Genomic DNA, 112,070 nt, shown 5'->3' with positions numbered 1-112,070 from the left:
CCCCGCGTAGGAGTGCTTGCCGGTGACGAAGATGTTCACGCCGTAGTAGTTGAACAGCCAGCAGGCGAAGGCGGCGAGCGCCAGGTACGCGGCCTTGCGGCCCTTCCAGCCGGCGGTGGCGCGGGCGTGCAGGTAGCACGCGTAGGCGACCCAGGTGATGAACGACCAGGTCTCCTTCGGGTCCCACTCCCAGTACTTGCCCCAGGCGGCCTCGGCCCAGATCGCGCCCGCGATGATGGTGAAGGTCCACAGCGGGAAGACCAGGGCGTTGATCCGGTAGGAGAGCTTGTCCAGGGTCGCCGCGGCGGGCAGCCGGCGCCAGATCGACGCCGAGGTGCCGAGCGGGCCCCGGGTCAGACCGGCCGCCATCCGCTTGTCGAAGGAGTCCTTGCCCAGGTACAGCAGCGTCGTGACGAACGCCGCGTAGAAGGCGCCGCCGCAGACGATCGCGGTGGAGACGTGGATCGCCAGCCAGTACGAGTGCAGGGCGGGGACGAGCTGCTCGGACTCGGTGTACAGCACCTCGGTGGCGATGCCGAGGGTGAGCACCACCGCCAGGGTGACCGGCAGGCCGAGCCAGCGGACCGGCTTCTTCGCGGCCAGCAGGCCGACGAAGGCCACCGCCATGGCGAGCGCGAAGGCGCAGGAGAACTCGTACATGTTGCCCCACGGCCAGCGCGAGACCGAGAGGCCGCGGGTGAGGACGCCGCCCGTGTGCAGCAGCAGGCCGAGGACGGTGAGCGAGACCGCGATCCGGCCGGCCAGGTCGGCCTTCTCGCTGGTGCCGGCCGCGCCGGGGCCGTCGACGTCCTCGTCGCCGCGCCCGCTGGTCACCACCGTGGCGCCCTCGCCGGCCAGCGCGGTGCGGGTGAGCGTGGTGGTGCCGCCGCGCGCGGAGGCGACGGTGACCGTGACCTTCTTGGCGCCCTTGGCCCTGGCGTCGGCGTCCGCGACGGTCTCGGCCAGACCGGCCTGCTGGATGGAACGGACGGCGACGGCGCCCTTCGAGCCGAAGGTCCACTCGAACATGTAGGCGAACATGGCGATCAGGTAGACCGCCATCGCCGAATAGATCAGCTTGTTGGACAGGTCGGCCAGCTGCGGGTCGACCGACGAGGCGAGGTGCACCGTCTACTCCTTGGAGTTCTGGTCGGCGGGGACTGCGGATTCTTCGGGTGCCGGGGCCTCGTCGGCCTCGGGGGTGCCGTCGTCGGGCCCCTCGTCGGGCTCGTCGTCGAGCGCGGGAGCGTCGTCCTGGAGGTCCACCGCGAGCGCGGCCAGCTCCTCGGCGGTCTTCGCCGACTCGCTGCGGCCCAGCCCGGCCAGCTCGACCAGGGTCCCGCCGTCCGGCAGCGCCACCGCCCGCACCCAGATCCGGCGCCGCTGGACGAACAGCGAGCCGATCAGGCCGGCGATCGCGGCCACCGCGCCGGCCAGCGCGATGCCGTTGCCCGGACGGTGCGAGACGTTGAAGCTGGCCCACTTCTTGTAGCCCTCGAAGGTGACCGTGCCGTAGCCGTCCGGCAGCTCCCAGACCTGGTGGGGGTCCAGCTTGGCCTTCGCCGGCTCGCCGTCCCGCTGGAGCTGGGTCAGGTTCTTGGTGTTGAGCTGGTAGATGTTCTGCGGCAGGCCGGAGTCGGTGCCCAGGTCGCCCGCGTAGGCGTTGAGCACCAGCACCGGGGCCGCGTCACCGGGGAACAGCGAGCGCGGGCCGGTGTTCTTGTCGAAGGCCACCGGGGCGGTCGGCAGGAAGAAGCCGGACAGGCCCAGCTGGGTCCGCCTGCCGTCCTTCTCGCCGTAGTCGGAGACCTTGATGACGCCGGTGGAGGTCAGGTTGCCGTCCTGCGGCAGGAACGGGGTGGCGCCGGTGTAGACGACGTCGCCCGCGGCGTTGCGGACCGTGATCACCGGGGCGTAGCCGTGGCCGATCAGGTAGAACTTGCTGCCGCCGATCTCCAGCGGGCGGTTGACCTCGATCTTGCCCTGCTTGAGCTTCGACGGGTCGCTGCCCTCGTAGTACTCGACGCCCGCGGTGAACTCCCGCGCGCTGCCGATCTGGGAGCCGTTGCTCTGGAACTTCGAGGTGAAGCTGTTGAGCTTCACGTAGAACGGGTCGAGGTCGTCGCTGCCGTAGAAGCGGGTCCCGGTGAAGTCGTCCAGCTGGGTGATGGTGTTGGAGTAGCCCTCGCCCTCGACCAGCAGCTTGCCGCCGGTGCCGCTGGCCAGGCTCGCCCAGGCGAAGCCGCCGAGCAGCGCGAACAGCGACAGGTGGAAGACCAGGTTGCCGACCTCGCGCAGGTAGCCCTTCTCGGCCGCGACCGCGCCGCCGTCCCGGTGCGCCCGGAACCGCCGCGCGCGCAGCAGCCGGTGGGCGGCGGTGGTGACGGCCGCGGCGTCCGCGTCGGTCCGCCAGGCCGCGTACACCGGCATCCGGGTCAGGTTGCGCGGCGCCGCCGGCGGCCGGGAGCGCAGCACGCCGACGAACTGCCAGGTGCGCGGGACGATGCAGCCGGCCAGCGAGACGAACAGCAGGATGTAGATCGCCGAGAACCAGACCGAGCTGTACACGTCGAACAGCTGGAACTTCTCGTAGATCGGCGCGACCGTGGTGTGCTGCGCCTTCCAGGTCTCGACCTTGAACTGGTTCTGGCCGTTCTGCGGGATCAGCGAGCCCGGGATGGCCGCCAGCGAGAGCAGGAACAGCAGGATCAGCGCGACCCGCATCGAGGTCAGCTGGCGCCACATCCAGCGCAGCCAGCCGAGCACGCCGATGCCGGTGGGGCCGTCGGACTCGGCCGGGGCGGTGGTGAGCCGCTCGGCCGCGTCCTCGTCCGCGCCCTGCGCGACGGCGGTCCCGGACCGCTCGCGATCGGTCGTGGTGTTGGTCACGGGTCAGATTCCGATCTGGAAGTCGGCGAACTGGTTCTGCAGGTCACTCACCATCGAGTCCCAGACCCCGGTGACCAGCAGCAGACCGACCACGACGAGCATGCCGCCGCCGATCCGCATGACGAGCGGATAGTGCCGCTTGACCCAGCCGAAGGCGCCCAGCGCCCGGCGGAAGGCCAGCGCGGCCACGACGAACGGTACGCCCAGGCCCAGGCAGTAGAAGAACATCAGCAGCGCACCGCGCTGGGCGTCGGCCTGGTTGAGCGCGAGGTTGGTGACGGTGGCCAGGGTCGGCCCCATGCACGGCGTCCAGCCCACCCCGAAGACCACGCCGAGCAGCGGCGCGCCGAGCAGACCGACCACCGGACGGCGGTGGGTGCGCACCTCGCGCATGCTCAGGCCGGGAACCAGTCCCATGAAGGCCAGGCCCATCACGATCGTGAGCGCCCCGAGCACCTTGCTGATGACCGCCTGGTGCTCCTTGAGCGTGTCCCCGAACTGGCCGAACAGCGCGCCGCTGGAGACGAACACGGCGGTGAAACCGAGGATGAACAGCGCCGCGCCGGCCAGCATCCGGCCGCGCCGGGCCCCGCGCGCGTCGGCGAGGTCGGCGGCCGAGAAACCGGTGACGTAGGACAGGTAGCCGGGCACGAGCGGCAGCACGCAGGGCGAGAAGAACGACACCAGGCCCGCCGCCAGCGCGATCGGCGCGGCCACCAGCAGCGCCCCGCTCTGGATGGTCCCGATGTTGTCGGCGAGCTGCAGCGCCGCGCTCACCGCTGCTGCTCCGCCAGGACCGGCTGGAGCATCGACTCCAGGGCGTCGTCGGTCTGGCCGCCGACGGCGCGCGCGGCGAGCTTGCCGTCCCGGTCGACCACCAGGGTGGTCGGGATGGACTGCGGGTTGAGGCTGCCCTTGGGGAACTTCAGCAGTTCCTCGCCGGCCGGGTCGTAGAGGCTGGGGAAGGTGACGCCCTTCTCCTGCTCGAAGCGGACGGCGTTCTTGATCTCGGTGTCCCGGGTGTTGATCCCGAGGAACTGCACGCCCTGGTCCTGGTACTTCTCCCAGACCCGCTGGAGGTCGTCGGCCTCCGAGCGGCACGGGCCGCACCAGGAGCCCCAGACGTTCAGCACGACGACCTTGCCCCGGTAGTCGGAGAGCTTGGCCGGGGTGCCCTCCAGGGTGTTGCCGCCGATGTCCGGCGCGTCCTGGCGGTGGCCGGCGGCGGCGGTCGAGATGTTGCTGCCCTTGGCGGTGACGAAGCCGATCTGCCCGTCACCACTGGCCGAGGAGCCGGAGGAGCTGCAACCGGTGAGGACCAGCGCGGCAGCGGCGGCGGTGACCGCGGCGGCGGCGAGACGGGGACGGGGGCGCGTCATGCCAGACATGTGAAAAGTTTCGCATGGAGTCGCGGGCGGGCCCCGGGGGGTCCGGCCTTCTCTGCCGGACCCCCTCTGACCTGCGGCGGGACCATCGGCCCTGGTGTCGCGGCGGTGTGACGCAGGTCTTACTCACACGGCTCTTACACCGGATCGGGAACCATGAACACCGTTCCGCGCGTCCGGGCTCCCTCGGCGTACCCGGATCCGGGTCGCCCCGGGGCCGGCGCCGGCCTGCCCTCAGGCGCCGAAGCTCTTGCCCACCGGCTTGCTCTTGCCGCCCTTGCCGACCAGGTGGGCCGGCAGCAGGTCGCGGGCCGGCTCGCGGTAGCCGACCGAGACGATCCGGTCCCCCTCGTAGGTGAAGCTGGTCAGCGAGGCCAGCGAGCACTGCCGGTTGCGCGGGTCGTGCCAGAGCCGGCGGCGCTCCACGAAGGAGCGGACGATCCAGATCGGCAGCTGGTGGCTGACGCAGACCGCCTCGTGCCCGCGCGCGGCGTCCCGGGCGGCGGCCAGCGCGCCCATCATCCGCACCGCCTGCTCCAGGTACGGCTCGCCCCAGGAGGGCTTGAACGGGTTGGTCAGGTACCTCCAGTAGGACGGGTTGCGCAGCGAGCCGTCGCCCACTCCGAAGGTCTTGCCCTCGAAGATGTTCTCCGCCTCGATCAGCCGCTCGTCCACCGCGAGGTCCAGGCCGTGCGACTTGGCGATCGGCGCGGCGGTCTCCTGGGCGCGTTCCAGCGGGGACGCCACCACGTGGGTGATGTCCCGCCCGGCCAGGTCCTCGGCGACCCGCTCGGCCATCTCGCGGCCCAGCTCGGACAGCCGGTAGCCCGGCAGCCGCCCGTACAGGACGCCCTCCGGGTTGTGCACCTCACCGTGCCGCATCAGGTGGACGACGGTGATGTCCTTGGCGCTCACTTCTCAGTACTCCTGGTGCTCGTAAGGGCGGCGGGCCTAGGCCGTGGCTTCGGCGGCGGCCCGGGCGGCGGCGGGCAGGGCGGCGGCGATCCGCTCCAGGGCCCGCTCGTCGTGCGCGGCGGAGACGAACCAGGACTCGAAGGCGGACGGCGGCAGGTAGACGCCCTCGGCGAGCATCGCGTGGAAGAACGCGGTGAAGCGGAACGCCTCCTGGGTCTTCGCCTCGTCGTAGTTCGTCACGGCGTCCTCGGTGAAGAACACCGAGAACATGTTCCCGGCGGTCTGCAGCCGGTGCGCCACGCCCTCCTTGGCCAGCGCGGCGGAGACCAGGCCGGAGACCTCGGCGGCGACCCGGTCGACGGCCGTGTACACCTCGTCGGTGCAGCCGCGCAGCTGGGCCAGGCCGGCCGCGGTGGCGATCGGGTTCCCGGACAGCGTGCCGGCCTGGTAGACCGGGCCGGCCGGGGCGAGGTGGGCCATCACGTCGGCGCGGCCGCCGAAGGCCGCGGCCGGGAAGCCGCCGCCCATGACCTTGCCGAAGGTCAGCAGGTCGGGCGCCCAGCCCTCGTTCGCCGCCTCCAGGCCGTACCAGCCGGCCTTGGAGACGCGGAAGCCGGTCATCACCTCGTCGGAGATGAACAGCGCACCGTTCTCCCGGCAGAGCCGGGCCAGGCCGCCGTTGAAGCCGGGCAGCGGCGGGACGACGCCCATGTTGCCGGGCGAGGCCTCGGTGATCACGCAGGCGATCTCGCCGGGGTGGGCCCGGAAGGCCTCCTCGACGGCGGCGAGGTCGTTGTAGGGCAGCACGACGGTGTCGCCGGCCTGGGCGCCGGTGACGCCCGGGGTGTCCGGCAGGCCGAAGGTGGCGACGCCGGAACCGGCGGCGGCCAGCAGGGCGTCCACGTGGCCGTGGTAGCAGCCGGCGAACTTCACGACCTTCGCGCGGCCGGTGAAGCCGCGGGCCAGCCGGATCGCCGACATGGTGGCCTCGGTGCCCGAGGAGACCAGGCGGACCTGCTCGACCGGGGCGACCCGGGAGACGATCTCCTCGGCCAGCTCGACCTCGCCCTGGCCGGGGGTGCCGAAGGAGGTGCCGCGGGCCACCGCCTGCCGCACGGCGTCCAGGACGGCCGGGTGCGCGTGGCCGAGGATCATCGGGCCCCACGAGCAGACCAGGTCGACGTACTCGCGGCCGTCGGCGTCGGTCAGGTAGGGGCCGGTGCCGGACACCATGAAGCGCGGCGTACCGCCGACGGCGCGGAAGGCGCGCACCGGCGAGTTGACGCCGCCGGGGGTCACGACCGACGCGCGGTCGAAGAGCGACTGGGACTGGGGTGCTTCGTAGGGATAGCTCACGGAAGACATGGTCTCAAATCGTGTCCTTCACCTCTGCATGTCGGACCTCATCATCTGGAACGATGATCCTGGCGCCCGTATCTGTACGGTTATCCATACAACGGGGCCCCTGACTGCTCCGGCTGCCCGGACCAGTCAGACTGTGTACCCGGGGTGTCTCCGGAGTTCCTCCGGCCGCGAGGGCGGACGGGAGCTCCGGGTCGATGCAGGGGTGTGGAGAGGACTGCCGCGTACCGCGACTGGGTACGGCGGCGCATGACGGGTAAGGAGCACGTCCGGAGGGACACCGGACGTGCGGGGGTCTGTCGATTCCGGCGAATTCCGGTGAGGATGGTCCGAGTGTCCGAGGCGCAGGACGGCCACGACGAGGCTGCGGGTGGCTCCCGCCGGCCCACCGGGGCCGCACGCGGGGGTAAGGGAGCGGGAACGGGGCGTAGCGGCCGCGGCCGTGAGAGGCGGGGTGAGGGACGCGTGGGGGTGACGTACAAGTACTTCGGCGCACCCGACCGGGCGACCGCGGCCCGGGTCCCGACCGCTCTCGGGCCGGGCGGGCTCGGGCTGGACGCGGGCGAGCTCGGCTCGCTCGGCCGGCTCGGCGACCTGATGGAGACCAGTGGCTCCCCCAACGGCCACCTCTCCACCAAGATCAAACCGGAGACCATGAGCGCGATGGTCCTCACCGGCATCCAGGGCGTGCCGCTGCACCAGGTGCCGCCGCTGGAGCTGGTCGTGCTGCACCCGGACTACGCCGTCGTCCAGCTGCCGCAGAACGTCGTCGAACCGCTGCGCAAGGCGGACGAGACCGAACTCGGCGCCGCCGCCTTCATCTGGTCCACCGTGCCGGACCGGCGGGGCCCGCGCGACGCGTTCGTGATCTACAGCATGCTGCACGAGTGGCAGGACTTCGCCAACCGCCTCCACGAGGCGGGGCACCAGCTGTACTGCCTGGTCTGGCCCTGACCGACGGGAACGCGAGCGGGGCCCCCGGCGTGAAGCCGGGGGCCCCGCTGCGTCGGTCCGCGGACGCGGACCGACGCAGGCTCAGCCGCCGCTTCCGTAGGTGGTGTTGGCGCAGATGTCGTCGTCCGCCGAGCGGGCGTCGTCGGTGACCGAGGTCGGCAGCGGGGCGGGCGCGGCCGGGGCGCCCGGGGCGGTGGTGCCGGCCGCGGCGCCGCCGTTGGCGTCGGCGTAGTCCTTGCCGAGCACGACGCTGATGCCGGCCGCCGAGGTGGGGGTGAGGGTGGCGCCGGGGAACAGCTCGGCGACCTTCTCGGCGTTGGCCTTCTGCCCGGCGCCGTACTCGACCGTGGTGGTGAGCTTGTTGGTGTTCTTCGCCTGGTTCACCGAGCCGACGGTGAACTGCGCCGCCTTCAGGGCCTCGCCCGCCTTGGCGCCCAGTCCGTTGACGGTGGTTCCGTTGAAGACCTTGACCGGGACCGCCGGGGCGGTGTGCGCGGGGGGCGCGGTGGTGGTGGTCGGCGGGGCCTCCGGGGTGGCCGGGGGCGCCGGGGTGGCGGGCGCGTCGGGCTGCTGGCCGGTGGCGTCCTTGCCGTCCAGGGTGCGGTCGGCGCGGATCGCCTCCCACAGCCTGTCCACGTCCGGTTTCACCAGGTCGAGGTTGGCCTCGTTGTAACGCCACGGCGGGGTCACGAACTTGAGGTCGTGCAGGTCGATGTTCTTCAGCGACAGGGCGAAGGACATCAGCTTGTCGACGGTGTCGAGCCCCTCGTCGACGCGCAGCGACTTGGTGGCCGCGTCGGCCAGCGGCAGCAGGGTGGTGGGCTCCAGGCCCTTCTTCTTCACCGTGCTGATCATCGAGCTCATGAAGGCCTGCTGACGCTTCATCCGGCCGATGTCGGAGCCGTCGCCGATGCCGTGCCGCAGCCGGACGTAGTCGAGCGCCGGCTGGCCCTCCACCTTCTGCGGGCCCTTCTTCAGGACGAGGGAGCCCTTCGTGGGCAGCTTCTCGTTGAGGTCCCGCTCGTAGATGTCCTTGGGCAGGCAGACCTCGACGCCGCCGACGGCCTTGGTCATCGCCGCGAAGCCCTGGAAGTCGACCACCATGGTGTGGTCGACGCGGATGCCGGTGAGCTTCTCCACGGTGTTCTGGGTGCAGGCGGGGTTGCCCTCCGGCGTGCCGCCCACCGTGAAGGCGGCGTTGAACAGGACGTCCTTGCCCTTCTGTTCCTTGGTCCACTTCCCGTTCGGGAGCTTGCACGGCGGGATGGTGACCAGGGTGTTGCGCGGGATCGAGACGCCGATGGCGTTCTTGTGGTCGGCGTAGACGTGCAGCAGGATCGTGGTGTCCGAGCGGGCGCCCTCGCTGTCACCGCCGCCGAGGTCCGAGTTGTCGCCGCCGCGGCTGTCGGAGCCGATCAGCAGGATGTTCACCGGTTTGTTGCCGTTGGCGTCGGCCTGCGCCTCCGGCGGACGGTCCTTGCTGAGCGCGTCGGCGTCGATCGTCTTGATGTTGCCGTTGAGCTTGAAATAGATCGCGCCGCCGGTTCCGGCTATCAGCACCAGCGCACCGACCGCCGTCCAGCCGACGATCTTCTTGACGTTGCGCTGGGGTTTCTTGCCGCGCCCGCCCGCCCGGCGGTGGCCCTGGCCGTTCGACCCACCGTCACCACCCGCCGCCCCGCGGCCCTTCGACTGCGCGGCCCGCCTGGCCTCGGCCCGGCCGCCCGGCCGGGGCGGCGGGACCGAACCGGACGATCCGGCCGAACCGGCCGAACCGGCCGAACCGGTGCGCGGCGAACCGGTGCGGGCACCGGTCGAACCCGCCGAGCCGGTCGAACCCTCCGGACCCGGCCGGGCCACGCTGGGCTGACTCCTGTCTCGGCGACCCGACATCCCCGCACCTCTTCACGGCTGTGCCATCGAACGATCAGCGGCCAGGACGTCCCCCCTGGCGCCAGGTGGAGCATACAAGCCGACCGGAAACCGACTACCGCCGCGCCCGGGCCTCGTCCCCCCGGCTCAGCCGCGGGCACGGCGCGCACGGCGCACCGTCCGCTCGCCGCCGACCGGATCGGCCAGCGCCCCGCCCCCGTCCACCAGGCGGCCCAGCGCCGTCACGAACACCGTCCGTTCGTCCTGCGGCAGCGAGTCCAGCACCTCCCGGTGCACCCGGTCGGCGATCGCGGTGCCCCGCTCGACCGCCCGCGCGCCCGCCTCGGTGACCCGCACGATCCGGGCCCGGCGGTCGGCCGCGGACGGGCACCGCTCGGCCAGCCCGGCCTTCTCCAGCTCGTCGACGGTCACCACCATGGTGGTCTTGTCGAGGTCGGCGAGCTCGGCCAGCTGGATCTGGGTGCGCTCGGCCGCCAGCGCGTGGAAGAGCACGGCGTAGGCGCGCGGGGTGACGCCGAGCTCGGTGAACGCCGCCGCCATCCGGGTCGCCAGGACGTGGCTGGCGTGGTCCAGCAGCCCGGAGAGGTCGCGGATCTGGCGCACGGGCGGCGTGCGGCTGGTCGTCATGGGTCGAGGTTACGCGGCCCCCCGGGGCCGCCTCCCTACGGGATCCCGAGCTCGAACAGCGCGTACCCCGCGTACCAGCCGGCCGCCACCGCCGGCATCGCGACCAGGCCGCCCAGCGTCGACGGCCGCAGCCGGCGCAGCGCCACCGCCAGGCCGATGAACAGCGGGAAGGCCGGCAGCAGGTAGCGCGAGATGTTGCCGTAGATCTGGTTGCTGCTCAGCGCCAGGACGACGGTCAGCAGCGTGTAGAGCACCAGGACCAGCGGCGGCCGCAGCCGGAGCAGCAGCACCAGCAGCCCGGGCAGGGCGATCAGCAGGCCCACCGCGATGAGGTCCGGCGCCGGGTTGGACTGCCAGAACGTCCAGTGCCCGGTGACCGTGTCCAGGGTGCTGCGGGCGGTGGACGCGCCCCAGTCGAAGTACCGGTTCCAGGCGCCGCGCTGGAGCTTGAAGTACCCCGTCCAGTCGCCCATCCGCCAGCCGACCCAGGCGACGTACCCGAGCAGGCCCCACGGGGTGATCAGCATCGCGGTCAGCGGGCGGGCCACCCCGTCGGTGCGCCGCACCAGCGCCACCAGGGCGGAGATCGAGACGGCGGCGATCAGCGCGGCCGCGGTCGGCCGGTTGAGACCGGCCACCAGGGCCAGCACCCCGGCGGCGAGCCAGTTCCGGGTCATCACGCAGTAGCAGGCCCAGGCCGAGAGGGCGACGAACAGCGAGTCCGAGTAGACCGCCCACTCCACGCCCGAGCCCGGGAACAGGCCCCAGATCACCGCCGCGATCACCCCGGCCCGGAAGCCGCCGAGCCGCTCGGCGACGGCGAAGATGCCGGCCGCCGCCACGAAGGAGGCGAGCACCGAGACGACGATGCCCGAGCCGTACGGGCCGAGCCCGGTGACCGCCCCGACCAGCCGCATCAGCCACGGGTAGAGCGGGAAGAACGCGGAGGAGTTCTCGTAGTAGGTGGCCAGCGGGTAGCCGTGCAGCGGGATCAGCTGGGGGTCGTAGCCGTTCTCGGCGATCCGCTGGTACCAGATGCCGTCCCAGGTGCCGAGCACGTCCCAGGGACGGGCCCCGCCGCCGCGCCCCGGGTCCTTCTTCAGGAAGTCCTCGGTGTGCGAGAGCAGGAGCAGGAAGACGGTCAGGCCGGTCGCCTTGACCACCGCGTACGCGCCGAGCGCGGGCGCGTAGCGGTCCACCGCCGCCCCGAACCGGCCCGGGGCCCGCCCGGCCGCCGACACGGCCGTGGCGCCCGGCGTCTCCGGTGCCTCCGGTGCCTCCGGCGTCTCCGGTGCTTCCGGCGCCTCCCGGTCGTCCCGGGGAGGGGTGGCGGACGACGGGGACACGCCCGCGCCACCGCCCGACGATCCGGTGCTCGATGCCGCGCTCATCAGCTCTGGTACTCCCCGCCCCACTCGTGACCGGTGCGCGCCGACCGACACCGCGGCGCCGGGCGAGCCTACGGCACCGCCCTCACCGGGCGGAGGGGGAGCCCACCCGGTGGACGGGCGGCGGGTCGGGGACGGACCAACCCTGCGGGTGGGCGGTTCCGGGCCCGGTGCGCCGCCGGGGCCGGGGCGGGGTGCCGGCACCGGCGGCCGGCCCCGGAAACGCCGGGAGCCGCCACCTCGCGCCCCAGGAGGGAGACACGGAAGCGGCGGCTCGCACCGGATCGACCGGCGGCTGGTCAGCCGGCGTTGACGCAGGTGTTGCCGAACGCCGGGTTCAGGATGCCCACGATGTCGATGGTGTTGCCGCAGAGGTTGATCGGCACGTGGAGCGGGATCTGGATCTGGTTGCCGGAGACGACACCGGGGGAGTTGGCGGCGACGCCCTCCGCGCCGGAGCTGGCCAGCGCGGTGCCGGCACCGGCGGCGACGATGCCGACCACAGCGGCGCCGACGACGGCCGTCTTCTTGATGCTCATGGGAGCCTCCTGACTGTTCGACAGAGATGCACGGGGAGTGCGACATCTCCAACGAGACCCCCTCGGGCCGGTTGCGACGGCACCCCCACTGTCACCCGTCCGGGCGAACGCGGCCCCGGGGCCGGGCAATCGGGTGACACCGGTATCCGGCCGTTTCCCCCGGCGCGCTGCCTCGTTCTCCCATCGGAACACGCTTCACCGCCCCGCTACGACGAGGAGATCCGCCGCCGGTCCAAACCCGTCCGGAATCCTCCCGGTCGCGCGTCGATCCGAATGCTTCCCGGCCGTGCGGGAATTGTTCGCGGCGCACGGTTCCGCGGCGGCCGCTCATCGCCCGAGCCATGGGCGACACGCGCCATCTGGGCCACCCGAGTGACAATCACGGCATTCCCAGAAGCCAACGGGCCAGGATTTCCCCTCGCCCGGCTCCCGACTATTTCCACAGACGGTCGGGAAGAAAACGGAGGAAGAACACATGCGTCACGTCAAGAAGACCGCCGCCCTGTCTCTCGCCACCGCCGGCCTGGTGGTCGGCGCGGCCGGCGGCGCGTTCGCCAGCGCCGGCGCCGAGGGCGTCGCCGCCAACTCCCCCGGTGTGATCTCCGGCAACCAGCTCCAGGTGCCGATCCACGTGCCGATCAACCTCTGCGGCAACACCATCGACATCATCGCGCTGCTGAACCCGGCGTTCGGCAACACCTGCGTCAACGCCGGCTGAAGCGGCGGCCGCCGAGCCGGCGGCCGCGGTTCCACCGCATTCCTGCCGCATCCCGCCACCGGGCGGGGTGCGGCCCGCTCAACCCGTGTGTGATCGAGGAGATCAACCCCCATGCAGAACGTGAAGAAGGCCGCCGTCCTCTCCGCCGCCGCTGCCGGCCTGGTGCTGGGCGCGGCCGGCGGTGCCGCCGCCAGCGCCGGTGCCGAGGGCGTCGCCGCCGGCTCCCCCGGTGTCATCTCCGGCAACCAGCTCCAGGTCCCGGTGCACATCCCGGTCAACCTGTGCGGCAACTCCATCAACCTGATCGGTGTGCTGAACCCGGCGTTCGGCAACACCTGCATCAACGGCGAGGCCCCGCAGCAGCACGAGCACGTCGAGCACGTCGAGGACGACTGCTGATTCCGATCGGCACGCGTTCCGCCCGTCCTGCCCCCCGGTCCGTCGGCCGGGGGGCGGTTCGGCGTACCCGGGCGCGGTCCGTTCGCCCGGGGAACCCCTCCCTCCGAAGGTGAAGACGCATGGTTGTGAAGAAGAGCGGGGCCGGCCTCGCCGCCGCCCTGGGCGCCGCGGTGCTGCTCGGCGGCGCGGGCGCGGGCGCGGCGCACGCGGCCCCGACCGGGGGCGGTGCCGCCCTGGCCAAGACCGACCTCGCCCAGGCGCTCGGCGGCACCACCACCGGCCTCGGCTACGGCATCGCGCCGCTCAAGGACCTGCGGCTGGACCCGTGGGCCAACTCCTCCGCCGACGTGCTGAACAACGGGGCGACCGTCCAGCCGGAGGGCTCCGGCCTCGCGCCGGTCGGCACCGGCCTCCTGACCGGCCCGCTCAGCGCCGGCGGCGGCCCGCGCGACCTGCCGCTGGTCGGCGGCCTGCTCGGGGTGCTGCCCGGCTGAGCCGCCACGACCCGCGAGAGCCCGGCACCCCGTCGTGAGGGGGTGCCGGGCTCTCGCGCGTGCTGCGCGCCCTGCGCGTCCTGCTAGGCCTGGGCCAGGCCCGCCAGGCCGGTCTCCGAGACGACGCCGGTGGTGGTGGCGGTCGCGGTGGCGGCCAGCGTCCCCAGCGAGTCGGTGACCGAGATCCGCTCGTCCTCGTTGCCCAGGGACGCCTTGGCGCCGGGCACCGCCTGGACGGCGCCGGTGATCAGCCGCGGGTCGATCTCGTCCAGCTTGAGCCGGCCGTCGGCCAGCTGGCCGGTGCCGTCCTCGACGAGCGCGAGCGGCCTGCCGATGCCGACCGCGGGGGTCTCGGCGTGCAGCGGCGCGGCCGGGGCGTCCAGCAGCAGCTCGCCGAGGTCGGCGCTGCGGTCGACCAGCGGCAGCGGCAGCTCGGCCTTCGCGGTCGGGGCGACCTTGCCGATGCCGAGCGCCGGCACGACGCGGTCCGGGATCAGCGCGTCCCCGGTGGTGTGGGCCGGCGGCGGCGGCATCAGCAGCGAGGTCGGGATGCCGCCCGAGATCCGGCTGTCCAGCGGCGCCAGCGGGATGTCCACCGGTACCTGCTGGGTGGCCAGCTGGTCCTCCAGCGCCCCGACCTGCTCGGGGCTGACCGGGGCGGCGGACGCCGCCCCCTGGGAGGCGAGCACGCCCGCACCGACCGCCAGCAGCATCGCGCCGGCCCGCTTGGAGAACCTCATGCTTTTCACCGTTCTGCCTGTCCGTACTGGAGATCAAAGGGGGAACCGGCCGCGCGGGCGCGGCCGAAAGCAATGGGCTCAACGAGCGACCGGCGCCCGCGATGGCGGCGGTTAACCGGTTCGGGTTAATAATCCGACCGGAATCTCTCCGCCGCCGCGCCTCCCGGACTCTTTTCCGGAATCCCCGTAACCTTCCGAGCCGTGATTCTTTGATCTGGACGTCAGTGACCGCAGACCGGGTCTGAGCGTTGAACGCGTTGTACGCACGGAAACCGCACGGAAACCGAGCTTTTCAGAGAGGGATCTCCTCATGATCCAGAAGTCCTTCGCCGCCGCCGGCCTGGCCGCCGCGGCGCTGGCCGCCGCCGCCGCGCCGGCCTCGGCCATCGGCGACGCGGACGGCGCCGCCGGGTCGTTCCAGGGCAACGGCGGCACCAACTTCACCGGCACCGTCGGCAACCACAGCCCGAACTTCCACTTCCTGGACAACGCGAACGTCTGCCTGCCCGAGATCCACAACATCGCGGTCGGTGTGCTCGGCATCGCCGTCCCGGTCGAGGTCCCGATCGCGAACAGCGGTGGCAAGCAGTACTGCACCCAGGGTCAGGGCACCCAGAGCCACGGCGACGCGGGCGTCTCCCACCTGATCGGCTGACCGCCCGTCCCGGCAGAGTCACCAACCGAACCGACCACCTTCGAATCGCTCCCCGATTCACCCCCGAGAGGAACACCGAAATGATCAAGAAGTCCCTCGCCGCCGCGGGCCTGGCCGCCGCCGCCATCGCGATGTCCGCGGGCTCGGCCGGCGCCATCGCCGACTCGGACGGCGCCGCCGTCTCCGCCCAGGGCAACGGCGGCACCAACCACACCGGCACCTACGGCGACCACAGCCCGAACTCGCACGTGCTGGACAACCCGAACATCTGCCTGCCGGAGATCCACAACGTGGCGGTCGGCGTCCTCGGCCTGGCCGTGCCGATCGAGGTCCCGGTCCTCAACAGCACCCCGAAGCAGATCTGCAACGTGGGCCAGAACACCCAGTCCTCGGGCGACGCGGGCGTCTCGCACCTGATCGGCTGATCCAGCCGCACGGCGCGACGGAGGGCCCGGGGACGTCTGGTCCCCGGGCCCTCCGGGCGTTCCGACGGCACCCCCAAGGCTGAGCGTCCGCACCGGGCGCTCCGGAAGAAAGGGCAGATCCATGAAGAGCATGCTGGGCAAGATCACCCTGACCGCGATCGGCGCGCTGGCGCTGGCCGGCGTCGCCGCCCCGGCGGCGTCCGCGCACGTCGGCGTGGCCGGCGGCGGCGGGTTCGTCGCCTCCGCCGACCCGGTGTTCGCGGCCGGCGGGGGCGGCGGCATCGCCCACACCTCGCACATCGAGGCCGGTGAGTTCGGCGGGGGTGCCGCCACCTCCACCGCCCTCTTCGGCGGTGGCGGCGGCTTCGCCCACCTCGGCGACTGACCGGACGCGTGCACGAAGGCCGGGTCCCTCCCCTCGGAGGGGCCCGGCCTCCGGCGTGCCCGGCGGCTGCCGCTACTTCAGCAGCGCGGCGGCCTCGACGGCCCAGTAGGTGAGGATCTGCTCGGCGCCGGCCCGGCGGATCGAGGTGAGGGTCTCCAGGATGGTGCGCTCCCGCTCGATCCAGCCGTTGGCGGCGGCGGCCTCGACCATCGCGTACTCACCGGAGATCTGGTACGCGGACACCGGCACCGGGGAGGCGTCGGCGACCTGCCGCAGCACGTCCAGGTAGAGCATGGCGGGCTTGACCATCACCATGTCGGCGCCCTCGGCGAGGTCCAGCTCCAGCTCCCGCAGCGCCTCCCGGGCGTTGGCCGGGTCCTGCTGGTAGGTCTTGCGGTCGCCCTGGAGCGAGGAGTTGACGGCCTCGCGGAACGGCCCGTACAGGGCGGAGGCGTACTTGGCGGTGTAGGCGAGCACGGCCACGCCCTGGTGCCCGGCCTCGTCCAGCGCCCGGCGGATCACGGCGATCTGGCCGTCCATCATGCCCGAGGGGCCGACCACGTGGACGCCGGCCTCGGCCTGGACCACGGCCATCTCGGCGTAGCGCACCAGGGTGGCGTCGTTGTCCACGCTGCCGTCCGCGGCCAGCACGCCGCAGTGGCCGTGGTCGGTGAACTCGTCCAGGCAGAGGTCCGACATGACCACGAGCTGGTCGCCGACCTCGGCGACCACGTCGCGGATCGCCTGCTGGAGGATGCCCTCCGGGTTGGTCCCCTCGGAGCCGGTGGCGTCCTTCACCTCGGGCAGGCCGAACAGCATGATGCCGCCCACCCCCGCCTCGGCGGCCTCCACGGCGGCCTTGCGCAGGGTGTCCCGGGTGTGCTGGACCACGCCGGGCATCGACGAGATCGGCTTCGGCTCGGTGATGCCCTCGCGCACGAAGGCGGGCAGGATCAGCTCCGCCGGGTGCAGCCGGGTCTCGGCGACCAGCCGGCGCACCGCCGGGGTCGAACGGAGCCGGCGGGGACGGACGTACGGGAATTCGGCGGACACGGCTTCTCTCTCCGGACGATGGTGCGATGCCGGGGGCGGCGGTCGGGCCGCCCCCGGTCACTGGTGCGGCGCCGCGTCAGCGCGCCGCCTTGCGGCGCGAGCCGGGACGGCGCTCGCTGGGGCGGTAGACCGGTTCGCCCGCGGCGGTCGCGGTGTCCCGGCGCTTGGCCCCGAAGTCCGCCAGGGCCTGGGCCAGCGCGGCCGCCGACGGCGCCGGGGCCATCACGTCGACCCGCAGGCCGTGCTCCTCGGCGGTCTTGGCGGTGGCCGGGCCGATGCAGGCGATGACGGTCACGTTGTGCGGCTTGCCCGCGATGCCGACCAGGTTCCGCACGGTCGAGGACGAGGTGAACAGCACCGCGTCGAAACCGCCGCCCTTGATCGCCTCACGGGTCTCGGCCGGCGGCGGCGAGGCGCGCACCGTCCGGTACGCCGTCACGTCGTCGACCTCCCAGCCCAGCTCGACCAGGCCGGCCACCAGGGTCTCGGTGGCGATGTCGGCGCGCGGCAGCAGCACCCGGTCGATCGGGTCGAACACCGGGTCGTACGGCGGCCAGTCCTCCAGCAGACCGGCCGCGGACTGCTCCCCGGAGGGCACCAGGTCCGGCTTCACGCCGAAGTCCACCAGCGCCTGCGCGGTGGTCTCGCCGACCGCCGCGACCTTGATCCCGGCGAACGCCCGGGCGTCCAGGCCGTACTCCTCGAACTTCTCGCGCACCGCGCGCACCGCGTTCACCGAGGTGAAGGCGATCCACTCGTAACGGCCGGTGACCAGGCCCTTGATCGCCCGCTCCATCTGCTGCGGGGTGCGCGGCGGCTCGACCGCGATGGTCGGCACCTCCTGCGGCACCGCGCCGTAGGAGCGCAGCTGCTCGGAGAGGCCGTGCGCCTGCTCCTTGGTGCGCGGCACCAGTACGTTCCAGCCGAACAGCGGCTTGGTCTCGAACCAGGAGTGCGAGGCGCGGTGGGCGACCTGCTCGCCGACCACGGCTATCACCGCGGTCGCCGGGTCCACCGGGGCGGAGACCGGGGAGGGCAGCACCCGGGCGGCCTTGAGGTCCGCCGCGATGGTGGCCAGGGTCGCGGTGAAGGTGCGCTGGCGGGTGGTGGTGCCGGAGAGCGTCGCGCTCAGCGCGGAGTCCGGCTTGCGGCCGTTGGACACCAGCGCGTTGGCGGTGGCCGGCAGCTGGCCCAGGGTGGTGCGCACCACCAGGGTGGTCTCCGGCGCGCCCAGGTCCACCGGGGAGCCGGCCAGCAGCGCCGCGGCCTCCACGAAACGGACGTCGGTGCCGCCAGCGCCGCGCAGCGGCACGCCCGCGTAGGCCGGCACGCCGACCGACTGGGCGACGCCCGGGATCACCTCGAAGGGGATCCCGGCACCGGCGCAGCCGAGCATCTCCTCGGCCGCGCAGCCGTCCAGGCCGGGGTCACCGTCGACGGTGCGCACCACGTGCTTGCCGGACCGCACGGCCTCGGCGACCAGGCGGGCCAGGTCGAAGTCCGGGCCCTCGGCGCCCGGGGCGTGCACCTGCACGCCGGACGGACAGTGGCTGCGCACGGCGGCGGCGGTCAGCGGGTCGGCGACCAGCACGTCGGCGGAGGCCAGCACCTCGACCGCGCGCAGGGTCAGCAGGCCCGGGTCGCCGGGGCCCGCGCCCAGGAAGGTGCAGCGGCCGGCGGAGGGCACCGTGCCCCCGAAGGGACTGTCGGCCGGGAACGGGCTGTCGGTGGCGGCGGTGGGGCTCATCGGGCTCGCTCCCCCATCAGGGCGGCCGCGCCCTCGTCGAGCAGCCGGGCGGCCAGCGCGCGGCCGAGGGCCGCCGCCTGCTGCTCGGCGGTCTCGTCGAGGACGATCGGACCGTGGGCGGACATCTTCAGCAGGGTGGCGCCGTCGGGGGTGCCGACCACACCCTCCAGCCGCAGTTCGGTCTGGTGGTTCCAGCCGGCCAGCGCGGCGACCGGTGCGGAGCAGCCGGCCTCCAGGGTGGCCAGCAGGGCGCGCTCGGCGGCCACCGCGACCCGGGTGGGGGCGTGGTCGAGGGCCGACAGGGCGGCGGTCAGGCCGGTGTCGGCGGTGGTGCACTCGACGGCGAGCGCGCCCTGGCCCGGGGCCGGGATCATCACCTCGTGGCCGAGGTGCTCGGTGATCTCGGCCTGGCGGCCGAGCCGGTTCAGGCCGGCCGTGGCCAGCACCACCGCGTCCAGCTCGCCGGAGGTGACGAACCCGATCCGGGTGTCCACGTTGCCGCGGATCGCGACCGTCTCCAGCTGGGCGCCGTTGGCCCGGGCCCAGGCGTTCAGCTGCGCCATCCGGCGCGGCGAGCCGGTGCCGACCCGGGCCGGGCGGCCCGCGCCGGCCAGCTTCTCCACCAGCTCGCCCAGCGCCAGGCCCTCGCGCGCCACCACGGCGTCACGGCTGTCCTCGCGCTGCGGGACGGCCGCCAGCACCAGGCCCTCGGGCTCGGCGGTCGGCAGGTCCTTGAGGGAGTGCACGGCGAAGTCGATCCGGCCCTCCAGCAGCGCGTCGCGCAGCGCGGAGACGAACACCCCGGTGCCGCCGATCCGGGCCAGCGCCTCGCGGGAGGTGTCGCCGTAGGTGGTGATCTCCACCAACTCGACGGGGCGTCCGGTGAGGCGCGTCACCTCCCGGGCGACCATGCCCGACTGGGCCATGGCGAGCGCGCTGCGCCGGGTGCCGAGCCGCAGGGGGGCCGCGGTGGCTTCCGGCGTCCGGCCGGTGAGCGGTTGACCATTCATGAGGTGATCGTCCCGGTGGTACTCGTGGGATGGCTGACGGTTCATCCGGCGCTCCCGCCCGCAGGCTGCTGGGCGCCGATCGGGGTGCCCGAGACCGCGTGCACGGCGGCCGGGTCGAGGTCGAAGAGTTCACGCAGGGCCTCCGCGTAGGAGGCGCCGCCGGGCTCGGCGGCCAGCTGCTTCACCCGCACGGTGGGCGCGTGCAGCAGCTTGTCGACCACCCGGCGGACGGTCTGGCCGATCTCGGCGCGCGAGCGCTCGTCCAGCTCGGGCAGCCGGGAGTCCAGGCGGCCCAGCTCGGCGGCCACCACCTCGGAGGCCATCGCGCGCAGCGCCACCACGGTGGGGGCGATCCGCGCGGCGCGCTGGGCGGCGCCGAAGGCGGTGACCTCGTCGGCGACGATGCCGGTGACGGCGTCGACGTCGCCCGCGCCGGGGGTGGCGGCGTGGGCGTGCGAGAGGCTCTCCAGGTCGACCAGCAGGGCGCCGGGCAGCTCGTGCACGGCCTGGTCGACGTCGCGCGGCATGGCGAGGTCGAGGAAGGCGAGCGGGGCCGAGGACGCACGCGCGGCGACGGCGGCGGCGACGTCGTCCGCCTTGACCACCACGCCGGCCGCGCCGGTGCAGGAGATCACCAGGTCGACGTCGGCCAGCGCCTCGGGCACCTTGGCGAGCTCCAGGGTGCGGGCGACGTCGGAGCCGAGGATCTCGGCCAGCCGCTCGGCCCGGGCCGGCGTCCGGTTGGCGATCAGCAGGTCGGTCACGCCCGCGCGGACCAGGGTGGCGGCGGCCAGCGAGCTCATCGAGCCCGCGCCGACCACCAGCGCCCGCTTGCCCGCGATCTCGCCCGCGCCGGCCGCGACCTGCTCCAGGCCGAAGGTCACCAGCGACTGGCCGGCCTTGTCGATGCCGGTCTCGCTGTGCGCCCGCTTGCCGACCCGCAGCGCCTGCTGGAACAGCTCGTTCAGGCCGCGCCCGGCGGTGTGCTCCTCCTGGGCCTTGGCCAGGGCGTCGCGCAGCTGGCCGAGGATCTGGCCCTCGCCGACCACCATCGAGTCCAGGCCGCAGGCCACCGAGAAGAGGTGGTGGACGGCGCGGTCCTCGTAGTGGACGTAGAGGTGCGAGGTCAGCTCCTCCAGGTCCACTCCGCTGTGGTGGGCGAGCAGCAGGGACAGCTCGGCGACACCGGCGTGGAACTTGTCCACGTCGGCGTACAGCTCGATCCGGTTGCAGGTGTTCAGCAGCGCGGCCTCGGCGACGGTCGCGGACGCGGCCGCGTCGTGCAGCAGCCGGGTCGGCACCGCACCGGTCAGCGCGGCGCGCTCCAGCACGCCGACCGGGGCCGTGCGATGGCTCAGCCCTACGACGAGAAGACTCACGCCCGCTCCCTGGTCCCACGAATCTCGGTGCTCATGCCGGCATCACCGCGGACAGCTCGCCCTCGCCGGCCTTGCCGGGCTTGCCCTTCGCCGCCGGGTCCGCGTCCTCGGCGGCCGCGCGCGTCTTGGTGCTGCCCCCGGCGGCCCGGCGGAGCTTGGCGGCGGCGGCGCGCACCGGGCCGGGGGCCCGGTCGAGCACGGACTCGGTGCGGTCCGGCTCGTCGCCGGCCTTGCGCTGCTCGTGGAAGGCGAGGATCTGCAGCTCGATGGAGAGGTCCACCTTGCGCACGTCCACGCCGTCCGGGACGGTCAGCACGGTCGGGGCGAAGTTCAGGATGCTGGTGACGCCGGCCTCGACCAGCCGGTCGCAGACCTGCTGGGCCGCGCCGGGCGGGGTGGTGATGACGCCGATCGAGACATGCTGGCTCTCCACGATGGACTCCAGTTCGTCCATGTGGCGCACCGGCAGGCCGGCCGCGCTGCTGCCGACCACGGCCGGGTCGGCGTCGAGCAGGGCGGCGACCCGGAAGCCGCGGGAGGCGAAGCCGCCGTAGTTGGCGAGGGCGTGGCCGAGGTTGCCGATGCCGACGATGACGACCGGCCAGTCCTGGGTCAGGCCCAGCTCGCGGGAGATCTGGTAGACGAGGTACTCGACGTCGTAGCCGACGCCGCGGGTGCCGTAGGAGCCCAGGTAGGAGAAGTCCTTGCGGAGCTTGGCGGAGTTCACCCCGGCCGCGGCGGCCAGTTCCTCGGAGGAGACGGTCGGCACCGAGCGCTCGGAGAGCGCGGTGAGCGCGCGCAGGTAGAGGGGCAGCCGGGCGACCGTGGCCTCGGGGATTCCCCGGGCACGCGCGGGTCGGCGCGCGGCGCCCTGGTCGGGCGTCTGCGAACTGCTCTGTGGTGATCGGCCGATTGCCACGGTGCTCCTGTGGGTGAAGCTGGGCTTTGGCAGCCAGGCTATGCGTTTGTGAACGTGTGCACAAAGATGGTGTCCGTTTTGTCCCCGCACAGTGATGCGCATCACGCCGTCGAGCCCATAGCACCGGCCGCTTTCCGGGCCGTCGCCGGGGGCGGTGCAACGGGTGGCCGGGAACCGTACGCAGGGCGGTCCGGCAGGTCGCGCGGGGCGGGGACGGCGGGCGGACGGGTGACGTCGCGGGCCACCAGCGGGACCTGCTCGCCGGACGGGCGCGAGCGCGCCCGCCCCAGCCTCGGCCACGGCACCCGGGCCGCCTCCCGCAGCGGCCCGGTCCAGTCCCCCGGCGGGCAGGACGGCGCGTCCAGGCAGTGCCGCAGCAGGCCCGCGGTGGCCCGGGCGTCGCCCAGCGCGGTGTGCGCGGCGAAGCCTCCGAGACCGGCCGCCTCCACGCAGGCCGCCAGGCCGAAACCGCGGGCCTGCGGCAGGTGGGCGCGGGCCAGCCGCATGGTGCAGAGCAGCGGCACCGGTGGCAGCGGCACCCCTATCCGGGCGAACTCACGGTCCAGGAAGGCGTGGTCGCAGGTGACGTGATGGCCGACCAGCACCCGGCCGGCCAGCAGCTCCAGCAGCCTCGGCGCGATCTCCCGGAACCGCGGGGCGCCCTCGACGTCCTCCTGCTCGATCCGGTGCACATGGGTCGGGCCGACCGGGCCCAGCGGGTCCAGCAGGGTGCTGAACTCGCCCTGCGGGCGGAGCCGCTCGTCCAGCAGCACCACGGCCACCTCGACCACCCGGTGCCGCCAGGGACTGCGGCCGGTCGCCTCCACGTCCACCACGGCGAAGCCCCCGCGCGCGGCCGGCACCGGGGGGTCGGCGGGCGCTGCCGGGGGACGGCCGGGAAGCATGGCGGCACTCCTCGTGCTCAGCCCCCCATGGGCGCAAACGAGTTCGATCGTAAGCCGACCACAGGGGGGCGCCCCAAGCCGAGCGCGCGGAATCTTCGCAACGATTCGGCGAACCGCCCCCGCCGGACGGCGGGGGTCGGGGGACGCCCCCCGGCGGGCGGGGGCGGGGGCGGGGTCAGGCGCCGAGGGCGGTGCGCAGGCGCTTCTCGTCCACCCGCCAGAAGTCGTGCTGGCGGCCGTCGATCAAGGTCACCGGGATCTGCTCCCAGTAGCGCCGGTGGAGCTCCTCGTCCTGGGTGATGTCCTTCTCCTCGAAGGCCGCGCCCAGCTCGGCCGTCACCCGGACGATCACCTCCCGGGCGTCGTCGCACAGGTGGCAGCCGGGCTTGGCCACCAGGGTCACCGTCCGGTCGGCCGGCTTCGGCCCCGGGTTCTTGTCACGTCGCAGCAGTGGGCTCACCCCGCCATTGTGCGACGCCCCTACGGACCGGCCGGACACGACCCGCCTTCCGCCCGTTCACCCGCCGGGCATCCCGCCGTCACGGCTGCCGCGCAGGTCGCTGGCTATGCTCGGTGACATGGCCGTGCTCCGAAGGCTCATTCCGACAAGGCGATCCACCAGCTCCCGGACCGCCCTGGCGGGCGAGGCCGCGGCCGAGGCGGCGGAGGCCGCCCTGCGGGCCGCGCCGGAGCCGCCCGCCGGGGCGACGCCGCCCGCCGCCGGGCCCGGCGAGGCGCAGCCGGCCAGGCGCGGCAAGGCCCCCCGGGCCCCCGAGGGCAACCACACGCCCGAACCGGACGACCCGCGCGCCGCCGCCTTCTTCGACTGCGACAACACCATCCTGCGCGGCGCCGCGATCTTCTACCTCGGCGTCGGCCTCTACCGGCGCGGCTTCCTCAGCCGCCGGGACATCGCCCGGTTCGCCTGGCAGCAGGCCTGGTTCCGGCTGCACGGCGCCGAGGACCCGGAGCACATGGCGGACGCCAAGCACACCGCGCTCGGCGTGGTGGCGGGCAAGCGGACCGCCGACCTGGAGGCGCTCTGCGAGGAGGTCTTCGAGGACGTCATCGCCGACAAGGTGTGGCCCGGCACCCGCGCGCTGGTGCAGATGCACCTGGACGCCGGGCAGCGGGTCTGGCTGGTCACCGCCGCCCCGGTGGAGGTGGCCCGGATCATCGCGGCCCGGCTGGGCATGACCGGCGCGCTCGGCACGGTGGCCGAGGCCCGCGACGGCGCGTACACCGGCCGGCTGGTCGGCGAGCTGCTGCACGGCCCGGCCAAGGCGGCTGCCGTGCGCGCGCTGGCCCGGCGCGAACGGCTCGACCTCGACCGGTGCGCCGCCTACAGCGACTCGGCCAACGACATCCCGATGCTCTCGCTGGTCGGCCACCCGTACGTGGTGAACCCGGACGGCGCGCTGCGGCGGCACGCCCGGGCGCAGGGCTGGCGGGTGCGGGACTTCCGGACCGGCCGCAAGGCGGCCCGGGTGGGCCTGCCGGCCGCCGCCGCGCTCGGCGTGGCGGCCGGCGCGGCCGCGGCCGGGGTCGCGTTGCACCGCCGGCACCGGGGCTGAGCCGGGGCGATCGGCGGCCGCTCCCCGGCGGGCCGCGGGCCCGCTCCACGGCCGCCCGTCCGGGCGCCCCCCGCCGGGGTGAGGGCGGTCAATCCGCACGCTGACCAGGCCGCCCGTACGGGCGAACTCCCGCGCGCCGCGGGGCCGCCCCGGCCCGCCGACCGAACCCGCCACCCGGTGACCGGATCTGATCGTTCGCCCGCTCGCGAAAGTCGGGGATTATCCGACCCTCAGGCCGGGAAACCGCCCGCCGGACCGCCGAATTGGTCACCTGACGCACCTGTTCTGTCACGTTGAGCCAGACGATCGCTGACGCGTTCGGTCACTGTCAGCCGGATTTGCACCCTTCACGGATCTCAAACGACCACTTCGACCACACGGTGTAGCTGTCATTGCACAAAGCGTTATCCTCTCCTGGATGCACGTCACCCACCCGCCCCACGCACGACCGGGCGGGACGGGCGTGCTCTCCGCGCAGGCGGAGGTGATCCGTCCACAGTTCTGCCTCTGGGAGTCCCGTGTACCCACCCGTCCGGAACGACGCGCCTGCACCCTCCCGCCCGTCGTCCGCGCCCCTGCGCTCCTCCCGCACCGGCCTCCGCGGCCGCGGCGCCCCGCCCCGGCAGATCACCACCGGACTGGACCTGCTGCGCAGCCTGCTCCGCAGCCGGCTCGCCGCCACCGCCCAACTGGTGCCCGCCGGAGCCCCGTCCGGTCACGGACCCGCCGCCGGACCGCTGCTGCGCACCACCGCCGCCGGATCGGCCGGCGCCGGCGCGCGCGGCCGCACCGGCACCACCGGCGGGCGCGGCCGGGCCCGCACCACCACCACCGGCCCCGGCTACGAGACCGAGCCCAACCCGGTCATGGAGCTGGTCGAGCGGGCCCAGGCCGGCGAGAGCGAGGCCTTCGGCCGGCTCTACGACCACTACGCGGACACCGTCTACCGCTACATCTACTACCGGGTCGGCAGCCGGGCCACCGCCGAGGACCTCACCAGCGAGACGTTCCTGCGCGCGCTGCGCCGGATCGGCACGTTCACCTGGCAGGGCCGGGACTTCGGCGCCTGGCTGGTGACCATCGCCCGCAACCTGGTCGCCGACCACTTCAAGTCCAGCCGCTTCCGGCTGGAGGTCACCACCGGCGAGATGCTCGACTCCAACGAGTGCGAGCGCAGCCCCGAGGAGTCGGTGCTGGAGTCGCTCTCCAACGCCGCCCTGCTGGAGGCCGTGCGCCGGCTGAACCCGCAGCAGCAGGAGTGCGTCACCCTCCGCTTCCTGCAAGGCCTCTCGGTCGCCGAGACGGCCCGGATCATGGGCAAGAACGAGGGCGCCATCAAGACCCTCCAGTACCGCGCCGTGCGCACCCTGGCCCGTCTGCTCCCGCCCGACGCGCGGTGAGCGGGCGGACGTCCGGGGCAGGCTCCCGGAGAGCGGCAGGCACGACGGGGGGCGGGCCGTCACCTTCCGGGGCGGCCCGACACATCCGGGTGAACGGTCGGTCCGATGATCAGCCGTGCGTAACCGACCGCCCGCACCGCTCGTTGGCCAGCGTGCAAGCCTCCACCAGGCGTACGGTCAAGTCGAATTGCGACCTCTCACCCGATGGAGTGGCATTGGCTTGCCGGGGCAACCGTCCGGCAGGCCGGGGTGTCGACAACGACGAAGGGAGGTGTGGCCCGTGACGGCAAACGTGCTGGAGCACCGGCGGGCGAAGGCCTTCGCCGATGCGCTGGAGGCCCACCAGGCGGAGCAACGCGCTGCCGAGGGTGACGGAACGGCCAACACCGCTGGCGGACACGCCGGTTCGGCCGCGATGGCGGAACTCATCGACACGGTCGGCGCGCTCCGCGCGCTGCCCGCCCCGGAACTCGACCGCGAGGTCCGGGCCGTCCAACGCGCCCAGCTGACGGCCGCGTTCGAGCAGGCCTTCGCGGGCGGCCCGGGCGCGGCGGTGCCGCGGCAGCGCCGCCACCGGACCGTCCGGACCGCGCCGCGCGGACGCTGGAGCCGCCGGTTCGCGATCGGCGGGCTGGTCGCCGGACTCGCCGTCGGCAGCTTCGCCGGCGCCGCGGCCGCCAGCGGCAACGCCCTTCCCGGCGACCCGCTGTACGGCATGAAGCGCGGGCTGGAGGGCCTGCGGCTCAACCTCGCGGGCTCCGACAGCGAACGCGGCGAACTGCTCCTCGACAACGCGGCCACCCGGCTCGGCGAGGCGAGGTCGCTGGTCGGCCGGACCGACGCCGCCGGCGCGCTCAGCCCGGGCACCGTCGACCAGGTCCGCAGGGCCCTGGACGCGATGCACGCCGACGCCCTCAGGGGACGCGACCTGCTGCGCGCGGTCTACCGCAACAACGGCTCGCTCGACCCGATGCGCACCCTGGCCGGCTTCGCCCAGGACGAGGACGGCACCTGGGCCGAGCTCCAGTCCCGGCTCCCGGTCCAGCTCACGCCGCAGGCCCACCTGGTGGACCAGCTCTTCGACGACATAAGCCAGGACGTCGCGCCCCTGCACCTGGCCGAGCAGCCCGCCAAGAGCGGTGCGCCGGCCGGCGGCGGGGCGGGCGGCGGCACCCACGCCCCCGGCACCGGCGGCCCCGGCACGCCGTCCGCCGGGACGGCGCCGGGCGGCAACCCCGCCGCCGAGGGCACACCGGCCCAGGGCGGTGCCACCGGCGGCCCGGCGAACAGCCCCGCCGGCGGCCGGCCGGGCGGCGCCCCGCAGGTCCCGCCGCAGGGCGGCGTCCCCGCCCCGGCGGCCCCCGCGGCACCGCTCCTGCCGCTGCCGAGCGGCCCGGCCAACGTCGTCCCGCCCCCGGTCGGCGGACTCGTCGACGACCTCACCAGCGGGCTCACCGGCGCCAGGCCCTCGCCCAGCGCCGACGCCCCCGCCCCGGCACCGGACCAGCCCCCGGCGCCGTCGGCCGAGGCGCCGCCGAGCGCGAGCGGCGACCCCGCCCAGCAGGGCGTCGAGGTGCCCCCGCTGATCCCGGGCCTGCTGCCCGGTCTGCGGATCCTCGGCGGCTGACCGGACGCGGAGAAGGCACCGGGCCCCGGCGGACACCTCGTCCGCCGGGGCCCGGCCGCGTCCGGCCGCCGTCAGAAGAACACCGACCGCCGCCGCACCAGCAGCTGGTAGAGGGTGTGCTGGATGGTCTCCCGCACCTCGTCGGCCAGGTCGAAGACCAGCATCGGATCGTCCGCCGCCTCCGCGGGGTGCCGGTCCGTGGCGATCGGCTCGCCGAACTCGATGATCCACTTGGTCGGCAGCGGAACCGCCCCGAGCGGCCCCAGCCACGGGAAGGTCGGCGTGACCGGCACGTACGGCAGGCCCAGCAGCCGGGCCAGCGTCCGGAAGTTCCCGATCATCGGATAGGTCTCCTCCGCCCCGACGATCGAGCAGGGCACGATCGGCACCCGCGCCCGCAGCGCCGAGGAGACGAAGCCGCCCCGGCCGAACCGCTGCAGCTTGTACCGCTCGGCGAACGGCTTGCCGATCCCCTTGAAGCCCTCCGGCCAGACGCCGACCAGCTCGCCGCGCTCCAGCAGCGCCTGGGCGTCCTCGTTGCAGGCCAGGGTGTGCCCGGCCTTGCGGGCCAGCTCGTTGACGCCGGGCAGCACGAACACCAGGTCGGCGGCGAGCATCCGCAGGTGCCGGTGGCCCGGGTGGTGGTCGTGTATCACCACCTGGGTCATCAGGGCGTCCAGCGGGATCGTCCCGGAGTGGTTGGCGACGATCAGCGCGCCGCCCTCGGCCGGGATGTTCCCGATCCCGCGCACCTCCACCCGGAAGTACTTCTCCGCCAGCGGCCGCAGCAGCCCGAGCAGCACCTCCTCGGTGAGCTCCCGGTCGAAGCCGAACTCGTCGACCTCGTAGTCGCCGGTGATCCGGCGGCGCAGGAACGCCAGGCCGTCGGCGGCCCGGTCCTCCCAGCCCTTGCCGAACGCCCGGGTCGCGGCGGCGCCGAGCCGGCCGGCCAGCGCACCCCCGACCACGTCGGCGACCCGGTCGGCGAGCCCCGGACCGCCGGCCGGCGGCTCGCTCCAGCTGGGCGCGGACTCGATCGGGATGACCTTCGCCTCGCCCGGCGCGTTCTCGGCGGCGGCACTCATGCGGGTTCAGCTCCTGGGTCGGTACGGGCGGGCGGTGGCGCCGCCGGGCCCGGCCAGCAGCGCGGCCAGGCCGTCGGTGACGGCGGTGAGCCGCTGCGGGGGCAGCAGGCCGGGCGACTGCGCGGCGGCGAAGTCCGCGAAGGCCTCCGGGGTGGTGAACGCCGGACGGTAGCCGAACGTCTCGCGCAGCCGCGCGGTGTCCACCACCCGGCCGTGGGTCAGCAGCCGCAGCTGCTCGGGCGAGACGTCCACCAGCCGGGTCTGCCGGGCCAGCCCGGCCATCCAGCTCACCGCGGGCAGCAGCAGCGGCAGGGTCGGCCGGCCGAGCCGGCGGGCGCACTGGGAGAGCAGCAGCACGCCCTCCCCCGCGACGTTGAGGGTGCCGGTGTTCACGGTGCCCGGCGCGGCCGGGAAGGAGGCCCGGCAGAGCACCTCCACCACGTCGTCCTCGTGCGCGAACTGCAGCCGGGGGTCGTAGCCGAGGACGGTCGGCAGCACCGGCAGCGCGAAGTACTCGCCGAGCGGGGTGTCGGCGCCCGGGCCGACGATGTTGGCGAACCGCAGCACGGTGACCGCGACGTCCGGGCGGCGCCGGGCGAAGCCCCGGACGTAGCCCTCCACCTCGACGGCGTCCTTGGCGAAGCCGCCGCCCGGCAGGACCTTCGGCTGGGTCCGCTCGGTGAACACCGCCGGGTCGCGCGGCGCCGAGCCGTAGACGCCGGTGGTCGACTTCACCACCAGCCGCCGCACCCCGGCCGCCTTCTGGCAGGCGCCGAGCAGCTGCATGGTGCCGATCACATTGGCCTCCTTCACCGCCGAGCGGTGGGTGGAGCCGAGACCGGTGGCACTGACCGCGAGGTGGACGACCGTGTCGACGCCGTGCTCCGCGATCACCCGCGACACGGCGGGGCGGCGCAGGTCGAGCTGGTGGAAGCGGTACGGCGCGGCGGGCCCCTCCGGCTCCGCGAGCGCGCGCAGCGCCGCCGGCGGCGGCTGCACGTCCACGCCGACCACCAGGTCCACGCCGGGGCGGCGGCGCAGCTCGGCGGCGAAGCGGGCACCGAGGTGGCGGGCCACGCCGGTGACGAGCACGACCGTTCCCACAGCGCTGCACCCCATTCCTCGGCCCGGGAGACCTGCGTGCACCGTACCGCGCCCGCGCGGCGGGCCGGGAAACGACACCGCCCGCCCGGGCCACGAGGGCCTGGGCGGGCGGTGCGAAGCGCTGGGCGCGCGAGGCGCGGCCGGGGGCGCTTACTTCTTGTTGCGACGCTGGACGCGCGTGCGCTTGAGAAGCTTGCGGTGCTTCTTCTTGGCCATACGCTTGCGACGCTTCTTGATGACAGAGCCCACGGAACAACCCTCGCTCACTGAGACTCTCGCCCGTGAGAGACGGAGTCCATACGACTGACGGAGGGCCTAGCCTACATTCCACACGCCCAGGGCCGTAATCGCGCTCCCCGGGGCGGGCGAACACCAGGCGAATCCGGGGCGAACGGATACGGGGTCCACCGTGGTGGACCCCGTACCCGGCCGGCCGGCCTACGCGCTTTCGAGCCGCACGTAGGACTCCTTGAGGTACTCGTGCACTGCCTGCTGGGGCACCCGGAACGAGCGGCCGACCCGGATGGCGGGCAGCTCACCGCTGTGCACCAACCGGTAGACCGTCATCTTGGAGACCCGCATGACCGCGGCCACCTCGGCCACGGTCAGGAAGACGACGTCCTGCAAGGGGCGTTCGCCGGAACTCATGACCATCACCCGACCCTTACCCGTGTGCAAGGCACCGGCTTCCCCTCCGGTGACTCCACCGGCACACGTGTATCCCCAGAGTAGTTATGGGTGGTACCAGTGGGAAGAGGGGGAAGCGCAGTCCTCGTACGGTGAGGGATAAGCCGGTTGCAGTACGTAGCCGATCGGCGGTCTGCACTAGTCGGCGTGCGCACGGAACGCGACCGGGCACCAGGTCTTCACAAACGGGGGCACCGGTTCGGCGGCCCGGATCAGGGCATCAGGCCGTGGTGCGGCAGGACGGCGCGGCGGGTGGCCAGGATCGCCTGGTCGAGCCGGTCCGCCGGATCGTATCCCGCGTCGAAGTCGCGCCAGACCGGCCGGGCGCCGTCGGTCATCCGCAGCGGAGCCGGTCGGCGGGTGCGCCGGTAGACCTCGGCGCGCCAGGACTCCGGGGTCTCGGTGGCCGGGTCGACGGGGCGGCCGGCCGCGGTGGCGACCAGATGGGTCCAGGTGCGCGGGACGACGTCGACGACGGCGTAGCCGCCCCCGCCGAGGGCGAGCCAGCGGCCGTCGGCGTGCTCGTGGGCCAGCGCGTGCAGCTCCTGGGCGATGGCCCGCTGGGCGTCCACGGTGACCGCGAGGTGGGCGAGCGGGTCCTCCAGATGGGTGTCGGCGCCGTGCTGGCTGACCAGGACCTGCGGGCGGAAGGCCGCGAGCAGCTCGGGCACCAGGGCGTGGAAGGCGCGCAGCCAGCCGGTGTCGCCGGTGCCGGCCGGCAGCGGGAGGTTCACCGCGGAGCCCTCGGCGCCGGGGCCGCCGGTCTCGCTGGCCCAGCCGGTCTGCGGGAAGAGGGTGGCGGGGTGCTCGTGCAGGGAGACGGTGAGCACCCGGGGGTCGTCCCAGAAGGCGGTCTGGACGCCGTCGCCGTGGTGGACGTCGACGTCGACGTAGGCGACCCGCTCGGCGCCGAGTTCGAGCAGCCGGGCGATGGCGAGCGCCGGGTCGTTGTAGACGCAGAAGCCGGAGGCGCGGTCGGGCATGGCGTGGTGCAGTCCGCCGGCGAAGTTGACGGCGTGCGGGGTCTCGCCGCGCCAGACGGCCTCGGCGGCGGCGACGGACTGGCCGGCGATCAGCGCGGAGGCGGAGTGGACGGCGGGGAAGGACCAGTTGTCGTCGGTGCCGAGGCCGTGCCGCGGGTCCTGCCGCTCGGGGTGGGCGGCGGCGTACTTGACCGCCTCGACGTACTCCGCGGTGTGCACCAGGCGCAGGGTGGACTCCCCGGCGGGCGGGGCGGAGCGGAGGGTGACCCCCGGTCCGGCGGCGAGGCCGAGGTCCTCCACCAGGCGCATGGTGAGCGCCAGCCGGGTCGGGTCCATCGGGTGGCCTGGGCCGAAGTCGTAGGCGGTGACCGCCTCGTCCCAGAAGAGGTGCAGGCCGCAGGAGGGGTCACGCTCGGCTTCGGGCATGGCCTCCACCGTAGCGGGTGGGGGCGGCGCGGCCCGGCAACGGGTCCTTGGACGCCGGTCGTACGGGCCGGTCAGACCTGGTCGCGGACGGCCGCGCGGGCGGGGACGGGGGCCGCCTGGGCGGGGGCGAAGCGGTCGGCGAGCGGGAGGACGGCCAGCACCAGGAGCATCGGCGCGAGCAGCGCCCAGCGGTAGGAGCTCGCGTCCGCCAGCGCGCCCACGAGGGGCGAACCCAGCAGGAAGCCCACGTAGTTGAACAGGTTGAGCCGGGCCACCGCGGCGTCCGGGCCGGCCGGGAAGAGCCGGCCGCCGGCCGCGAAGACCTGCGGGATGATCGCGCAGATCCCCAGACCCAGCACGGTGAAGCCGGCGATCCCGGCCCAGGGGCCCGGTGCGGCGGCGGCCACCGCGAAGCCGAGCGCGGCCAGCGCGGCGCCGGCGCGCACCACCGGCACGGCGCCCCAGCGCTGCACGGCGCGGTCCCCGAGCGCCCGGCCGAGCAGCATCGCCACCATGTAGCCGAGGTAGGAGAGCTTGGCGACGTCCTCGGGGCTGTCCAGCCCGTCGGTCAGGTACTTGACGCTGTAGTTGGAGACCGAGGCGTCGGCGATGTAGGCGAAGGCCATCGCCAGGCAGAGCGGCAGCAGCGGGCGCCAGGGAACGGCCCGGGCGGCGGCCTCGGCGGCCTCGGCGACCTTCCGGACGCCGTCGCCGAGCTCGGCGGGCCCGGCGAGGAAGGGGCCGGCCAGCAGCGCGAGCGGGGCGATCACCGCGGCCGCCGTCCCGAACAGCACCGGCAGGCCGAGGCCGTCGTGCGCGCCGAGCCCGGCGGCGGCCGCGCCGAGGATGCCGCCGAGGCTGAACGCCGCGTGGAAGCCGAGCATCACGGAGCGGCCGTAACGGTGCTGGAGGCCCACCCCGAGCATGTTCATGCTGGCGTCCAGCGCACCGACCAGCAGCCCGAACGCACCCAGGGCGAGGGCCAGTTGCCAGAGCGCGTGGCCGAGGCCGACGGCGGCCAGGGTGACGCAGACGGCCGGCTGGACCACCCGTAGCACGGACCGTGCGCCGGTGCGGCGGACCAGCCACTCGGAGGCGGCCGACCCCGCCCCGGCCAGGACCGGCACCGCGGCCAGGAAGAGCGGCAGCAGGGCGTCGCTCAGCCCGTACCGGTCCTGGATCTCCGGGATGCAGGTGACCAGCAGGGCGAAGGTGACGCCCTGGAGCAGGAAGCTCGCGGCCAGCCCGGCCCGGCCGGCCCGGAGCCGGGGTGTGACGACGGGACCCTCGGTACGCACATGCACCTCACTACTGGCCGGTACGGCGGTGGTGAGGCGAGAGCGTACGGCCGGACGGCCGCTTCCGGGAGGGGGTGTGCACGCGGGACGCCGCCGGCCGCGGCGCGCGGCCGGCCTGCGGCGTCGTCCGCCGGGTCGCCCCGGCCCTCGGCCGCCGCCGCGCGGACCCGGGGCCGGTGCCCCGCGCCGGGGCCGTCCGTGCGCTCAGCCGAGCAGGGCGGGGACCTCGTCCAGGCCGGCGATCAGGCCGGTGGCGCCGGCGGCGGTCAGCTTCGCCGGGTCGGTCAGCGCGGTGTAGCCGTAGACGTCCATGCCCGCCGCGCGGGCGGCGAGCACGCCGTTGGGGCTGTCCTCCAGCACCAGGCAGGCCGCCGGGTCCACGCCGAGGGTGCGGGCCGCGTGCAGGAAGAGGTCCGGCGCGGGCTTGCCCACGCCGACGTCCTGGGCGCTGAAGATCCGCTCCTCCGCGAGGTGGCCGCGCAGGCCGGTGACGTCCAGCGCGGCGCGGATCCAGCTGTGGTGGGCGGAGGAGGCCAGGCAGTAGGGCACGGCGCGCCGCTGGAGCTCCTTCAGCAGCGCGTCGGCGCCCCGGACGGGGGCCAGGCCGGTGGCGAAGGCGTCGAAGACCCGGGCGTGGAAGGCGTCGTCGAAGCCCTCGGGGAGCCGGGCGCCGTCGTACCGCTCGGCGATCACGTCATGCACCCGGTGGGCGGCGGTCCCCATGAAGTCCCGGTAGGAGTCCTCGGTCGTGGTCGGGTAGCCCAGTTCGGTGAGGTACTCGGCCAGCAGCCGGTTGGAGAGCGGTTCGCTGTCCACCAGAACGCCGTCGTTGTCGAAGATCACCAGCTCGTAGCTCATGCGTTCGACCCTATCGGCCCGGTCGCGGCGGTCACTTGCCGCCGGAGGCCAGCTCCCGGGAGCGGTCCCGGGCCGCCTCCAGGGCGCCCAGCAGGGCCGCCCGCACCCCGTGGTTCTCCAGCTCGCGGATGGCCGCGATGGTGGTGCCGGCCGGCGAGGTGACCGCCTCGCGCAGCTTCACCGGGTGCTCGCCGGAGTCCCGCAGCATGACCGAGGCGCCGATCGCCGACTGCACGATGAGGTCGTGGGCCACCTGCCGGGGCAGGCCGAGCAGGATGCCGGCGTCGGTCATCGCCTCGACCAGGAAGTAGAAGTACGCCGGGCCGGAGCCGGAGAGCGCGGTCGCCGCGTCCTGCTGCGACTCGGGCAGCCGCAGCGCCTTGCCGACCGAGCGGAAGATCTCCTCGGCCCGCTCCAGGTGGGCCTCGGTGGCGTGCGACCCGCCGGAGATCACGCTCATGCCCTCGTCGACCAGGACGGGCGTGTTCGGCATCACCCGGACCACCGGGGTACCGGTCGCCAGCCGGGCCTCGAACCAGGCGGTGGGGATGCCGGCCGCCGCCGAGATCACCAGCCGGTCCGGGGCGACGTGCGGCGTCAGCTCGTCCAGCAGGGTGCCCATGTCCTGCGGCTTCACCGCGAGGATCAGGGTGTCGGCGAGCTTGGCGGCCTCGGTGTTGCCCACCACGCCGACCCCGTACCGGGCGGCCAGTTCGGCCGCCCGCTCCGGGCGGCGGGCGGTCACCAGGACGTCCGCGGGGTCCTTGCCGGCCCGCAGCAGACCGGAGAGCAGGGCCTCCCCGATCTTGCCCGTGCCCAGGAAGGCGATCTTCTGTCCGTGCGCCGCGCTGCTGGTCATGGCCGCTCCTTGCCTCCGGTGCCGCGTCCCCGTACCGCGCCCATCCTCGCACCGCGCGAGGGGCGCGGGCGGCAGCGTCCACTCTGCGGGCACGGCCCGGCGGGCACGGCCCCTAGGGCGAAACTCCGGGATCTCCCCTATGGCCCGGGGGTGGGCGCGGGCGCACCGTGGAGTCATGGCACACGGAGAGATGTCCCGACGTGAGAACCGGCAGGTCGCCGTCGCCGCGGCGACCCTGGGACCGTGGCGGACGGCCGCGGGAGTCGGTGCGGTGGTGGGGGCGACGGACCTGGTGATCGATCTGATCGACGGGCACTGGTCGCTGAGCATGCTGGCCGGTCCGGCCGGCTGGGGCCTGTTCTTCTTCTTCCTGGTCGGCACCGTCGGCGCCCGGCTGCGCCGGGAGGGCAGCGACCGGCGGCTGCAGCAGTGGGCGAACGAGCACCCGTGGCAGGCGGCGCTCCCGGCGGGCGGCGGGCTGCTGGTGCTGACCATGCTGGCGCAGCTGTTCCTCGGTGACGCGGGCGTGGTCGAGGCGTTCTTCGAGTCGCTGTTCCCGGCCGTCGCGCTGGTGACCGTCGCGGGCGTGGTCGGCTCGGTGAAGAAGGCCCGCGGCACGGGCTGACGGGGGCTCGGCGGCGGTCGGCCGGGTGGGGGACGAATCCGTCCCGATCCCCCCACACCGCCGGGGCGTTCACCTGGCAGTGCGGCCCCGATCGAAAGCGTGTCACCCCGCGTCGGCATACTGGCGCGATGCCGATCGCCGAAGATCCAGAACCGCGCCCGTCCGAGGGCCGGGAACCGGACGGGAAGGACCCGTCCGGGCCGGACGGGAAGGACCCGTTCGCCGACCTCGTCCTCGACGAGGAGTTCGTCCAGGGCGCCTCCGTCAAGGAGCAGGCGGGCCGCACCCGGATGCTCGCCGCCCAGTGGAAGCACACCCCGCCGGTCGACCCGGGCGGCCGCCGCTCGGTGAACGACGGACCGCCGAAGAAACGGTTCGCCCGCAGGGGCCGGCCGGTCGACGCCTTCGGCAACCCGAGGCCGCGCCGTTCCCTGGAGTGGCGCACGCCGCTGTTCGTGGTGCTGGCCGTCGTCCTGGTGCTCGCCGCGCTGAACATCGACGGGCTGCGGCACTGGTACTCGACCCGCTTCGGCGACGGCTCCGGCGGCACGTCCACCGCCTCCGCCCCGGCGCCCACTGTCGCGCCGGAGACGGCCCGCCCGACCGGCGCGCCGTCGGCGGCGGCCGAGCAGCGCCCGACCGTCGACCACCCGTGGGCCGGCTCCCCCGCCGAGGGGTGGCCGACCAGCATCGCGGTGTTCACGCCCCGGGAGACCCCCGGCGCCATCGGGGTGTTCACCGCCGAGCAGGTCGCCGAGCAGGTCGAGCTGGTGAAGCAGTACCTGGCGGCGGCCAACCTGGACCCGGCGGTGGTGGCCGGCGGGCGTCCGACGGCCGCGCTGGCGATGCTGGACGCCGACGAGCAGAACTCGGCCGTCAAGGCGCTCGCCAAGCCGTCCGCCGAGAACGATCCGACGAACTGGTTCTCCCGCTTCGACCCGGCCGAGGCGATCCCGGTCGACGGCACCGTGAAGCTGCAGGGCATGCTCACGGTCGAGGGCGACGGCGAGAAGGGCGTGCTGGTGCACGCGGACTTCACCTACGTGTACGCGCTGCGGCCGGGTCCGGAGGCCGCCGAGCGGGCCGCCTCGCCCAAGCCGAAGCCCACCCCCCGGCCGTCCACGCCGGGCGGCGGCGGTGGCAACGGCGGCGCGAACGGGGGCGGCGGCACGGCCAGGCCGGTCGGCTGGACGGTGCCCGCCGCCGATGTCGCCGGGGACACCTGGACCGCCCGCACCGTGGTCCGCAAGGTGGAGACCTTCCGGTTCTACGACCCGAAGCAGTACGACGTGATCCCCAAGAAGCTGAACATCACCACCAGGTCCGAGATCGGCAACAGCGCCTGCGACGTCTACGACGGCTATCTGCACCCGCAGTTCGACCAGTTCGCCGCCGTCTCCGGCCCCGAGCCGGCGCCCAGCGGCACCGCCAGCGACCCGTACGACCGCAGCAAGGACCTGTCGGAGAGCGGCGGCGAGTGCGGAACGGTGACCCGCAGCTGACCGGGGGCCGGCCTCAGCGCCTGCGCCTGGCCCGGCCCGGCGTCCTGGCGCCGGGCCGGCCGCTGCGGCCCGCCTGCCGGCGCTCGTGGCGGGCGAGCTCCCGCTCGTAGCGGGCCCGCCGGACGGCCTCGCCCGGGGCCTCGCGCAGACTGCGGACGAAGTAGGCGAGCAGGGAGCCGACCCCGCCGATGATCCAGACCACGCCGAGCGACTTCTCCTCGGCCATCCAGCCGGTCAGGCTCTCCTTGCCCTCGGTGAGCAGCTTCCAGGTGCGCAGCGCGGCGAGCATCGAGCAGATGCCCACGGCGGCGACCAGCAGCCCGTTGAGGAACCCGCCGTTGTCGGCGATCCGGATGCCGTCGACGGCGAAGCGCAGCACGAGGGCGGCGGCCGCGGCGGCGAGCAGGGCGCCGGCCGGGACGAGGACGCGGCGCAGCCGGTAGTCGCCGCCGCGCTCGACCCAGCTGGTGCCGAACCAGCGGATCGGCTCCGGCTCGGGGGCGCCTGCGGGCTGGGCGGAGGGGCTCGGTTCCTGGGTCACGGGTCCGATTATCCCCGGTGGGCGCGAACGCCGGAGGAGCCGTCCCGGTGGCCGGGACGGCTCCTCGTGTCGCTGCGGGGGCGCGGCCGGGGTCAGCCGAGCTTGCTGACGTCCCGCACGGCGCCCTTGTCGGCGGAGGTGGCCATCGCGGCGTACGCGCGCAGGGCCTGGCTGACCTGGCGGTCGCGGTTCTTCGGCCGGTAGCCGTCGGCGGCCTCCAGCGCCCGGCGCCGCTCCTCCAGGACCTCGGCGGGCACCTCCAGGGAGATCCGCCGGCCCGGGATGTCGATGGCGATGGTGTCGCCGTCCTCGACCAGGGCGATGGTGCCGCCGGACGCGGCCTCGGGGGAGGCGTGGCCGATGGACAGGCCCGAGGTGCCGCCGGAGAAGCGGCCGTCGGTGACCAGCGCGCAGGCCTTGCCGAGGCCGCGGCCCTTGAGGAAGGAGGTCGGGTAGAGCATCTCCTGCATGCCGGGGCCGCCCTTGGGGCCCTCGTAGCGGATGACGACGACGTCGCCCTCCTTGACCCGCTTGGCGAGGATCGCCTCGACCGCGTCCTCCTGGGACTCGACGACGACGGCCGGGCCGCTGAACGTCCAGATCGACTCGTCGACGCCGGCCGTCTTCACGATGCAGCCGTCCTCGGCGAGGTTGCCGTACAGCACGGCGAGGCCGCCCTCGACGGAGTAGGCGTGCTCGACGCTGCGGATGCAGCCCCCGGCGGCGTCGGTGTCCAGCGACTCCCAGCGCTCGGACTGCGAGAAGGCCTCGGCGGAGCGGACGCAGCCGGGGGCGGCGTGCCACAGCTCGACGGCCTCGGCGGAGGGCGAGCCGCCGCGGACGTCCCAGGTCTTCAGCCACTCGGCGAGCGAGTCGGCGTGGACGGTGTGGACGTCCTCGTTGAGCAGCCCGCCGCGGTACAGCTCGCCGAGGATGGCCGGGATGCCGCCGGCCCGGTGCACGTCCTCCATGTAGTACGAGCCGTTGGGCGCGACCTTGGAGAGGCAGGGCACTTTGCGGGAGACGGCGTCGATGGCCCGCATGTCGAAGTCCAGCTCGGCCTCCTGGGCGGCGGCGAGCAGGTGGAGGATGGTGTTGGTCGAGCCGCCCATGGCGATGTCGAGGGCCATGGCGTTCTCGAAGGCCGCGCGGGTGGCGATCGAGCGGGGCAGGACGGAGTGGTCGTCCTGGCCGTAGTGGCGGCCGGCGATCTCGACCACGGTGCGGCCGGCCCGCTCGTAGAGGGCGCGGCGGGCGGTGTGGGTGGCGAGCACGGAGCCGTTGCCGGGCAGCGAGAGGCCGATCGCCTCGGTGAGGCAGTTCATCGAGTTGGCGGTGAACATGCCCGAGCAGGAGCCGCAGGTCGGGCAGGCGTTCTCCTCGATGATCGCGATGTCCTCGTCGGAGACGTTCTCGTTGACCGCCTGGGAGATCGCGTCGACCAGGTCGAGCTTGCGCACGGTGCCGTCGACCAGGGTGGCCTTGCCGGCCTCCATCGGGCCGCCGGAGACGAAGACCGTCGGGATGTTCAGGCGCAGCGCGGCCATCAGCATGCCGGGGGTGATCTTGTCGCAGTTGGAGATGCAGATCAGCGCGTCGGCGCAGTGCGCGTTGACCATGTACTCGACCGAGTCGGCGATCAGGTCGCGCGAGGGCAGCGAGTAGAGCATGCCGCCGTGGCCCATCGCGATGCCGTCGTCGACGGCGATGGTGTTGAACTCGCGGGGGATGCCGCCCGCCTCCTTGATCGCCTCGGAGACGATCCGGCCGACCGGCTGGAGGTGGGTGTGGCCGGGGACGAACTCGGTGAAGGAGTTGGCGACCGCGATGATCGGCTTGCCGAAGTCCTCGCGGGCTACGCCGGCGGCCCGGAGAAGCGCCCGGGCGCCTGCCATGTTGCGACCGTGGGTGACCGTACGGGACCTCAGCTCGGGCACTGTGCTCCACTCCTTCGGAGGCTGGCTGGCGGCCCCGGTCGTTCGGAGGGTGCGGGGCCACTGTGTCCGTCGAGCCTACGCCCGCCGTCCCGGCGGCGGACGCCGCGTCCGCGATGCGGTCAACCGGGGACGACCGCCAGGGTCAGGTCGAGGAGGTACGGCACGGTGATCCGGCCGTCCGGGAACTCGGCCCGGAGCGCCTCGCGCTCGCCCTCCAGCACCGCTCGGCGCCGGTCCGCGTCGAGGACGGCGACGTAGGAGCGCGAGGAGAGGTCGGTGACCAGGTCGTCGACGGTGGTCCGGCGCTCCCAGCGGAGCACGGTGGCGACGGGCTCCAGACCGAGGCGGCGCCACTGCTCGCCGGCCGTCTCCAGTTCGTCGAACTGGCGCACCGCCCCGGGCAGCAGCGCGCGTTCCCGGTCGCCGGCGGCCCGGACCCAGGGCTCCTCCTGGTCCATCACGTTCCACCAGGCGGCGAGGGCCCCGCCGGGCCGCAGCACCCGGACCGCCTCCGGCACGGAACGCCCGGGATCGGTCCAGTGAAAGGCCTGGGCATAGGTGACGAAGTCCACCGAGTCGTCGTGGAAGGGCAGATCGTCACCACTGCCCCGCACCAGCGCCAGCCCCGGACCGGACGCCAGGAACTGCGCCGCCATCCCCGCACTCGGCTCCACCCCCACCACCTCGGCCCCCCGCGCGGCCAGCAACCGGGTCGAGATCCCGGTACCCGCCCCCACATCCAGCACCCGCGCCCCCCGCAGACCCCGCCCGGAAAGCCGCTCCACCTCGTCGAACAACTCCTGCGGATACGACGGCCGCGCCCGGTCGTACTCCGCCGCCACCCCACCGAACGACTCCGCGAGCGTGCGGAACTCCTGCCCGTCCGTCATGTTCCCTCCCCGGCACGGCCGTTCACGTCGGAGGTCAGCGTACGCGGGCGGTCAGGCCGGGGTCAGGGCCACCGTGAGGTCCAGCACGTACGGCTCGACCACCCAGCCGTCCGGGAACTCCGCCAGCAGGGCCTCGCGCTCGACGGCCAGCAGCGGCCCGCGCTGTTCCGGGGTGAGCGCGGCGAGGTAGGAGCGCGAGGAGAGGTCGGTGATCAGGTGGTCGACGGTGACCCGGCGCTCCCAGTGCAGCACGGACTTCCCCGACCGCAGCCCGTACGGGGCGAGGTGGGAGGCGATCTCCTTGGTGGCGCTGTAGTGGTGGTACGTGGCGGGCAGCGCGGCGGCGAGCCGCTCGCCCATCGCCCGCACCCAGGTGACGCCGCTGTCCTTCACGTTCCACCAGACGGCGAGGGCCCCGCCGGGCCGCAGCACCCGGACCGCCTCCGGCACGGAACGCCCGGGATCGGTCCAGTGAAAGGCCTGGGCATAGGTGACGAAGTCCACCGAGTCGTCGTGGAAGGGCAGATCGTCACCACTGCCCCGCACCAGCGCCAGCCCCGGACCGGACGCCAGGAACTGCGCCGCCATCCCCGCACTCGGCTCCACCCCCACCACCTCGGCCCCCCGCGCGGCCAGCAACCGGGTCGAGATCCCGGTACCCGCCCCCACATCCAGCACCCGCGCCCCCCGCAGACCCCGCCCGGAAAGCCGCTCCACCTCGTCGAACAACTCCTGCGGATACGACGGCCGCGCCCGGTCGTACTCCGCCGCCACCCCACCGAACGACTCCGCGAGCCCGCGGAAGTCGCTTCCGTTCCCGTTCCGGTCCGCCATGTCTCCCCCTGAGTCCGGCAGTTCGTGTGCTGTCAGCGTACGCGCGCGGGGGTGGCCAGGTGCAGACGGGTGAAGGCGAGCGCCTCGGCGAGGTCGGCCTCGCGTTCGGCGGGCGACGCGGCCCGGCGGGTGTTGACCTCCAGCACCACGTGACCGTCGAACCCGGTCCGGGCGAGGTGTTCCAGCAGCTCGGCGCAGGGCTGCTTGCCCCGGCCGGGGATGAGGTGCTCGTCCTTGCCGGAGCCCGAGCCGTCCGCCAGGTGGACGTGGGCGAGCCGGTCCCCCATCCGGTCGACCATCGCGAAGGCGTCGACCCGCGAGGTGGCGACGTGCGAGAGGTCAATGGTGAAGTGCCGGTACTCCTCGTCGGTGACGTCCCAGCCCGGCGCGTAGGCCAGCACCTCGCGGTCCTTGTAGCGCCACGGGTACATGTTCTCGACGGCGAACCGGACGTCGCTCTCCCCCGCCATCCGGTGGATGCCCTCGACGAACTCCCGGGCGTACTGGCGCTGCCAGCGGAACGGCGGGTGGACGACGACCGCGCTCGCGCCGAGCTTCTCGGCTGCCGCCCGGGCGCGGACCAGCTTGGTCCACGGGTCGGTGGTCCACACCCGCTGGGTGATCAGCAGGCACGGCGCGTGCACGGCGAGGATCGGCATGCCGTGGACGTCGGAGAGCCGGCGCAGCGCCTCGATGTCCTGGCTGACCGGGTCGTTCCAGACCATGACCTCGACCCCGTCGTAGCCGAGCTTGGCGGCGAGCTCGAAGGCGATCGCGGTGTTGGCCGGGTAGACCGAGGCGGTGGAGAGGGCGACCTTGGTCTCCGGGATGTGCAGGGTGGGGTGCGCGGGCAGCACCAGGCGGTCGGTGGTGCGCAGCAGCGGGGGCCGGGCGGCGGCCTGACGGGCGGCCTTGACGGACTTCACCGACTGGACGGCGGCCTTGGCGGCGCCGGCCGCCCGGGCGGTGCGGGTGCTGCGGGCGGGCTGGGCGGCGGGGGCCTCGGCGGCGGCCGGCCCTCCGGCCGCCCTGCCCGCCGCCTCTGCCGCGGGCTCTTCCGACGACTTTCCTGCCGACTTTCCTGCCGCCTTCCGCGCCGGCTTTCCCGCCGACCGGGTGGCGGCCTTGCGGGCCGCCTTCTCGGCGACCCCGCCGGCGGCCTCCCGGGCGGCCTTGCCGAGCTTGCGGGGGCGGGCGGGCCCGGCGGCGGGGGCGGCCCGGTCGGCCGGGCGGGCCGGCCCGTCCGGCTCGGCGCGGCGCGGGGTGTCCGGCCGCGGCTGCCCGTCCTCGGGAGCGCGGCCCTCCCGCGTTCCGTCCTCGTCCGCTGGGTGCGCCACGGGAGACAGCGTAAGCGGACGGCGCCCGGAACGGGGAGCGGGCCGGTGCCCGCCCGGCCGCCCCGGACGCCGTCGGTCAGCGGGCGGCCTCAGGGAGTGAGGGCGGGCCGGCGGCGGTCGGCGGCGTTGTCCATGGCGTCCAGACGGCGCAGGATGATGCCCTCGCGCAGCGCCCAGGGACAGACGTCCAGCTCGTCGAGCCCGAAGAGGTCCATCGCGGCGTCGGCGACCAGCGCGCCCGCCAGCAGCTGCTTGGCGCGCCCCTCGGAGACGCCGGGGATCTGCGCCCGCTCGGCGACGGTCATCGCGGAGAGCCGGGGCAGCCAGGCGGCGAGGTTGCTGCGGGTGAGCCGGCGGTCCGCGTACGGGCCGGCGTCGGCCGGGGCGGCTCCGGTCATCCGGGCGAGCTGCTTGAAGGTCTTGGAGGTGGCGACCGCGTGGTCCGGGGCGCCGAGCCGGGAGATCTCGCCGACGACGGTGGCGATCTCGGCGCGGATGTGCCGCCGGAGCCCGCGCAGCTGCTCGGGGTCGGCGACGTCGCCGGGCAGCCAGCGGGCGGTCAGCCGGCCGGCGCCGAGCGGCAGCGAGCAGGCGGCGTCCGGCTGCTCGTCCAGGCCGCAGGCGATCTCCAGCGAGCCGCCGCCGATGTCGAGGTTGAGCAGCCGGCCGGAGGACCAGCCGAACCAGCGACGGACCGCCAGGAAGGTCAGCCGGGCCTCGTCCTGACCGGAGAGCACCCGCAGCTCGACGCCGGTCTCCTCGGCGACCCGGCGCAGCACCGCCTCGCCGTTGGCGGCCTCGCGCACGGCGGAGGTCGCGAAGGGCAGTATGTCGACCACGCCCTTGTCCTCGGCGACCCGCAGCGAGGAGGCGACCATGCCGATCAGCCGCTCGACGCCGGTCTCACTGATCGCACCCTGCTCGTCGAGGAGTTCGGCGAGCCGCAGCTCGGCCTTGTGGGAGTAGGCGGGCAGGGGGGCGGCGCCCGGATGGGCGTCCACCACGAGGAAGTGGACCGTGTTGGAACCTACGTCGAGAACACCGAGTCGCATAACTCTCCACGCTACGCGATCCCGGGCCGGAGGAGACCGGCCGTGCCGCTGTTTCTGCTGGTCCGGGCACTGATCGCGGCTCCGCGGGGCGGCCGGGGGCCGGTCCGGCGGCACCGTTCGAACAGTATTCGGACGGCGTTGTTCCGTCGTTCACCCGGACGGCCCGGCGGGCGGGCCGGTCAGAGCAGGCCGTCCCACAGCTGCTCGACGATCACCGCCCACCAGTTCTCCGGGTCGGCGAAGACCTCCGGGTCCACCGCCGCGAGGGCGTCCTGCAGTTCGGCGACGGCCGCCCCGGCGGCCTGCGGGCCGAGCCCGCGCAGACCGGGCAGCCGGCCGGCGAAGACGTCGAGGGAGCTCACGAAGGCGGCCGGCGAGGCGTTGCAGTGGCGGGCCGTGGCGTGGTCGGGGTCGACGGCGCGCACGGCGCCGCAGGCGGTGTCCAGGGTGATCAGCGCCCAGCCGTCCGTGCCGAGCACCACCTGCGGGGCCAGCGCCCGGCGCTCCCGCTCGGCCACCCGGGTACCGCGGCCCACCGCCGCCAGGTGGTCGGCGACCGGCGGGAGCACGGTCCGCGGGCGGGCGCCGTCGTGGGCCGCGCCGCCGACGACCGGCTCCGGGCGCGGGTCGTGCAGGGCGAAGTAGCCGTCGACGCGCGTCGGCACGCCGACCGTCAGCAGCACCCGGGCGTCCTCGGCCAGCAGGCCGGCGCGGGCAAGGTCCGCCGGGGCGAACCGGCGGACGCCGTCCGGCCCGAAGCGGGCCGTCAGCCGCTCCGCCAGCGCGTGCCCGGCCTCGGCGGGCGGCCGCGGGACGGCGCGCGGGAACGGCACCCGGTTGCGGGCCGGACCGTCCCCCTCCTCCTGCGGCAGCGCGCGCACGGCCGCCGCCCGGTGGTCGAAGCGCGGGCCGTACGGCAGGTCGGACTCCAGCCGCACGCCGGGCAGTTCGGCCGCCAGCGCGTGCGCCCAGTAGCCGCCCGGCAGGGCGCTCAGCCGCAGGTCGGTGCGGACGGCGAGCACGTCCTCGGGCCGGACGCCCTGCTCGCGCAGCCACCACCAGCCGCGCAGCGCCGGGTGCGCGAGGCCCGGCGCCGAGCGCAGGGCCAGCACCCGGCGCTCGCCGCCCGGGTCACGGTAGGTCAGTTCGGCGCGGGTGCCGCGACCGGTCGCGGGCGGCCGGGCCGGGTCGTACCCGCCCGCGCCGACGAAGTCCCGGTAGAGCCGGACCACGTCGGGCACCGGGACGGACGGCCAGACGGTGAACCGGCCGTCCGCCCGGTCCACCACGGCGCAGGCCGCCCCGATCTCCTCGGGTGCGCGCCGTTCCCCGGTCAGCGGGTCCACCCCGACCGGCGGGGGCTCGGCCCAGACCACCCAGCCCAGCTCGAACTCGTGCGACCGGACCCGCCGGGCGCCCGCCGCCGGCAGGTCCCCGTTGATCCACCGATGCGCCGCCTCGATCGCCGCCGCCCTCGTCACCGCCACCGCGGCCACCTCCACTCGCTCACTGCTCGTCCCTTGCGCCGATTCTGTGGACCGGTCCGCGTCCGACCCCGCGGCCGGGGACCGTCCCCCGGTCAGGGGGCGGGGGCGAGGAGGTCCAGGGGGCGGCCCTCGGGGGCGAGGGCGATGGCCCACAGACCGTGGTCGGCCGGGTGGAGGGGGGCCGGGCCCCGGCGGCCCGCCTGGTGGTCGAGGTAGGTCACGGTGTCCCGGTGGTTCACCGCGTTCCAGGCGTGCGGGCGGCCGAAGGCGTCCAGGGTGAGCAGCACGGCCTGGGCGCCGTGGCCGGCCCGGCGCAGTTCGCCCGCGAGGCGGGCGAAGGCCCGGTCGCCGTCGCCGAGGTCGCGGAACGGCGCGCCGAGTTCGCGCTCGGCGCGGTCGCGGCCGCCGCGCTCGCCCGCGTCCCCCTCGGTGGGGATCCGCGGGGCGGCGCAGGTCGGCCGGCCGGTGAAGGTGTCGACGGCACAGAGGGCGATCTCCAGGCTGTTGTTGGCCCGCCCGGGTTCGCGGTAGCCGCCGTCGTTGACCACCTCGGTCCAGCCGCCCTCGCCCGGATCGGGGTGACGCGCCGGCAGGCCGTCGGCGTCCCGGGGGGCCCGGCGTTCGATCTCGCGCTGGTGCTCCGGGTCGACCGGGCCGAGCCCGCCGGGCAGGCCGGTCGGGCGGCTGTCCGCGATGGTCCGCAGCCGGACGACGGGCCCGCCCGCCACGCCGTCCCCGCGCAGCGCGCGCATGGCCAGGTGCAGGGCGGTCGCGTGCGCGGTGGCCACCGGCACCGCGCCCCAGGCGAGCGCGGACTGGCCGTCGGCGGACGCCGCGTCCGCCCGGCGGCGGTGCGGGTGGTGGCCGTCCGGGTGGTCGTCGGACCGCCCGGGCACGGGAGCGGGGCCGGTTCCGGGGGCGGGCACGGGTGCGGGAGCAGGCGCGGGCGCCGCACCCGCGCCCGGCCCGATCGACGGCGGGACCGCCGGGGGCGGAGGCACCGGCAGCGGCACCGGCAGGACGGCCGGGTGGGCCGCCCCCGGCCCGGCCCCGGCCCCGGCGCGCGGGGCCGGGGCAGCCGGGGAGGCGGGGGCGGATCCGGGCGCCGGGGAGGCGGGTGGCGGCGGGGCCGCCGGGGCGCCCGCGCCGATCCCGCTGCCGAACGGGGCCGGGCCGTGCGCACCGGACGCTCCCGGCGCCGCCGCCGGGCCCGCGCCCGCGGCCAGCGGTCCGGGCCCGACCGCACCGCCGCCACCGGCGCCCGGCGGCGCGGTGAACGGCGCGGCGTAGGAGCCGGGGTGGGCGGTGAGGTGCGGCGCGGCCGTCCAGCCGCCCGCCGCCGGAGCCGGCGCGGGCGCGGGGGCGGGCACCGGGGCCGCGAGGTCGTGGCCGGTGACGGGCGGGGGCGCGGGTGGCGCGAGCACCGAGTCGGTCCGCACGGTGACCGGACCCGCGGCGTGCCCCCCGCCGCCCCCGCCGGGCAACGGACTCGGCGGGGACGGGGACGGGGGCGAGGGCGCGGCGGCCGGCGGCAGCAGGTAGTCGCCGTCGGCCGCGCGCGGGTGCCCGGCCGAGCCGCCGCCGCCCGCTCCCCCGCCCCCGTCGGCGTGGTGGACGGGGGTCGGCCCGGACCCGGCCGCAGTCCGGTCCCCGCCGCCACCGCCACCGCCGCCGGAAGGACCTCCGGCCCCGGACCCGCCGGCCGGAGCGTCCGCGGAGCCCGCCGGCCCCGGCCGGGGCCCGTGCCCGCCCGGACCGGGACCGCTCACCCCGTCCTCGTCGCCCCGACCGCCGCCGAACGCCCCCGGGGCCCCGGCCCCGGGCACCGCGTCCACCCCGGCCGCCACCGCCGTCACCGGCCCGCCCCCGCCGGCCCGGTGCCCCTGGCCGTCGCCGTCCGCGCCGCCCTCAGCCCCCGGACCACCGGCGCCGTGGCCGTGCCGCCCGTCCCCCTCCCCCGGTCCGGGCGGCGGCCCGGGCAGCGGCCCCGACGGCGAGCCCGCCAGCGGCACGCCCGTGATCTCCCGGCCGTCCTGTCCGGTCAGCACCGGCTGCCCGTCCTTGCCCAGCACCGGCTGCCCGTGCGCGTCCAGCTTCACGGCCAGGTCCTCCACCCCGACCACCGGACGGCCGTCCGCCCCGGGCACGACGACCAGGCCCCCGGCGTCCGCCACCGGGGTGCCGTCGGCCCGCAGGATGACCGGGTCGCCGTGCTCGTCCAGCACCGGCCGCCCGGCCCCGTCCAGCTTCACGGCCAGCCCGGGCACGCCCACCACCGGCCGGCCGTCCTGCCCGAGCACCACGGCCAGCCCCGTCCCGCCGGGGCCGCCGAGCACCCCCGGCTCGCCGAGCACCGCGGGCAGTCCGGCGGCCACCGGGTCGAAGGCCCCGGCGACGCCGCCCGGGTACCCGGCCGCCCGCACACCGTCGGCGCCGGGCGGCGCCAGCCGCAGCAGCGCGACCACGGCCGGCTCCCGCAGCGCGGCGCCCAGGCCGTCCTTCATCGCCCGGCCGAGTTCGTCGAGCAGTCCGCCGATCCTCAGCCCGGCGGCCTCGACGGCGGCGGCCGCCACCGCCCGCGCCGTCCGTTCGGCGGCCGCGTCGACGCTCTGCCGCACCGCGTCGAACACTCCGCCCGGGCCCGGACCCGGCGTGGCCGGCGCCTTCGACGCGGCCGCCCGGGCCACCGCCTCCTCGGCCTGCTTCAGTTCGGCGGCCAGCTCCCGCAGGGCGGCGATGATGTCGGCCTTGGCGGAGTCGACGGCGCGGGCGGCCGCGTCGAAGGCGCCGGCGACCAGCCCGGCGGCGGAGTGCGCGTCGTCCAGGTGCCCCTTGCCGCCGCCGCGGAACGCCTGCCAGTAGGCGGCGAAGGCCTCGACGGCCCGGCCGGAGTTGTCCCCGGTGACGCGCCGCACGGCGTCACCGCCGCGCCTGGCCAGCCGGTCCGCCTCGGTGCCGAACTCGCGCCAGAGCCCGGCCGCCCTGCGCAGCCCCTCCTCGTCGGCCAGCGGCCACCGGTGGCCGGTCCGGGCCAGCACCGGGACGAGTTCCTCGGGCAGTTTCCGGGACACGTGTCTCCCCCTTCGACGGACAGGCCCTGCGCGACCGGGCGGTGCTCCGCCCCGGGGGAAGGACGCGCGCCGGGCCCCGAACGGTGCGCGCGTCCGCCGCCGGCGTCAGGCCGGCCGGTCCTTGCCGGTGCCGCGCCCGCCCGGCGCACCGCCGGCGAAGCCGCTCGCCACCGAGGTGTCGGCGTCGGCGGTCCGCTCGGCCATGCCGTGCAGGCCCGTGCCGACCGCCCCGAGCCGCCCGGCCAGCCCGCGCAGCCCGCCCACCAGCGCGCCGTGCGCCTCCCGGTAGGCGGCGGCGAACCCGCTGCCCGGGGCGTCCGCGCCCCACGGGCTGCCGAGGGCGGCGAGCCCCTGCTCCAGGGCGGTGGCGGCCTTCCCGAAGTCCGCCGAGATCCGCTCGAACTCCCGACCCTCGCCGTGCAGTTCCCACGGCTTGATGACGAACTCGCTGCTGCCGCCGGCCATCGCGGACCTCCCCGTGTGCTGGACCGGCAGCCATCCTAGGGCCGCCCCCGCCCCCGCCCGGCGTGCGCCGACGGGCCCTTCACCCCGCCTTCACCGCGGCCCCGCACCCGCCGCGGCCGGGCGCCGGGCGGTGAACTCGTCGTGGACCCGGCGGCCACGGTCGGTTCGCCGCCGCGCGAAGGCTCTACCCTTGCCGAGTGGCAGCAGCAGACACGTCCCAGCACAGCGGCAGCACCTCCCCGGGCAAGAAGGCCAAGCGGAAGGCCGGCGCCCCGGCCGCCGTCGACCTCGCGATGCCGGTCCTCCGCTCCGAGCTCCGCCCCGAGGTCCCGCTCGACTTCCCGCGTGCCTGGGTCGAGTTCACCGACCCGGACGACGAGGAGCAGGTCTTCCGCTGCGACCTGACCTGGCTGACCTCCCGCTGGTCGTGCATCTTCGGCCAGGGCTGCCAGGGCATCCGCGAGGGCCGGGGCGAGTCCGACGGCTGCTGCACCCTGGGCGCGCACTACTCGGACGAGGACGACGAGAAGCGCGTCACCGGCCACGCGGCCCGGCTGACCCCCGAGCTGTGGGAGAACCACGCGCACGGCACCGACGCCAAGGGCCGGATCAGGACCGACGGCGGCATCACCATGCTCGACGAGGACGGCGACCGCCAGACCCGGCGGGTCAACGGCGCCTGCATCTTCGTGAACAGCCCCGGCTTCGCCGGCGGCGCGGGCTGCGCCCTGCACGCGCTCGCGCTCAAGGAGGGCCGCGAGCCGCTGGAGACCAAGCCGGACGTCTGCTGGCAGCTGCCGGTGCGCCGCACCTACGACTGGATCGACCGCCCGGACGACACCCGCTACCTCCAGGTCACCATCGGCGAGTACGACCGGCGCGGCTGGGGCCCGGGCGGCCACGACCTGCACTGGTGGTGCACCGGCAGCCCGGACGCCCACCAGGGCGCCGACCCGGTCTACGTCAGCTACCGCCCGGAGCTCACCGAGCTGATGGGCCCGGCCGCGTACCGGGTGCTGGCCGGGCTCTGCGAGGAGCGGATCGCCACCAAGGGCGACCGGAAGGTGGCCCCGCACCCGGCCGACCCGGCGAAGAAGCCCAAGCGGCCGAAGGACGCGTAGCGCCGAGGGGGCGGGCGGCCCCGCCCGCCCCCTCGCCCGTCCTCACTTGTCGATGTCGCCGACGACGAAGAACATCGAGCCCAGGATCGCCACCATGTCGGCGACCAGCGTCCCCGGCAGCAGTTCGGTGAGCGCCTGGATGTTGTTGAACGACGCCGAGCGCAGCTTGAGCCGCCACGGCGTCTTGTCGCCGCGCGACACCAGGTAGTAGCCGTTGACGCCGAGCGGGTTCTCCGTCCAGGCGTAGGTGCTGCCCTCGGGGGCCTTGAGCACCTTGGGCAGCCGCAGGTTGACCGGCCCGGGGGCGAGCTCGGCCAGCTGGTCCAGGCAGGCGTCGGCGAGGTCCAGCGCGTTGACCGTCTGCTCCAGCAGGCACTCGAAGCGGGCCAGGCAGTCGCCCTCCTCCCGGGTGACCACGGTGAGCACCCGCCGCAGCTCCTCGGAGCCGTACGCGAGGTAGGGCTCGTCGCGGCGCAGGTCGAAGTCCAGGCCGCTGGCCCGGGCGATCGGGCCGCTGACGCCGTACGCCTCGGCCTGCGCCTTCGTGAGCACGCCGACCCCGGCGGTGCGGGCGCGGAAGATCTCGTTGCCCAGCACCAGCTCCTCGAAGACCGGCAGCTGGGAGCGGACCACGGCGACGGCGGCGCGGACCCGGCCGAGCCAGCCGGCCGGGAGGTCCTCCTTCAGGCCGCCGACCCGGTTGAACATGTAGTGCATCCGGCCGCCGGAGGCCTCCTCCAGCACGTGCTGGAGGTCCTCGCGGCCGGTGAAGGCGTGGAAGATCGGGGTGATCCCGCCCAGCTCCAGCGGGTAGGAGCCGAGGAACATCAGGTGGTTGAGGACGCGGTTCAGCTCGGCCAGCAGGGTGCGGATCCACACCGCGCGCTCCGGCACCTCCATGCCGAGCATCCGCTCGACGCCGAGCACCACGCCCAGCTCGTTGGAGAACGCCGACAGCCAGTCGTGCCGGTTGGCCAGCATGATGATCTGCCGGTAGTCCCGGGCCTCGAAGAGCTTCTCGGCGCCCCGGTGCATGTAGCCGATCACCGGCTCGGCGGCGACGATGCGCTCGCCGTCCAGCACCAGCCGCAGCCGCAGCACGCCGTGGGTGGCCGGGTGCTGCGGGCCGATGTTGAGCACCATGTCGGTGGCGCCCGCCTCGCCCGTGAAGTTCTCGGCTCCCGCCCCGATGCCGACCGTGGTCTCCCTCATGGGGTCAGAGTCTGCCATCCCGGCAGCGCCTCCAGGCTCGCCGGTACCGGCATGCGGACGGTCTGCGCGAGCCAGCCGAACGCGCCGAGACCGGCCGGGTCGGTGAGCTCCGCCCCCTCGCCGGCGCCGGTGAGGGCCCGCAGGTAGCCGGCCGGGTCGGTCGAGGCGAGGGCGAGCGCCGGCCTGGCGCCGCTGACGCCGAGCGCCCGCAGCGCCTCCCGCTGCGTCGTCCACAGGCTGTGGAGACCGGGGACGGCGACGGCGTCCAGTGCGACGTGCGCGGTGACGTCGCAGGAGCCGTCGGGCACCGGCGCCACCTCGCGGCCGGCCCGGAAGCCGGTGCGGGTGGGGAACGGCGGGCGGCGGTCGGCGGTGTGCCCGTAGTCGGCGGCGACGGCGAGCCCGCGCTCCAGCCCGGCCACCGCATGCGCCCAGGCGGCGTCCCGGGGGGTGCCGAACTCGGTGAAGTCCCCGGGGTGTTCGGCCGGCCACCAGCGCGCGGCCCAGGCGGCGTCGGCGGCGTCGACCGGCGCGCCGAGCCGCTCCTCGCCGGTCGCGGTGTCCACCTCCAGGTAGCGCAGCAGCCCGTCCTCGCCGACCTCGCCGGTGTCCAGCGGCACGTTGTCCAGCCACTCGTTGGCGAACAGCAGCCCGGTGACGCCGCGCGGCACCGCGTCCGTCCACACCGCCGCGGCCCACCGCCGCTCCGTCCACAGCCCTGTGGACGGAGCGGCGGGCGGCAGCGGCGGACGGTCGGCGAGCTCCACCGCGTACACCCGCAGCCGCTCCCCCACCGCCTCCGGCAGCTGCGCCAGCACCCCGGCGACCAGCTCGCCCCGCCCGGCCCCGACGTCCACGAACGCCAGCTCCTCCGGACGGCCGAGTGCCGCGTCCACCTCAAGGAGCAGCCGGGCCACCGCCCGGGCGAACAGCGGCGAGGCGTGCACCGAGGTGCGGAAGTGCCCGGCGGGGCCCTCCGGCCTGCGGTAGAAACCGGTCTCGGGTCCGTAGAGGGCGCGCTCCGTCGCGGGCGCCCACCGCATCCAGGTCATGGGGCGGGACGCTACACACCCGGTCCGTACCCGCCCAATCCGTACGGCAGCGGTACGCCCCCCTCTCCGACCTAGGGAGTAGGACGGATCGCTCTCCCGGCGGACCTGGGAACACACCGCACCTGCCTACGCTTGATCCGTGCATCGACTCAACGCGTGGCTCCGCCGACACCCCATGGTGGTCGACTCCGCCTGGGCCGCGCTGGTGCTCGTCCTCGGCCTGCTGCCGGAGAACGGCAGCGAGAACGACGGCTGGCGCGCCGTGGTCCAGGTCGTCATCGCCGTCGTCCTGCCGCTGCTGATGGTCTTCCGGCGCCGCTTCCCCGACCTCACGGTGGCCGCCGCGACCGTGGTCGGCCTCACCCAGGTGGCGCTCGACGTCAACCCGGCGATCTCCAGCATCGCCTATCTGGTGTTCGCCTACACGGGCGCCGCGTTCGGCCGCGCGTGGACGTCCCGGGCGGCGCTGGTCGCCGGACTGCTGGCCGGCCCGCTGGTCTTCTGGCAGATCCGCCCGCAGAAGGCCACCCGGCTGCCCGACGGCGACATCAGCTACGTCGAGTACTCCGTCCCCGAGGCGCTGTTCTTCGGCGGGATGATGACCACCCCGTTCATCCTCTGCTGGGCGTGGGGGCGGCTCACCCGGGTCCGCCGGGCCTACCTGATCGAGCTGGAGGACCGCGCGGCCCGGCTGGAGCGCGAGCGCGACGCCCAGGCCAAGGTGGCGGTCGCCGCCGAGCGGGCCCGGATCGCCCGCGAGCTGCACGACGTGGTCGCGCACAACGTCTCGGTGATGATCGTCCAGGCCGACGGCGCCGCGTACGTGCTGGACAACTCGCCCCAGCAGGCGAAGGAGGCGCTGGGCACCATCGCCTCCACCGGCCGGCAGGCGCTGGTCGAGATGCGCCGGCTGCTCGGCGTGCTGCGCACCTCCGACACCAAGGGCGAGGAGTACGTGCCGCAGCCGGGCGTCGAGGAGCTGCCGGAGCTGCTGGACCAGGTCCGCACGGCCGGTCTCCAGGTGGACTTCGCGACCTCGGGCAACCCGCGCGAGCTGCCGCGCGGCGTCGAGCTGACGGTCTACCGGATCGTCCAGGAGGCGCTGACCAACGTCCGCAAGCACGGCGGACCCGATGTGCACGCCCGGGTCGCGGTCGACTTCGGCGAGCGCGAGCTGGCCGTGCTGGTCGAGGACGACGGGCGCGGCAGCACCGACGAACAGCTGGCCGCCGGCGGCACCGACGGCCAGGGCCACGGCCTGATCGGCATGCGCGAGCGGGTCGGCATGGTCAGCGGCAGCCTCGACGTCGGGCCGCGTCCCGGCGGCGGCTTCCGGATCCGCGCCGTGCTGCCGCTCAAGGCCGCCCACTGAGCGCGGCCCCGGGCCGCCCGCCGCTGCCCTCCGACCCCCGTCGCCCCCCGCAGCACCCCCGCCGTTCCCCCCGAGGAGCTAGGAGCCACCCTTGACCATCCGCGTGATGCTGGTCGACGACCAGGAGCTGCTGCGTACCGGATTCCGGATGATCCTGCAGTCGCAGGGTGACATCGAGATCGCCGCCGAGGCCGGGGACGGCGCCCAGGCGCTGGACAAGCTCCGGCACACCGCGGTGGACGTGATCCTGATGGACGTCCGGATGCCGCGGCTGGACGGCGTGCAGGCCACCCGGCAGATCTGCCTGGCCGAGGACGGCAGCCCGCTGCCCGGCGCCCCGCATGTACTCATCCTCACCACCTTCGACCTCGACGAGTACGCCTTCGCCGCGCTCAAGGCCGGCGCCAGCGGCTTCCTGCTCAAGGACGTGCCGCCGACCGAGCTGGTGGCCGCGATCCGCGCCGTCCACGGCGGGGACGCGGTGGTCGCGCCGACCACCACCCGCCGCATGATCGACCGCTTCGCCGAGGTGCTGCCCACCCCGCAGAGCGGCCCCGGCCGCACGGACACCCTCGGCCCGCTCACCGAGCGCGAGCGCGAGGTGTTCCTGCTGGTCGCGCAGGGCCTGTCGAACGGGGAGATCGCGGCCCGGCTGGTGCTCTCCGAGGCGACCGTGAAGACCCACGTCGGACGGATCCTGGCCAAGCTGGGCCTGCGCGACCGCGTCCAGGCGGTGGTCCTGGCCTACGAGGCGGGCCTGATCCGCGCCGGTGCCACCGACTGAGCCCGCCCCGGGCACCGCTCGGGGCCGTCCGGGCGCGGTCCCGCCCCCCGTAGAATGGGCCGGTACGTCCGGTACCCGTTGAGCGGACCGGAACGGAAGCCCTGGACAGAGGTGGGTGCGTGAGTCAGTCCGACTACGGCGATCCGGCCCTGCCCGACGACCCCGCCGACCCCGGCAACCGCCCCGCCCGCCTCGCCGTGGGCGTGGTCGGCACCGGCCGGGTCGGCCCCGCGCTCGGCGCCGCCCTCCAGCTGGCCGGCCACAAGGTGGTCGCCGCCTCCGGGGTCTCCGCCGCCTCCCGGCGCCGCGCCGAGGCCCTGCTGCCGGGCGTGCGGATCGTCACCCCGCCGCAGGTGCTGGCCGCCGCCGACCTCGTCCTGCTCACCGTCCCCGACGACGCGCTGGCCGGCCTGGTGGCCGGCCTCGCCGCGACCGGCGCCGTCCGCCCCGGCCAGCTGCTGGTGCACACCTCGGGCGCGCACGGCGTGACCGTGCTGGAGCCCGCCACCCGGGCCGGTGCGCTGCCGCTGGCGCTGCACCCGGCGATGACCTTCACCGGCACCTCCGTCGACCTCGCCCGCCTGGCCGGCTGCCCGTTCGGGGTGACCGCCCCCGGGGAACTGCGCCCGGTCGCCGAGGCGCTGGTGGTGGAGATGGGCGGCGAGCCCGAGTGGGTGCCGGAGGACGTCCGCCCGCAGTACCACACCGCCCTCGCGCACGGCGCCAACCACCTGGTCACCCTGGTCGCGCAGGCGATGGAGCTGCTGCGCGGGGCGGGCGTCGCCGAGCCCGGCCGGATGCTCGGCCCGCTGCTGGGCGCCGCGCTGGACAACTCGCTGCGCTCCGGCGACGCGGCCCTCACCGGCCCGGTCGCCCGGGGCGACGCCGGCACCGTGCGGCGCCACCTGGCGCAGCTCAGTACGGTGTCCCCGGACATCCCGGCCGCCTACCGGGCGATGGCCCGCGCCACCGCCCAGCGGGCCCTGGCCCACGGGACGATCGACGAGACGTCGGCGGCGGCACTGCTGGACGTACTGAACGAGGAGAAGCAGTAATGGCACGCGGCAAGCAGCCGGGCAAGGCCCAGCGCGCCCCGAAGGTCCACCGGGCCGTGGTCACCCACACCGTCGACGACTTCGAGGCGGCCTTCTGGCCGGACGAGCAGCCGGTCGACAACGCGGTCGTGATGACGATGGGCGCCCTGCACGAGGGCCACGCCTCGCTGATCCGCGCCGCCCGCAAGCAGGTCGGCCGGGACGGCCGGGTCGCCGTCACCGTCTTCGTCAACCCGCTGCAGTTCGGCGCCGGCGAGGACCTGGAGCGCTACCCGCGCGACCTGGAGGAGGACGTGCGGCTCGCCGAGGCCAACGGCGCCGACGTGGTCTTCGCGCCGTCCGTCGACGAGGTCTACCCGAACGGCGAGCCCCAGGTGCGGCTGGCCGCCGGCCCGATGGGCGAGCGCTACGAGGGCGCCACCCGCCCCGGCCACTTCGACGGCGTGCTGACCGTGGTCGCCAAGCTGCTGCACATCACCGACCCGGACTTCGCCTTCTTCGGCGAGAAGGACGCCCAGCAGCTGGCGATCGTCCGCCGGATGGTGGCCGACCTCGACTTCGACGTCGAGGTGGTCGGCGTGCCGACCCTCCGCGAGGAGGACGGCCTGGCGCTCTCCTCCCGCAACCGCTACCTCTCGGCGGAGGAGCGCACCCGCGCCCTCGCCCTGTCCGGCGCGCTGTTCGCCGGCCGGGACGCGGCCGCGCAGGGCCCGAAGGCCGTGCGCGAGGCCGCCTCGGCCGTGCTGGACGCCGCCGAGGGCGTGGACCTCGACTACCTCGCCCTGATCGATCCGCACGACTTCACCGAAGCGCCGGACGACTTCCGGGGCGAGGCGGTGCTGGCCGTCGCCGCGAAGGTGGGCACGACCCGCCTGATCGACAACGTCCGCATCATCGTCCGGTAGTACCGCCCGGTACGTCCGCAGGCAGTTCCCCAGGCATGCACTCACAGGAGGCGTGACCCGCAATGCTCCGCACCATGCTCAAGTCCAAGATCCACCGGGCCACCGTGACCCAGGCCGACCTGCACTACGTCGGCTCGGTCACGGTGGACGAGGACCTGCTCGACGCCGCCGACCTGCTCCCCGGCGAGCTGGTCCACATCGTCGACATCAACAACGGCGCCCGGCTGGAGACGTACACCATCGCCGGCCCGCGCGGCTCCGGCGTCATCGGCATCAACGGCGCCGCCGCCCGGCTGGTCCACCCCGGCGACCTCGTCATCCTGATCGCCTACGGGCAGATGGACACCGCCGAGGCCAAGGGTCACCTCCCCAAGGTCGTCTTCGTCGACGAACACAACCGGATCACCGGCACCGGCGGCGACCCGGCCGAGCCCGGGGAGGGCACCGGACTGCTGCGCGGGGACGCGGCGTACCGTGGCGGCAGCGGCGCCGTCGACGCCGCCGCGCGCTAAGGAGCCGTCACCGTCATGTCCGCCGTCACGCACCGTCTCACCGCCCCCGCGCCGGGCTGGACCACCGACACCGATGTCGTCGTGGTCGGCTCCGGCGTGGCCGGGCTCACCGTCGCGCTCAACGTCCGCAAGGCCGGCCTGCGGGCCCTGGTGGTCACCAAGGCGATGCTGGACGACGGCTCCACCCGCTGGGCCCAGGGCGGCATCTCGGCCGCCCTGGGCGAGGGGGACACCCCCGAGCAGCACCTCGCCGACACCCTGGTCGCCGGCGTCGGGGTCTGCGACGAGGACGCCGTCCGCACCCTGGTCACCGAGGGCCCGGACGCGGTCCGCCGGCTGATCGCGGTCGGCGCCGCCTTCGACCGCGGCGAGGACGGCACGATCCTGCTCACCCGCGAGGGCGGCCACCACCGCAACCGGATCGCGCACGCCGGCGGGGACGCCACCGGCGCCGAGATATCCCGGGCCCTGGTCGCCGCCGTCCGGCAGGACCCCGGCGTGGAGCTCATCGAGCACGCCCTCGTCCTCGACCTGCTCACCGACGCCGAGGGGCACGCCGCCGGACTGACCCTGCACGTGATGGGCGAGGGCCGGCGCGACGGCGTCGGCGCCGTCCGGGCCCGCGCGGTGGTGCTCGCCACCGGCGGCATGGGCCAGGTCTTCTCGGCCACCACCAACCCCCCGGTCTCCACCGGCGACGGCGTGGCGCTCGCGCTGCGGGCCGGCGCCGAGGTCACCGACCTGGAGTTCGTCCAGTTCCACCCCACCGTGCTCTGGCTCGGCCCGGAGGCGCACGGCCAGCAGCCGCTGATCTCCGAGGCGGTCCGCGGCGAGGGCGCCCACCTGGTCGACGCGGACGGCGTCCGCTTCATGGCCGGGCAGCACGAGCTGGCCGAGCTCGCCCCGCGGGACATCGTCACCAAGGCGATCACCCGCCGGATGCAGCTCCGGGGCACCGACCACATGTACCTGGACGGACGGCACTTCGGCGCCGAGATGTGGGAGCGGCGCTTCCCGACCATCCTGGCGTCCTGCCGGGCGCACGGCATCGACCCGGTCACCGAGCCGATCCCGATCGCCCCGGCCGCCCACTACGCCTCCGGCGGGGTGCGCACCGACGTCCACGGCCGCACCTCCGTCCCCGGCCTGTACGCCTGCGGGGAGGTCGCCTGCACCGGCGTGCACGGCGCCAACCGGCTGGCCTCCAACTCGCTGCTGGAGGGACTGGTCTTCGCCGAGCGGATCGCCGCCGACCTGACCGCCCGGCACACGGCCGGCGACCTGCCCGAGCGCACCGTCGACGTGGCCGCCGCCCGCGCCGCCCGCCCGGTACCGCTGCCCCCGCCCGAGGCGCGGGCCGAGATCCAGCGGCTGATGTCGCGCGGCGCGGGCGTCCTGCGCTCGGCCGCGTCGATGGCCGCCACCGCACAGGGGCTGGCACGGCTCGCCGAGGACGCCCGCACCGACGCCGCCGAGCAGAAGCCGGCCGACCCCCGGGTGGAGACCTGGGAGGCCGCCAACCTGCTGCTGGTCGCCGACGCCCTGGTCACCGCCGCCGCGCAGCGCGAGGAGACCCGCGGCTGCCACTGGCGCGAGGACTTCCCGGAGCGGGACGACGCGCGCGGGCGACGCCACCTGATCACCACCCTCACCGCCTCCGGCGGCCCCGTCAGCACCCCCGAGGAGCAGTAACACCATGACCGACGCGACCGACGTGACCCACCTGCACGAGCACGAGCACGAGCACGAGGAGCTCCCGCTGGCCGGCGGCTGCGGCGACGGCTGCGCCTGCGGGGACGGCGAGGGCTACGAGACCGGCCTGGACCCGCAGCTCGCCGAGCTGCTGGAGGAGGCCGGCCTGGACCCGGTCGAGGTCGAGGACATCGCCACCCTGGCGCTGGCCGAGGACCTCGCCGGCGGCGAGGACGTCACCTCGGTGGCGACCGTGCCGGCCGACGCCGTCGCCACCGCCGACTTCACCGCCCGTCAGGCGGGCGTGGTGGCCGGCCTGCGGATCGCCGAGGCCGTCGTCTCGCTGGTCTGCGAGGAGGAGTTCGAGGTCGAGCGGCACGTCCAGGACGGCGACCGGGTCGAGGCCGGCCAGGTGCTGCTCTCGGTCCGCTCCCGCACCCGGGACCTGCTGACCGCCGAGCGCAGCGCGCTCAACCTGCTCTGCCACCTGTCCGGCATCGCCACCGCCACCCGTGCCTGGGCGGACGCCCTGGAGGGCACCGGCGCGGTGGTCCGCGACACCCGCAAGACCACCCCGGGCCTGCGGGCGCTGGAGAAGTTCGCGGTCCGCTGCGGCGGCGGCGCCAACCACCGGATGGCGCTGTCGGACGCCGCCCTGGTCAAGGACAACCACGTGGTCGCGGCCGGCGGTGTCGCCGAGGCGTTCCGGGCCGTCCGGGCCGCCTACCCGGAGCTGCCGGTCGAGGTCGAGGTCGACACCCTGGAGCAGATCGCGCCGGTCCTGGAGGCCGGGGCCGACCTGATCCTGCTGGACAACTTCACCGTGCCGCAGCTGGTCGAGGCGGTCGCCCTGGTGGCCGGCCGGGCCAAGCTGGAGGCCTCCGGGGGACTCACCCTGGCCACCGCGCGCGAGGTCGCCCAGACTGGTGTCGACTTCCTGGCGGTGGGCGCGCTGACCCACTCCTCGCCGATCCTGGACATCGGCCTGGACCTGCGCGCCTGATCCGTTCCGCCCGTTCGTCCGCTCCGCCCGTCCGTCCGTCCGCTGGCCCTCGACGAAGAAAGCACCCCATGCTGCTCACCATCGACGTCGGCAACACCCAGACCACCCTCGGCCTGTTCGGCGGTGAAGAGGTCGTCGAGACCTGGCGGATCTCCACGGATCCGCGCCGCACGGCGGACGAACTGGCGGTGCTGCTGCACGGCCTGATGGGCTCGCAGGGATCGCGCACCGCGATCGCCGACGCGAAGGTCGAGGGCCTGGCGATCTGCTCCTCCGTCCCCTCCGTGCTCCACGAGTTCCGCGAGGTGACCCGCCGCTACTACGGCGACGTTCCCGCGGTGATCGTGGAGCCGGGGGTGAAGACGGGGGTGCACGTCCTGATGGACAACCCCAAGGAGGTCGGCGCCGACCGCATCGTCAACGCGCTCGCCGCCAACCACCTCTACGGCGGCCCGTGCATCGTGGTCGACTTCGGCACCGCCACCACCTTCGACGCGGTCAACGCCCGCGGCGACTACGTCGGCGGCGCGATCGCCCCCGGCATCGAGATCTCGGTCGAGGCGCTCGGCAACCGCGGCGCCCTGCTGCGCAAGATCGAGCTGACCCGCCCGCGCAACGTGATCGGCAAGAACACCGTCGAGGGCATGCAGTCCGGCATCCTCTACGGCTTCGCGGGCCAGGTCGACGGCCTGGTCGACCGGATGGCCCGCGAGCTCGCCAAGGACCCGGACGACGTCCAGGTGATCGCCACCGGCGGCCTGGCGCCGCTGGTCCTCGGCGAGGCGGGCTCGATCGACGTCCACGAGCCCTGGCTGACCCTGATCGGCCTGCGCCTGGTCTACGAGCGCAACCGCCCGAGCTGAGCCGGAGGGCGTGACGCGGATCACACCGACGCGAAGGCGGACATTCACGCACGGTCCCCCCATCGCGACCCCGAGTGATCACCCCCCGCGCCCCGCCCCGTGCTAGCTTCGGGCGACGGGGCCCCGTCACACCCGCCGCTCCCCGCCGTCGAGGAGCGGCAGGCACTGAGGGGGGAAACACATGCACGGAACCATGACGGCCGTCGATGACGCCCTGGACGACCTGCGCACCTCGGCGTCCCGGCTCGGCAGCCTGAGCGACCGCCAGGAAGAGGTGCTCCACCTCCCGGCCCCGGACCGCTCCGGCCAGCAGGCCGCCGACCACCTCGGCATCACCGGACGCACCGTCAAGACCCACGGGGCCGCGCCGATGGACCGTCTCGGCGTCGAGGCCGGCGCCCGGGAGAAGTCCAGGACCGACGAGCGGGTGCTGGGCGCCGTCGAGGCGGCGTACGAGACCCGGCTCATCGAGCAGCACGCCCCGGCCCTCGCCCGGATCCGCAAGGACACCGAGGACCGGCTGCGCACGGCGTCCCGGTCCCTGGCGGCCGGCTGATCCCGGAAAGCCGGTGACAACCCGGACGGTCCGTCAACCGGTCCTCCTGGTTGACGAGTTGGATCGGACGACCGGAACGAGGGTGGGCGTGACCGAGGTCGACGGAACGGACGCGAGGCCGGCGACGACGGCGGGCGGCGGGGCTGCCGGAGACGGGGCGGGGGCCGGCGGACGGGAGGTCCGGCGGCGCCACGGCCGGCGGGCGCTGCTGCCGGCCGCGGCGGCCCTGGCCCTGGCCCTGACCGGCTGCTCCTCCGGCGGGGCCGCCGGCGACGGCCCCGCGGCCCCCGCGGCGGCGCCGTCCGGGTCGCAGACCACCGAGGCCTCGCGGGACGAGGGGCTGCCGCTGGAGGCGGCGATGCGGGGGGACGCGGAGAGCCAGGCCGTCTTCACCAACGCGGTGAACAAGCTCGCCGCGAAGTGCGCGCGGGACCAGGGGTACCAGGTCACCGAACGGCCGGCGGTCACGGCCGAACAGCTCCTGGCCCGGGACAGGGCGCAGGGGACGGCCGTGAACCCGTACGCGTGGCCGTCCGTCCAGGCGCTGAAGGACTACGGCTACGCCGGGTCCGCCCACGGCCGGGACGCGAAGCCGCCGGAGACGGGGCAGCCCGTCGTCGCCGACTCGGCGGCGGACACCGCCCAGGCCAAGTGCGCCAAGGAGGTGTCGATCCGGCTGGCGGCGGCCGACGCGGGCAAGGGCTCGGCGAAGGGGCGGCTGAACGAGCTGATCACGCAGGCGGGCGAGCAGACCGAGGCCGATCCCCGGATGGTCGCGGCACTCGCCCGGTGGTCGCAGTGCATGCGCCCCAGCGGCTACACGTACGCGAGCCCGCTCCAGGCGGCGCAGCAGTTCGAGAAGGTCGTCGGCGCCGCCGGTGCGCAGGAGCTGGCGATCGCCCGGGCGGACGCCGGGTGCCGGGCGGACAGCCGGCCGGCGGAGGTGTGGTTCGAGGTGCGCACGCAGCTGGAACAGCGCCTGGTCGAGCAGAACGCCCAGCTGCTGAAGGAGGTCGCCGACTCCGAGAAGCGCCTCGCGCGGGAGGCGAGCCAGGCGGTGGCCGGGTGAGCGCGGGGAACCGGCGGCGCCCCTGAGCACACGTCGGGGAGTCGTCATGGTCGGACAGTTGGATCGATTTTCGGAACGAGGGTGGGTCGTGGCCGGGTTCGAGGGGCCGGGCGTCACGCCGGAGGCGGCGGCGGACGACGAGGTGGGCGGCGGCGGACGGGGGGTCCGACGGCGCCGGCGGGCGCTGGTGCTGGTGATGGCCGCGGCGGTCGCGCTGGCCGGGGGCGGGGTGGCGGCGTCGACGATGATCAAGTCGCCCGCCCAGGCGGCGGCGGACAGCGCGCCGCCGGCGCCGGACGTGCTGACGGCGGTGGTGGAGAAGCGGGTGCTGACGGACTCCGTGGTGATCCGCGGGCAGGTGAGCGCCGGGCAGTCGGTGGACGTCGCCCCGGCCGGGGGCGGCGGGACGGCGGGGGCCAAGCCGGTGGTCACCAAACTGCCGGCCAAGGCCGGCGACCAGGTGCAGGCCGGGCAGTCGGTGCTGGAGGTGGCCGGGCGGCCGGTGTTCGCGCTGCACGGTGACCTGCCGGTGTACCGGGACCTCAAGCCGGGGGCCACCGGGCAGGACGTCAAGCAGCTCCAGCAGGCGCTGAAGGAGCTGGGGTTCGGCGCGGACGGCGACCCGGAGGGCACGTACGGCGCCGCCACCAAGGACGCGGTGAAGGCGTTCTACGCGGCACGCGGCTACGACCCGCTGCCCGCCGCGCCGGACGGGGACACCGCGGTGACCGCCGCCCAGGAGGCCGTCACCGGCGGCGAGCGCGCGCTGGCGGACGCCAAGGACGCGCTGAAGCTGGCGAAGAAGCACTACGACGACGCGGTGACGGCCGCCCGGCAGCAGGCCCAGCAGCAGGCCCAGGCGCAGGCGCAGGCCGACGCCCAGCAGAGCGCCGCGCCGAGTGCTGCGCCGAGCACCGGAGCGAGCACCGGAGCGGCCACCGGGACCGGCGGCGCCGGCCGCCCCGCGGCCTCCGGCGGGGCGGCACCGGCCCCGGCCGGGGAGAGCCCGGTGGACGCGGCCGGCACCGCCGTCGACACCGCCCAGAAGCAGGTGAACCGGGCCACCGAGGACCTCGCCAAGCTGCGCAGGAAGGCGACGGACGCGAAGGCCGCCGCCGGGCCGATGGTCCCGGCCGCCGAGCTGCTGTTCCTCTCCGGCTTCCCGGCCCGGGTCGACACGGTGGCCGGCCGGATCGGCGGCGAGGTCTCCGGGAAGGTGCTGACCGTCTCGGCCGGGGCACTGGTGGTCAAGGGCAGTCTCGCCGTCTCCGACAAGGGCCTGGTGCATCCGGGGCAGGTGGTGGAGGTCCTCTCCGAGGTGACCGGCCTCAAGGCCACCGGCAAGGTCGGCACGGTGGCCGACACCCCCGGGGACGGCCAGCCGGCCGGCGCCGCCCAGGGCGCCGGCGGCGGCCAGAACCCGGGCCCGGCCCAGGGCGCCGCCGCGAACGGCTATCCGATGGTGGTGCAGCCGGACGCCCCGCTGGATCCGCGACTGGCCGGCCAGGACGTCCGGCTGACCGTGCAGGCCGCTTCCTCGGCCGGCCCGGTGCTGGTCGTCCCGCTGTCGGCGGTCTCCGCGACGGCGGACGGCAGGACGGTGGTGACGGTGTACGAGAGCGGGCAGCGCCGCCGGGTGGAGGTCACCCCGGGAACGGCCGGCGGCGGCAGCACCGAGGTCCGGCCGCTGACCGAGGGCACGCTGAAGGAGGGCGACCAGGTGATCGTCGGCGTCAAGGACGCCACCGGGGCGGGCGCCGAATGACCGGCCCGAGCGACGTGACCGCCGCCGCCGGGGCGACCACCGCGACCGGGGCCACCCACGCGGCCGTCCCCGTCATCGAGTTCCGCCAGGCCGGCCTGACCTACCCGGGCCCGCCGCCGGTGGCCGCCCTGAAGCCGTGCGACCTCGCGGTCGCGCCCGGCGAGTACGTGACCGTGACCGGCCCGTCCGGCTCCGGGAAGTCCACCTTCCTCAACATCGCCGGCCTGCTCGACGCCCCGACCACCGGCCACTACCTGCTGGACGGCATCGACACCGGCCGGCTCCCGGACGCCGACCGCACCGCACTGCGCGGACGCCGGATCGGCTTCGTCTTCCAGTCCTTCCACCTGCTCCCGCACCGCTCGGCGGCCGAGAACGTCGCCCTGGCGATGCTCTACACCGCCACCCGGGGCCGGCGCGCCGCCGCCGAGCGGCGCGAACGCGCCCGCACGGCGCTGGTCCGGGTGGGCCTCGGCCACCGGCTGGACGCGCTGCCGACCCGGCTGTCCGGCGGCGAGCGGCAGCGGGTGGCGATCGCCCGGGCGCTGGTCGGCCGGCCGTCGCTGCTGCTCTGCGACGAGCCCACCGGCAACCTGGACACCGTCACCGCCGAGTCGATCCTGGCCCTGCTGGACGAGCTGCACGCCCAGGGGCTGACGGTGCTGCTGATCACCCACGACCCGCAGGTGGCCGCCCGCGGGCGGCGCACGGTGGCGATCCGGGACGGTCTGCTGCGCGAGGAGGTGGCCGCGGCGTGAGGCCGATCCGCCGCCGCGACCGGGTGGTCGAGCCCTCCCGGTTCCCGTTGCGCGACCTGCTCGCCGAGGCGCTGGCCGGGGTGCTCCAGCGGCCCGCCCGCTCGGCGCTGACGGGCCTGGGCACCGTCCTCGGGGTGGGCACCTTCGTGGCCATCCTGGGGCTGACCGCGACCACCTCCTCGCAGATCGACTCCCGGTTCAGCGTGCTGAGCGCGACCGAGGTGAGCGTCGAGGACACCGGCGGCGTCCGCCCGGAGCTGGTGCCGCTCGCCTTCCCCGCCGACGCCGACGCCCGGATCCAGCGGCTGAACGGGGTCGAGGCGGCCGGCGTCTACTGGCCGGTGTCCCGGGCCTCCGGCACGGTCCGGGCCGCGCCGGTGGGCCGCCGGGGCGGCGGGGAGCAGGTCCCGGTGGTGGCCGCCTCGGCCGGGGTGCTCGCGGCCGCCGAACCGCACCTGGTGCAGGGCCGGACCTTCGACGGCTGGCACGACTCCACCGGCCGGCAGGTGGCGGTGATCGGCGCGGCGCTGGCGTCCCGGCTGGGCATCACCACGCTGGACACCCAGCCGGCGATCTTCCTGGAGGACAAGCCGTTCACGGTGATCGGGATCGTCGACGACGTGAGGCGCAAGGCGGACCTGCTGCTCTCGGTGACGGTGCCGCGCGGCGCCGCCGCCCGGCTCTGGGGCGAACCGGACCGCGACCGGGCCAAGATGATCATCTCGACCAGGATCGGCGCCGCCCGGCAGATCGCCGCCGAGGCCCCGCTCGCCCTGGACCCGGCGCACCCGGAGTACTTCAAGTCCGTCCCGCCGCCGGACCCGCGCACCCTGCGCTCCAACGTCACCTCCGACCTCAACCAGCTGTTCCTGCTGCTGGCCGGGATCTGCCTGGTGATCGGCGCGGTCGGGATCGCCAACACCACCCTGGTCGCCGTCCTGGAGCGGACCGGCGAGATCGGCCTGCGCCGGGCGCTGGGCGCCCGCGGCCGCCACATCACCGGCCAGTTCCTCTCCGAATCGGCCTCGCTGGGGCTGATCGGCGGCCTGGTCGGCACCTCGCTGGGGGTGCTGACGGTGCTCGGGGTGGCGCTGGCCCGGGACTGGACCCCGGTGGTCGATCCGGCGACGGTGGCCGCCGCACCCGCGATCGGCCTGCTCACCGGGCTGCTGGCCGGGGTCTACCCGGCCTGGCGGGCGGCCCGGATCCAGCCCGCCGAGGCGCTGCGCCGCTGACCGGCGCCCGGACCGGCCGTCCTGCGGGCGGGCCCCCGCGGCCCGCCCGCAGGACGTTCCCGGGGCAAACGTGGGGCGTCGGCGCGACGCTACCGACAAATCGGATATTCCTCACGTAGTGTCAGCCCATGCCTACGCCACACGGATCGCGCGGCGGCATGGCCTTCAGCGCCGACGAAGTCCGCGTGCTGCGCCGCGCCCTCGCCCAAGCCCTGCACCCCGCCGTCCCCGTCCACCTCCAGTTCCCCGGCCGGCCGTCGCACGCCGACGCGGGCGCCGCGCTGTGGGCCGAGGACGTCCAGGACGCGCTGCGCCTGACCGAGGCGATCGACGAGGCCGTCCAGGAGGGCGGCCGGCTGCGCGCCTTCCTCCTCGCCGACCTCGCCCGCTACCGGGCCGCCCTGCCCGGCAGCGTCAGCGGCTACCTGGAACGGCTGGAGGAGGCGGTGGCCGACGGCTACCTCCCCGGGCCGGAGGACCTCACCGCACTGCGCGGACTGAGCCGCCAGCCCTGCGGCCAGGGCGAGCGCTCCCGCCGCTCCCGGCTGGCCGGGCGCTGCCACGCGCTGGCCGAGGCCGCCGTCCGCGAGCGGCTCGCCCTCACCACCGGCCAGCGCCACCTCGTCGCCGTACCGAGCCCCGCCGCACCCCCGAGCACCTCTCCCACCCCCGTTGGCACCATCCCCGTTGGCACCCCTGTTGGAGGACGGATCCCGATGAGCAGCACCGAGCCCCCCGTCGAGCAGTCCGCCGACCCCCGCGCGCCCCACGACCGGGCGCCCGCCCGGCCGCACCGGATGCCCACCCCCGCCGAGCTGTTCGGCCGCCGCCCCAAGCCGCCGGCCGGGCCGCCCGCGCCGCCCGCGCCCGAGGACCTGGAGCTGGCCACCGGCACCGGCTGAGCCCGCCCCTCCCGCGCCTGCCGGGGAGGCCGCGCCGGATCCGTCCGGCCCGGCCTCCCCGGTTCCGTCCGCGGCGGCCCCGCCGCACCCCGCGGCACGGTAATCCCGTGGCGGAGCACCGGTCGCGGCTGGCTACCCTGGTGGGGTGAGCGATCAGAGCCCTATCCCCGCGACCGACGACCTTCCCGAGCAGATGCGCGTCCGGCGCGAGAAGCTGGACCGGCTCCGGGCCGCCGGTGTCGACCCCTACCCGGTCGGCTTCCCCAGGACCAGCACCATCGCCGACCTCCGGGCCAAGCACCCGGACCTCGCCCCGGACACCGCGACCGGTGAACGGGCCGGCATCACCGGCCGGGTGATCCTCTCCCGCACCGGCGGCAAGCTCTGCTTCGCCACCCTGCGCGACGGCTCCGGCGACCTCCAGGTGATGCTCTCCCTGGACAAGCTGGGCGAGGAGCGGCTGGCGGCCTGGAAGTCCGACATCGACCTCGGCGACCAGGTCGGCGTCGAGGGCGAGGTGATCACCTCCCGGCGCGGCGAGCTGTCGGTGATGGTGGACCGCTGGGAGCTCACCGCCAAGTGCCTGCGCCCGCTGCCGGACAAGCACAAGGGCCTGACCGACCCGGAGGCCCGGGTCCGCCAGCGGTACGTCGACCTGATCGTCAACCCCGAGGCCCGCGAGATCCTCCACCTGCGCTCCAAGGTGGTCCGCTCGATCCGCCGCACCTACGAGGAGCGCGGGTACATCGAGGTCGAGACCCCGATGCTGCAGCCGGTGCACGGCGGCGCCAACGCCCGGCCGTTCAAGACGCACATCAACGCGTACGACATCGACCTCTACATGCGGATCGCCCCCGAGCTGTACCTGAAGCGGCTGGTGGTCGGCGGCGCGGAGAAGGTCTTCGAGATCAACCGCAACTTCCGCAACGAGGGCGCGGACTCCACCCACAACCCCGAGTTCACCTCGCTGGAGTCGTACGAGGCCTACGGCGACTACGACACCCAGGCCGAGCTGATCCGGGCCACCATCGTCAACGCCGCCCGGGACGCGCTGGGCACCACGGTGATCAAGGGCCTGGACCCGCACGGCGTGGAGCACGAGATCGACCTGGCCGAGCCCTGGGAGGAGGTCTCCGTGTACCCGGGCATCTCCGCCCGCCTGGGCACCGAGGTCACCCCGCAGACCTCGGTCGAGGAGCTGCGCGCGCTGGCCGCCGCGCACGGCATCCCCTTCGAGAAGGAGTGGGGCCACGGCCAGATCGTGCTGGAGATGGTCGAGCGCCTGCTGGAGGAGAACGCCGTCCGGCCGACCTTCATCCGGGACTACCCGACCGAGGTCTCCCCGCTGACCCGCCAGCACCGCTCGGTGCCGGGCGTGGCCGAGAAGTGGGACCTGGTGATCTTCGGCACCGAGATCGGCACCGCCTACTCCGAGCTGGTCGACCCGGTCGAGCAGCGCGCCCGCCTGACCGCGCAGTCCCTGCTCGCGGCCGGCGGCGACGTCGAGGCGATGCAGGTCGACGAGGACTTCCTGCGGGCCCTGGAGTACGCGATGCCGCCCACCGGCGGCCTCGGCCTCGGGGTGGACCGCCTGATCATGCTGCTCACCGGCAAGAACATCCGGGAGACGGTGCTCTTCCCGCTGGTGAAGCCGGAGCCCAAGGCGTCCGCCGGCACGGCGGAGAAGACCGAGGAGGAGTGACCTGATGGACTACGTCAGCGCGATCGTCCCGCCGCTGGTCATGGCGATCGGCTTCGGCTTCCTGGTGCGGGCCATCATCCGCAGCCAGGGCGGGGCCCAGAAGGCCAAGGAGGACGTGGCCGACTGACCCCGTCGGCCGTCCGCGGGCACCGCGCCGCCATTCCCGGATTCCGGGGGTGGCGGCGCGCCGGTTTGGCGGCACTTCACAAGATTTGCCCCATTCACTCCCTATCCTGGCCGCACTATGGTCCGGCAACTCGGCGAACTTGAGAACGCCATCATGACCCGGGTGTGGCAGTGGAACCGACCGGTCACGGTTCGCGAGGTTCTCCTGGATCTGCGGTCGGAACGCGATATCGCGTACACCACGGTGATGACCGTCCTGGACAAGCTGCACAGAAAGGGCTGGCTCCGGCGGGAGCGCGCGGGGCGGGCCTATCGATATGAACCGGTCTCCTCGCGCGAGGCGTACACGGCGGCCCTGATGAACGACGCGTGGGCCACGAGCGACAATCCCGCGGCGGCCCTGGTGCACTTCTTCGGCCTGATGTCGCCCGGGCAGCGGGAGGCCCTGCGGGACGCCTTGCGGGTGGCCGCTCTGTCCCCGTCCGATCCGGCCGCACCGGATTCCCCGGAGAGCGGACCGGATACCGGGGAGACCCGCTCGGGGCCGGCACGATAACGTCCCGCCATGGAGGTCACCATCCGCCGGGCGCGGACCACGGACGTACGGGCCGTACGCGGGCTCATCGACGCCTACGCGCGCGACGGCATTCTGCTCGACAAGCCCACCGTCACCCTGTTCGAATCGGTCCAGGAGTTCTGGGTCGCGGAACGCGACGACGACGGGACCGTGGTCGCCTGCGGCGCGCTGCACGTGATGTGGGAGGACCTCGCCGAGGTCCGCACCCTCGCCGTCGACCCGTCCTGCCGCGGGCACGGGGTCGGACACCTGCTGCTGGAGAAGCTGCTGCAGACCGCCCGCTGGCTGGGCGTCCGTCGGATTTTCTGCTTGACGTTCGAGGTCGCCTTCTTCGCGAAACACGGTTTCGTGGAGATCGGGGAGCTCCAGGAAACCGATGATGGTACGACAGACCCGGCGGCGATCGCTACGGATGTCTATGAAGAACTTCTCCGCTCGTACGATGAAGGTGTCGCCGAGTTCCTCGACCTGGAGCGGGTGAAGCCCAACACACTGGGCAACTCGCGCATGCTGCTGCACCTGTGAGCCGCCCCCGCGACGGCCAGGGGTTTGTGTTTTCCGGAGAAAAGCGCTTTCCTTTCCTTAGGCAATGGGTCGTTTAGCGGAAAGGGAAGCCCGTGGCACAGAGGGTGCAGGTCATTCTTGAAGACGATCTCGACGGCGGCTCGGCGGACGAGACGGTCACGTTCGCGCTCGACGGCGTTGCCTACGAGATCGACCTGAAGAGCGCCAACGCGGACAAGCTCCGCGGCCTGCTGGCGCCGTACGTGGAGAAGGGGCGCAAGCAGAGCGGCCGCCTCGCCGGCACCCGCCGCACCGGCCGCAGCTCCGCGCCGCGTCCGTCCGGCAGCGTCCCGGACACCGCCAAGATCCGCGCGTGGGCCAAGGAGCAGGGCCTGGAGGTCAACGACCGCGGTCGCGTCCCCAGCAACGTGCGCGAGGCCTACGAGAAGGCCAACGCGTCCTGAACCGGGCGACGCCCGGCCGCCCGGACGGGTGCGGGGTTCCGGGCGCCGGATGAGGCGTCCGAGGTGCACGCGCGGGGCGCGGAGGGGACCCCTCCGCGCCCCGCGGCACACCTCCGGCCGGGCCCGGCACGGCCGTGGTGCCCCTTCGGGCAGCGGGCCCGGCCCCGGTCCGGGCGGCGGAAGCCTCCCGGCCTGTGCAACGCTGTAAGGGCGAAGCGGCAACGCGGACACCACCGGGACGGCGCACCGGCCGGCCGGCCGCGGCTGACCCACCGTCAGCGGCGGCCCGACTTCTCGCCAGGCGAACACCGCCACCGCGGAAACTGCGCGAGAACCGCCCCGATACCGGGTATGAATGCAGAGGGACGGGGCCCCTGGCTCCGCCCGGGGCAGGACGCGTGACCGGTCGGACACCCACCGGCAGCGTCGCGGCGGAGGTTGTTCGCCGATGGCGTAGCGGTATCCGGTGCATCCGGCCCGCGTGCGGGAACACCGTCTCCCAGCATCGGGTTGGGATTGGTGTCGGCTGGTCGCGCAGCATCTCGCTCCCCTTCGAGGGGAGTGAATCCGTGGGCCGCGCCGCTGAGCGGGACTAGCATGCGGAAGGACAGGGCGGGGACGGACCCCGAACTGCCCGACCGCTCTGAGGAGCGATAAACGATGTTCGAGAGGTTCACCGACCGCGCGCGGCGGGTTGTCGTCCTGGCTCAGGAAGAAGCCCGGATGCTCAACCACAACTACATCGGCACCGAGCACATCCTCCTGGGTCTGATCCACGAGGGTGAGGGTGTCGCCGCTAAGGCCCTGGAGAGCCTCGGGATTTCTCTTGAGGCCGTCCGCCAGCAGGTCGAGGAGATCATCGGCCAGGGCCAGCAGGCCCCGTCCGGTCACATTCCCTTCACCCCCCGGGCGAAGAAGGTCCTGGAGCTGTCGCTCCGGGAGGCCCTGCAGCTCGGCCACAACTACATCGGCACCGAGCACATCCTGCTCGGCCTGATCCGCGAGGGCGAGGGCGTCGCCGCCCAGGTCCTGGTGAAGCTGGGCGCCGACCTCAACCGGGTCCGCCAGCAGGTCATCCAGCTGCTCTCCGGCTACCAGACCCCCGGCGGCAAGGAGTCGGCCACGGCCGGCGGGCCCGCCGAGGGCACCCCGTCGACCTCGCTGGTCCTCGACCAGTTCGGCCGCAACCTCACCCAGGCCGCCCGCGAGGCCAAGCTCGACCCGGTCATCGGGCGCGAGAAGGAGATCGAGCGGGTCATGCAGGTGCTGTCCCGCCGCACCAAGAACAACCCGGTGCTGATCGGTGAGCCCGGCGTCGGCAAGACCGCCGTCGTCGAGGGCCTGGCCCAGGCGATCGTCAAGGGCGAGGTCCCCGAGACGCTCAAGGACAAGCAGCTCTACACGCTGGACCTGGGCGCCCTGGTGGCCGGCTCCCGCTACCGCGGTGACTTCGAGGAGCGCCTGAAGAAGGTCCTCAAGGAGATCCGCACCCGCGGCGACATCATCCTGTTCATCGACGAGCTGCACACCCTGGTCGGCGCGGGCGCCGCCGAGGGCGCCATCGACGCCGCCTCGATCCTCAAGCCCATGCTGGCCCGCGGTGAGCTGCAGACCATCGGTGCCACCACGCTCGACGAGTACCGCAAGCACCTGGAGAAGGACGCCGCGCTGGAGCGCCGCTTCCAGCCGATCCAGGTCGCCGAGCCGTCGCTTCCGCACACCATCGAGATCCTCAAGGGCCTGCGCGACCGCTACGAGGCCCACCACCGGGTCTCCATCACGGACGCCGCCCTGGTCGCCGCCGCCACCCTGGCCGACCGGTACATCTCGGACCGCTTCCTGCCGGACAAGGCCATCGACCTGATCGACGAGGCCGGCTCCCGGATGCGCATCCGCCGGATGACCGCGCCGCCGGACCTGCGCGAGTTCGACGAGAAGATCGCCGACGTGCGCCGCGAGAAGGAGAGCGCGATCGACGCGCAGGACTTCGAGAAGGCCGCGTCCCTGCGCGACGACGAGAAGCAGCTCCTGCAGGCCAAGGCCAAGCGCGAGAAGGAGTGGAAGGCCGGCGACATGGACGTCGTCGCGGAGGTGGACGAGGAGCTCATCGCCGAGGTCCTGGCCACCGCCACCGGCATCCCGGTCTTCAAGCTGACCGAGGAGGAGACCTCCCGGCTGCTGCGCATGGAGGACGAGCTGCACAAGCGCGTCATCGGCCAGAAGGACGCCATCAAGGCGCTCTCCCAGGCCATCCGGCGCACCCGTGCGGGCCTCAAGGACCCGAAGCGTCCCGGCGGCTCGTTCATCTTCGCCGGCCCGTCCGGCGTCGGTAAGACCGAGCTGTCCAAGACGCTCGCCGAGTTCCTCTTCGGCGACGAGGACGCGCTGATCGCCCTCGACATGTCGGAGTTCTCGGAGAAGCACACCGTCTCCCGGCTCTTCGGTTCGCCCCCCGGCTACGTGGGCTACGAGGAGGGCGGCCAGCTGACCGAGAAGGTGCGCCGCAAGCCGTTCTCCGTCGTCCTCTTCGACGAGGTGGAGAAGGCCCACCCGGACATCTTCAACTCGCTGCTGCAGATCCTGGAGGACGGCCGCCTGACCGACTCCCAGGGCCGCGTGGTCGACTTCAAGAACACCGTCATCATCATGACGACCAACCTCGGCACCCGGGACATCTCCAAGGGCTTCAACCTGGGCTTCGCGGCCCAGGGCGACACCCAGACCGGCTATGAGCGGATGAAGGCGAAGGTCGGCGAGGAGCTCAAGCAGCACTTCCGCCCCGAGTTCCTGAACCGCGTCGACGACATCGTCGTCTTCCACCAGCTGTCCGAGGACGACATCATCCAGATCGTCGACCTCATGATCGCCAAGGTGGACGAGCGGCTCAAGGACAAGGACATGGGCCTGGAGCTCAGCGTCGAGGCCAAGAAGCTGCTCGCCAAGCGCGGCTACGACCCGATCCTGGGTGCCCGTCCGCTGCGCCGCACCATCCAGCGCGACATCGAGGACCACCTCTCCGAGAAGATCCTCTTCGGCGAGCTGCGGGCCGGCCACATCGTGGTCGTCGGCGTCGAGGGCGAGGGCAAGGACGCGAAGTTCACCTTCCGCGGCGAGGAGAAGTCCGCGGTCGCGGACACTCCGGCCGCGGTCGCCTCGCCGGGTCCCGACCTGACGAAGTAGCAACATTTAACAGATAACAGCAAACGGTTTGGGCCCCCGGCGTTCTCGCCGGGGGCCCAAACCGTTTTCCGCACCCCTGGCGAAGCTGTGATCCGGCCCACGAAGGGGCAGGTCGGGGGCCGTACGGGGGGCTGGTGCGGGTGCGATCGAAGCCGTAGTCATCTTTAATGACAATGTTGTTGACGGTGCGTCAGTTGATACGAAGTTGCGGAGCATAGCGCTGTGGCCATGTCACGGTCAAGGTCTATCTTTTCCGTCCACGCTTAGATCAAATGACGTCCACCTGTCTTTCATTGGTTTACCGGAAGGCCAAGAGCCGGACCGGTTTGGGGAGGACGTCACAACGTTGAAGATGACCAGGAAAGCCGCTGCGGTCGCCTCGGCCGCGGCGGTCATAGCCGCGCTCGGCGCGGGGCTGCTCCCGAGCACGGCCATCGCCGCCGGCTCCGCCCCCGTTCCGCAGGACCCGGCCGATGCCGTCCAGACCAGCACTGAGCACAACCTGCCGGGCCCGCTGACCGAGAAGGTCGAGGCCGAGTCGAAGGCCGCCACCGAGCAGCTGCTCGCCGGCACCGCCAAGATCGAGCAGCACGGCGGCGGCTCCAGCATCAAGCTGGGCAAGGACAAGTACGTCGAGCTCGCCCGTGAGCGCACGGACAAGATCTTCACCATCCTGGTGGAGTTCGGTGACGAGGTCGACAACACCACGAAGACGCCGGACGGCCGGATCAAGTACGGCGGTACCCCCGGTCCGCAGCGCAACCAGATCGAGAAGCCCGACGCGGCCACCAACAACTCCACCCTGTGGCAGGCCGACTACAACCAGCAGCACTACCAGGACCTGTACTTCAACAAGTCCGGTGACTCGCTGAAGACCTACTACGAGAAGCAGTCCTCGGGCCGCTACTCGGTGGACGGTCAGGTCACCGACTGGGTGAAGGTCAAGTACAACGAGGCCCGCTACGGCTCGGACTACTGCGGCCAGCACGTCTGCGCCAACGCGCAGGACCTGATCCGCGACGCGATCGACACCTGGGTCGCCGACCAGAAGGCCAAGGGCCAGACGGACGCGCAGATCAAGGCCACCATCGCGCAGTACGACCAGTGGGACCGGTACGACTTCAACCACAACGGCAACTTCAACGAGCCGGACGGTTACATCGACCACTTCCAGATCGTGCACGCCGGTGAGGACCAGTCGGCCGGCGGCGGCAAGCAGGGTACTGACGCCCTGTGGGCCCACCGCTCGTACGTCTACGGCACCGGCGCCGGCACCACCGGCCCGTCCGGCAACCTGCTCGGCGGCACCCCCGTCGGCGGCACCGGCGTCTGGGTCGGCGACTACACCATGCAGCCCGAGAACGGCGGCCTCGGTGTCTTCGCCCACGAGTACGGCCACGACCTCGGCCTGCCGGACCTCTACGACACCTCCGGCAGCGGCATCGACAACTCGGTCGGCTTCTGGTCGCTGATGTCGTCGGGCTCCTGGCTGGGCGAGGGCAAGAACTCGATCGGCGACATGCCGAACGACCTCGACGCGTGGAGCAAGCTCAAGCTCGGCTGGCTGAAGTTCGACAAGGCCAAGGCCGGCACCGAGTCGACCCACCACATCGGCCCGGCGGAGTACAACAGCAAGCTCCCGCAGGCGCTGGTCGTCGACCTGCCGAAGAAGGCCGTCACCACCACCATCAACAAGCCCTACGCGGGTGCGAACGAGTGGTGGAGCGGCAGCGCCGACGACCTGAACGTCACGCTGACCCGCGACATCGACCTGACCGGCAAGACCTCCGCCTCGCTGTCGGCCAAGGCCTGGTACGACATCGAGCAGGACTTCGACTACGGCTACGCCGAGGTCTCCACCGACGGCGGCACCAGCTGGGCCGCCCTCGCCGGCACCTACAACGGCGTCGCCCTGCCGAAGGACCCCTCCGGCAACGCCTCGCTGACCGGCAGCTCGGGCGACAAGTGGGGCGACCTCGTCCTCCCGCTGGACGCCTACGCCGGCAAGGCCGTCAAGGTCCGCTTCCGCTACGTCACCGACGGCGGCCTGCACCTCAAGGGCCTGGCGCTGGACGACCTGGTCGTGACCGCCAACGGCGCCACCGTCTTCACCGACGGTGCCGAGAACGGTGACAACGGCTGGACCGCCAAGGGCTTCTCGCGGACCTCCGGGTCGTTCACCAACGACTACAACCAGTACTACATCGCGGAGAACCGCCAGTACGTCTCGTACGACCGCACCCTCAAGGTCGGCCCGTACAACTTCGGCTTCGCGGACAAGCCGCTCTGGGTCGAGCACTACCCGTACCAGCCCGGCCTGCTGATCTGGTACTGGGACGAGTCGCAGAGTGACAACAACGTCACCAACCACCCGGGCCAGGGCCTGATCCTGCCGGTCGACTCGCACCCGACCCCGCTGAAGTGGAAGGACGGCACGCTGATGCGCCCGCGCATCAACGGCTACGACTCCACCTTCGGCTCCCGCAAGGTCGACGGTCTGACCCTGCACCGGGCCGGCGTCGAGACGGTCATCCCGAAGGCCAAGGGCGTCGACGAGTTCTCCGACCTGAAGTCCTACTGGTCGAAGGACAACCCGTACAGCAGCGTCATCGTCCCGAAGACGGGCACCAGCATCGAGGTCGAGAACGAGTCCTCGAACTACCTGGAGACCTGGATCCGCGTCCGCCCGGTCGACAACTGATCGACCGAGCTCTGACGCCCGGTCCCTGACCAGGCACCGCTGAGCCGATCCGGCCCGCTCCCGCACCCGCGGGGGCGGGCCGGATCCTTCGCGTCCGGGCGCGGCGGGCACCGCGGGGCGGCCTCGGACCCGCCCCGCGGGTGGTGCTGCTCACAACCCGCGGGGCGGGTACGAGCGGGCGTAGTAGCGCGACCGGGCGGGGCCCGCCGGCCGCCTCCCCTCGAACGGACGATCCGACCGCATGATCGTTACTCCGTCGGACCGAATTCCGGCGCGATGATGACTACACGCCGTAGTAGGTCACCCGGTTTGGGACTCCGCTCGGTGACGGTTACACCTGAGTGGTCCCCCGCTCAGCACGCCCGACCGGGCTCAGCGTGCTGTCCCCGTCCGCCCATGAGGTCGAGCTCCATGCCTTCCGTCCCGCCTCTGGGGCCGGCCCTGTGCCGGCTCGCCGATTCCTTCCTCCGGCAGACCGGCCGCAACCACTCCACCACCGCGGCCGCGGCCGGTGCGGCCGTGCTGACCGGCGCCCTGCTCCTCGCCGCCTCGGGCAGCGCCTCGGCGCAGACGGTCGACCCGACCACCCCCGGCAGCTCGGCGTTCACCGCACCGCACGGGGCGGCGCCCGCCTCGGGGCTGGTCCAGGTCGCCGGCCCCAGCCCGTACACCCTGCCGTCCGAGCAGTACTCGGCCCAGGAGTACGTGGCGGTCGCGGCCAACCTGCTCACCGAGCAGGCCGCCGAGCCGCAGCCGGAGCCCGCCGCACCGGAGGCGCCCGCCCCCGCCCCGGCCCCGGAGCCCGCTCCCGAGCCCGCTCCGGCCCCCGCGCCCGCTCCGGCTCCGGCTCCGGCTCCCCAGTGGTCCGCCCCGGCCCCGGGCGCGCCGACCAGCAACCCGTACGGCGTGCGCAACGTCCACTACGCGGCCGGCTACCACACCGGCGTGGACTTCGCGGTCTCCCCGGGCACCCGGCTGCTCGCGGTCGGCAACGCCACCGTGGTGTCGGCCGGCTGGGACGGCGCGTACGGCAAGGAGGTCGTGCTGCGGCTGCCGGACGGCCGGTACGCCCAGTACGCCCACATGTCGTCGATCTCGGTGTCGGCGGGCCAGCGCGTCGCGGCCGGCCAGCAGATCGGCCGTTCCGGCAACACCGGCAACTCGACCGGACCGCACCTGCACTTCGAGATTCGCTCCGCCAACCAGTACGGCGCGGTGATCAACCCGATCGCCTACCTGTCCGCGCGCGGGGTCACCGACTTCTGATCCCCCGTCCGGATCCGGTCGCGGCCGTTCAGTCCGTCGGCGCGGGTCTGCCGATCAGCCGGCAGATCTCCAGCGCCACGTGCTGGGCGGCCACGATCGCCTCCTCGCGGGTGGCCTCCGCGACCGGCACCCCGCCGGCGGCGGGGTCGGCCCCGGGCCGGCTGTCCTGCTGGAGCAGGAAGAGCGCCGAGTTGATGGTGAACAGGGACATCGCCGCGCGCAGCCGGTCCTCGAAGCTCGCCCCCGGACCGTGCATCAGCCGGACCAGCGCGATCATGCTGTCCCGGAACTCCTGCCCGGCCGGCAGGTCGCGCAGGGCGGGCTGGTTCTCCTGGAAGAAGCGCAGCAGCAGCGCCCGCTCGGACATCCCGGCCGCGAACCGGCGGATCAGCTCGTCCCGCACCTCGGGCGTCCAGGTCTGCTCGCGCCCCCAGGCGATCAGCTCGTGGATCGGGGCGGCGGTGGCCGCCACGATGCCCTGGACGATGTCCTCCTTGGTCTTGAAGTGGTAGTAGAGCGCGGCCTTGGTGACGCCGAGGCGGTCCGCGATCTCCCGCAGCGAGGTGCGCTCGTAGCCGTGCTCGGAGAAGAGCTCCAGGGCCACCGCGACGATGCGCGCCCGGGTGTCGCTACGGGGGCCGTGCATCGTGCCCATCGCCTGCCTCTGACTGCGTCGTGATCCCGTTCCCCGCACGGCCGACGGCCGTCGCGGCGCAGCGGCGGACATCCGTTCGGCGGCCACCCCTGCGTCCATTCTTCCTGCCCAGGGCGCCTGCCTGAAAACTGGCTTGACGACCGGCTAGTGCACAACCTACCGTGCCGACGGTCCACAAACTAGCCGGGCGACAAGTAAGGGGGCCGTCGCAGGCCGCGCCGGTCGCCCGACGTCCTGTCCGGGAGACACCCACCCATGTCACAGCCAAAGGCCGACACCGGCGCCCCCGAGAAGAAACCGGCCGAGGAGGAGCAGCCCCGCTCGGCCCGCGAGATCCGCCTGGTCATGATCGGCCTGGTGGTCACCATGCTGCTCGCGATGCTCGACGGCCTGATCGTCGGCACCGCGATGCCGACCATCGTCGGCGAGCTCGGCGGCGCCGAGCACCTGTCGTGGGTGGTCACCTCGTACACCCTGGCCACCGCCGCCTCCACCCCGATCTGGGGCAAGCTCGGCGACATGTACGGCCGCAAGGGCACCTTCCTCACCTCGATCGTGATCTTCCTGGCGGGCTCGGCGCTCTCCGGCCTCTCCCAGGACATGAACGAGCTCATCGGCTTCCGCGCCCTCCAGGGCCTGGGCGCCGGCGGTCTGATGGTCGGCGTGATGTCGATCATGGGCGCGCTCGTCCCGCCGCGCGACCGCGGCAAGTACCAGGGCATGTTCGCCGCGGTGATGGCCCTGGCCACCATCGGCGGTCCGCTGGTCGGCGGCTTCATCACCGACCACCTGAACTGGCGCTGGACCTTCTACATCAACCTGCCGCTCGGCGCCGTCGCACTGGCCGTCGTGATCGTCACGCTGAAGCTGCCGAAGGTCCGCAGCAAGGCCCGGATCGACTACCTCGGCGCGGTGCTGCTCACCACCGGCATCACCTCGCTCACCCTGATCACCACCTGGGGCGGGCAGGAGTACGACTGGGGCTCGAAGCAGATCCTCGGCCTGACCGCGCTGGCCGCGGCCACCCTGATCGGCTTCTGCTACGTCGAGCAGCGGGTCCAGGAGCCGATGCTGCCGCTGTCGCTGTTCCGGAACCTCAACTTCACCCTGGTCTCGGTCATCGGCTTCGTGGTCGGCTTCGTGATGTTCGGCTCGACCGTCTTCCTGCCGCTCTACCAGCAGACCGTGCAGGGCGCCTCGGCGACCAACTCCGGCCTGCTGCTGATGCCGATGATGTTCGGCATGCTGGTGATCTCGCTGGTGGTCGGCCAGGCCGTGACCAAGACCGGCAAGTACCGGATCTACCCGATCATCGGCACCGTCGTGATGACCGCCGGCATGGTGCTGCTCTCCACCCTCTCCACCGACACCTCGGGCTTCGTCTCGGCCTGCTGGATGGTGGTGCTCGGTGCCGGCATGGGCTTCCTGATGCAGATCACCATGCTGGTCGCGCAGAACAGCGTCGAGCTCAAGGACATGGGCGTGGCCAGCTCCACCGCCACCCTGTTCCGCACCATCGGCGGCTCGTTCGGCGTGGCGCTGTTCGGCGCGCTGTTCAACAACCGGGTCACCGAGACCATGAACGAGCGGCTCGGTTCGGCCGCCGGGGCGGGCTCCGCCCAGGGCGGGGACCCGGCGCAGCTGAGCCCGGCCGCGCTCAAGGCGCTGCCGGCGCCGGTCCAGGACGCCTACCACCACGCGGTGGCCAACGGCATGCACACCGTCTTCCTGTGGGGGGCCGCGGTCGCGGTGATCGCGGTCGCCGCCGCGGTCTTCATGCGCGAGGTGCCGCTGCGCGGGGCCGGCACCCCGCCGGCCGACGCCGAGGGCGGCAAGGACAAGAAGGGTCCCGCGGCCGACACCATCGAGGCCGTCGCGATCTGACACCGGAACGCAGCCGAGGGCCCCCGTTCGCCGCACCGGCGGGCGGGGGCCCTCGCGCGCGTGTCCCAGAGCCCCCGCGCCCGTCCGGCGGCGGGCCGTCCGGGGCCGTGGCGGGTCTACCGGGGCAGCCGGTAGACGCCCTGCTCGACCGGTTCGACCAGGCCGTCGGCGACCAGGCCGTCCAGCGCGCGGGCCCGCTGCACGGCGTCCGGCCAGACCGCGTCGAGCCGGGCCTGCGGCACCTCGCCGTGCGCCTCGCGGAGCACGGCGAGCAGCTTGCCGCGCACCTGCCGGTCGGTGCCCTCGTAGGACTGCCCGCGCCGAGCCGGGCCCTCGTACGGCGGCCGGCCGGCCCGCTGCCAGGCGCAGACGGTGAACAGCGGGCAGTCCCCGCACTGCGGCCCGCGGGCCGTGCAGACCAGGGCGCCCAGCTCCATCACGGCCACCGCCCAGGTGGCGGCCGTCCCGGCGGCCTCGGGCAGCAGCGCGGTCGCCGTCCGCCGCTCGGCCGCCGTGGTGGCCTGCGCCGGGTACTCCACGCCGGACACCGCCCGGGCGAACACCCGGCGGACGTTGGTGTCCAGCACCACGTGGCGCTGCCGGAAGGCGAAGGAGGCCACCGCGGCCGCGGTGTACTCGCCGACGCCGGGCAGCGAGAGCAGCGTCGCGTGGTCGTCCGGGACCTCGCCGTCGTGGTCCTCGGTGATCGCCACGGCCGCGCCGTGCAGGCGCAGCGCCCGGCGCGGGTAGCCCAGCCGGCCCCACATCCGGACGGCCTCGCCGGGCGCCTCGGCGGCCAGGGCGGCCGGGGTCGGCCAGCGCTCCATCCAGGCCTCCCAGACGGGCAGGACCCGCTTGACCGGGGTCTGCTGGAGCATGAACTCGCTGACCATCACGGCCCAGGGCGAGGCGTCCGGGGTGCGCCAGGGGAGGTCGCGGGCGTTCTCCTCGTACCAGCCGAGGACGGTCGTGTGCAGGACGGGCAGCGGCAGCGCGAGCCCCGGCACCCCGGCGGGCTCCGGCGCTCCGGCCGGGGTCGCGGGGGCGGGGAGGGCGGGGGTGACGGTGATGGCAGCCATGGCCCTTCGATCCTCCCATGCCCGGGCCGGGAGCCGAAGCGGATCACGGCGTTCCGGACGGGGGCGCAAAACACCCCATTCGGCCTCCCTCGAACGGCGCAAATGGCGGATCATGTGAAGGAAGGGGTGACTGTGCGGTGTTGGTGCGTCAAGGGGCACACACTGTCTCGTAGAGTTTGGGCGTGCCCTCTCTGCGTCAACCCGTAGGACCGCTGCCGGCCTCGATCTACTGGCGTCGGCGCATCGTCGTGCTCGTCGCCGTCGTCGCGGTCGCCGCCCTCGTCATCTGGCTGATGACCGATCAGGGCGGAGGTGACGACGGCCCGAAGGACAAGGCCGCGCAGGCCGCACCGACCCAGTCGCAGAGCCAGACGCCCGCCCAGACGATCACGCCGGGCGCCTCCCCGACCGGGCCCGCCAACAACTCCCGCCCCGGCAGCGGCAGCAGCGGGGGCAGTGCCTCCGGCGGCGCCGTGGGCGGCGGGGGCGGCGGCGACGTCAGCGTGAGCACCGGTGGCACCACCGGCGGCGGCAGCCCGGCACCCGCGGCCGGCGGGGCGGCGGCCGGCGGCGCGAGCGGTGCCGCCACCGGCGGCGGCGCGGGCGGCAGCGGCGGAGGCACCGGCGGTGGCGGCACCGGCGGCCCGCCCCCGGTGAACACCCCGGAGATCATGGCCCTGCCGGTCTGCGCCTCCTCGCAGGTGACGCTCAATCTGGCCGGCGCGCAGAACGCCTACCAGCCCAAGGACAAGCCCAAGCTGGCGCTGACCATCAACAACTCCTCGGCCACCACCTGCCGGCTGGACCTCGGCCGGACCGCCTCGGCGATCACCGTCACCGCCAGCAACGGCGAGCGCATCTGGTCCTCCGGCGACTGCCCGGCCGACAAGAACAGCAGCTGGGTCCAGCTCCCCGCCAACGGCGGGCTGACCGAGACCTTCAGCTGGGACCGGGTCCGCAGCAAGCCGCAGTGCGCCACCGCCGACCCGGCGCCCGCCCCGGCCGGCACCTACCTGGTGGTCGCCGACCTCACCGGCCTCTCCGGCGGCCAGGCCTCGGCCCGCTCCTCGATCCGCCTGGAGAACTGAACCGCCCTCACCCGCACGGCGCGGCACGACAGCAGGGAGCCCGGACCGCTCAGGCGGTCCGGGCTCCGGCGTTCACGGGCGGTGCGCCCGGCTCAGACGTAGCGCTCCAGGATGGACGATTCGGCGAGCCGGGACAGCCCCTCGCGGACCGAACGGGCCCGGGTCTCGCCGACGCCCTCGACCGTCTGCAGATCGTCGATGCTCGCGGCCAGCAGCTTCTGCAGGCCGCCGAAGTGCTCCACCAGGCGCTCTATCACCGTGTTGGGCAGGCGCGGGATCTTGGCCAGCAGCCGGTAGCCGCGCGGCGAGACCGCCGAGTCCAGCGACTCCGGCGAGCCCGAGTAGCCGAGCGCCTTGGCCACCGTCTGCAGGTCCAGCAGTTCGGCGTGGGTCAGCGCCTCCAGGTCGGCCAGCACCTCGTTGACGGTCCGGCCCTTCTTGGCGGCGCGCTCCGGGAAGTAGTCCCGGGCGACCAGCTCGCGCTCCGGCTCCACGCCCGCGATCAGCTCGTCCAGCTGGAGCGAGAGCAGCCGGCCGTCGATGCCGAGCTCCAGGACGTACCCGGCGATCTCGGTGGCGATCAGCCGGACCATCTCCAGCCGCTGGGCGACGGCGGTGACGTCCCGGACCGTCACCAGGTCCTCGATCTCCAGGGCGGAGAGCGTGCCGGCCACCTCGTCCAGGCGCAGCTTGTAGCGCTCCAGGGTGGCCAGCGCCTGGTTGGCGCGGGACAGCACGGTGGTGGAGTCCTCCAGCACCCGGCGGGTGCCGTTGACGTACATGGCGATCAGCCGCATCGAGTGCGAGACCGCGACGACCGGGAAGCCGGTCTGCCGGTTGACGCGCTCGGCCGTGCGGTGCCGGGTGCCGGTCTCGTCGGTCGGGATGGTGGAGTCCGGCATCAGGTGGACGCCGGCCCGGACGATCTTGGTGATGTCCTTGTCCAGCACCACCGCGCCGTCGAGCTTGCACAGCTCGCGCAGCCGGGTCGCGGTGAACTCGACGTCGAGCACGAAACCGCCGGTGCACAGCGACTCGACGGTCTTGTCGAAGCCGAGCACGATCAGGCCGCCGGTGTTGGCCCGGAGCACCCGCTCCAGGCCGTCGCGCAGCGCGGTGCCGGGGGCGATGGCGGTGAGGGAGGCCCGCAGCAGGGCCTCCTCGCGGGAGGACTTGTCCGCCCGGTCGCTGGCTGCCACGTGACTCCTCCGGTCGACCCCGTACCGCCCGCCCTCGCGCGGGGCGCCGGCCTGCGGTCTGTTGCTCTGTCGCTTAGTACTGCCTTATCACCAATGAGACAGGGGAAAGTCTAACTGCGTGCGGCAACGACAGGGCTTGGGTCAGCGCAGTTCGTCGGAGTCGAGCGGCTCCCACCCGTCCATGAGCTCCTCCGGGTGGGCCGCCGGCCGGGGCGCGCGGGGTGCCGGCGGCGCCGACGGTGCCTCAGCCTTCGGCCGGGCGGCGGCCCGGCGGCGGCCCGGGATCGCACGCAGCGCCTCGCCGATGTCGGCCACCTCGACCACCTTCATGCCCGGCGGCACCTTGCCCGGGTCCGGCGGGACGAGCGCGTGGGTGAAGCCCAGCCGGTGCGCCTCGGCCAGCCGCCGCTGCACACCCGTCACCCGCCGCACCTCGCCGGCCAGGCCGACCTCGCCGATCGCGACCAGGTTGCTGGGCAGCGGGGTGTCGGAGGAGGAGCTGGCCACCGCGAGCGCCACCGCGAGGTCCGCCGAGGGCTCGGAGAGCTTCACGCCGCCGACGGTGGCGGTGTAGATGTCCTGTTTGCCCAGCTTCACCCCGCCGTGACGCTCGACCACGGCCAGGATCATCGCGATCCGGGGCGACTCCAGGCCGGAGGTCGTCCGGCGCGGCGAGGGGATCTGCGAATCCACCATCAGGGCCTGCACCTCGGCCACCAGCGGCCGCTTCCCCTCCAGGGTCACGGTCAGGCAGGTGCCCGGCACGGGCTTGTCACGCCTGGTCAGGAAGAGGCCCGACGGGTCGGCCAGGCCCTCGATGCCCTCGTCGTGCAGCTCGAAGCAGCCGACCTCGTCGGTCGCGCCGTAGCGGTTCTTGATCCCGCGGATGATCCGCAGCCGGGCGTGCCGGTCCCCCTCGAAGCTCAGCACCACGTCCACCAGGTGCTCCAGCAGGCGGGGGCCGGCGATCTGGCCGTCCTTGGTGACGTGGCCGACCAGCAGAGTGGCCATGCCGCGCTCCTTGGAGGCCCGGATCAGCGCGCCCGCCACCTCGCGGACCTGGGCCGGGCCGCCGGGCGCGCCGTCCAACTCGGCGGAGGCGATGGTCTGCACCGAGTCCAGGATCAGCAGACCGGGGCCGACCGCCTCGATGTGGCCGAGGACGGCGCCGAGGTCGGACTCGGCGGCCAGGTAGAGGTGCTCGGAGAGGGCGTTGATCCGGTCGGCGCGCAGCCGGACCTGGCCGGCCGACTCCTCGCCGGTGACGTAGAGGGTGCGGTGCTGGGCGGTGGCCGCCTTGGCGGCGACGTCCAGCAGCAGGGTGGACTTCCCGACGCCGGGCTCGCCCGCCAGCAGCACCACGGCGCCCGGGACCAGGCCACCGCCGAGCACCCGGTCCAGCTCGGGCACGCCGGTGGAGCGCGCCGTCGCCACCTGCCCGTCCACCTGGGCGATCGGGCGGGCCGGCGCGCTGACCGGGCCGGCGGCGGTGGTCCGGATCGGCACCGCGCCGTACTCCTCGACCGTGCCCCAGGCGTTGCACTCCGGGCAGCGGCCGACCCACTTGGGCAGCTGGTTGCCGCACTCGGTGCAGCGGTAGGCCGGGCGCGGCTTGGCGGTGGTCTTGGTACGGGCAGCCATGCGGTCACCGTAGCGCCTGGGTACGACAGGGCGGGGCGACGGGCCGGGCGGAGGGTGGAGCGGCGGGCTGGGCGACGGGCGGAGCGGCGGGCGGCGAACGGGGCCGGGACCCGTGGGGCCGCCGGGCGGGGTCCACGAATGGGCGATGTTGTTACCCGAAAGAAGTACAACCGGGCGGAATCACCCGGGCAGGGCTGGTGCGCTCTCTACCGTCGGACGGGTGACGACGAGTACGGAAGGGCCGCGCGACGCCGTCCTCGCGGCGTACGAGCGACAGGTGGACGGCCTCTTCACCTACTGCCTCTCGGTGCTGTGCGAGCACGAGGCCGCCGCGGCCGCCCTGCGGGAGGTGCGCGAGCTGGCGGTCCGGCACGGCGGCCGGCTGGCCGAACCCGGGCTGGTCCGGGCCTGGCTGTACTCGCTGGCCCGGTACTGCTGCCTGCGGCGGCTGGCCGGCGGGGCGGCGGGCGCGGCCACGGGCGGGGAACGGAGCGGTGCGGGCGGGGAACGGAAGGGGGCGGGCCGGGACGGCGGGGCGGAGGCGGGCCGGCGGCGGCGCGAACTGGCCTTGCTGGCCTGGCCCGAGGCGGCCGGCACCGGCCCGGAGCAGCGCGAGGCCCTGGAACTGTCCGTCCGGCACCGGCTCACCCCGATCGAGGTGGCGGCCGTCCTCGGGCAGCCGTTCGAGAGCGTCCGGGCGCTGCTCGCCTCCGCACGGGCCGAGGTCGGCCGGACCGGAGCCGCCCTGTTGGTGCTCGGCGCCGGCGGCTGCCCCGAGCTGGACCGGCTCGGCGGCGCGGGGGCGGAGAGCCGGCGGGACCGGGTGCTCGGCCCCGCCCTGCGCCGGGAGCTGGTGCAGCACGTGGTGGACTGCCCGGCCTGCCGGGGCACGGCGGAGCGGGTCGCGGGCGAGGTCCCGGAGGACGGCACGGCGGGCCTGTCCGGACTGCCGGTGCTCACGGCGCCGTCCGGCGGCAGCGGGCTCCCGGGCGGGACCGTCGGGTTCCTGCCCTCGGCGACCCGCCGCCCCGGGCGACGGGCGGGCTCGCCTGCGCCGGTGACCGAGCCCGGCCTCCGCTTCGACCAGGGCGGGTTCCCCCGGCACCGCGCGCCGGACGCCGGGCGGGGGCCGACGGTGCGGCGGCGGGTGGTGACCACCGGGGTGCTGGCCGCCGTACTGGCGGCGCCGGTCATCGCCCTGTGGGCCGGGCACCGGGGCGGCGGCGGGCCCGGGGTGGCGGCGGTCTCCTCGGTCCGGGTCGAGGGGGAGCGCTCGGCGGGGGGTTCGGCAGAAGGTCCGACGGAGGGCTCGGCGGGGGGCCGGGCGGGTGGACCGGCGGGCGGCACGGCGACCGCCGGAGGGTCCCCGGGGCCCACCGGGACGGCCGGCGGGGCGATCGGGACGGCCGCCGAGGCCGCCCGCGGGTCCGGTCCGGCGGTGGCCGGGATGGAGCTGGCGGGGGCGGGACCGCTCACTGCAGAAACGTTGCTTCCTGGGGTCCAGGGGCCGCTGATCCCGGTCCCGGCGCACGGGGCGAGCACGCTCGGCGGTCCCGCGCTGGCCGCCACCCCGGCGGCCGGGCCCACACCGGCCCCGGCGGCCCCGGTGGCCGGCGAGGGGGGCGCGGATGGTGCGCCCGACGTGGCGCAGGAGGCGCCCGCGCCGGGCGGTCTGCTGACCGTCGAGGCGGGCGAGTACGGCAACCGCACGGTGCTCACCCTCACCAACTCCGGCGGCACCGAGATCCACTGGCACGCCGTGGTGGACGCGCCCTGGCTGCGACTCAGCCGCGACGCGGGCACGCTCGCGCCCGGCCAGCGGATCACCGTGATCGTCGGCGTCGACGAGGACCTCGCCCCCACGACCCGCTGGACCGCCCGGATCGCGCTGCCGCCCTCGCAGGCGGTGGTCACCCTGGAGGGCGGCCCCCGGCACCGCGGCGGCGCCACCCCGTCCCCGACGGCCCCCGCCACCACCGAACCCACCGCGAGCCCGACCACCCCCACCCCCACCCCCACCCCGTCACCGCGCGCCACGCCGACGCCGACACCCACACCCACACCCACACCCACAGCCGAGCCGACCGCTCCGGCGTCCCCGTCCCCCTCCGCGTCCACCGCCACCCCGAATCCCACACCCCGGTGAGACCGGCCGGGCCCTACCCCAGCCACACGCCTCCGCCGCACCAGGACGGGCCCACGGTCGGACCACACCCCACGAACGCGGCGCCGGAGCCCGAGCCGCACCACGACCGCACACCCGAAGTCCCCCGCCACACCCCCGCCGCAGCTCCGCCGCCGACCGGAGGTGGCACGCCGACAGGCGAGACGGCACCGGGGCCGGGACCGTCGCCACACGGCAAGGTCCGCGCCGCACCACGAGGCCACACCCGGAGCCACCTCCCGCACATCCGCCGCAGCTCCGCCCCGGCCGGAAGACCTGCACCGCCACCCCGGCGGCACCGGGGAGCCGGCCCTCCGCCACACACCCAAGCCCCACGAACCGCGCACCGCGCACCGCGCACCGGGGCCACACCCGAAGCCGCCTGCCACACCCCCGGCGCGGCTCCGCCGCCGATCGGAGGTGGCGCGCCGGCACCCCAGCCAGGAGGGGGGCGAGCTCGGGGTCAGGTGGTGAGGCCCGAGAGGGCGGTGCCCAGGTGGGAGGTGGCGAGGGTGAGGAGCAGGGTGAGCAGGATCGCGGTGTGGTGGGTGGCGGCCCAGGCCCTCCACTCGTCCAGCCGGCGGGTGGCGCGGGGGCCGCCGCGGAGGTGGACGGCCAGGGGCAGCAGGGTGCCGAGCGACCCGATCAGCACCAGCAGCGCCCCGGCCCCCGCCTTGCCGGGTGCCGGGCTTCCGCCCGTTCCGACGGCGACGGCGGCGGCCACGGCCAGCAGCAGGTTCTTCGGGTCGGCCGCCAGCAGGGCCGCCCCGAGTGCGGCGGAGCGGGCGGGGGTGGACCGGTCGACCGTCCGCATCCAGGCCGGCGGCCCGTGCACCCGGCCCTCGCGGGGGCGGTCCCACCATTGGCGCGCGCCGAGCAGCAGGAGCAGACCGCCCACGGCCAGCTCGAACCACCACGACCAGTCCGGGCCGGCGACGTCCCCGGCGAGCCGGGACGCGAGCGGCACCACGAGGGCCGTCACCGCCGTCAGCGCGGCCGCCCAGCCTGCGGCGAACGCCGTCCCGTTGGCCGGGCCCCGGGGCGTGGCGAGCAGCAGGACGGTCGCGACCAGCGCCATCGGGGTGATCGCGATGCCCGCGGCCGAGGCCAGCATCCGGCCGACGGCATCGCCCATCGCGCGTCCTTCCTGGTCGGGCGTGTCCGACGGTTCGCGTCGGTTCGGCGTGCGGCTGCGCCGGCTCCCGGCGGCCGACGGCAGCCCGGCGGGGACGGCCGCCGGACGGCGCCCTACGCCCGGCGCAGCGGCGGGAGGCGGTAGGTGCCGTCCAGGACGGCGGGGCCCGGGTGGTAGAGGCGGATCACCGGGCGGAACGGGCCGGCGGGGGTGGGGAGCCAGTTCGCCGCCTCGGACGGGGCGGTGGGCGGCTCGTGGCGGAGGTGGAGGGTGAGGCCGCCGTCCGGGTCGGGGCGCAGGCCGGGGGTGCGGCTGCCGATCGCGTAGCGGCCGGCCGGGTTGGCGACGAGGTGCTGGTCCGGGAGGCCGTACACGGTGAGCGACCAGAACTCCTCCACCGGCGGCAGCCCGTCCGGCGGGAAGCGCAGGGTGTACGGGTGGGTGCCGTCGAGGGGGCGGCCGTCGGCGTCGTCGGTGGTGGTGGCGTGCAGGGCCTCGTAGGCGTGGCAGCCCCAGAGTCCGGCGCGGGCTGCGGCGGCCCGGCTGAGGTAGGCGGCGCGGCGGTCGGGGATCCGCCACTCGGGTTCGTCGCGGGTGCCGGGGCCGAGGAAGGCGGTGTTGTGGTCGAACAGGTGGAGGGCGGCGCGCCATTCGCCGGGCGGGTGGTCCTCGGGCGGCCGGGTGGCGTCCTCGACGCGTTCGCGCCCGGCGGCGAGTCCGGTCGCCAGGGCGAGCGTCCAGTCGGGGGCGGCGGCGCGGTAGGGCGAGGGGCCGGTGTCCAGGAGGCCGAGCGGTGCGAAGCGCTGCTGGTAGTCGCGGTCGGCGGCGGCGGGCGGGTAGGCGGCCATCCAGACCCGGAGCCGTTCGAAGAAGGCGAGCCGCTCGGGCACGTCGGGGTCGGGGGCGGGGAGTCCGGCGGCGACTCCGCCGGGTTCCAGCGGTTCGAGGGCGAGCCCCTCCTGGAGGGCCCGGACGCGCGCGAGGTCGTCCGGCCCGGCGCAGGCGAAGCGGCCGACGAGGGTGGCGACGGTGGTCGGTGCGGCGATCACCCGGTCGGGGTGGGCCGGGGTGCCCTGCCAGGCGGGCGGGACGACCAGCCAGGTGCGGGCCGCGCCGCCGGTGGCGCGGCTGCCCAGGTAGGCGAAGTTGTCGGTCCACGCGTCGACGAACTGCAGCACGTGGTAGGCGCCGGCGGTGTCGGGCACGTGCAGCAGTTGCGGGCCCTCGGAGAGGTCGAGCTGGGCGACCGAGTAGAGGACGTCGTTGTTGACGGAGGCGAAGTCGTCCTCCGGGCCCGCCAGCCGGGTGGCGTGGGCGAAGCGGTTGAACGGGGTGGGCGGCAGGACGCCCAGGCCGCCGTGCACGAAGCGGTCGACCGTGGTGAGGCCGGCGACCAGCGGATAACCGTAGACGTAGGCGTCGGCGGCCAAGGCCTCCAGCTCGGGCTGGTTCATGGGGGTCCTTCCCGGGTGCCGGGGCGGGCGGGGGCGGGGGGTCAGCGCAGGGTGAGCGGCGGTGGCGTCCAGCGGCCGTCGAGCACGGACGCGTCCGGCCCGTAGAGGCGGATGACGACGGTGAACGGGCCGTCCGGGGCGGGCAGCCAGTTGGCCGAGTGGTCGGCGTCGGCGGGCCGCTTGTGCTGGACGTAGAGGGTGAGCCCGCCGTCCGGGTCGCGGACCAGACCGGGGGTGCGGTCGCCGACGGAGTAGCGGTCCAGGGTGTTGTCGACCAGGTGGAGCCCGGGCAGCGCGTACATGGTCACGGACCAGAAGTGGCGGGCGGGCGGCAGCGCGTCCGGCGCGAACCGCAGCAGGTGGTCGTGCTTGCTCGCGTCGGGCGGGCGGTGGCCGGCGGCGTCGGCCTGCCAGCCGCCGTACCAGGCCTCCTCGACGGGCAGCCCGTACAGGCCGGTGAGCGCGCCGACCGCCCGGTCGAGGTACCGGGTGCCGAGCTGTTCGCGGGTGCCGAAGAGTCCGACGGAGGACTCGGTGCGGGCGGCGGCACGGGCGAGTCCGGCCTTGGCGTCGGCGATGCCGCGCTCGATCTCGGCGCGGACCGCCAGGGGCAGGGCGGCCGGTTCGAACTCGCCGCGGCCGTCGATGCCGAGGCCGGCCAGCCGGCCGCGCAGCGCGTCCTCCTCGGGCGGGGCGGCCTCGGCGGGCAGGAAGCCGAGCAGGAAGTCGAGGAAGACGAAGAATTCGATGGTGTCGAGCACCTCGTCGCGCCAGACCGGCCAGACGGGCTGCGGGGCGGGCTCGGGCTCCGGCGTGCCGGCGTAGGCGTGCAGCGGGCGGAGGCGGTACTGCTGCTGGAGCGCGGCGAGTTCCGCGATGTCCGCGGGGGACGTCCCGCCGAGGTGGGTGCGGCCGAGGATGCCGGCCAGCCGGGTCGTGGTGCGGATGACGCTCCTGACGCCGGGCGGGGGTTCGCCGTGCCAGTCGGGGCCGGCCACCAGGTGGTCGCCGGCCTCCTGACCGGTGGTCCGGGAGCCGACGAACCCGGCGTAGACGGTGTCGAGTTCGTGCACCGGCAGGACGTAGTAGCGGTCGGTGGCGGGGACGGAGAGCACCCAGGGTTCGGTCCGCAGGTCGAGCCAGGCCCAGGAGTACGGGGTGTCGTTGTTGGGCGTGACGACATCGGTGTCGGCCGGGGTGGCGGGGCGCGGGTAATGCCGGAAGACGCCGAAGCCGCCGGTGTGGCGCGGGTCGGCCTCGTCCAGTGCCTGGGTGTACAGGGTGCGGTAGTTCTGCAGGACCGGGTAGCCGCGGATCCACGCCTCGGCGGCGGTCGCGCGGATGGTGTCCGGGTCCACAAGTGCCGGGTTGACCATGGTGGCGCTCTTCCCTGCGCCGTACCCCGGGGCGGGGCGCGGCGGCTGCGTGACGGACGGATCGAAGGGGCATATCGGTACGAATCGGATGCTATGCGGGCCCCTGGGGGTCGGCATCTCGGCCGCCGCGGGCCTCCCCCGGCCCTGCGGGGCCACCCGGACGGGCGCCGGCCTCCGCCCGTGGCGAACGCCGGTATGCGGGGGAGGACGCCGGGACAGCCTTGCCGGTATGAAGATCCTTCTGCTCGGCGGCTCATCCTTCCTGGGGCGGGCGTTCGCCTCCGAAGCCCTCGCCCGCGGCCACGAGGTCACCACCTTCAACCGCGGCCGGACGGCCTCCGACCTGCCCGGCGTGGAGGCGGTGCGCGGCGACCGCGACGCGGCCGACGACCTGGCCCGGCTCACCGAGGGGCGGTCCTGGGACGCCGTGGTCGACACCTCGGCCCAGCAGCCCGCCCAGGCCGCGCACTCCGCCCGGCTGCTGCGCGACCGCGCCCGCCACTACACCCTGGTCTCCTCCGTCCACGCCTTCGCCGACTGGCCGGCCCGGGTGGTCGACGAGACCTCCCCGCGGCACCCGTGTCCGGCCGACACCCCGCCCGGGCAGGAGTTCAGCCCCGCCCTCAAGGCCGGCTGCGAGCGCGCCGTCCTGGAGCAGTTCGGCGCCGACCGTGCGCTGGTCCTCAACAGCGGGCTGCTGATCGGCCCCCACGAGCAGGGCGGCCGGCTGCCGTGGTGGCTGGAGCGGATGGCCCGGGGCGGGCGGGTGCTGGCGCCCGGCGAGCCGGGGCGGCCGATGCAGCTGATCGACGTCCGGGACTTCGCGGTGTTCGGGCTGGACCGGCTGACGGCGGGCACGGCCGGCCGCTTCCTCACCACGGCGCCGCCCGGCCGGCTCACCTACGGGGAGTTCCTGGCGGGCTGCGCCGGGGCGGCCGGCGACGGCAGCGTCGAGCTGGTCTGGGTCGCGGACGAGTCGCTGACGGCCGAGGGGCCGGACAGCGTCCAGCCGTGGAGCGAGCTGCCGCTCTGGATGCCCGGGGTGCCGGAGGCGGCGGGCACCTGGCTGGCCGACACCCGCCGGGCCGAGGCGGCCGGGCTGCGGTGCCGGCCCTTCGCCGAGACCGCCGCGGACACCTGGGAGTGGCTGCGGCAGCGCGGGCCGGCGGACGACACGGAGCCGGACGGGCGCAAGCGCGGCCGGATCCTGCACGGCATCGAGCCGGCGAAGGAGCGGCGGCTGCTGGAGGCGCTCGCCCCGGTGCGCTGACGGGCGGGACCGGCCCCGCCCGTCGGGGAAGCGGCGGCCGGGCCGCTCCCCCGGCACCCCCGACGGCGGCCCGCTCCCCCGGCGGACGCCGGCTCAGTGGGTGCGGCGGGTGACCAGCTCGGCGAGCGCGAGCAGCTCGTCGGCGGCCGACGGCTCGGGCACCGCGAGGGCCAGCTGGGTCATCGCCGCCGCCATCCGGTCGCAGGACTCCCCCTGGGCCCAGGCGCGCCCGCCGGCACCCTCGACGGCGGCCGCGCAGTCGGCCAGCTCCTCCCCGGTGAGCGGCCGTTCCAGCGCGTACAGCTCGGCCAGCCGGGCCCCGTCGGGCGTACCGGAGCCCAGCGCCGCGACCACCGGTAGCGACTTCTTGCGGACCAGGAGGTCCGCGCCGACCGGCTTGCCGGTGACGGCCGGGTCGCCCCAGATGCCGATCAGGTCGTCGATCAGCTGGAACGCCAGGCCGATCTCCCGGCCGAAGCCGTCCATCGCCTTGGCGGCCGCCTCCGACCCGCCGGCGTACCGGGCGCCCATGGCGCAGGCGGCACCGAGCAGCGCCCCGGTCTTGGCCTCGGCCATCGCCAGGCACTCGGTCAGCGAGACGTCGTTGCGCTGCTCGAAGGCGCAGTCGATCTGCTGGCCCTCGCAGAGCTCCACCACGCAGTCGGCCAGCCGGCGCACGGCGTCGCCCGCGGCCGGGTGGCCGTCCTCGGCGAGCAGCCGCAGCGCCAGCGCGTGCATGGCGTCCCCGGCCAGGATGGCCTCGGTGGTGCCGAACACCAGCCAGGCGGTGGGGCGGTGACGCCGGGTCTCGTCCCGGTCGATGATGTCGTCGTGGAGCAGTGTGAAGTTGTGCACCAGTTCGACGGCGGCCGCGGCGGCGGTGGCCGCCGCGGGGTCGCCGCCCAGGGCCTGGGCGGCGGCGAGCACCAGGGCGGGCCGGATGGCCTTGCCGGAGGACGCGGTCGACGGTGAGCCGTCCGCCTCCCACCAGCCGAAGTGATAGCCGGCGACCCGGCGCATGGTGCCGGGCAGCGAGTCCACGGCGGCCCGGAGCACCGGATCGACCAGGGTGCGGGCGCGCGCGAGGACGTCCTGCGCCTCGTTCCCCTCGCGATGGTCGCGCTCCAGCGTGAACATTCCCATGGGTCCTCCCCCTCGGTGGTGCGACGGGCCGGCCCGGGTCGGGCCGGCCCCGCCGCGGTCGGCCCTAGCGGTGCGCGATGTCGACGTTCTCCAGCACGCCGACGGCGTCCGGTACCAGAATCGCGGCGGAGTAGTAGGCGCTCACCAGATAGGAGATGACGGCCTTCTCGTTGATTCCCATGAACCGCACCGAAAGGCTCGGCTCGACTTCATCGGGAATTCCGGTCTGGTGCAGCCCGATGACACCCTGGTTGTCCTCGCCGGTGCGCATGGCGAGGATCGAGGTGGTGTTCCCGTCGACGATCGGGATCTTGTTGCACGGGAAGACCGGCACCCCGCGCCAGCCGAACACCCGGCGGCCCTGCACCTCGACGGTGTCCGGGTAGAGGCCGCGCCGGTTGCACTCACGGCCGAACGCCGCGATGGCCCGCGGGTGGGCCAGGAAGAGCTTGGTGCTGCGACGGCGGCTCAGCAGCTCGTCCATGTCGTCCGGGGTGGGCGGGCCGGAGTGGGTCTGGATGCGCTGGTCGTAGTCGGCGTTGGTGAGCAGGCCGAACTCCGGGTTGTTGACCAGCTCGTGCTCCTGGCGCTCGCGCAGGGCCTCGATGGTCAGCCGCAACTGGTGCTCGGTCTGGTTCATCGGCTGGTTGTAGAGGTCGGCCACCCGGGTGTGCACCTTGAGGACCGTCTGGGCGACGCTCAGCTCGTACTCGCGCGGCTTGAGCTCGTAGTCCACGAAGGCGCTGGGCAGCTCGTACTCGCCGTGGTGGCCGGCGGAAAGGTCGATCGCCGCCTCGCCGTGCTTGTTCTGCGGCTGCTGGAACCCGGCCAGGTACTCCATGACCTGCAGCTGGAGCGCCTCGGAGCGGTCGGCGAGCTCCTGGAAGGCGGAGAACCGCAGGGACACCAGGGTGCCCGCGGTGTCCGCCCGGACGGAGTAGGGCCAGGTGGCGTTCTCCTGCTGGAGCACCTCGTCGCCCAGGTGGTCGCCGTCGGCCAGGGTGCCGACGACGGCCTCCTCGCCGTACTTGCCCGTTCCGAGGCGGCTGAGCTTTCCGTACGCGATGATGAAGACCTCGTCGATCGGCGCCCCCGCCGAGACCAGGACCTCACCCGCGGAGAACTCGCGTTGGACGAACCGCCCGGCCAGTTCCTCCAGCACGGCGTCGTCCGGGAAGCCGCGCAGCACCGGCACCTCGCGCAGGGTCGGCGCCAGGATCCGGGCCTCGCTGCCGGTCCGGTCGAAGCCGACCCGGCCGCGGCCGACGGCGTGCCGCAGCCGGCGGTTGACGCGGTAGGTGCCGGCCGAGACCTGGACCCAGGGGAGCGTCCTGAGCAGCCAACGGGGGCTGATCTCCTGCATCTGCGGCGCGGACTTGGTCGTCGTCGCGAGGTTCCGCGCGGCGGCCGTGGCAAGGCTCTGCTGCTCCCGGGCCTGTGCTTCACCGCCCGGTGCAGGAATACCGACGTTGGTTTCGGTCGACATAGGAAGCCCTTCGCGTGCCCGTACCCGATGAAGTGTCGCCTTGCAACTTGCAACAATCATGGTGACCCCGTTCGGAGGGCCGCCGCAATCACTCTTTCGAGTGGTCGGGATAACCGAAAAAATAGTACGAATAGAATGTCTGATCGATATTCATTCGATCAAGTGATCTAATTCTTTCCGGAACGAAACCCTCCGGTTCGCTTCCCCGGACCGTGCACCACCGGCCCACCCCGCGTACACGCCCGCGCAGGAGGCCGCTAAGGTGCCACCTCAAAGGGCCACGGGCCACTGGACGAGCGCGGCCGCGAGACAGCCCTTCCCCTCGTTCACCCCTGCCCTGGGAGGCCCCATGAGCGCCCCCGTCACCGTCTGGCTCAACCGCACGTACGCCGAGAACGTGTTCTTCATCGAACAGTTGCGCGCCGCCCCGCGCCCGGTCCGGATCCACGCGACCCACGCCGACCCCGACTCCCCCGTCCTCGCCGCCGCCGACACGGCCGGCCTGGAACCCGCCGGCCTCACCCCCGACGCCTACGTCGCCTTCGCCCTCGACCACTGCGTCCGCCACCGCGTCGACGTCTTCGTGCCCCGGCTGCACCAGCTCGCGATATCCCTGCACCGCCAGGAGTTCGAGGCCGTCGGCACCGCCCTCGCCTGCCCGCCGGCCACCGCGATCGCCGCCTTCGAGAGCAAGGCCGACGGCTACGCGGCGATGGCCGGCGCCGGACTCCCCACCCCGCCCTGGTGGCTGGTGCGCACCGCCGGGGACCTGGTCGCCGCCGTCGACCGGATCGAGGAATCCGGCCTCACCGCCTGCCTCAAGCCCGCCTCCGGCGCCGGCGGCGAGGGCTTCCGGGTCCTCACCCGCGAACCGTTCGGACTGCACCGGCTGGCCGGCTGGGACAGCCGCGTCCAGGTCGACCAGGTGGTCGCCGCACTCGACCGGGCGGCCCGCGAGAACCCGGACGCCACCACCGAGTTGCTGGTCATGCCCTACCTCGACGGCCCCGAGGTCTCGGTGGACTGCCTGGCCGACCTGGACGGCACCCTGCTCGCCGCCGTCGGCCGCAGCAAGCACCGCCGCCGGCGCAGCTTCACCACCGCGCCCCAGTACCTCGAACCCGCCCGCCGGCTGGTCGAGGCCACCGGCATGGCCTACCTCTCCAATGTGCAGTTCCGGCACCTGCACGGCGAGCCGGTGGTCATCGACGTCAACACCCGGCCCTCCGGCGGGCTGCACCAGCTGCGCCTGTGCGGGCTCAACCTGCCCTGGAACGCCGTGCAGTTGGCGCTCGGCGAACGACCGGACACCGAGTGGACCGGGGACCCGGCGGGCATCGAGTACACCCTCGTCTCCGGGATCCAGCCGGTGCTGCCGCCGCTCGCTCCGGGCGGGCCGGCCGCAGTGGCGGCGGTCGCGGGCCAGCTGGTGCACTGACGCACCGTCATCACCGCTGCTAGAGCGGACCGTTCCAGTCCAGCGTCGGATCGAGCACACCCTCCAGGGTGAGCAGCCAGCGCTTCACGTCGATCCCGACCCGGCCGCCGCCGAAGCCGCCGATCCCGTCCGCCGCCACCACCCGGTGGCAGGGCACCAGCAGCGCGACGGGGTTGGCGGCCATCATCTGCCCGACCGTCCGGGCCGCCAGCCCGGGCTCCTCCATCTCGCCGAACACCCCGCTGCGGTCGGCGAGTTCGCCGTAGGTGATGGTGCTCCCGAACGGCACCTCGCGCAGCAGGGTCTGCAGCACCGCCCGGTGCGGTCCGGTGCTCAGGCTCCAGTCGATCGGCAGGTCCAGCTGCCGGCGGCGGCCCGCGAGGTACTCGCCGACCCGGCCGGTGACCGCGGCGATCTTCGACTCGTCGGCGCAGCGCGGGAGTTCGCCCTCCCGGCCGAGGTAGCCGGCGGCGGCCACGCCCTGCGCGGTCACCGCGACGTGCAGCGGGCCGCTCGGCAACGGGGTGTCCACCGTCAGCCAGGACATCGGTGCCGTACGTTCTGCCACGTCTTTCCCCCCGCCCTCCGCGGTGCGCGCGGACCACCCGCCCCGCGCGCCATCGTACGGCGGGTCCGGCGGGTGCTCCGACAGGTCCGCGGTCAGGGGCGCCGGCCCCTCAGCTCCGCGGCGAGCCCGCGCGACCACCGCGCCAGGTCGGCCCGGTCGGGGGCCCGGCCCTCGCACAGGGCGGCGAGCTGGGCGTCGTTGATCCGGTTCGGCCCCGGGATCCCCAGCAGGTACGCCAGCTCGTCCAGCACGGCGGCGAGCCGCACGGCGTCCACGTGGTCCAGGGTCGCGGCCGTTTCGTGGTGGCTGATGGTGAGAGAACCGGGCATGTCCTGCCTCCTCCGTTCGCCCCCGCACCTCTCCACGGTACGACCGTCCGGCTCAGCCGGCACCCGCCGCGGCCGGGGCCGGCGCCGCCCCCGGTTCCGCCGGCCCCGCCGCCCCGTCCGGCGCCCCCCAGCGCCGCTCGCGGACCTCGCGCACCGCCAGCACCGCCGCCGCGGCCACCAGCTGCCACCCCGCGCCGAAGGCCAGCACGGCCGCCACCCCCACCCGGTCGGCCAGCGGGCCGGCCGCCGCCAGGCCCAGCGGCCCCAGCACGAACGCGCCCAGTCCGCCGAAGGCCGTCACCCGCGCCAGCACCTCCGCCGGCACCCAGCTCTGCAGCGTCGAGTCGTACAGCGAGCCGCAGACCGCCGACCCGGCCCCCGCCACCAGCGCCGCCGCGGCCGTCCAGGCCAACGGCAGTCCGGCCGCGAGCGCCGCCGAGGGCAGCGCCCAGCCGAGCGTGGCCACCGTCGCCACCGCGAGCGGCCGGCCGGGCCGGCGCCCGAGCATCAGCAGCCCGCCCAGCACCGCGCCCACCCCGTACACGCCCATCACCAGCCCCCAGGCCCGCGCCCCGCCCAGCTCGCGCTGCGCGGTCAGCGGCCCCAGCACCAGGAACGGCGCCCAGACCAGCAGGTTGAACAGCGCCATCTGCACGGTGGTCACCCAGAGCCACCGCCGGGAGCGGAACTCGCCCCAGCCCTCGCGGAGGTCGGCCGGCAGCGAGCTCTCCCCGCCGCCCGGGCCCGCGGGCACCACCGTGGACAGCCGGGCCAGCGCGAGCGCGCCCACCCCGTACGTCAGCGCGTCGATCAGCAGCACCGCCCCCGGCCCGAACCCGGCGGTGATCACCCCGGCGAGCGCCGGGCCGGCCACCGTGGACACCGAACGGGCCAGCCCCAGCAGGGTGTTGGCATCCGGCAGACGCTCCTCCCGGCGCACCAGGGCCGGCACCAGCGCGCCCAGTGCCGGAAGGAACACCCCCTCGCCGAGCCCCCAGACGGCGACCAGCGCCGCCATCACCGCCACCGGCGCGTGCCCGCCGCTCAGCAGCACCGCGAAGACCCCCTGCACCGCACAGCGCAGCACGTCCGCCGCCAGCATCACCCGGCGGCTGCCCAGCCGGTCCGCGACCACCCCGCCGGCCACCATCACCAGCACGATCGGCAGGATCCGGGCGGCCATCACCCAGCCCAGCTCCGTCCCGCCGCCCCCGCCGTCCAGCACCGCGAACGCCACCGCGACCGGTGCCATGGAGGAGCCGAGCAGCGAGGTCGCGTACCCGACGAAGAACCACCTGAAATCGCGCTCGCGCAGCACGGCCGGACGGCCGGTCAGCCGTCGGCGGCGAGCCGGAGCGCGCTCCTTCTCCCCTGTCATGGTCGCTCAGTCTGCCCACGGACGGAAAGCCCCGGCAAGGCTTTCCGGAGAAAAACCTGAGCCTTTTGCCGTCAATTCCCGCCGCACCTCCCGCTGCCGCAGTAAATATCCCGGAAAAACCTTGTCCACCTGCCCTTTACTGCGCCACGGGCTATTCTCTCCCCGGCCCCATGCTTCGTCATTTACTGCGGAAAGCAGGTCCGAATGGCTCCTCCTCCCCCGGTCGAGTACGCCGTCGCCGTCGAGCGCTATCTCGCCGCCTCCGGGCTCGGCGACGGCTCCCGCCGCGTCTACCGGATCGCCCTGCGCACCTGGGCCTGGGCGCTGGCCGGCCGCCCCGCGCCCACCGGGGCCGAACGGCGCCGCTCCCGCCCGCCCGTCCTGCCGCTCGCCCTGCTCGACCGCCCCGAGGCCGCCGCCCGCCTCCGGGCCGCCGTCGACCGCCGCTCCCGCGACACCGACCCGCGCACCCTCAACCGCGAGCTCTCCACCCTGCGCGCCGCCCTCGCCTGGTGGCGCGCCCAGGGCTGGATCCGCACCGACCCCGCCGACGGCCTGCGCCCGCGCTCCGTCCCCGCCCCCGCCGGCGGCCCCGCCCCGCTCGCCCCGGACGAGCTCCGCGCCCTGTTCGCGCTCCGCGCCCCGCTGCGCGAACAGGTCCTCTGGCGCCTGCTGCACGAGAGCGGCGCCACCGTCGAGACCGTCCTCGCCCTCGACGTCGACGACCTCGACCTCGTCCACCGCCGCACCCGGCCCCCGGCCCCGCCGCTCGGCTGGCAGGCCGCCACCGCCCGGCTGCTCCCCCTGCTCCTGGCCGGCCGCACCACCGGCCCCCTCTTCCTCACCACCCGCCGGGCCCCCGCCACCACCCCCGCCCCCGACCGCTGCCCCCACACCCACCGCGCCCGGCTCTCCTACCGCCGCGCCGCCGAACTCCTCACCGCCCACGCCCCCGCCCTCACCCTGCGCCGACTCCGCCCGCCCCGGCCCTGATACGACGACGAAGGCCCCCCGGCGGCATGCCGGGGGGCCTTCGAGGAGGGACCTGCGGAGCCCCCTGTCGGATTCGAACCGACGACCTACGCTTTACAAGAGCGGTGCTCTGGCCAGCTGAGCTAAGGAGGCATGGTGACCGTCCGCGACGAGGTCACGGCGGCACCGGGGGCAGTCTACCGGGCGGGGCGCGGGCGGTGTGGGGATATCCGGGGGCTGGGCGGGAGGGGCGGGCGTGATGGAACCGATGCCGAAATCGGGCCGGCCGGGGGCTGACAAGCAGCGGACGCGCAGGTAGCGTCGCCGGGAGTCGGTTCGTCCAGTGGTTCAGACCACTGGGGCGTCCGGCGGCAGCGGCACCACCCACCCCTTTACTCGGATCGTCCGGCACGTTCCTGCCGGTGGAGGAGAGCACGACCATGGCTTCTGTGACGTACGACAAGGCGACCCGTGTCTACCCCGGGGCGACCAAGCCCTCGGTGGACGCGCTGGACCTGGACATCGCCGACGGCGAGTTCCTCGTCCTGGTCGGTCCCTCCGGCTGCGGCAAGTCGACCAGCCTGCGCATGCTGGCCGGCCTGGAGGACGTCAACGGCGGCGCCATCCGGATCGGCGACCGCGACGTGACCCACCTGCCGCCGAAGGACCGGGACATCGCGATGGTGTTCCAGAACTACGCGCTGTACCCGCACATGACCGTCGCGGAGAACATGGGCTTCGCGCTCAAGATCGCCGGCGTCAACAAGAGCGAGATCCGCACCAAGGTCGAGGAAGCCGCCAAGATCCTCGACCTGACGGAGTACCTGGACCGCAAGCCGAAGGCGCTCTCCGGCGGTCAGCGCCAGCGCGTCGCGATGGGCCGCGCGATCGTCCGCGAGCCGCAGGTCTTCCTGATGGACGAACCGCTGTCCAACCTGGACGCCAAGCTCCGCGTCTCGACCCGTACCCAGATCGCCGGCCTGCAGCGCCGCCTGGGCATCACCACGGTCTACGTCACCCACGACCAGACCGAGGCGCTCACCATGGGCGACCGGGTCGCGGTGCTCAAGGCCGGTGTCCTGCAGCAGGTCGACACCCCGCGCAACATGTACGACAAGCCCGCCAACCTCTTCGTGGCCGGCTTCATCGGCTCGCCCGCGATGAACCTGGTCGAGGTGCCGCTGGTCGACGGCGGCGTGAAGTTCGGCGGCTCGGTCGTCAACATCTCCCGCGAGGACCTGGCCGGCGCCGGCACCGACAAGACCGTGACCGTCGGCATCCGCCCGGAGCACTTCGAGGTCGTCTCCGGCGGCGGCATCGAGGGCGTGGCCGTCACCGTCAACGTGGTCGAGGAGCTCGGCTCGGACGGCTTCGTGTACGGCACCACCAAGATCGGCGGCGAGGACAAGGAGCTGGTCGTCCGCGTGCACGGCCGCCAGATCCCGGCCCGCGGCGAGACCATCCACGTGGTGCCGATCGCCAACGAGACCCACGTCTTCTCCACCAGCACCGGCGCCCGCCTCTCCAGCTGAGGCGGCCGGCCCCGCCGCGGAGCCCCGTCGGACCGTCATCCGGTCCGGCGGGGCTCCCGCCGTTCCACGGCCACTCCCGCGGGTGACGGCCGTCAACCCGGCGCCGGGACGAACCGGGACACCGTGTCACCCGATGGTGTCACCGAGGGCGATGAGGGCCCTACCCACCGCTACGCTCCTGTGCGTGAAGCAGCTAGTTCGCCGCATCGGCCAGACCGTCGCCCTCGCCCTGCCCGTCGTCCTGGTGACCACCGGCACCCTCGCCGTGACCAGGGTGCCGTGGGCCCCGCCGACCTCGCTGGACCAGCAGGTGGTGGCGGCGTCCAGCGGGGACGGCGCCGGGATCGGCCGGACGACGGGCGCCGGACGGTCCCAGGACGGGCTCGCCCCGCAGGACGCACTGCGCGTCTCGCTCCTCGACGAGCTGCGCGCCCACAACCCGGGCAGCGCCCTCGACCTGCTGGAGCGCTCGATGCGCGAGCAGCCCGGACTCACCCCGTACTGCAGCTCGCTCGCCACCGAGCTCGGCCGTGCCGCGGTGCGCAAGTACCAGGGCGACGTCCAGCGGGCCCGCTCCTTCGCCCGCCCGGTCTGCGACGGCTCGTTCGCCGCCGGCGCGGCCGGCTGAGCCGAGCCCCGCCGCTGCCCGCCGCGCCCCGCCCGGAGCCGCACCCGGCCGCCCCGGCCACCCGGCCGGGGAAGACCGAGGAGGGCCGCACACCGCCGCATCCGGTGCGCCTATTGTTCAGCCATGACCGCTGACTCCGGCCCCACGGCCACTCCTCCGCACACCCCCGCCGCCCGCCCGGTGCCGGTGACCCAGGCCGTCATCCTGGCCGGCGGCCAGGGTTCCCGGCTGCGCCCCTACACGGACGACCGCCCCAAGCCGCTGGTGGAGATCCCCGGCACCGGCACCCCGATCCTGGGCCACCAGCTGGCCTGGCTCGCCTCCGAGGGCGTCACCGACGTGGTCATCTCCTGCGGCCACCTCGCGGAGGTGCTGGAGGACTGGCTCGACAAGGCCGACCTGCCGCTGCGGGTGCGCACGGTGGTCGAGGCCGAGCCGCTCGGCCGCGGCGGCGGGCTCAAGTACGCCGCGAAGGCGCTGCCCCGCCCCGACGAGCCCTGGTACGCCACCAACGGCGACATCTGGACCAGGTTCAGCCTGCGCGACATGGCCGCCTTCCACCACGAGCGCGCCGCCGTCGCCACCCTCGCGCTGGCCCGGCCGCGGATCCCGTGGGGCGCCGTGGAGACCGACCAGTTCGGCAACGTCCTGGACTTCATCGAGGCCCCGCCGTCCCCCTTCCTCATCAACGCCGGCCTCTACGTGTTCAGCCCGGAGTTCGCCGAACTGCTGCCGGACGTCGGCGACCACGAGCGGACCACCTTCCCGCAGCTGGCCCGCGGCAAGCGGCTGGCCGGCTACCAGCTGCCGCAGGGCGTCTACTGGCGGGCCATCGACACCGCCAAGGACCTCACCGAGGCCGCCAAGGAGCTCGCCTCGGGCGCCGGCCGCGCCCCGCGCTGACCGCCCCCGGCCCACGCGACCGGAAACGCGACCGGAAACGCGACCGGCCGGGTGCTCCCCCACGGAGCACCCGGCCGGTCGCCGTCACCGGGCCGTTCGCCCGGCCCGTCAGGTGGCCGTCGCCGCCACCGGGCGGGCGGCCGACGGGCGGGCGCCGCCGCCGGACAGCTCGGCCAGCGGCGCACTGCCCAGCACCCCGCCCAGCAGCCCCGAGCCGCCCGAGCCGCTGCCGGAGCCGCTCGGGGCACCGCCCTGGCCGCCGGTCCCGGCGCTCGGCGCCGGCTTCGACGCCGGCCCGCTGCCGGACGGCGGGGCCGGGGTGGCCCGCTGCGAGGGCGCCGATCCGGACGGCGCCGGCGCGGACGCCCCGGGCGCCGCCGGGGCCCCCGAGGCGGGCGCACCGGTCTCCGGCCGGGCCGACGGCTTCGCCTTGCCGCTCGGCGTGGCCGTGGCGCTCGGCTTCGCCGTGGCCGGGCCGCCGGACGGCGGGGCGGTGGTGGCCGGGGCGCTCGGCGCGGCCGGCCGGGACGGCGCCGGCGAGGGCGCCGAGGTGGCCGGGGCCCTGCCGGGGGTGGCGGACGGTCCGCCGGCCGGCCAGACCGGCGTGCCGTAGTCGGTGGCCGGGCGGGACGGCGCCGGGGGCTGCGGCCGGGCGCCGGTGCGGACCGCCGCGCCCAGCATCGAGCCGAGCAGCAGGGTCAGGCCGATGACCACCGAGGTGACCACCGCGCCGCGCCGCAGCACCCGGCGGCGCAGCGCCGCCGGGGCGTCCGCGCCGTAGTGCCGCCAGGCCTCCAGGTTGAGCCGGCCGTCCAGCGAGGCGAACGGCGCCCCGGCGATCAGCAGCGGGCTCCACGCCGCCAGGAAGATCAGGTCGGGCGTGTCGTAGACCGGGACGGCCCGCCAGCTCACCGTGAACAGCAGCGCCGCGGACAGCGCCATCGCCGCACCGGCCGCGAGCCGCTGCCACAGGCCGAGCACGGTCAGCACGCCGACCACGATCTCGGTGAACGACACCACCAGGCCCGCGCCGACCGGGTGCGCCATCCCGAAGGCCAGCAGCGGTTCGGCGACCTTCCACGGGTGCAGCGAGGAGAGCCAGCGCATCATCGAGCCGCGTTCGCCGCCGTCGAAGTACACCGGGTCGCAGAGCTTGCTGAACCCGGCGTAGACGGAGAGCGAGCCGAGCACGGCGCGCAGCGGCAGCAGCACCAGGCCGAGGTCGACCCGGCGGCCGGGGTACCAGGGCTGCCTGCCCTCGGCGCCGGCGGCCGAGACCTCGGGCAGCTCGCCGCTGGGCGTCCAGCCCTGCGGCGCGCCGACCGGGCCGACGCCGCCCTCGGTGGCGGTCCCGGCGCCCTCGCGCGACTGGCGCGGCACCGCCCGGGCACCGCCGTACGACGGGATCACCCGGGTGTCCGCATCCGCGAGGGAGCCGCCGGACCGTCCGCCGCGCCCGCCGACCCCGGCCGGGACGGCGCCGATCCGGACCGCCTCCAGGAGCTGGGTGGCCGCGACGTCACCGGGGTGCGCCTCGCCGGTCCAGGTGACCGGGGTGACCCGGCCCTTGCGGCGCGGCGGCGCCCCGGCGAAGCCGCCGGCGAGCGCGCGCACGTCGCCGGCGGGGACGACCACCTGGGGGGTGACCAGCGGGCGGCGGATCAGTCCCTGGGTGCCGTACGGGTCGCCGAACGCGGCACCGGTGGACAGCAGTCCGGCCGGGGCGTCGATCAGCGGCGCCACCGGAGTGGCGAGGTTGAGCCGGAAGCTCGCCTGGGTGCTGCTGAGGCGCGCCGGGTCGGACGGCACCTTGACCGTGTTGAGGCCGGGGCCCGCGTCGATCCCGGTGCTGCCACCGCCCAGGAGCGGGCGCCGAGGTGTTCTGGTGTCCACGACCGTCTAACCGGGTGACGCCCGGTTAGGACACTCTCCCGGGTGGATGTCGGGAGCCCCCTTGAAGGGATCAGGAAAAAAGCGACCGGACCCTGTCGGATCCGATCGCTTTCCCCTGACTTGCGGGCGAACGGGAGGCGGTTCCGGAGAACGCCTTGTGCCGGACGCCCGGGCCGTGCTCAGGTCCGCACGCCCCCGGAGGTCAGCCGGCCTTGCTGCGCAGGCGGGCCGCCTCGTACAGCACGACGCCGGCCGCGACGCCCGCGTTCAGCGACTCGGTGAGCCCGGACATCGGGATCCGCACCCGCAGGTCGCAGGTCTCCGAGACCAGCCGGGACAGGCCCTTGCCCTCGCTGCCCGCGACGATCACCACCGGCCCGGTCAGCGCCTCCAGGTCGCCGATCTCGGCCTCGCCGTCGGCGGCCAGGCCGACCACCATCAGACCGGCCTTCTGGTAGGCCTCCAGGGCCCGGGTGAGGTTGGTCGCCCGGGCGACGGGCAGCCGGGCCGCCGCGCCGGAGGAGGTCTTCCAGGCACCGGCGGTCATGCCGGCCGCCCGGCGCTCCGGGATGACCACGCCGTGCGCGCCGAAGGCGGCGGCGGAACGGACCACGGCACCCAGGTTGCGGGAGTCGGTGACGCCGTCCAGCGCCACGATCAGCGCGTCCCGGCCGGAGTCCGCGGCCTCGTCCAGCAGGTCCTCGGGGTGCGCGTACTCGTACGGCGGGACCTGCAGCACCAGGCCCTGGTGGTTCATCCCGCCGGTCATCTGGTCCAGCTGCGGGCGCGGGGCCTCCATCAGCGGGATGCCGCGGTCGTTGGCGGCCTGGAAGGCGTCGCGGACCCGGTCGTCGGTGTCGATGAACTGCTGGACGTACAGCGCGTTGGCCGGAACGTCGCCCTGCAGTGCCTCGACCACCGAGTTGCGGCCGAAGACCAGCTCGGCGCTGCCCGCGCCGCCGCGGCCGCCCCGGCCGCCGCCCCCGGCGCGGCGCATGCCGGCCCGGGCCTTGGCGTCCCGCTCGCGCTTCAGCGCGGCGTTGGCCGCCCGCTGCTTGGGGTGGCCCTTGCGCTCCTCACCGGGCGGGGTCGGGCCCTTGCCCTGGAGCGCCTTCCGGCTGTGGCCGCCGGTACCGACACTCGCGCCCTTCTTCGACCCGGGGTTGCGGCGGTTCCTGCGCTGGCTGTTGCCGGCCATGGCTGTACTTCCTGTCTGTCTGTCCGGCATGGCCGGCCGCCCCGGACGTACCGGTGGCGCCCGACGGCATGCGCTCCGTCATGCGGGAGGGCCGCACCGGTCCGGTACGGCCCACCTCACCCCCCGGTCGCCGGGGGGTTACTGGCTGTTGATCGTCCAGCGCGGGCCGGACGGGGTGTCCTCGATCGCCAGCCCGGCCAGGCCGAGCTGGTCGCGGATGGCGTCCGCGGTCGCGAAGTCCTTGCGGGCCCGCGCCGCCTGGCGCTGGTCCAGGACGAGCCGGACCAGCGAGTCGACCACGCCGTGCAGGTCCTCGCCGCGCTCCGTCCCGGCCCACTGCGGGTCGAGCGGGTCCAGACCCAGTACTCCGAGCATCGCACGGACCTCGGCCAAGCGCGCCACCGCGCTCTCCTTGTCGTCCGCGGTGAGGGCGCTGTTGCCCTGGCGGACGGCGGTGTGCACGATCGCGAGCGCCTGCGGCACGCCCAGGTCGTCGTCCATCGCCTCGGCGAAGGCCGGCGGCACCTCGGGCGCCGCGTCGACGGCCCCGCAGCGCTCGACGGCGCGCTGGACGAAGCCCTCGATCCGGCCGAAGCCGGCCTCGGCCTCGCGCAGCGACTCCTCGCTGTACTCGATCATCGAGCGGTAGTGCGGCGCCGCCAGGTAGTAGCGGAGCACGATCGGCCGCCACTGCCGGACCATCTCGGAGACCAGCACCGAGTTGCCGAGCGACTTGCTCATCTTCTCGCCCGCCATGGTGACCCAGGCGTTGTGCACCCAGAAGTTGGCGAAGTCGTCGCCGAAGGCCTTGGACTGGGCGATCTCGTTCTCGTGGTGCGGGAAGATCAGGTCGAGCCCGCCGCCGTGGACGTCGAAGGCCGCGCCCAGGTACTTGTGGGCCATCGCCGAGCACTCCAGGTGCCAGCCCGGACGGCCGCGGCCCCACGGGGTCTCCCAGCTCGGCTCGCCCGGCTTGGCGGACTTCCACATCGCGAAGTCGCGCGGATCGCGCTTGCCGGTCTCGCCCTCGCCGGAGGGCTGCAGGAGGTTGTCCAGCTTCTGGTTGGAGAGGGCCAGGTAGTCGGGGTACGACTTCACGTCGAAGTAGACGTTGCCGTCCGCCTCGTAGGCGTGGCCCTTCTCGATGAGGCCGCGCATCATCTCGATCATCTCGGGGATGTGCCCGGTCGCGCGCGGCTCGACGGTCGGCGGCAGGCAGCCGAGGGCGTTGTAGCCGTCGTTGAAGGCGCGCTCGTTCTCGTAGGCGATCTGCCACCACGGGGTGCCGAGCTCGCGCTCCTTGGCGATGATCTTGTCGTCGATGTCGGTGACGTTCCGGGCGAAGGTCACCTGGTAGCCGCGGTAGGCGAACCACCGCTGCATGACGTCGAAGTTGAGGTAGGACCGGACGTGCCCGATGTGTGGCGCCGACTGGACGGTAGCGCCGCACAGGTAGATCGAGACACAACCCGGTACAAGCGGGACGAAGTCGCGTACCTGTCGGGTGCTGGTGTCGTACAGTCGAATGCTCACAGCGTCAAGCGTAGTGGGCGGCGGGGGGTGCCCCGCGACATTCCGGAATGTCAAGACCCCCGGCGGAGCCTTTTCCGCCGGGTGAGGCCCGGGACCGCCCCCCGCCGCGCCGGGCGGCTCAGATCGAGCCGACCACCTTCCGCGGGGTGATCCGGACGACCACGCGCACGTCCTGCGGGCCGTCGTAGTCGTAGTCCTTGCCCTGGTACTTCCGGGACAGCTCGTCGATCAGCTCCCGGCCGCCCTCACGGGTCAGCGAGACCTCGCCGCGCACCTCCAGGTAGGTGTACGGGTTCTCCGGCGGGTTGACCAGCAGCGAGACCCGCGGGTCCTTCAGCAGGTTGAGGTGCTTGCGACGCCCCTCGACGGTGGAGAACAGGATGTCCTCGCCGTCGCGCGTCACCCAGACCACGGAGGACTGGGGGCTGCCGTCGGGCTGGATCGTGGAGACCACGGCGAAGCTCTTGGCGTCGAGCAGGGCCTTGGCCCGGTCGGAGAGTTGGGCACTCATCGGAAACCTCATCTCGTCGGCGGCGGGTACGGCCCGAGGGGAAGCCCGCGCGGGCCCGGACGAACACTATCGACTCGGGCCCGCAGGACACCCGGTGAACACCCGTCAGTCGCGGATTGTTCCCGGACCTCCTCCGCGGACGTCAACGCCGTTCGTACACCAGAGCGGTGGCGATCGCCGCGAGCCCCTCCGCGCGCCCGGTGAGTCCGAGCCCGTCGGTGGTCGTCCCGGAGACCGAGACCGGGGCGCCGACCGCCGCGCCGAGCGCGGCCTGCGCCTCCGCCCGGCGCTTGCCGATCTTCGGCCGGACCCCGATCACCTGGATCGCGACGTTGCCGATCTCGAAGCCCGCCGCGCGGACCAGCCGGGCCGCCTCGCCGAGCAGCGTCACCCCGGACGCACCGGCCCACTCCGGCCGGTCGGTGCCGAAGTGCGCGCCCAGGTCGCCGATCCCGGCGGCCGAGAACAGCGCGTCGCAGGCGGCGTGGGCGGCCACGTCGGCGTCCGAGTGCCCGGCCAGGCCCGCCTCGGCGCCGGGCCACTCCAGCCCGGCGACCCACAGCGGGCGGCCGGGCTCGAAGGCGTGCACATCGGTGCCGATGCCGACCCGGGGAAGGACGGGCGTCTGCGGATCAGTAGGCATCGGCGGCCCTCCGGCGGGCGAGTACGGCCTCGGCGAGCACGAGGTCCAGCGGACGGGTCACCTTGAACGCCTCCTCGTGACCGGGCACCACGACCACCCGGCCGCCGAACCGCTCGACCAGGCCCGCGTCGTCGGTGACCGGCGGCAGACCGGCCCCGTCCTGCGCGGTCTCCTCGGCCAGCGCCTTGGCGTGCACCCCGGCCAGCGTCTCCCGGCGGAAGCCCTGCGGGGTCTGGACCGCGCGCAGGGTCGCGCGGTCGGGCGTGTCGAGCACCGGCTCGGGCCCGCCCGCCACCGGCTCGACCCGCTTGACGGTGTCGGCCAGCGGCACCGCCGGCACCACCGCCTCGGCGCCGGCCCGGACGGCGGACGCCACCGCGTCCACCACCTCGACCGGGACGAGCGGACGGGCGGCGTCGTGCACCAGCACGATGCCGACCTCGGCCGGGATGGCGGCCAGGCCCAGCCGGACCGACTCCTGGCGGGTCGCCCCGCCGGCCACCACCCGGATGTCCTTGCCCTCCAGCCCGTGGCTGTCGAGCAGGGCGACCACCTCGGCCACCCCGTCGGCGGGGGCGGCGACCACGACCAGGCCGACCGCGCGGCTGCGGGTCAGCGCCCGGACGGCGTGCACCAGGAGCGGCACGCCCCCCAGTTCACGCAGGGCCTTGGGGGCCCCCGGCCCCAGGCGCTCACCGCGGCCGGCGGCGGGCACCACTGCTGCTGCGACTGCTGCTGTGGCGTTCAGGTTTCACTCCTTCGGCGAAGTGGGTATGGCCATGGCGTGCACGACGGGCGCGGACCCCTTCCGAAGCACCACCGTGTTCCGCCCGCACAGCAGCAGAAACGGTCATGCGGACCCGAGGCCGGCCAGGCCGCTCGGGTGCGGGGGCGTCGTCCGGACACGCCTCAGCGCCCGAAGTGCCACTGCACCACCCGCGGACCCGGGGTCCGGTGGGCGGCGCGCCGGCATCGGGCGCTGTGAGCGTTGTGGAGCGGACGGCCGCTACGAGGCGAGCACCTCGTCGAGCAGCGTCTCCGCCTTGTCCTCGTTGGTGTTCTCCGCCAGCGCGAGCTCGCTGACGAGGATCTGGCGCGCCTTGGCGAGCATGCGCTTCTCGCCGGCGGAGAGGCCGCGCTCGCGCTCGCGACGCCAGAGGTCGCGCACGACCTCGGCGACCTTGATGACATCGCCCGAGGCGAGCTTCTCCAGGTTCGCCTTGTAGCGACGGGACCAGTTGGTCGGCTCTTCGGTGTACGGTGCGCGCAGCACCTCGAAGACCCGGTCCAGACCCTCCTGGCCGACCACATCGCGCACGCCGACGAACTCCGCGTTCTCGGCGGGCACGCGGAGCGTCAGGTCTCCCTGCTGCACCTTGAGCACCAGGTAGGTCTTGTCCACACCTTTGATCTGGCGAATTTCGATGGCCTCGATCAGCGCGGCCCCGTGATGGGGGTAGACCACCGTGTCGCCAACCTTGAACGTCATGTGACAGGACCCCTTCCGTGGCTTTCCAGAATAACACGCTTTTCGGCGCACCCGAAGGGCGTTTTCGCAGGTCAGGGCCGGTCTCGGGGCTTGACAAGGACCCCCATGACGTGCTGCGACCGGTGTTCGAGGAGAGCTTCCCGCAGGTCGGAGGCGGTTCCGCCGCCCGCTGAAACCTCTGGCAACGCGCCCGAAACCGTGATTTGATCTTGGGTTTTCACCGTTTATCAGGTCGTTTCCGGATCGTGATGCGATCTTGGTCGGCGCTTGACCTGGACACGCGGACGTGCCGCCGTCCGGACGCCGTCCGCCCCGGGCGCGCGACACGAAGGGACCACCCCGTGAGGACGGCATAAGCGAGGTCGATAATCTGAGACCTGACCTTCCGACACGTGACTTAGGAGAAGCCGCCGCCGTGAGCCGCAGCCTTCGACGCGGCAGCATCGCCGCCCTCGCCGCCCTGGCCATCGCCCCGCTGTCCTCCTGCGCCGCCGGGAACACCCCGGCCACCCTGCAGATCAAGCCGGACAACGCGGCCGCCACGCTGGGCACCGACGTCCGCCTGAACAACATCGTCGTGGTCACCGGGGACGAGTCCTCCGGCGAGCACACCGGCCCCGCCAACGTGACGGTGAACATCAGCAACAGCGGGACCGAGGCGCTTGAGCTGCAGTCCATCACCGTCGCCGGCGGCTCCCCCGCCACCTTCGCCGACGACAAGGGCGCCCCGCTGACCAGCATCTCCGTCCCGGCCGGCGGCGCGGTGCTGCTCGGCGGTCCGGGCAACCCGACCGCCAGGGTCGCCTCCGCCACCGTGACCGTGGGCGGCTACGTGGCGACCTCCTTCACGTTCAAGAACCACGACAAGCTCGACACCGAGGCGCACGTCAGCCCGAACAAGGACCTGTACAAGGGCTTCGGTCCGACCGCCCCGGCCGCCGTGCCGAGCAAGGCCGCCACCCCGGCCGCGCCGGCCACCGGTGCCGCCACCCCGGCCGCCCCCGCCGCGAGCGGCGCGGCCACCACCCCGGCGGCCACCACTCCGGCGGCCCCCGCCACGGGCGGCGCGTCGTCGGCCCCGGCGGTCCCGGCCGCCCACTGAGGCCCGGCCCCGCCGCACCGCACAGACGCGAACGCCCCTCCGGCCGGTGCCGGGGGGGCGTTCGCGGGTCCGCGGCCGGGCTTACGGCTCGAACTTGTAGCCGAGACCGCGGACCGTGACCAGGTAGCGCGGCGCGCCCGGGTCCGGCTCGATCTTCGCCCGCAGCCGCTTGACGTGGACGTCCAGCGTCTTGGTGTCGCCGACGTAGTCCGCGCCCCAGACCCGGTCGATCAGCTGCATCCGGGTGAGCACCCGGCCCGCGTTGCGCAGCAGCATCTCCAGCAGGTCGAACTCCTTGAGCGGCAGGTCGACCTTGGCGCCGTCCACGGTCACCACGTGCCGGTCGACGTCCATCCGGACCGGGCCCGCCTCCAGGGCGCCCGGGCCGCCGCCGTCGCCGGGGCCCTCGTTCTCGCCGCGGCGGCGCAGCACCGCGCGGATCCGGGCGACCAGCTCACGGGTGGAGTAGGGCTTGGTGACGTAGTCGTCCGCGCCTATCTCCAGACCGACCACCTTGTCGATCTCGCTGTCCTTGGCGGTGACCATGATCACCGGCACGTTGGAGCGCACCCGCAGCTGGCGGCAGACCTCGGTGCCGGGCAGCCCCGGCAGCATCAGGTCGAGCAGGACGAGGTCGGCGCCGTTGCGTTCGAACTGCTCCAGGGCATCGGGGCCGGTGGCGGCGATGGCCACCTCGAAGCCCTCCTTGCGGAGCATGTACGAGAGGGCGTCGCTGAACGACTCCTCGTCCTCGACCACCAGTACTCGGGTCACGATCAGGCCTCCGGGGCAAGCTGGGGGGTTGTTTCTGACAGGGGTTCCGCGGACTCCCCCGCACGGGGCCGGTCCACGGGGGCCTGCCCGGCGGGCAGGCGGAGGGTGAAGGTGGAGCCCTGGCCCTCGACGCTCCACACCGACACGGTGCCGCCGTGCGAGGCGGCCACGTGCTTGACGATGGAGAGGCCGAGGCCGGTGCCGCCGGTCTGCCGGGAGCGTGCGGGGTCGACCCGGTAGAAGCGTTCGAAGACCCGTTCGCGGTCCTTCTCGGAGATGCCGATGCCCTGGTCGGTCACCGAGATCTCGATGAGCTCGCCGTCGGCCTCGCCCAGCGCGGCGGCGCTGGAGATCCGGCGGGTGGCGATCGCGACCCTGGTGCGCGGCGGGCTGTAGTTGACGGCGTTCTCGACGAGGTTGCCGAGCGCCGCGGCGAGCTGGCCGCGGTTGCCGTGCAGGTAGAGGCCGGCGATGCCGCCGGCCGCGATGAGGATCTGCTTGGCGGCGGCCTGCTGGCGGCAGCGGTCGATCGCCTCGGCGATCAGCTCGTCCACCGCGACCGGCTCCGGGTCGACCATCAGCCGGTCGTCCTGGACCCGGGAGAGGTCGATGATCTCCTGGACCAGGCTGGCCAGCCTGGTCGCCTCGATCTGCATCCGGCCGGCGAAGCGCTGCACCGCCTCCGGGTCGTCGGACGCGTCCGCGACCGCCTCGGAGAGCAGCGAGAGCGCGCCGACCGGGGTCTTGAGCTCATGGCTGACGTTGGCGACGAAGTCGCGGCGGACCGCCTCCACCCGGCGGCGCTC

Annotated in this window: 102 protein-coding genes, 1 tRNA gene and 1 pseudogene (2 of these 104 running past the window's edge); 45 read left to right on the top strand and 59 right to left on the bottom strand. The window is 74.3% G+C overall.

Features of this window, described 5'->3' with window-relative positions; all coding sequences use genetic code 11:
• The 6 genes from ccsB to hemL form a co-directional block, all read right to left on the bottom strand.
• Window positions 1-1,128, bottom strand: partial view of a c-type cytochrome biogenesis protein CcsB gene (gene ccsB, locus ACF1AK_RS14910; protein ID WP_391499204.1) — the 5' portion only. 6 nt of this gene lie to the left of the window's left edge; only the first 1,128 of its 1,134 coding nucleotides appear in the window; it begins with the start codon at window positions 1,126-1,128; the stop codon falls past the left edge of the window.
• A 3-nt stretch (window positions 1,129-1,131) separates the two neighbouring features.
• A complete protein-coding gene (locus tag ACF1AK_RS14905) occupies window positions 1,132-2,889 on the bottom strand; it encodes a cytochrome c biogenesis protein ResB (RefSeq protein ID WP_391499203.1) in 1,758 nt (585 codons plus the stop codon).
• A 3-nt stretch (window positions 2,890-2,892) separates the two neighbouring features.
• Entirely contained in the window at window positions 2,893-3,666 is a 774-nt protein-coding gene (locus ACF1AK_RS14900; protein WP_391499202.1) for a cytochrome c biogenesis CcdA family protein, read from the bottom strand.
• Entirely contained in the window at window positions 3,663-4,277 is a 615-nt protein-coding gene (locus ACF1AK_RS14895; protein ID WP_391499201.1) for a TlpA family protein disulfide reductase, read from the bottom strand. The genes ACF1AK_RS14900 and ACF1AK_RS14895 overlap by 4 nt, the downstream gene beginning before the upstream one ends.
• 231 nt (window positions 4,278-4,508) lie before the next feature.
• Window positions 4,509-5,156: a histidine phosphatase family protein gene (locus ACF1AK_RS14890; protein WP_391499458.1), complete on the bottom strand. Its 648-nt coding sequence runs from the start codon at window positions 5,154-5,156 to the stop codon at window positions 4,509-4,511.
• Window positions 5,157-5,225: 69 nt separating this feature from the next.
• Window positions 5,226-6,554: a glutamate-1-semialdehyde 2,1-aminomutase gene (hemL, locus tag ACF1AK_RS14885; RefSeq protein ID WP_391499200.1), complete on the bottom strand. Its 1,329-nt coding sequence runs from the start codon at window positions 6,552-6,554 to the stop codon at window positions 5,226-5,228.
• Window positions 6,555-6,875: 321 nt separating this feature from the next.
• Here hemL and ACF1AK_RS14880 point away from each other — a divergent pair, with 321 nt between their 5' ends.
• Window positions 6,876-7,505, top strand: coding sequence for a hypothetical protein (locus ACF1AK_RS14880; protein ID WP_391499199.1), 630 nt, complete (start codon window positions 6,876-6,878; stop codon window positions 7,503-7,505).
• An 81-nt stretch (window positions 7,506-7,586) separates the two neighbouring features.
• Here ACF1AK_RS14880 and ACF1AK_RS14875 read toward each other — a convergent pair whose 3' ends face one another.
• The 4 genes from ACF1AK_RS14875 to ACF1AK_RS14860 form a co-directional block, all read right to left on the bottom strand.
• Window positions 7,587-9,365 carry an LCP family protein gene (locus ACF1AK_RS14875; protein ID WP_391499198.1) on the bottom strand — a complete coding sequence of 593 codons (1,779 nt, stop codon included), beginning with the start codon at window positions 9,363-9,365 and terminating at the stop codon, window positions 7,587-7,589.
• 159 nt (window positions 9,366-9,524) lie between these two features.
• Entirely contained in the window at window positions 9,525-10,025 is a 501-nt protein-coding gene (locus tag ACF1AK_RS14870; RefSeq protein WP_391499197.1) for a MarR family winged helix-turn-helix transcriptional regulator, read from the bottom strand.
• Window positions 10,026-10,060: 35 nt separating this feature from the next.
• Window positions 10,061-11,371, bottom strand: coding sequence for a hypothetical protein (locus ACF1AK_RS14865; protein ID WP_391499196.1), 1,311 nt, complete (start codon window positions 11,369-11,371; stop codon window positions 10,061-10,063).
• Window positions 11,372-11,712: 341 nt separating this feature from the next.
• Window positions 11,713-11,952, bottom strand: coding sequence for a chaplin (locus ACF1AK_RS14860; RefSeq protein ID WP_391499195.1), 240 nt, complete (start codon window positions 11,950-11,952; stop codon window positions 11,713-11,715).
• A gap of 475 nt (window positions 11,953-12,427) precedes the next feature.
• On the opposite strand from ACF1AK_RS14860, the gene ACF1AK_RS14855 reads away from it, so the two are divergent.
• The 3 genes from ACF1AK_RS14855 (at window position 12,428) to ACF1AK_RS14845 (ending at window position 13,563) form a co-directional block, all read left to right on the top strand.
• Complete coding sequence (locus tag ACF1AK_RS14855; RefSeq protein ID WP_391499194.1) at window positions 12,428-12,670, top strand: chaplin; 243 nt, start codon at window positions 12,428-12,430, stop codon at window positions 12,668-12,670.
• A 111-nt stretch (window positions 12,671-12,781) separates the two neighbouring features.
• Window positions 12,782-13,069 carry a chaplin gene (locus ACF1AK_RS14850; protein ID WP_391499193.1) on the top strand — a complete coding sequence of 96 codons (288 nt, stop codon included), beginning with the start codon at window positions 12,782-12,784 and terminating at the stop codon, window positions 13,067-13,069.
• A gap of 119 nt (window positions 13,070-13,188) precedes the next feature.
• A complete protein-coding gene (locus ACF1AK_RS14845; protein ID WP_391499192.1) occupies window positions 13,189-13,563 on the top strand; it encodes a hypothetical protein in 375 nt (124 codons plus the stop codon).
• Window positions 13,564-13,646: 83 nt separating this feature from the next.
• Here ACF1AK_RS14845 and ACF1AK_RS14840 read toward each other — a convergent pair whose 3' ends face one another.
• Window positions 13,647-14,303 carry a hypothetical protein gene (locus tag ACF1AK_RS14840; protein ID WP_391499191.1) on the bottom strand — a complete coding sequence of 219 codons (657 nt, stop codon included), beginning with the start codon at window positions 14,301-14,303 and terminating at the stop codon, window positions 13,647-13,649.
• 310 nt (window positions 14,304-14,613) lie between these two features.
• On the opposite strand from ACF1AK_RS14840, the gene ACF1AK_RS14835 reads away from it, so the two are divergent.
• From ACF1AK_RS14835 to ACF1AK_RS14825, 3 genes are all read left to right on the top strand, one after another.
• Window positions 14,614-14,958 carry a rodlet layer protein gene (locus ACF1AK_RS14835; RefSeq protein WP_391499190.1) on the top strand — a complete coding sequence of 115 codons (345 nt, stop codon included), beginning with the start codon at window positions 14,614-14,616 and terminating at the stop codon, window positions 14,956-14,958.
• An 80-nt stretch (window positions 14,959-15,038) separates the two neighbouring features.
• On the top strand, window positions 15,039-15,383 hold the full coding sequence (locus ACF1AK_RS14830; protein ID WP_391499189.1) for a rodlet layer protein: 345 nt from the start codon (window positions 15,039-15,041) through the stop codon (window positions 15,381-15,383).
• Between the two features lie 121 nt (window positions 15,384-15,504).
• Complete coding sequence (locus ACF1AK_RS14825; RefSeq protein ID WP_380297442.1) at window positions 15,505-15,768, top strand: hypothetical protein; 264 nt, start codon at window positions 15,505-15,507, stop codon at window positions 15,766-15,768.
• Window positions 15,769-15,840: 72 nt separating this feature from the next.
• Here ACF1AK_RS14825 and hemB read toward each other — a convergent pair whose 3' ends face one another.
• The 7 genes from hemB to ACF1AK_RS14790 all read right to left on the bottom strand — a co-directional run bounded on the left by hemB (window position 15,841) and on the right by ACF1AK_RS14790 (window position 23,241).
• Complete coding sequence (hemB, locus tag ACF1AK_RS14820; RefSeq protein ID WP_391499188.1) at window positions 15,841-16,821, bottom strand: porphobilinogen synthase; 981 nt, start codon at window positions 16,819-16,821, stop codon at window positions 15,841-15,843.
• 76 nt (window positions 16,822-16,897) lie between these two features.
• A complete protein-coding gene (locus ACF1AK_RS14815; protein WP_391499187.1) occupies window positions 16,898-18,568 on the bottom strand; it encodes a uroporphyrinogen-III synthase in 1,671 nt (556 codons plus the stop codon).
• Window positions 18,565-19,578 carry a hydroxymethylbilane synthase gene (hemC, locus tag ACF1AK_RS14810; RefSeq protein ID WP_391499186.1) on the bottom strand — a complete coding sequence of 338 codons (1,014 nt, stop codon included), beginning with the start codon at window positions 19,576-19,578 and terminating at the stop codon, window positions 18,565-18,567. Before hemC ends, ACF1AK_RS14815 begins: the two co-directional genes overlap by 4 nt.
• Window positions 19,579-19,619: 41 nt before the next feature.
• On the bottom strand, window positions 19,620-20,957 hold the full coding sequence (locus ACF1AK_RS14805; protein WP_391499185.1) for a glutamyl-tRNA reductase: 1,338 nt from the start codon (window positions 20,955-20,957) through the stop codon (window positions 19,620-19,622).
• Between the two features lie 31 nt (window positions 20,958-20,988).
• Window positions 20,989-21,876, bottom strand: a complete 888-nt coding sequence (locus ACF1AK_RS14800) for a redox-sensing transcriptional repressor Rex (RefSeq protein WP_391499184.1) — start codon at window positions 21,874-21,876, stop codon at window positions 20,989-20,991.
• A gap of 101 nt (window positions 21,877-21,977) precedes the next feature.
• Window positions 21,978-22,781, bottom strand: coding sequence for an exonuclease domain-containing protein (locus tag ACF1AK_RS14795; protein WP_391499183.1), 804 nt, complete (start codon window positions 22,779-22,781; stop codon window positions 21,978-21,980).
• A 175-nt stretch (window positions 22,782-22,956) separates the two neighbouring features.
• Window positions 22,957-23,241 carry a glutaredoxin family protein gene (locus ACF1AK_RS14790; protein ID WP_391499182.1) on the bottom strand — a complete coding sequence of 95 codons (285 nt, stop codon included), beginning with the start codon at window positions 23,239-23,241 and terminating at the stop codon, window positions 22,957-22,959.
• 118 nt (window positions 23,242-23,359) lie between these two features.
• On the opposite strand from ACF1AK_RS14790, the gene ACF1AK_RS14785 reads away from it, so the two are divergent.
• From ACF1AK_RS14785 to ACF1AK_RS14775, 3 genes are all read left to right on the top strand, one after another.
• Window positions 23,360-24,355, top strand: coding sequence for an HAD family hydrolase (locus ACF1AK_RS14785; RefSeq protein WP_391499181.1), 996 nt, complete (start codon window positions 23,360-23,362; stop codon window positions 24,353-24,355).
• Between the two features lie 626 nt (window positions 24,356-24,981).
• Window positions 24,982-25,755 (top strand): ECF subfamily RNA polymerase sigma factor, BldN family, encoded by a 774-nt coding sequence (locus ACF1AK_RS14780; protein WP_391499457.1) that lies wholly within the window; start codon window positions 24,982-24,984, stop codon window positions 25,753-25,755.
• 280 nt (window positions 25,756-26,035) lie between these two features.
• Complete coding sequence (locus tag ACF1AK_RS14775; RefSeq protein WP_391499180.1) at window positions 26,036-27,382, top strand: DUF5667 domain-containing protein; 1,347 nt, start codon at window positions 26,036-26,038, stop codon at window positions 27,380-27,382.
• Window positions 27,383-27,453: 71 nt separating this feature from the next.
• Here ACF1AK_RS14775 and ACF1AK_RS14770 read toward each other — a convergent pair whose 3' ends face one another.
• The 8 genes from ACF1AK_RS14770 to proC all read right to left on the bottom strand — a co-directional run bounded on the left by ACF1AK_RS14770 (window position 27,454) and on the right by proC (window position 34,682).
• Window positions 27,454-28,467, bottom strand: coding sequence for a lysophospholipid acyltransferase family protein (locus ACF1AK_RS14770; protein WP_391499179.1), 1,014 nt, complete (start codon window positions 28,465-28,467; stop codon window positions 27,454-27,456).
• 6 nt (window positions 28,468-28,473) lie between these two features.
• Entirely contained in the window at window positions 28,474-29,571 is a 1,098-nt protein-coding gene (locus tag ACF1AK_RS14765) for an NAD-dependent epimerase/dehydratase family protein (protein WP_391499178.1), read from the bottom strand.
• Window positions 29,572-29,721: 150 nt separating this feature from the next.
• Window positions 29,722-29,820, bottom strand: a complete 99-nt coding sequence (locus ACF1AK_RS14760) for a 30S ribosomal protein bS22 (protein WP_003948845.1) — start codon at window positions 29,818-29,820, stop codon at window positions 29,722-29,724.
• Between the two features lie 189 nt (window positions 29,821-30,009).
• Entirely contained in the window at window positions 30,010-30,219 is a 210-nt protein-coding gene (locus tag ACF1AK_RS14755) for a helix-turn-helix domain-containing protein (RefSeq protein WP_045937940.1), read from the bottom strand.
• Window positions 30,220-30,470: 251 nt separating this feature from the next.
• The gene (locus tag ACF1AK_RS14750; RefSeq protein ID WP_391499177.1) at window positions 30,471-31,667 is read right to left on the bottom strand and encodes an acetoin utilization protein AcuC; all 1,197 of its coding nucleotides are present in this window, start codon (window positions 31,665-31,667) and stop codon (window positions 30,471-30,473) included.
• 71 nt (window positions 31,668-31,738) lie between these two features.
• Window positions 31,739-32,965 carry an MFS transporter gene (locus ACF1AK_RS14745; protein WP_391499176.1) on the bottom strand — a complete coding sequence of 409 codons (1,227 nt, stop codon included), beginning with the start codon at window positions 32,963-32,965 and terminating at the stop codon, window positions 31,739-31,741.
• A gap of 204 nt (window positions 32,966-33,169) precedes the next feature.
• Window positions 33,170-33,823: an HAD family hydrolase gene (locus ACF1AK_RS14740; protein WP_391499175.1), complete on the bottom strand. Its 654-nt coding sequence runs from the start codon at window positions 33,821-33,823 to the stop codon at window positions 33,170-33,172.
• Between the two features lie 31 nt (window positions 33,824-33,854).
• Complete coding sequence (proC, locus tag ACF1AK_RS14735; protein WP_391499174.1) at window positions 33,855-34,682, bottom strand: pyrroline-5-carboxylate reductase; 828 nt, start codon at window positions 34,680-34,682, stop codon at window positions 33,855-33,857.
• 190 nt (window positions 34,683-34,872) lie between these two features.
• Between proC and ACF1AK_RS14730 the strand changes: the two genes are divergently transcribed.
• The gene (locus ACF1AK_RS14730) at window positions 34,873-35,307 is read left to right on the top strand and encodes a hypothetical protein (protein WP_391499173.1); all 435 of its coding nucleotides are present in this window, start codon (window positions 34,873-34,875) and stop codon (window positions 35,305-35,307) included.
• A 128-nt stretch (window positions 35,308-35,435) separates the two neighbouring features.
• Entirely contained in the window at window positions 35,436-36,809 is a 1,374-nt protein-coding gene (locus ACF1AK_RS14725; RefSeq protein WP_391499172.1) for a hypothetical protein, read from the top strand.
• A 13-nt stretch (window positions 36,810-36,822) separates the two neighbouring features.
• On the opposite strand, the gene ACF1AK_RS14720 is transcribed toward ACF1AK_RS14725, so the two are convergent.
• The 9 genes from ACF1AK_RS14720 to ACF1AK_RS14680 all read right to left on the bottom strand — a co-directional run bounded on the left by ACF1AK_RS14720 (window position 36,823) and on the right by ACF1AK_RS14680 (window position 48,423).
• Entirely contained in the window at window positions 36,823-37,350 is a 528-nt protein-coding gene (locus ACF1AK_RS14720) for a hypothetical protein (RefSeq protein WP_391499171.1), read from the bottom strand.
• A gap of 92 nt (window positions 37,351-37,442) precedes the next feature.
• A complete protein-coding gene (ilvD, locus tag ACF1AK_RS14715; RefSeq protein ID WP_391499170.1) occupies window positions 37,443-39,287 on the bottom strand; it encodes a dihydroxy-acid dehydratase in 1,845 nt (614 codons plus the stop codon).
• Window positions 39,288-39,406: 119 nt separating this feature from the next.
• Complete coding sequence (locus ACF1AK_RS14710; RefSeq protein ID WP_391499169.1) at window positions 39,407-40,177, bottom strand: class I SAM-dependent methyltransferase; 771 nt, start codon at window positions 40,175-40,177, stop codon at window positions 39,407-39,409.
• A gap of 51 nt (window positions 40,178-40,228) precedes the next feature.
• Complete coding sequence (locus ACF1AK_RS14705) at window positions 40,229-41,011, bottom strand: class I SAM-dependent methyltransferase (RefSeq protein WP_391499168.1); 783 nt, start codon at window positions 41,009-41,011, stop codon at window positions 40,229-40,231.
• A 32-nt stretch (window positions 41,012-41,043) separates the two neighbouring features.
• The gene (locus ACF1AK_RS14700) at window positions 41,044-41,871 is read right to left on the bottom strand and encodes a sugar phosphate isomerase/epimerase family protein (protein ID WP_391499456.1); all 828 of its coding nucleotides are present in this window, start codon (window positions 41,869-41,871) and stop codon (window positions 41,044-41,046) included.
• Window positions 41,872-42,437: 566 nt separating this feature from the next.
• Window positions 42,438-43,400, bottom strand: coding sequence for a Ppx/GppA family phosphatase (locus ACF1AK_RS14695; RefSeq protein ID WP_391499167.1), 963 nt, complete (start codon window positions 43,398-43,400; stop codon window positions 42,438-42,440).
• 179 nt (window positions 43,401-43,579) lie between these two features.
• The gene (locus ACF1AK_RS14690; protein WP_391499166.1) at window positions 43,580-44,887 is read right to left on the bottom strand and encodes an SUKH-4 family immunity protein; all 1,308 of its coding nucleotides are present in this window, start codon (window positions 44,885-44,887) and stop codon (window positions 43,580-43,582) included.
• Window positions 44,888-44,979: 92 nt separating this feature from the next.
• Window positions 44,980-47,958 (bottom strand): toxin glutamine deamidase domain-containing protein, encoded by a 2,979-nt coding sequence (locus tag ACF1AK_RS14685; protein WP_391499165.1) that lies wholly within the window; start codon window positions 47,956-47,958, stop codon window positions 44,980-44,982.
• Between the two features lie 105 nt (window positions 47,959-48,063).
• On the bottom strand, window positions 48,064-48,423 hold the full coding sequence (locus ACF1AK_RS14680) for a WXG100 family type VII secretion target (protein WP_391499164.1): 360 nt from the start codon (window positions 48,421-48,423) through the stop codon (window positions 48,064-48,066).
• A gap of 293 nt (window positions 48,424-48,716) precedes the next feature.
• Here ACF1AK_RS14680 and ACF1AK_RS14675 point away from each other — a divergent pair, with 293 nt between their 5' ends.
• Entirely contained in the window at window positions 48,717-49,544 is an 828-nt protein-coding gene (locus ACF1AK_RS14675; protein ID WP_391499455.1) for a hypothetical protein, read from the top strand.
• A gap of 42 nt (window positions 49,545-49,586) precedes the next feature.
• On the opposite strand, the gene ACF1AK_RS14670 is transcribed toward ACF1AK_RS14675, so the two are convergent.
• Window positions 49,587-50,756, bottom strand: a complete 1,170-nt coding sequence (locus ACF1AK_RS14670; protein ID WP_391499163.1) for an NADH-quinone oxidoreductase subunit D — start codon at window positions 50,754-50,756, stop codon at window positions 49,587-49,589.
• Complete coding sequence (locus tag ACF1AK_RS14665; RefSeq protein ID WP_391499162.1) at window positions 50,753-51,808, bottom strand: SAM-dependent methyltransferase; 1,056 nt, start codon at window positions 51,806-51,808, stop codon at window positions 50,753-50,755. Before ACF1AK_RS14665 ends, ACF1AK_RS14670 begins: the two co-directional genes overlap by 4 nt.
• A gap of 175 nt (window positions 51,809-51,983) precedes the next feature.
• Between ACF1AK_RS14665 and ACF1AK_RS14660 the strand changes: the two genes are divergently transcribed.
• The 22 genes and pseudogenes from ACF1AK_RS14660 (at window position 51,984) to ACF1AK_RS14555 (ending at window position 76,799) form a co-directional block, all read left to right on the top strand.
• Window positions 51,984-53,180, top strand: coding sequence for a sensor histidine kinase (locus ACF1AK_RS14660; protein WP_391499454.1), 1,197 nt, complete (start codon window positions 51,984-51,986; stop codon window positions 53,178-53,180).
• 91 nt (window positions 53,181-53,271) lie between these two features.
• Window positions 53,272-53,964, top strand: a complete 693-nt coding sequence (locus ACF1AK_RS14655) for a response regulator (protein WP_391499161.1) — start codon at window positions 53,272-53,274, stop codon at window positions 53,962-53,964.
• A gap of 119 nt (window positions 53,965-54,083) precedes the next feature.
• Window positions 54,084-55,019, top strand: coding sequence for a Rossmann-like and DUF2520 domain-containing protein (locus tag ACF1AK_RS14650; protein ID WP_391499160.1), 936 nt, complete (start codon window positions 54,084-54,086; stop codon window positions 55,017-55,019).
• Window positions 55,019-55,924 carry a pantoate--beta-alanine ligase gene (gene panC, locus ACF1AK_RS14645; protein ID WP_391499159.1) on the top strand — a complete coding sequence of 302 codons (906 nt, stop codon included), beginning with the start codon at window positions 55,019-55,021 and terminating at the stop codon, window positions 55,922-55,924. Before ACF1AK_RS14650 ends, panC begins: the two co-directional genes overlap by 1 nt.
• A 62-nt stretch (window positions 55,925-55,986) precedes the next feature.
• Window positions 55,987-56,436, top strand: coding sequence for an aspartate 1-decarboxylase (gene panD, locus ACF1AK_RS14640; protein WP_391499158.1), 450 nt, complete (start codon window positions 55,987-55,989; stop codon window positions 56,434-56,436).
• Between the two features lie 15 nt (window positions 56,437-56,451).
• Window positions 56,452-58,128 (top strand): L-aspartate oxidase, encoded by a 1,677-nt coding sequence (locus ACF1AK_RS14635; protein WP_391499157.1) that lies wholly within the window; start codon window positions 56,452-56,454, stop codon window positions 58,126-58,128.
• A 4-nt stretch (window positions 58,129-58,132) separates the two neighbouring features.
• Complete coding sequence (gene nadC / locus ACF1AK_RS14630; RefSeq protein ID WP_391499156.1) at window positions 58,133-59,131, top strand: carboxylating nicotinate-nucleotide diphosphorylase; 999 nt, start codon at window positions 58,133-58,135, stop codon at window positions 59,129-59,131.
• 68 nt (window positions 59,132-59,199) lie between these two features.
• On the top strand, window positions 59,200-59,994 hold the full coding sequence (locus ACF1AK_RS14625) for a type III pantothenate kinase (RefSeq protein ID WP_391499155.1): 795 nt from the start codon (window positions 59,200-59,202) through the stop codon (window positions 59,992-59,994).
• Window positions 59,995-60,187: 193 nt separating this feature from the next.
• Window positions 60,188-60,550 carry a LuxR C-terminal-related transcriptional regulator gene (locus ACF1AK_RS14620; protein ID WP_391499154.1) on the top strand — a complete coding sequence of 121 codons (363 nt, stop codon included), beginning with the start codon at window positions 60,188-60,190 and terminating at the stop codon, window positions 60,548-60,550.
• Window positions 60,551-60,638: 88 nt separating this feature from the next.
• Window positions 60,639-61,619 (top strand): hypothetical protein, encoded by a 981-nt coding sequence (locus tag ACF1AK_RS14615; RefSeq protein ID WP_391499153.1) that lies wholly within the window; start codon window positions 60,639-60,641, stop codon window positions 61,617-61,619.
• A gap of 88 nt (window positions 61,620-61,707) precedes the next feature.
• On the top strand, window positions 61,708-63,384 hold the full coding sequence (locus tag ACF1AK_RS14610; RefSeq protein ID WP_391499152.1) for a peptidoglycan-binding protein: 1,677 nt from the start codon (window positions 61,708-61,710) through the stop codon (window positions 63,382-63,384).
• Complete coding sequence (locus ACF1AK_RS14605) at window positions 63,381-64,142, top strand: ABC transporter ATP-binding protein (RefSeq protein WP_391499151.1); 762 nt, start codon at window positions 63,381-63,383, stop codon at window positions 64,140-64,142. Before ACF1AK_RS14610 ends, ACF1AK_RS14605 begins: the two co-directional genes overlap by 4 nt.
• A complete protein-coding gene (locus ACF1AK_RS14600) occupies window positions 64,139-65,377 on the top strand; it encodes an ABC transporter permease (protein ID WP_391499150.1) in 1,239 nt (412 codons plus the stop codon). The genes ACF1AK_RS14605 and ACF1AK_RS14600 overlap by 4 nt, the downstream gene beginning before the upstream one ends.
• 128 nt (window positions 65,378-65,505) lie before the next feature.
• Window positions 65,506-66,279 (top strand): hypothetical protein, encoded by a 774-nt coding sequence (locus ACF1AK_RS14595; protein WP_391499149.1) that lies wholly within the window; start codon window positions 65,506-65,508, stop codon window positions 66,277-66,279.
• 160 nt (window positions 66,280-66,439) lie between these two features.
• Window positions 66,440-67,981 (top strand): annotated as a pseudogene (gene lysX / locus ACF1AK_RS14590) (bifunctional lysylphosphatidylglycerol synthetase/lysine--tRNA ligase LysX); the annotation flags it as partial.
• Window positions 67,982-67,985: 4 nt separating this feature from the next.
• A complete protein-coding gene (locus tag ACF1AK_RS14585; protein WP_327678228.1) occupies window positions 67,986-68,108 on the top strand; it encodes a hypothetical protein in 123 nt (40 codons plus the stop codon).
• 117 nt (window positions 68,109-68,225) lie between these two features.
• Complete coding sequence (locus ACF1AK_RS14580) at window positions 68,226-68,663, top strand: BlaI/MecI/CopY family transcriptional regulator (RefSeq protein WP_391499148.1); 438 nt, start codon at window positions 68,226-68,228, stop codon at window positions 68,661-68,663.
• A 9-nt stretch (window positions 68,664-68,672) separates the two neighbouring features.
• Window positions 68,673-69,209 carry an amino-acid N-acetyltransferase gene (locus ACF1AK_RS14575; RefSeq protein WP_391499147.1) on the top strand — a complete coding sequence of 179 codons (537 nt, stop codon included), beginning with the start codon at window positions 68,673-68,675 and terminating at the stop codon, window positions 69,207-69,209.
• Window positions 69,210-69,301: 92 nt separating this feature from the next.
• Window positions 69,302-69,652 carry an Lsr2 family protein gene (locus ACF1AK_RS14570; protein ID WP_380290164.1) on the top strand — a complete coding sequence of 117 codons (351 nt, stop codon included), beginning with the start codon at window positions 69,302-69,304 and terminating at the stop codon, window positions 69,650-69,652.
• A gap of 660 nt (window positions 69,653-70,312) precedes the next feature.
• Window positions 70,313-72,832, top strand: coding sequence for an ATP-dependent Clp protease ATP-binding subunit (locus ACF1AK_RS14565; RefSeq protein ID WP_350564470.1), 2,520 nt, complete (start codon window positions 70,313-70,315; stop codon window positions 72,830-72,832).
• A gap of 352 nt (window positions 72,833-73,184) precedes the next feature.
• Window positions 73,185-75,533 carry an immune inhibitor A domain-containing protein gene (locus ACF1AK_RS14560; RefSeq protein WP_391499146.1) on the top strand — a complete coding sequence of 783 codons (2,349 nt, stop codon included), beginning with the start codon at window positions 73,185-73,187 and terminating at the stop codon, window positions 75,531-75,533.
• Window positions 75,534-75,944: 411 nt separating this feature from the next.
• Window positions 75,945-76,799, top strand: coding sequence for a M23 family metallopeptidase (locus ACF1AK_RS14555; RefSeq protein ID WP_391499145.1), 855 nt, complete (start codon window positions 75,945-75,947; stop codon window positions 76,797-76,799).
• Between the two features lie 28 nt (window positions 76,800-76,827).
• Here ACF1AK_RS14555 and ACF1AK_RS14550 read toward each other — a convergent pair whose 3' ends face one another.
• On the bottom strand, window positions 76,828-77,445 hold the full coding sequence (locus ACF1AK_RS14550) for a TetR/AcrR family transcriptional regulator (protein ID WP_391499144.1): 618 nt from the start codon (window positions 77,443-77,445) through the stop codon (window positions 76,828-76,830).
• A 264-nt stretch (window positions 77,446-77,709) separates the two neighbouring features.
• Between ACF1AK_RS14550 and ACF1AK_RS14545 the strand changes: the two genes are divergently transcribed.
• Window positions 77,710-79,338, top strand: a complete 1,629-nt coding sequence (locus ACF1AK_RS14545; RefSeq protein ID WP_391499143.1) for an MDR family MFS transporter — start codon at window positions 77,710-77,712, stop codon at window positions 79,336-79,338.
• A 116-nt stretch (window positions 79,339-79,454) separates the two neighbouring features.
• Here the strand turns inward: ACF1AK_RS14545 and ACF1AK_RS14540 are convergent, their stop codons facing one another.
• Window positions 79,455-80,417: an A/G-specific adenine glycosylase gene (locus ACF1AK_RS14540; protein WP_391499142.1), complete on the bottom strand. Its 963-nt coding sequence runs from the start codon at window positions 80,415-80,417 to the stop codon at window positions 79,455-79,457.
• A 182-nt stretch (window positions 80,418-80,599) separates the two neighbouring features.
• On the opposite strand from ACF1AK_RS14540, the gene ACF1AK_RS14535 reads away from it, so the two are divergent.
• Window positions 80,600-81,505, top strand: coding sequence for a hypothetical protein (locus ACF1AK_RS14535; RefSeq protein ID WP_391499141.1), 906 nt, complete (start codon window positions 80,600-80,602; stop codon window positions 81,503-81,505).
• 92 nt (window positions 81,506-81,597) lie between these two features.
• Here ACF1AK_RS14535 and disA read toward each other — a convergent pair whose 3' ends face one another.
• Together disA and radA are read right to left on the bottom strand one after the other, a co-directional pair.
• Window positions 81,598-82,656 (bottom strand): DNA integrity scanning diadenylate cyclase DisA, encoded by a 1,059-nt coding sequence (gene disA, locus ACF1AK_RS14530; RefSeq protein ID WP_380290207.1) that lies wholly within the window; start codon window positions 82,654-82,656, stop codon window positions 81,598-81,600.
• A 189-nt stretch (window positions 82,657-82,845) separates the two neighbouring features.
• Window positions 82,846-84,345, bottom strand: coding sequence for a DNA repair protein RadA (gene radA / locus ACF1AK_RS14525; protein WP_391499140.1), 1,500 nt, complete (start codon window positions 84,343-84,345; stop codon window positions 82,846-82,848).
• Window positions 84,346-84,565: 220 nt separating this feature from the next.
• On the opposite strand from radA, the gene ACF1AK_RS14520 reads away from it, so the two are divergent.
• The gene (locus tag ACF1AK_RS14520; protein ID WP_391499139.1) at window positions 84,566-86,491 is read left to right on the top strand and encodes a sigma-70 family RNA polymerase sigma factor; all 1,926 of its coding nucleotides are present in this window, start codon (window positions 84,566-84,568) and stop codon (window positions 86,489-86,491) included.
• Between the two features lie 481 nt (window positions 86,492-86,972).
• On the opposite strand, the gene ACF1AK_RS14515 is transcribed toward ACF1AK_RS14520, so the two are convergent.
• The 3 genes from ACF1AK_RS14515 to ACF1AK_RS14505 all read right to left on the bottom strand — a co-directional run bounded on the left by ACF1AK_RS14515 (window position 86,973) and on the right by ACF1AK_RS14505 (window position 90,474).
• Window positions 86,973-87,644, bottom strand: a complete 672-nt coding sequence (locus tag ACF1AK_RS14515) for a GAP family protein (protein WP_391499138.1) — start codon at window positions 87,642-87,644, stop codon at window positions 86,973-86,975.
• A gap of 113 nt (window positions 87,645-87,757) precedes the next feature.
• Window positions 87,758-89,098 (bottom strand): DUF1254 domain-containing protein, encoded by a 1,341-nt coding sequence (locus ACF1AK_RS14510; RefSeq protein WP_391499137.1) that lies wholly within the window; start codon window positions 89,096-89,098, stop codon window positions 87,758-87,760.
• 41 nt (window positions 89,099-89,139) lie between these two features.
• Entirely contained in the window at window positions 89,140-90,474 is a 1,335-nt protein-coding gene (locus tag ACF1AK_RS14505) for a DUF1254 domain-containing protein (protein ID WP_391499136.1), read from the bottom strand.
• Window positions 90,475-90,703: 229 nt separating this feature from the next.
• Between ACF1AK_RS14505 and ACF1AK_RS14500 the strand changes: the two genes are divergently transcribed.
• Window positions 90,704-91,744, top strand: a complete 1,041-nt coding sequence (locus tag ACF1AK_RS14500) for an NAD-dependent epimerase/dehydratase family protein (protein ID WP_391499135.1) — start codon at window positions 90,704-90,706, stop codon at window positions 91,742-91,744.
• Window positions 91,745-91,837: 93 nt separating this feature from the next.
• Here ACF1AK_RS14500 and ACF1AK_RS14495 read toward each other — a convergent pair whose 3' ends face one another.
• Both ACF1AK_RS14495 and ACF1AK_RS14490 read right to left on the bottom strand, forming a co-directional pair.
• The gene (locus tag ACF1AK_RS14495) at window positions 91,838-92,887 is read right to left on the bottom strand and encodes a family 2 encapsulin nanocompartment cargo protein polyprenyl transferase (protein ID WP_391499134.1); all 1,050 of its coding nucleotides are present in this window, start codon (window positions 92,885-92,887) and stop codon (window positions 91,838-91,840) included.
• A gap of 64 nt (window positions 92,888-92,951) precedes the next feature.
• Entirely contained in the window at window positions 92,952-94,373 is a 1,422-nt protein-coding gene (locus tag ACF1AK_RS14490) for a family 2B encapsulin nanocompartment shell protein (RefSeq protein WP_391499133.1), read from the bottom strand.
• A gap of 349 nt (window positions 94,374-94,722) precedes the next feature.
• Between ACF1AK_RS14490 and ACF1AK_RS14485 the strand changes: the two genes are divergently transcribed.
• Complete coding sequence (locus tag ACF1AK_RS14485; protein WP_391499132.1) at window positions 94,723-95,811, top strand: ATP-grasp domain-containing protein; 1,089 nt, start codon at window positions 94,723-94,725, stop codon at window positions 95,809-95,811.
• A 19-nt stretch (window positions 95,812-95,830) separates the two neighbouring features.
• Here the strand turns inward: ACF1AK_RS14485 and ACF1AK_RS14480 are convergent, their stop codons facing one another.
• The 3 genes from ACF1AK_RS14480 to ACF1AK_RS14470 all read right to left on the bottom strand — a co-directional run bounded on the left by ACF1AK_RS14480 (window position 95,831) and on the right by ACF1AK_RS14470 (window position 98,086).
• Window positions 95,831-96,379, bottom strand: a complete 549-nt coding sequence (locus tag ACF1AK_RS14480; protein ID WP_391499131.1) for a methylated-DNA--[protein]-cysteine S-methyltransferase — start codon at window positions 96,377-96,379, stop codon at window positions 95,831-95,833.
• Window positions 96,380-96,471: 92 nt separating this feature from the next.
• A complete protein-coding gene (locus ACF1AK_RS14475; protein ID WP_391499130.1) occupies window positions 96,472-96,708 on the bottom strand; it encodes a hypothetical protein in 237 nt (78 codons plus the stop codon).
• 52 nt (window positions 96,709-96,760) lie between these two features.
• Complete coding sequence (locus ACF1AK_RS14470; RefSeq protein WP_391499129.1) at window positions 96,761-98,086, bottom strand: MFS transporter; 1,326 nt, start codon at window positions 98,084-98,086, stop codon at window positions 96,761-96,763.
• A 204-nt stretch (window positions 98,087-98,290) separates the two neighbouring features.
• Between ACF1AK_RS14470 and ACF1AK_RS14465 the strand changes: the two genes are divergently transcribed.
• Entirely contained in the window at window positions 98,291-99,079 is a 789-nt protein-coding gene (locus ACF1AK_RS14465; RefSeq protein ID WP_391499128.1) for a hypothetical protein, read from the top strand.
• A 58-nt stretch (window positions 99,080-99,137) separates the two neighbouring features.
• On the opposite strand, the gene ACF1AK_RS14460 is transcribed toward ACF1AK_RS14465, so the two are convergent.
• Window positions 99,138-99,211: transfer RNA gene (locus ACF1AK_RS14460), tRNA-Thr, on the bottom strand.
• Between the two features lie 287 nt (window positions 99,212-99,498).
• Here ACF1AK_RS14460 and ACF1AK_RS14455 point away from each other — a divergent pair.
• The 3 genes from ACF1AK_RS14455 (at window position 99,499) to ACF1AK_RS14445 (ending at window position 102,121) form a co-directional block, all read left to right on the top strand.
• Window positions 99,499-100,590 (top strand): ABC transporter ATP-binding protein, encoded by a 1,092-nt coding sequence (locus tag ACF1AK_RS14455; protein WP_391499127.1) that lies wholly within the window; start codon window positions 99,499-99,501, stop codon window positions 100,588-100,590.
• Window positions 100,591-100,774: 184 nt separating this feature from the next.
• On the top strand, window positions 100,775-101,218 hold the full coding sequence (locus ACF1AK_RS14450) for a hypothetical protein (protein ID WP_391499126.1): 444 nt from the start codon (window positions 100,775-100,777) through the stop codon (window positions 101,216-101,218).
• A gap of 123 nt (window positions 101,219-101,341) precedes the next feature.
• Window positions 101,342-102,121 carry an NDP-sugar synthase gene (locus tag ACF1AK_RS14445; protein ID WP_391499125.1) on the top strand — a complete coding sequence of 260 codons (780 nt, stop codon included), beginning with the start codon at window positions 101,342-101,344 and terminating at the stop codon, window positions 102,119-102,121.
• A gap of 108 nt (window positions 102,122-102,229) precedes the next feature.
• Here ACF1AK_RS14445 and ACF1AK_RS14440 read toward each other — a convergent pair whose 3' ends face one another.
• The 7 genes from ACF1AK_RS14440 to ACF1AK_RS14410 form a co-directional block, all read right to left on the bottom strand.
• Complete coding sequence (locus tag ACF1AK_RS14440) at window positions 102,230-104,014, bottom strand: DoxX family membrane protein (protein WP_391499124.1); 1,785 nt, start codon at window positions 104,012-104,014, stop codon at window positions 102,230-102,232.
• 202 nt (window positions 104,015-104,216) lie between these two features.
• Window positions 104,217-105,212, bottom strand: a complete 996-nt coding sequence (rlmB, locus tag ACF1AK_RS14435; RefSeq protein ID WP_391499123.1) for a 23S rRNA (guanosine(2251)-2'-O)-methyltransferase RlmB — start codon at window positions 105,210-105,212, stop codon at window positions 104,217-104,219.
• Window positions 105,213-105,350: 138 nt separating this feature from the next.
• Window positions 105,351-106,745 carry a cysteine--tRNA ligase gene (cysS, locus tag ACF1AK_RS14430; RefSeq protein WP_380294164.1) on the bottom strand — a complete coding sequence of 465 codons (1,395 nt, stop codon included), beginning with the start codon at window positions 106,743-106,745 and terminating at the stop codon, window positions 105,351-105,353.
• A gap of 118 nt (window positions 106,746-106,863) precedes the next feature.
• Window positions 106,864-107,256 (bottom strand): PPOX class F420-dependent oxidoreductase, encoded by a 393-nt coding sequence (locus tag ACF1AK_RS14425; protein ID WP_391499122.1) that lies wholly within the window; start codon window positions 107,254-107,256, stop codon window positions 106,864-106,866.
• 142 nt (window positions 107,257-107,398) lie between these two features.
• A complete protein-coding gene (gene ispF / locus ACF1AK_RS14420; protein ID WP_391499121.1) occupies window positions 107,399-107,899 on the bottom strand; it encodes a 2-C-methyl-D-erythritol 2,4-cyclodiphosphate synthase in 501 nt (166 codons plus the stop codon).
• On the bottom strand, window positions 107,889-108,647 hold the full coding sequence (ispD, locus tag ACF1AK_RS14415; RefSeq protein WP_391499453.1) for a 2-C-methyl-D-erythritol 4-phosphate cytidylyltransferase: 759 nt from the start codon (window positions 108,645-108,647) through the stop codon (window positions 107,889-107,891). Before ispD ends, ispF begins: the two co-directional genes overlap by 11 nt.
• Window positions 108,648-108,905: 258 nt before the next feature.
• Window positions 108,906-109,388 carry a CarD family transcriptional regulator gene (locus tag ACF1AK_RS14410; RefSeq protein ID WP_030244332.1) on the bottom strand — a complete coding sequence of 161 codons (483 nt, stop codon included), beginning with the start codon at window positions 109,386-109,388 and terminating at the stop codon, window positions 108,906-108,908.
• Between the two features lie 415 nt (window positions 109,389-109,803).
• On the opposite strand from ACF1AK_RS14410, the gene ACF1AK_RS14405 reads away from it, so the two are divergent.
• The gene (locus ACF1AK_RS14405; protein WP_391499120.1) at window positions 109,804-110,490 is read left to right on the top strand and encodes a DUF461 domain-containing protein; all 687 of its coding nucleotides are present in this window, start codon (window positions 109,804-109,806) and stop codon (window positions 110,488-110,490) included.
• 81 nt (window positions 110,491-110,571) lie between these two features.
• On the opposite strand, the gene ACF1AK_RS14400 is transcribed toward ACF1AK_RS14405, so the two are convergent.
• Window positions 110,572-111,264 carry a response regulator transcription factor gene (locus ACF1AK_RS14400; RefSeq protein ID WP_030305055.1) on the bottom strand — a complete coding sequence of 231 codons (693 nt, stop codon included), beginning with the start codon at window positions 111,262-111,264 and terminating at the stop codon, window positions 110,572-110,574.
• 2 nt (window positions 111,265-111,266) lie between these two features.
• On the bottom strand, window positions 111,267-112,070 hold the 3' portion of the coding sequence (locus tag ACF1AK_RS14395) for a sensor histidine kinase (RefSeq protein WP_391499119.1). Its footprint extends 480 nt past the window's final position; only the last 804 of its 1,284 coding nucleotides appear in the window; its start codon lies off the right edge, out of view; the stop codon is at window positions 111,267-111,269.

This window comes from Kitasatospora sp. NPDC015120 (genome assembly GCF_043080305.1).
Lineage (GTDB): Bacteria > Actinomycetota > Actinomycetes > Streptomycetales > Streptomycetaceae > Kitasatospora.
Note: the sequence above shows the minus strand (reverse complement) of the source record. Positions and strands in the feature narration are given on the sequence as shown.

What these genes read in the sequence shown, in the direction of transcription:
- ACF1AK_RS14895 (WP_391499201.1), bottom strand. Translation starts at nt 4,277, where the DNA reads ATGTCTGGCATGACGCGCCCCCGTCCCCGTCTCGCCGCCGCCGCGGTC.
- ACF1AK_RS14890 (WP_391499458.1), bottom strand. Translation starts at nt 5,156, where the DNA reads ATGCGGCACGGTGAGGTGCACAACCCGGAGGGCGTCCTGTACGGGCGG.
- hemL (WP_391499200.1), bottom strand. Translation starts at nt 6,554, where the DNA reads ATGTCTTCCGTGAGCTATCCCTACGAAGCACCCCAGTCCCAGTCGCTC.
- ACF1AK_RS14880 (WP_391499199.1), top strand. Translation starts at nt 6,876, where the DNA reads ATGGTCCGAGTGTCCGAGGCGCAGGACGGCCACGACGAGGCTGCGGGT.
- ACF1AK_RS14870 (WP_391499197.1), bottom strand. Translation starts at nt 10,025, where the DNA reads ATGACGACCAGCCGCACGCCGCCCGTGCGCCAGATCCGCGACCTCTCC.
- ACF1AK_RS14860 (WP_391499195.1), bottom strand. Translation starts at nt 11,952, where the DNA reads ATGAGCATCAAGAAGACGGCCGTCGTCGGCGCCGCTGTGGTCGGCATC.
- ACF1AK_RS14855 (WP_391499194.1), top strand. Translation starts at nt 12,428, where the DNA reads ATGCGTCACGTCAAGAAGACCGCCGCCCTGTCTCTCGCCACCGCCGGC.
- ACF1AK_RS14850 (WP_391499193.1), top strand. Translation starts at nt 12,782, where the DNA reads ATGCAGAACGTGAAGAAGGCCGCCGTCCTCTCCGCCGCCGCTGCCGGC.
- ACF1AK_RS14845 (WP_391499192.1), top strand. Translation starts at nt 13,189, where the DNA reads ATGGTTGTGAAGAAGAGCGGGGCCGGCCTCGCCGCCGCCCTGGGCGCC.
- ACF1AK_RS14840 (WP_391499191.1), bottom strand. Translation starts at nt 14,303, where the DNA reads ATGAGGTTCTCCAAGCGGGCCGGCGCGATGCTGCTGGCGGTCGGTGCG.
- ACF1AK_RS14835 (WP_391499190.1), top strand. Translation starts at nt 14,614, where the DNA reads ATGATCCAGAAGTCCTTCGCCGCCGCCGGCCTGGCCGCCGCGGCGCTG.
- ACF1AK_RS14830 (WP_391499189.1), top strand. Translation starts at nt 15,039, where the DNA reads ATGATCAAGAAGTCCCTCGCCGCCGCGGGCCTGGCCGCCGCCGCCATC.
- ACF1AK_RS14825 (WP_380297442.1), top strand. Translation starts at nt 15,505, where the DNA reads ATGAAGAGCATGCTGGGCAAGATCACCCTGACCGCGATCGGCGCGCTG.
- ACF1AK_RS14815 (WP_391499187.1), bottom strand. Translation starts at nt 18,568, where the DNA reads ATGAGCCCCACCGCCGCCACCGACAGCCCGTTCCCGGCCGACAGTCCC.
- hemC (WP_391499186.1), bottom strand. Translation starts at nt 19,578, where the DNA reads ATGAATGGTCAACCGCTCACCGGCCGGACGCCGGAAGCCACCGCGGCC.
- ACF1AK_RS14795 (WP_391499183.1), bottom strand. Translation starts at nt 22,781, where the DNA reads ATGCTTCCCGGCCGTCCCCCGGCAGCGCCCGCCGACCCCCCGGTGCCG.
- ACF1AK_RS14785 (WP_391499181.1), top strand. Translation starts at nt 23,360, where the DNA reads ATGGCCGTGCTCCGAAGGCTCATTCCGACAAGGCGATCCACCAGCTCC.
- ACF1AK_RS14770 (WP_391499179.1), bottom strand. Translation starts at nt 28,467, where the DNA reads ATGAGTGCCGCCGCCGAGAACGCGCCGGGCGAGGCGAAGGTCATCCCG.
- ACF1AK_RS14755 (WP_045937940.1), bottom strand. Translation starts at nt 30,219, where the DNA reads ATGAGTTCCGGCGAACGCCCCTTGCAGGACGTCGTCTTCCTGACCGTG.
- ACF1AK_RS14750 (WP_391499177.1), bottom strand. Translation starts at nt 31,667, where the DNA reads ATGCCCGAAGCCGAGCGTGACCCCTCCTGCGGCCTGCACCTCTTCTGG.
- ACF1AK_RS14740 (WP_391499175.1), bottom strand. Translation starts at nt 33,823, where the DNA reads ATGAGCTACGAGCTGGTGATCTTCGACAACGACGGCGTTCTGGTGGAC.
- proC (WP_391499174.1), bottom strand. Translation starts at nt 34,682, where the DNA reads ATGACCAGCAGCGCGGCGCACGGACAGAAGATCGCCTTCCTGGGCACG.
- ACF1AK_RS14730 (WP_391499173.1), top strand. Translation starts at nt 34,873, where the DNA reads ATGTCCCGACGTGAGAACCGGCAGGTCGCCGTCGCCGCGGCGACCCTG.
- ACF1AK_RS14725 (WP_391499172.1), top strand. Translation starts at nt 35,436, where the DNA reads ATGCCGATCGCCGAAGATCCAGAACCGCGCCCGTCCGAGGGCCGGGAA.
- ACF1AK_RS14710 (WP_391499169.1), bottom strand. Translation starts at nt 40,177, where the DNA reads ATGACGGACGGGCAGGAGTTCCGCACGCTCGCGGAGTCGTTCGGTGGG.
- ACF1AK_RS14705 (WP_391499168.1), bottom strand. Translation starts at nt 41,011, where the DNA reads ATGGCGGACCGGAACGGGAACGGAAGCGACTTCCGCGGGCTCGCGGAG.
- ACF1AK_RS14695 (WP_391499167.1), bottom strand. Translation starts at nt 43,400, where the DNA reads ATGCGACTCGGTGTTCTCGACGTAGGTTCCAACACGGTCCACTTCCTC.
- ACF1AK_RS14680 (WP_391499164.1), bottom strand. Translation starts at nt 48,423, where the DNA reads ATGGCCGGCGGCAGCAGCGAGTTCGTCATCAAGCCGTGGGAACTGCAC.
- ACF1AK_RS14675 (WP_391499455.1), top strand. Translation starts at nt 48,717, where the DNA reads ATGCCGGTCCTCCGCTCCGAGCTCCGCCCCGAGGTCCCGCTCGACTTC.
- ACF1AK_RS14670 (WP_391499163.1), bottom strand. Translation starts at nt 50,756, where the DNA reads ATGAGGGAGACCACGGTCGGCATCGGGGCGGGAGCCGAGAACTTCACG.
- ACF1AK_RS14665 (WP_391499162.1), bottom strand. Translation starts at nt 51,808, where the DNA reads ATGACCTGGATGCGGTGGGCGCCCGCGACGGAGCGCGCCCTCTACGGA.
- ACF1AK_RS14660 (WP_391499454.1), top strand. Translation starts at nt 51,984, where the DNA reads ATGGTGGTCGACTCCGCCTGGGCCGCGCTGGTGCTCGTCCTCGGCCTG.
- panC (WP_391499159.1), top strand. Translation starts at nt 55,019, where the DNA reads ATGGCACGCGGCAAGCAGCCGGGCAAGGCCCAGCGCGCCCCGAAGGTC.
- panD (WP_391499158.1), top strand. Translation starts at nt 55,987, where the DNA reads ATGCTCCGCACCATGCTCAAGTCCAAGATCCACCGGGCCACCGTGACC.
- ACF1AK_RS14635 (WP_391499157.1), top strand. Translation starts at nt 56,452, where the DNA reads ATGTCCGCCGTCACGCACCGTCTCACCGCCCCCGCGCCGGGCTGGACC.
- nadC (WP_391499156.1), top strand. Translation starts at nt 58,133, where the DNA reads ATGACCGACGCGACCGACGTGACCCACCTGCACGAGCACGAGCACGAG.
- ACF1AK_RS14625 (WP_391499155.1), top strand. Translation starts at nt 59,200, where the DNA reads ATGCTGCTCACCATCGACGTCGGCAACACCCAGACCACCCTCGGCCTG.
- ACF1AK_RS14620 (WP_391499154.1), top strand. Translation starts at nt 60,188, where the DNA reads ATGACGGCCGTCGATGACGCCCTGGACGACCTGCGCACCTCGGCGTCC.
- ACF1AK_RS14605 (WP_391499151.1), top strand. Translation starts at nt 63,381, where the DNA reads ATGACCGGCCCGAGCGACGTGACCGCCGCCGCCGGGGCGACCACCGCG.
- ACF1AK_RS14595 (WP_391499149.1), top strand. Translation starts at nt 65,506, where the DNA reads ATGCCTACGCCACACGGATCGCGCGGCGGCATGGCCTTCAGCGCCGAC.
- ACF1AK_RS14585 (WP_327678228.1), top strand. Translation starts at nt 67,986, where the DNA reads ATGGACTACGTCAGCGCGATCGTCCCGCCGCTGGTCATGGCGATCGGC.
- ACF1AK_RS14580 (WP_391499148.1), top strand. Translation starts at nt 68,226, where the DNA reads ATGGTCCGGCAACTCGGCGAACTTGAGAACGCCATCATGACCCGGGTG.
- ACF1AK_RS14575 (WP_391499147.1), top strand. Translation starts at nt 68,673, where the DNA reads ATGGAGGTCACCATCCGCCGGGCGCGGACCACGGACGTACGGGCCGTA.
- ACF1AK_RS14565 (WP_350564470.1), top strand. Translation starts at nt 70,313, where the DNA reads ATGTTCGAGAGGTTCACCGACCGCGCGCGGCGGGTTGTCGTCCTGGCT.
- ACF1AK_RS14560 (WP_391499146.1), top strand. Translation starts at nt 73,185, where the DNA reads ATGACCAGGAAAGCCGCTGCGGTCGCCTCGGCCGCGGCGGTCATAGCC.
- ACF1AK_RS14555 (WP_391499145.1), top strand. Translation starts at nt 75,945, where the DNA reads ATGCCTTCCGTCCCGCCTCTGGGGCCGGCCCTGTGCCGGCTCGCCGAT.
- ACF1AK_RS14550 (WP_391499144.1), bottom strand. Translation starts at nt 77,445, where the DNA reads ATGCACGGCCCCCGTAGCGACACCCGGGCGCGCATCGTCGCGGTGGCC.
- ACF1AK_RS14545 (WP_391499143.1), top strand. Translation starts at nt 77,710, where the DNA reads ATGTCACAGCCAAAGGCCGACACCGGCGCCCCCGAGAAGAAACCGGCC.
- ACF1AK_RS14540 (WP_391499142.1), bottom strand. Translation starts at nt 80,417, where the DNA reads ATGGCTGCCATCACCGTCACCCCCGCCCTCCCCGCCCCCGCGACCCCG.
- radA (WP_391499140.1), bottom strand. Translation starts at nt 84,345, where the DNA reads ATGGCTGCCCGTACCAAGACCACCGCCAAGCCGCGCCCGGCCTACCGC.
- ACF1AK_RS14515 (WP_391499138.1), bottom strand. Translation starts at nt 87,644, where the DNA reads ATGGGCGATGCCGTCGGCCGGATGCTGGCCTCGGCCGCGGGCATCGCG.
- ACF1AK_RS14510 (WP_391499137.1), bottom strand. Translation starts at nt 89,098, where the DNA reads ATGAACCAGCCCGAGCTGGAGGCCTTGGCCGCCGACGCCTACGTCTAC.
- ACF1AK_RS14505 (WP_391499136.1), bottom strand. Translation starts at nt 90,474, where the DNA reads ATGGTCAACCCGGCACTTGTGGACCCGGACACCATCCGCGCGACCGCC.
- ACF1AK_RS14500 (WP_391499135.1), top strand. Translation starts at nt 90,704, where the DNA reads ATGAAGATCCTTCTGCTCGGCGGCTCATCCTTCCTGGGGCGGGCGTTC.
- ACF1AK_RS14495 (WP_391499134.1), bottom strand. Translation starts at nt 92,887, where the DNA reads ATGGGAATGTTCACGCTGGAGCGCGACCATCGCGAGGGGAACGAGGCG.
- ACF1AK_RS14490 (WP_391499133.1), bottom strand. Translation starts at nt 94,373, where the DNA reads ATGTCGACCGAAACCAACGTCGGTATTCCTGCACCGGGCGGTGAAGCA.
- ACF1AK_RS14485 (WP_391499132.1), top strand. Translation starts at nt 94,723, where the DNA reads ATGAGCGCCCCCGTCACCGTCTGGCTCAACCGCACGTACGCCGAGAAC.
- ACF1AK_RS14475 (WP_391499130.1), bottom strand. Translation starts at nt 96,708, where the DNA reads ATGCCCGGTTCTCTCACCATCAGCCACCACGAAACGGCCGCGACCCTG.
- ACF1AK_RS14470 (WP_391499129.1), bottom strand. Translation starts at nt 98,086, where the DNA reads ATGACAGGGGAGAAGGAGCGCGCTCCGGCTCGCCGCCGACGGCTGACC.
- ACF1AK_RS14465 (WP_391499128.1), top strand. Translation starts at nt 98,291, where the DNA reads ATGGCTCCTCCTCCCCCGGTCGAGTACGCCGTCGCCGTCGAGCGCTAT.
- ACF1AK_RS14455 (WP_391499127.1), top strand. Translation starts at nt 99,499, where the DNA reads ATGGCTTCTGTGACGTACGACAAGGCGACCCGTGTCTACCCCGGGGCG.
- ACF1AK_RS14445 (WP_391499125.1), top strand. Translation starts at nt 101,342, where the DNA reads ATGACCGCTGACTCCGGCCCCACGGCCACTCCTCCGCACACCCCCGCC.
- rlmB (WP_391499123.1), bottom strand. Translation starts at nt 105,212, where the DNA reads ATGGCCGGCAACAGCCAGCGCAGGAACCGCCGCAACCCCGGGTCGAAG.
- ACF1AK_RS14425 (WP_391499122.1), bottom strand. Translation starts at nt 107,256, where the DNA reads ATGAGTGCCCAACTCTCCGACCGGGCCAAGGCCCTGCTCGACGCCAAG.
- ispF (WP_391499121.1), bottom strand. Translation starts at nt 107,899, where the DNA reads ATGCCTACTGATCCGCAGACGCCCGTCCTTCCCCGGGTCGGCATCGGC.
- ACF1AK_RS14410 (WP_030244332.1), bottom strand. Translation starts at nt 109,388, where the DNA reads ATGACGTTCAAGGTTGGCGACACGGTGGTCTACCCCCATCACGGGGCC.